Raw genomic sequence first — 115,343 nt, 5'->3', positions numbered from 1 at the left:
TGCTGACGGCGACATCGCCGCATTGCGCGCGGTGACGCAGCGCGTGGTCGATCAATACCAGCGCGAGCATGGATTCGGCGATCGGCGTAGCGCGAATGCCGACGCACGGGTCATGGCGCCCGAACGTTTCGACGATGGCCGGCTGCCCCGCCTTGTCGATTGAACGACGCGGCGTGCGGATGCTCGAGGTCGGCTTGATCGCGATGGACACCGTGATGTCCTGCCCGGTCGAAATACCGCCGAGCACGCCGCCCGCGTGGTTGCCGACGAAGCCTTCCGGCGTCAATTCGTCGCCATGCACCGAACCGCGTTGCGCGACGCTGGCGAAGCCCGCGCCGATCTCGACGCCCTTCACCGCATTGATACCCATCATGGCGTGCGCGATGTCCGCGTCGAGACGGTCGAACAGCGGCTCGCCAAGCCCGACCGGCACGCCGGAAGCCACGACATTGATGCGCGCGCCGATGGAATCGCCGTCTTTACGCAGCGCGTCCATGTAGGTTTCGAGTTCCGGCACGATCTGCGCATTCGGCACGAAGAATGGATTCTCACGCACATGGGCCCAGTCGACGAACGGCACGTCGATCTCGCCGAGCGCCGCCATGTAGCCGCGAATCTCGGTCCCGAATTTCTCGCGCAGCCATTTCTTCGCCACGGCGCCGGCCGCCACCGTAGGCGCGGTCAGACGGGCCGACGAACGGCCGCCGCCGCGATAGTCGCGAATGCCGTATTTCTGCCAGTAGGTGTAATCGGCGTGGCCGGGACGGAAAGTATCCGCGATATTGCCGTAATCCTTGCTGCGCTGGTCCGTATTGCGAATCAGCAGGGCGATCGGCGCGCCGGTGGTCTGGCCTTCGAACACGCCCGACAGGATCTCGACCTTGTCCTCTTCCTGGCGCTGCGTGACGTGGCGCGACGTGCCCGGCTTGCGGCGGTCGAGTTCGAGCTGGATATCGGCTTCGTTGAGCGCCATGCCCGGGGGGCAGCCGTCGATCACGCAGCCAATAGCGGGGCCGTGCGATTCGCCGAAGGTCGTGACAGTGAAAAGCGTACCGAGCGTGTTGCCGGACATGGGCGTCGTCCAAAGAAATGCGGGGAAAACGCTATTATGCCAGCCTTGATGCGGCCAAGGCCGCGCTACGGGACGGCGATGGGCTCCGGGCCCGACCGGCAGGCCCGTGATCCGGTGGCGCTACTTGCGCGCCCCGCGCAATTCGGTGACGATCTGCTGCAGCAGTTCCGGCGTCGCCTCAGCCGGATCGATTGGCTCACCCACGGCCAGCGTCAGCCGGCTCATCACGCCCTTCTGGATCGGTCGCGGCCAGCGCGCGTCGTTGGCGCGCGAAAACACGCTGCCCCACAGTCCGCGCAACGCCATCGGTATCACCGGCGCCGGCGTGCGGCGGATGATCTCGGTCACGCCGTGGCGAAACGGATTCATCTCGCCGGTCTTCGTCAGCTTGCCTTCGGGGAAAATGCAGACCAGATCGCCCTCAGCCAGCGCCTCGGCACAACGCTCATAAGCGCGCGCCAGCAGTGCCGGATCCTGATGAGCGGGCGCGATCGGAATCGCCTTCGCGTGACGGAACACCCAGCCGGCGAACGGCGACTTGAAGATCTGATGATCCATCACGAAGCGGATCGGCCGCGGGCTCTCGGCCATGATGACGATCGCATCGACGAAACTCACGTGGTTGCACACCAGCACGGCTGCGCCCTCCTCCGGAATCCGCTCGGCATGAACCAGGCGAATCCGGTAGAACGTGTGCACCAGCACCCAGGCGATAAAGCGCAGCAGAAACTCGGGCACGAGCGAATAGATATACGTCGCGACGACAATATTCAGCAGCGCGGTGACGAGGAAAATCGCTGGAATACTGAACCCCGCCGCGGTTAGCCCCATTGCCATTAACGCCGACACGATCATGAACAGCGAATTCAGAATATTGTTCGCCGCGATGATGCGCGCACGGTGGCTCGGCTGGCTGCGGCTCTGGATCAGCGCGTACAGCGGCACGCTATAGAAGCCGCCGAACATGGCCAGCAGAAACAGATCGGCCAGCACGCGCCAATGGGCCGGCCGCACGAGGAATTCGCCGACGCTCAGCAGATGCCCGGCGGCCGGCAGCGCATGGCTCGCACAGAACAGATCGATCGCGAACACACTCATGCCGATCGAGCCGAGCGGCACAAGGCCGATTTCGATGCGCCGCTTGGAGAGCTTTTCGCATAGCAGCGAGCCGATGCCGATGCCAATCGAGAAGGTGCCGAGCAGCACGGTCACGACGTCCGGATCGGCGGACAGCACGTTTTTCGCGAAGCTGAAAAACGAGGACAGAAAGGTCGCGCCCACGAACCACAGCCAGGAAATCCCCAACAGGCTCAGAAACACCGTCCGGTTTTCGCGCGCGAGCTTCAGGTTGCGCCACGTTTCGCTGACCGGATTCCAGTTGATGCGCAGATCGGACTGCGGCGCCGCCGTCGCAGGCACGAAGCTCGATACCAGCCGCCCCACCAGCGCAATCGCGACACATGCGCAAGCGAGCACCACGGCGCCATGCTCGACGAAACCCGCACCCACGCCACCGACGATCGTGCCGATCAGAATGGCGACGAAGGTGCCCATCTCGACCATGCCGTTACCGCCGACCAGTTCCGACTTCGACAGATGCTGCGGCAGGTACGAATACTTGACCGGCCCGAACACGGTCGAATGGACGCCCATCAGGAACGTGCACAAATAGAGCAGCGACGCGCTATGCAGCCAGAAACCCGCGCCGCCGATCAGCATCACGACGATTTCGAAGCTTTTGACGAAGCGCGTGAGCATCGCCTTGTCGTACTTGTCCGCGATCTGACCCGAGGTCGCCGACAGCAGCACGAACGGCAGAATGAAAATCGCCGAAATCAGGAACGCGGCCGTTTTCGGATCGACGCCGGAAAAGCGCGCCGCCTGATACGTGACTAGCGACGTGAAGCCGATCTTGAACACGTTGTCGTTCATTGCGCCGAGAAACTGGGTCCAGAAAAACGGCGCGAAGCGGCGTTGACTGAGCAGGCGGAACTGCGACTCGTGCGCCTCGTGAGAGCGGGCGGGACGGCGGGCGGCAGGTATCGGACGATCGCTCATGAAGTTCGGGAACGGGCTAGAAACTGGCTAATGGCAACAAAGGAGAAATAGAGGGGAAACAAAAAAGCAAACAATAAGCAAACAAAAGGACTTCGGCCGGGAAAGCGCGGGGCACAAAAAAAGCGCACGCTTTCGCGCGCGCCTTGAGCGCATCTTCACACTCACGCTAACGGCGCGGACGCCGCGGTGAGCCCACGCGCGTTCTGCTTAGCGCGGCGCCGATTGCTGTTCCTGCTGCTCTTCCGGCCAATCGCGAATGTACGCCTTCAGCATGCGATTTTCGAAGCCCTGCTCTTCGACCACCGCCTTCGCGACGTCGTAAAACGAGATCACGCCCATCAGCGTGCGGCTTTCCAGCACCGGCAAATAGCGCACGTGATGCTCGAGCATCATGCGACGCACCTCGTTGACGTCCGTTTCGGGCGTGCACGTGAGCGGATGGTCGTCCATCAACTTGCGGATCGTGGAAGTGCCGAGGCTGCCGTGGTGCTTGCTCAAGGTCAGAATGACTTCACGAAACGTCAGCATGCCGACGAGGTCGCCGTACTCCATCACGACCAGCGAGCCGATATCGTGCTCGGCCATGGTATTGACTGCGTCGTGCAGCGTGGTATCCGGCGTAACCGTGAAAAGGGTGTTGCCTTTGACTTTAAGAATGTCGCTGACTCGCATGGTCTGTCTCCGTGATGCCCGCTAAGCTGATAATGCCTGATTGACTTTCGATCCTAGCGGAAAGGCCCGTAAAAGGAAAGCGGCCCGCCCATCAAGGCGCAGCGGGCATTTGCAGCTTCTGTGCGGTGCCGTCCGAAGCGCGCGCATCGGGAAAACCGCGCTTGAAGCGATTCACGCCGGTGATAGGATGGCCGCCACTTTCACCTTTCGCGAGGCCGTCCGTGGCTTCGCCGCCCAGGATGTCCGCCAACCGTTTCGACACGCTTGCGCTGCACGCCGGCGCAGCGCCCGACCCAGCCACCGGCGCGCGCGCCACGCCGATTTACCAGACTACCTCGTTTTCGTTCCGCGACTCGGACCACGCCGCGGCGCTCTTCAATATGGAGCGCGCCGGCCACGTCTACTCCCGCATCTCGAATCCGACCGTGGCCGTGTTCGAGGAACGTGTTGCCGCGCTGGAAAACGGCGCGGGGGCGATCGGCACGGCCAGCGGCCAGGCCGCGCTGCATCTGGCGATCGCGACGCTGATGGGCGCCGGCGCCCATATCGTCGCCTCCAGCGCGTTGTACGGCGGCTCGCACAACCTGCTGCACTACACGCTGCGGCGCTTCGGCATCAAGACGACCTTCGTCAAACCGGGCGACCTCGACGCCTGGCGCGCCGCGCTACGCCCGAACACACGCCTGCTGTTCGGCGAGACGCTCGGCAACCCGGGCCTCGACGTGCTCGATATTGCCGCCGTGGCACAACTCGCCCATGAGCACCGCGTGCCGCTGCTGGTCGATTCGACCTTTACCACGCCCTATCTGCTCAAGCCGTTCGAGCACGGCGCCGACTTCGTCTACCACTCGGCGACCAAATTCCTCGGCGGCCACGGCACGACGATCGGCGGCGTACTGGTGGACGGCGGCCTGTTCGACTTCACCGCGTCCGGACGTTTCCCCGAATTTACCGAACCGTACGAGGGCTTTCACGGCATGGTGTTCGCCGAGGAAAGCACCGTCGCGCCGTTCCTCCTGCGCGCGCGCCGCGAGGGCTTGCGCGACTTCGGCGCCTGTCTGCATCCGCAAGCCGCATGGCAACTGCTGCAAGGCATCGAGACGCTGCCGCTGCGCATGGAGCGGCACGTCGCGAACACACGCACGGTGGTCGAATTCCTGTGCGCCCACCCTGCCGTCGAAGCCGTGGCCTACCCGGAGCTGCCGTCGCATCCGGACTACGTGCTCGCGAAGCGTTTGCTGCCACGGGGCGCGGGCGCGGTATTCAGCTTCAATCTGCGCGGTGATCGCGCCGCCGGACGCAGCTTCATCGAAGCGCTTTCGCTGTTCTCGCATCTCGCGAACGTCGGCGACGCGCGCTCACTGGTCATCCACCCCGCATCGACGACGCATTTCCGCATGGACGCCGCCGCTCTCGCCGCAGCCGGCATCGCCGAAGGCACGATCCGTCTGTCAATCGGTCTTGAAGACCCCGACGATCTGATCGACGACCTCAAGCGGGCGCTGAAGGCCGCGCAGAAAGCGGGCGGCGCGAGCGCGACTGCGACCGGACAAGCCGCTGCGTCCAATACTGCAAAAAACAGCTCCGCCGGTTCATCCGCTGCTTCGGCTCAAGGCGAGCCGTCCGCTGCGCCCGCCAATGCGGCCAACCCCCGCCCGGAGTCGGCATGATTCTCACCGTTCAAGGCAAGCCCGCCTATGCGTACACCGGCGGCAAACCATTCGACGCCAGCCTGCCGACCGCGGTCTTCATCCACGGCGCCGAGCATGACCATAGCGTGTGGGCATTGCAAACACGTTACTTCGCGCACCATGGCTTCGGCGTACTGGCGGTCGATCTGCCCGGCCACTGCCGCAGCGCCGGCCCGGCGCTCACCACCGTGACAGCCATGGCCGACTGGCTGGCCGCCCTGCTCGACGCCGCCGGCGTACAGCGCGCATTCGTGGCCGGCCACAGCATGGGCTCGCTGATCGCGCTCGACTTCGCCGCCCGCTATGCGCAGCGTGCAACGCACCTCGCATTGCTCGCCACCGCCGTGCCGATGGCCGTCTCGGACGCCCTGCTCGAGGCTGCCCGGCACCGCGAGCCCGATGCAATTGGCATGGTCAATCAATGGTCGCATTCCACGCTCGCCGCCAAGCCGTCGTGCCCCGGCCCGGGCTTCTGGCTGCATGGCATGAATCAACGGCTGATGGAGCGGGTCTCGGCAAGCGGCGAGCCGCAGTTGTTCCACACCGACTTCACCGCCTGCAATAGCTACGCGGACGGCCTCGCACGCGCCGCCGAAGTACGCTGCCCGGCGCGACTGATCGTGGGCCGGCGCGATGCGATGACGCCGCCACGCGCGGCCAAAGCGCTCGCCGACGCGCTCGCCCGGGCCGGCGTACCGGTCGACACCGTGACGCTCGAAGCCGGCCACGCGTTGATGACCGAGCAGCCCGATGCCACGCTCGACGCGCTGTTCAGCTTCGCCTCGAAGGCCGCCAGCGCCGTTCAGTAGCCACTGCGAGTGGTCACAATAACCTCACAGGCAAGCGCGCACCATCGGCCGAATGGCCAGGTTGCGCGCGTGGCCCGATAGCCGCACAATGGGCCAGACCTGTCCAGTTTCAAGCGCGCTGCGGGCATCCGGCGCGACGAAGTAGTAGAAGTAATGGAAGTACAAGACGTAAAGAGAGCGACGGGCACGGAATCGAGTAGCGTCGACATTCGGAGGCCGCAATGGCTCAAACCGCACATACCGATCACTTCGCGAGTTTCGCGGAGTTCTATCCGTACTATCTGAGCGAGCATCGCAATACGGTGTCACGGCGGCTGCATTTCGTGGGATCGCTCGGCGTAATCGGTTGCCTCGCCATGGCGCTCGCCACCGGTAACTGGCTATGGCTGCCGGCTGCTGTTATCTGCGGATATGGCTTTGCCTGGGTCGGGCATTTCTTCTTCGAGAAAAACAGGCCGGCGACCTTCCGGCATCCGCTTTATAGCCTGATGGGCGATTGGGTGATGTTCAAGGACATCTGTGTGGGGAAGATTTCGCTGTAGATGGCGATCAAGTGGTGATCAAGCGGCGATCGGATTGCGCCCGCTCCCGGCACCCCGCTCAAGCAGCCTGATGCGGCATTGAAGAAGCGGCCTGTTCGTCTTCCCGAGCGCGCGCCGCCCGCGCGGCAGCACGCGCCGCCAGCAGCGTAGCGAGCGTCACCTTCAGTTTGTCGTTTTCGAGCGCTGCCAGAAGCATCTGGCCATCCACCCGCGTGGAGTTCAGCTCAAGCTGATATTCGAGCTCCGCGCGATCGATCACGAACAGGTCGAACAGACGCTCAACCGTAATCTGCGCCGGATTCGCCAGCAACAGGAAATGCGGCCGCGTACCGTCCTCCTGCAAGCGCGCGATCCACTCGATCTCCTCGAGCTTTTGCAGCAGATTGACCGTGGTATCCATCTCGCGGCGAAGCATCCTGGAAAGTTCCTGCACCGTGTAGCCGCGCTTACCCGCGTCGCGCGCTTCCGAGAGCCGCGCGAGGAGTTCGAGCGAATCGAACAGATCGCTGCCCTCGAACGTCGGCCGGTGAAACTGCCCGATGCGAATCGCAGGCAACGCCGATGCGATCATTGCGCCGGCCAGCGCAATGAACCAGCATAGATACATCCAAAGCAGGAATAGCGGCACGGCGGCAAATGCACCGTACACCGCGGTATAGGTGGGAATCCGGCGAACGTAGTAGCCAAAGCCGCGCTTGGCGAGTTCGAAAGCGATCGCGGCAGCGACCCCGCCGATCACCGCGTCGCGCCATTCGACCCGGCAATTCGGCAGAAACACGTAAAGCATCGTGAAGGCGAGTGCCGTCAATGGCAGCACGGCACTGGTCAACGCCCAGTCGATCACCGGCGGAATATGTTGAGCGGCCGTGAACGCCATGGAACGCGTGAACAGATAGGACGACATCGACAGGCTCACGCCGATCAGAATCGGACCCAGCGTGATGATCGCCCAGTAGACCAGAATGCGCTGCGCGATCGGCCGCGCCTTGCGCACCCGCCAGATCACGTTGAAAGCGGATTCCACCGTCATCATCGTCATAACGGCGGTGACAAACAGAAAAATCATGCCGATGGTCGTCAACCCTTTCGCCTTCGACGCGAACTGGTTCAGGTAATTGAAAATCTGAGTGTTGAGCTGCGCGGGCATCAGATGGTCGGCAAGGAAAATCTGCAGCGACATCTGAAACGAGCTGAAAATCGGAAACGCGGTGAATAGCGCGAACGCGACCGTGGCGAGCGGCACGAGCGCGAGCATGGTGGTGAACGTGAGGCTGCCGGCCACCTGCGGAATGCGGTCTTCGCTGCTGCGCTTCGCGGCAAACTGCGCGAGTCGTTTGAGCTTGTCGAGATCGAAACGCACCCTGGACAACACACCCACCTTCTTACCTCCCTGCTTTATCAAACAGTGTTTCAGGACCGTGCGCGAAGCCTGGCCGAATGGCTATGGATGGCCTCTACAGCGGACCCAGCCCCTATAATACCCGTTCACCGATGAGGCCTATGAAAGACATTCTCGTGCTCTATTACAGCCGTCACGGCGCCACGCGCGAGCTTGCGCTGGCGATCGCGCACGGCGTCGACAGCGTCCCCGGCATGCAGGCGCGCGTGCGCACCGTACCGGCGGTTTCCACCGTCTGCGAAGCGACCCAGCCGGATATTCCCGCTGAAGGCCCACCCTACGTCGAGCTGCGCGATCTCGAAGAATGCGCGGGCCTGGCGCTCGGTTCGCCCACCCGTTTCGGCAACATGGCGGCGTCGCTGAAATACTTTCTCGACGGCACCACGCCGCAGTGGCTTTCGGGCGCGCTGTCCGGCAAACCGGCTTGCGTGTTTACCTCCACGGGCAGCCTGCACGGCGGCCAGGAGTCGACGCTGTTGTCCATGATGCTGCCGCTTTTGCATCACGGCATGCTAATCGTCGGTATTCCGTACACCGAGAGCACGCTCTCCACCACGCAAACCGGCGGCACACCCTACGGCGCGTCGCATTTCGCGCGCGCGGGCACGGCCGAACAAGGCATCTCCGCCGACGAGAAAACGCTTGCGATTGCGCTCGGCGCGCGCGTTGCCCGCACGGCGGGGTCCATGAGCGAGCGGCCGTGAGCGAGCCGACTGCGCCAAAGGCCTCGAACGATTCGCATGCCGGGATGCGCGTAAGCGGCAGCAACGCGCAACACGCCGGCTCGTCTCCCGCGGATTCAGCAACGAACGCTCCTATGCGCGCAACCACCATGCCTGTGCAGCAAAACCGCGCCGCCGCTTGCGGCGCCACCGCCAGCCTGCTCGCGCTGATCGCGCTGTCCGTCGCGTGGGAATGGTGGCTCGCGCCGCTGCGGCCGGGCGGCTCGGCGCTGGTGCTCAAAGCCGTGCCGCTGCTGCTCGCCCTGCCCGGCGTGTGGCGGCACCGGCTTTACACGCTGCAATGGGCATCGATGCTGATCCTGCTGTACTTTGCGGAGGGCATCGTGCGTGGCTGGAGCGACCCCGGTCTGAGCGCCCGCCTCGGCTGGCTCGAAGCCGCCCTCGCCGTCGTTTTCTTCATCTGCACGCTCGCCTACGTCGCGCCGTTCAAGCGCGCGGCCAAACGGGCAGCGCGGCAGGCCGCAACCGGGAACGCCAGACTGAACACCGGGCAGACCGAGGAAAGCTCGCAATGAGAGTCCTGCTTCCCACGCCGCTTGCCAGATAGCCCACCCGTCAAGCTCCGCCGAATTTCCTGACCGACCAATATGACCCAAGCCGCTTTCCTCACCGCTTGCCGCGATGCCATCGGCACCGCCCACGTGCTGACCGACCCGCATGACACCGCCCCCTACCTCACCGACTGGCGCCGCCGCTACACCGGCACCGCCTGCGCGGTGCTCTGTCCGGCCGCGCCTGACGAGGTTGCAGCGCTCGTCAAACTCGCTGTCGAGCATCGCGTCGCGCTGGTGCCGCAAGGCGGCAACACCGGTCTGGCCGGCGGCGCCACGCCGGATGCAAGCGGCGCGCAGGCCGTCATCAGTCTGCGGCGTCTGAACCGCGTGCGCGACATCGATCCGCACAACAACACGATCACAGTCGAAGCCGGCGTCATCCTTGCCGAAGTGCAAAAGCACGCTGAAGAAGCCGGCCGCCTGTTTCCCCTGAGCCTCGCCGCCGAAGGCAGTTGCACGATCGGCGGCAATCTCGCCACCAACGCGGGCGGCACCGGCGTACTGCGCTACGGCAACACGCGCGAGCTGTGCCTCGGCCTCGAAGTGGTCACGCCGCAAGGCGAACTCTGGGACGGCCTGCGCGGTTTGCGCAAGGACAACACCGGCTACGATCTGCGCGATCTGTTCATCGGCGCGGAAGGCACGCTCGGCATCATCACCGCCGCCGTGCTCAAGCTGCATCCGCAGCCGGCCGCGCGTGTCACGGCGCTTGCCGCGCTCGCGTCGCCGCACGCGGCGCTCGACTTCCTCACGCTCACGCAACGCGTCGCCGGGCCGCTGCTGACCGGCTTCGAACTGATGTCGGATTTCTGTCTGCGGCTAGTGGGGCGGCACTTCGAACAGATGCGCTATCCGTTCGCCGAAACGCACGCGCAGGTCGTGCTGCTGGAACTGTCGGACAGCGAAAGCGAGGCGCACGCGCGCGGCCTGTTCGAGCGTCTGATGGAAACCGCGCTCGAACAAGGTCTGGTCGAAGACGCGGTGGTCGCTGAGAACCTCACGCAATCGCGGGCATTCTGGAATCTGCGCGAACACATCCCGCTCGCACAGGCTGAGGAAGGTCTGAACATCAAGCACGATATTGCGGTGCCGATCTCACGCATCGGCCACTTCATCGAGGAAACCGATGCAGCGATCGCGCAGGCCGTGCCAGGCGTGCGAATGGTCACGTTCGGCCATCTCGGTGACGGCAATCTGCACTACAACGTGCAGGCGCCAGAAGGTGTCGATGCGAAAGCGTTTCTCAAGGCCTGGCAAAGTCCGATCAACCAGATCGTCTACGACAGCGTGCACCGGCATCGTGGCAGCATCAGCGCGGAACACGGGCTCGGCCAGTTGAAGATCGACGAGGCAATGCATTACAAACAGGACGTCGAAGTGCAAATGATGCGCGCGCTCAAGCACGCACTCGACCCGCTGAACCTGATGAACCCGGGCAAGGTGCTACGCTAGAGTTTGCAGCCGTCGCCGTCGGTGCGGGGCCCATTGCAGGAGTCGTCGTCGTGAAGATTCGAGTGCTGTCCGATCTGCATCTGGAATACGATGAGCCCGAGCTGATCCCGCATGCGCAGGCGGATCTGATCGTGCTGGCCGGCGACATCCATAATCATGCAGCGGGCCCGCGCTGGGCCGCGCAAACCTTCGACGGCGCCGTGCCGGTGGTCTACGTGCCCGGCAATCATGAGTATTACGACGGCGAATTCGGCGCGCTCGAAGCCGCCCTCTACGATGCTGCCGCGCAAGTCGACAACGTGCATGTACTGAACAATGCCGCGCTGGTCGACCCGCAAGGCCGCTGGCGCGTGCTCGGCACCACCTTGTGGACCGACTTCGCGTTATACGGCGCGGATCCTGACACGCTCGCCGGCTGCATCGACGCATCGCGCCGGGTGATGCTCGACTTCCGCGGCCTCATCCAGATGAACTGGCCGCACGACACCGAGGATTCGGCGCGCGACTTCACGCCTGACGATTCCCTCGCGTTGCACCGGAAAGCGCGCGCCTGGCTCGAAAGCGAACTGGCGCGACCATTCGAGGGCAAGACGATCGTCGTCACGCATCACGCACCGTACCGCTTGAGTCTGGCCGAGCGCTACGCGGAAGATCGCGTCTCGGCCGGGTTCGTCAATCATTTGCCGGAGCTGGTGCGCGCGCCTGTCGCCCTGTGGATTCACGGGCATACGCATACGCCGTTCGATTACACCGTGAACGGCACGCGCGTGGTGTGCAATCCACGCGGCTACCTGGACCGGCGCACCGGTCAGTTGGAAAATCCGCAATTCACGTGGGACAAGGTCGTCGAGATATAGCGGCGGCTTGGGGCCGATCTGGGTAGCGCGGCTGAGCGCCACGCACTACGCTGGGGTTATTGTCGGGTGCGGGTCGGGTTTGGACCGGCGATCTCCGGAGGTGTCGCTCATGTGTGGTCGAATCAGCCAGTACCGCGATCCGCATCTGTACACACAGCAGCTTGGTCTCGCCGACCCGCTGATGCTGTTCGACGCCGCCGATCGCCGCCCCGGCTACAACCTCGCGCCGGGCACTCATCCGCTCGCGATTTACCCAGACCAAACGCTGCATGCGATCCACTGGGGTTATTGCCCGGACTGGGCGCGCGCGCAACATCTGCCGGCGACGATCAACGCGCGCGCCGAAACCGCGCCGCACACGCGCTACTTCAAAGATTTGTGGAAAACCGGACGGGTTTTGGTGCCGGCGGATGGCTGGTTCGAGTGGCGCATGGAAACGGCGCCACGAGCATCAAGCGGGGATCACACGGGGCAAACCGACGCAACGGTCCGCCAGCCCTATTTTGTGCGTCTGAAAAGCGATGCACCGATGTACCTCGCGGCCCTGTCGAGCGTACGCGGCACAGAACCGCAAACGGAAGGCATGGGATTGGTGATCGTGACGGCCACCGCCGACGCGGGTCTCGTCGACGTGCACGGTCAACGCCCGCTTGCGTTCGCGCCCGAAGCGGCGCGCCGCTGGCTAGACCCGGCTCTGCCTGTCGACGAACTCGGACAACTCGTACACGGTGCCTGTCTACCCGCCGCGCGATTTCGCTGGCACCGGGTGAGCCTCGAGGTGGACCGCACGCTCAACGACGAGCCGGGTCTGATCGAAGCGCTGGTTTGAACCTACGAAATGAACCACAGAACGCGGATCGAAACAGACTGACAAGCCTCAACGATCGCGCCGTTGCCCCTGCGAATCGGGACGTTCGATCTTGACCGGCACCAGTTGCGGCTGTTGGTCGCGCAGGCGGCGCAGCAGATCGCGCGATGCGGCGATTCCAATCAGTCCCAGCATGACGGCCACGCCGATCATCAGATGCGTATCCATGAATTCCTCGTCCTAATTGTTGCGGTTGTTGCAGTTTGCCGAACAGCGGCGAATTGAACGCGTCCGGCAGAATGCGGCGGCGCGTGAAACCACACGTTAGCAAATCGACTGCGGCGCAGAAGTAAGAAAATGTTGCGGCGCGGCACTTATGTAACAGGCTATCACGCCCCTTTGCGCGGCCTCGTCAATCAAGGTCAACCGCCCGCGCGGCGGGGCTTCAGCCGCGCGCGAACTGGCGCAACTCTTCCTGATCGACGGCCAGCGTGGCCGGCAATTCGTCGCGCAGAAATTCGACCCAGGTGCGAATTTTCGCGTCCAGATACTGCCGCGACGGATACAGCGCATACAGGTTCATTTCCTGCGACGTGTATTCCGGCAACAGCCACACGAGTTCGCCGCTGCGCAAGCCGCTGATCGCCGAATAGATCGGAATCAGTCCGATGCCCATTCCATTACACACCGCGACTGCCATCGCTTCGGCGACATTCACCTGGAAGGTGGCCGGGCCCAGAACGATCGTTTCCTCGCCGTTCGGGCCGTCGAAGGTCCATCTGTCGGCGGGAAACACTGGCGTGACCATTTGCAGGCACGTGTGCTGCGCGAGGTCCGCGGGCGTTTGGGGCACGCCATGCCGCTGCAGATAAGCCGGCGACGCGCAGGCGATACTGAACGCGCTGCCGAGGCGCTGCGACACCAGCCCCGAATCCGGCAAGCCGGTTGCGAGTGTCAGCGATACGTCGAAACCTTCGTCCAGCAGATCGGGCATACGCTGCGCGAGCGTCAGTTCGATATGCACGTCCGGATAGCGCTCCTGATAGCGGCCCACCGCCGGCACCACATAATGCTGGCCGAAGCTCGTCATCGCATGCACCTTAAGCTTGCCCGACGGACGCGCGTGGGCGTCGCTGGCCTCCGCTTCCGCCTGATCCACGTACGCGAGAATCTGCTCGCAGCGCTGCAGATAGCGCTCACCCGCCTCGGTCAACGCGATGCGGCGCGTCGTGCGGTTCAACAGGCGCGTGCGCAAATGCGCTTCCAAATCGGAAACCGCGCGCGAAGCGTACGCCGTGGTCGTGTTCAGGTGCTGCGCGGCACCCGTGAAGCTGCCCGCTTCCACGACACGGACAAATACGCGCATGTTTTGAAGCGTATCCATACTTTTCCTTGTCGATCCGGAGTTGGCGCTTTAGCTGTCGGCCATGCAAAGCGCTTACCCCGGTCCCCTACAACATAGTCGCAACATAATTGCGAATGATCGGCAGCGATTGTTACATGATTCGCAAAGGCGATTGTCTCATATTCCGTAAAAATGCCTTGCATCTTTACCGGTTATTCCTCAATCAATCAAAAAATATAATGGCGCACATGCTTCTATAGCCAATTTTGGAGGAAATCGTGCAGTCTCCGGTACAGAAAGGGATCGCCGCAGCCGCGGTTCTTACGATCCTATTAACAATCGCCGGCTGTGCAAGTACCGGAGGCATCGCGCCGCAAGATCGCGGAATCGAGCCTTCATCGCTCGATGCGGGCAACGCCATCCGGGCGGCCAACGCGGACGCTCAATGGCCCGCCGCCGACTGGTGGCGTGCCTATAACGATCCGCAACTCAACGCATGGGTCGAAGCCGCGCAGGCGGGCAATCCGAGCCTCGCTGTCGTCCAGGCGCGCGTGCGCGAAGCAGTATCGATGGCAGGCGTCGCCCGTTCGGCGCTCTCGCCGCAAGTCAACGGCAGTCTGTCGATCCAGCGTCAGAAATGGGCCGACAACCTCTACTACGGCCCGGGTCCGCTCGCGGGCGAGCAGTCGTGGAACAACACCGGCACGCTGGGTCTGTCGTACAACCTCGACATCTGGGGCAAGGACAAGAACGCCGCCGAGCGCGCACTCGACGCCGCCCACGCGAGCGCAGCGGACTTCCGCGCCGCCCAGCTCGAACTCGAAGGCAACGTGGTGCGCACCTACATCGAGCTGTCGATGAACTACGCGCTGCTCGATATCGCCAAGTCCACGCTGCAGCAACAGCAGCAGATCGTCGACCTGGCGAACCGGCGTCTGAAAGGCGGCATCGGCACGCAGCTCGAAGTGAGCCAGGCGCAAACGCCGATGCCGGAATACGAACGCCAGATCGACGCGCTCGAGGAAAAGATCGCGCTCGGCCGCAATCAACTAGCCGCACTGGCCGGCAAGGGTCCGGGCGCCGGCGACACGATCCAGCGTCCGACGCTCGCGCTCGACAACGCCCCCGCCGCCCTGCCGAGCGCCCTGCCCGCGGATCTGATCGGCCATCGGCCGGACGTGGTCGCGGCGCGCTGGACGGTCGCGGCGCAAGCGCGCGGCATCGACGTCGCCAAGGCCAGTTTTTATCCGGACATCAACCTGCTGGCGTCGATCGGCGGTTATGCGGCCATGGGGCCGCTGTTCCAGTTCCTGAAAGACCCATCGCATAGCTGGAGCGCGGGTCCGGCATTGTCGCTGCCGATCTTCGACGGCGGCCGGCTGCGCTCGCAACTCGGGGCGGCGTCGGCGGGGTACGACGAGGCGGTCGATCGCTATAACCAGTCGATCGTCGGCGCGCTGAAGGACATCTCCGATCAGGTGATCCGGATCCGCTCGCTCGCCACCCAGGCTGAGGACGCCGACCGTTCGGTCGCGGCGGCTCGCAAGAACTACGATCTGTCGCGCGAAGGTTATCGGCGCGGGTTGACTGACTATCTGAATGTGCTGATCGCGCAGAGCCAGTTGCTGCGCGCGCAGGAAGGCGTCGCGAAGATTCAGGCTGAGCGGCTCGCGGCGCACGCGTCGCTGGTCACGGCTCTCGGCGGCGGACTCGACGAACCCGCCAACGGACCGCAAGCTAACGAGACGCTGCCAGCGCATGGCAAGGGCAAAGGCCAGCCGGCGGCTGTGGCGCCTGCGGCTGCATCGGGCGCATCGGCGCAAACGGCCTCGACTGAGCGTGCCGGGGCCAGCGCGCCGGCGCCAGCCCTGGCCGGCAGCACGCACGCACAGGGGCCGTCCGCCAACGCGCCCGCGGCTGAGTAAGGAAGCCGGCCATGTCAGCCTCCCCCTCTCCCGCCTCACGCCCGGCGTCGTTTGCCGCGCTGTATTCGGCTGCCGCCGACTGGGCGCGCACCGATGGCCTCACCTGGGTCTATCTGTTCAAAGCGCTCGCCGCCTGCTTTCTGGCGCTCGGCATCGCGATGAAACTCGACCTGCCGCAGCCGCGCACCGCCATGACCACCGTATTCATCGTCATGCAGCCGCAAAGCGGGATGGTGTTCGCCAAGAGCTTCTACCGGATCTGCGGCACGCTCGTCGGCCTCGTCGTGATGCTCGCGTTGATCGGCCTGTTCGCACAGCAGCCCGAACTGTTCATCGTCACGACCGCGATCTGGGTCGGCATCTGCACGGCCGGCGCGGCGCGCAACCGTAACTTCAAGTCGTATGGTTTCGTGCTGGCCGGCTACACCGCCGCGCTGATCGGCATTCCGGCTTCGCAGCATCCGGATGGCGCGTTTTTGAGCGCGCTCACGCGGGTGGCCGAAGTGGTGGTCGGCATTCTCTGCGCGGGCGCGGTTAGCGGCCTCGTGTTTCCGCAATTCACCGGCTTGCAGATGCGCGGCACGGTGCGCGCGCGTTTCTCGGCCTTCGTCGAGTACGTGTCGACCTCGTTGGCCGGCCGCAACGACCGCGCGCAGATCGAAGCGACCAACGCGCGCTTTGTTGCCGACATCGTCGGTTTCGAAGCGGCGCGCAGTGTCGCCGTGTTCGAAGGTCCCGATTCGCGGATGCGCGGTGGCCGTCTCGCACGTCTGAACAGCGAGTTCATGACCGCCTCGACGCGCTTTCACGCGCTGCATCAACTGATGAACCGGCTGCGCGATACGAACACGAACGGCGCAACCATCGCGGTCGAAGCGCTGGAGCCGTACTTCAAGGAAATCGCCCCGTTGCTGGCGAAATCCGGCGAACCGGTGTTGAGCGCCGCCGACGCGGCCCACGCCGCCGCGCAACTCGACGTGTACAAGGCCGCGCTGCCCAAGCGGGTACGCGAAACCCGCGCCGCGCTGGAAACGCAGCCGGACGCGCCGCTGCTCGACTTCGACACCGGTGCCGAACTGCTGTACCGCTTCATCGACGATCTGCACGCGTACGCGGCCACCTACGCCTCGCTTGCGGTCGACACGCACGAACGCGAGCGCTGGATCGAGCGTTACGAACCTAAGACCAACGCGATCGCCGCGAGCGTCGCCGGCTTGCGCGCCACCATCGTCATGATCGTGCTCGGCGCATTCTGGATCGCGACCGCGTGGCCGAGCGGCTCGACCTTGACGCTGGATGCCGCGGCGGTATGCGCGCTGGCGTCGTCGTCGCCGAATCCGAAGCGCACGGCGTTCCAGATGGCCGGCGGCACGCTGGTCGCCTCGGTAATGGGCATGATCGCGGTGTACGGCGTGTATCCGCATATCGACGGTTTTCCGCTGCTGTGCGCGGCGCTCACGCCGTTCCTGTTGCTCGGCGTATTCATGACGACGCGCCCGGCGCTGGCCGGCTACGGCGTCGGCTATTGCATTTTCCTCTGCTTCCTGGCCGGCCCCGACAACCTGATTCATTACGACCCGAGCGGCACCATCAACGACGCGATCGCGCTGGTGCTGTCGATGCTGGTCTGCGCGCTTGCCTTCGCGGTGATGCTGCCGCCTTCGACGCCGTGGCTGCGCAACCGTCTGCTGGTGGACCTGCGCCGTCAGGTCACGCTGGCGAGCCGCGCGGGCATGCGGCGGGTGCGTTCGCGCTTCGAGAGCGGCGCACGCGATCTGATGTTCCAGATCAACGCGCTCGCGCAGAACGAACCCGAACTCAAACGCGACACCTTGCGCTGGCTCTTTTCGGTACTCGAAGTGGGCAACGCGATGATCGATCTGCGCCGCGAAGTGGCGGCGCTGCCCGCCGACGCGCGCTATGCGAAGTCGATGCCGTGGCGGGTCAGCCTGCGTGCGATGCGCGATGCGCTGACCGCGCTGTTCGAACAGCCGCGCGCGGACCGCTTCGACCGCGCGCTGTCCGCAACCGTCGACGCTATCGGCGCGGTTCAACTGATGCTGGCGACCTTCACGCCGCCGCGTGAGGAGCGGCATCAGTTGCAACGCATTCTGAGTCAACTGCATTTCATTCGTACCGCGCTGCTCGATCCGCAATCGCCGCTTGAACCGCTGGTGAAAGGACGTGCCGACGCGTCAGAAGGAGTTCGTCATGCCACGTGATATCGCCGTATTCGACGCCTACGTGCCGGCCATTGTGCTGCTGTTCGTCGCGGGCGCCGCGCTTACCTGGATGCTGGACCGCGTGATTGCCTATACGGGCCTGTATCGCGTGGTGTGGCATCCGTCCTTGTTCCGGGCCAGTTTGCTCGTGTGTGTGTGCGGCGTGCTGGGTCTTGCCGTTTATCGTTGATCAGAGTCGAAACATGACCATCCGAAATATTGTTGGCTTCGTCGCGACAGCCATTATTTTTATCGTCGCGATTTTGATTGGGCGCGTGTTGTGGGTTCATTACATGGATGAACCGTGGACTCGCGATGGGCGCGTGCGCGCTGAGATTGTGAATGTGGCGCCTGATGTGTCTGGCGCGGTTGTTGATTTGCCTGTTAAGGATAACCAACTGGTCAAGAAGGGGGATCTGTTGATGCAGATCGATCCTTCGCACTATCAGATTGCTGTTGAGCAGGCGCAAGCTGCCGTTGCCGCGCGTAAGGCCGAGTTGCAGATGAAGCGCGATGATGCGCAGCGGCGGGCGGATATGGATGCTTTGGTTGTGTCCAAAGAAAGCCGTGAGAATGCGACGCACACCGCTTCTGCTGCTGAGGCTTCCTATCAGCAGGCTTTGGCCGCGCTCGATGCCGCGAAGTTGAATCTCGAGCGGACTCGGGTGGTCTCGCCGGTTGATGGGTATGTCACTAATCTGAACGTCTTTCGTGGTGACTATGCCACGGCCGGGGCCGCCAAACTGGCGATCGTCGATAGTCACTCTTTCTGGGTTTATGGGTACTTTGAAGAGACCAAGCTGCCTCATGTTCGCATCGGCGATAAGGCTGAAGTTCGGCTTATGAGTGGGGGGACGCTGCAAGGGCATGTCGAGAGTATTTCTCGAGGAATCTATGATCGGGATAATCCTGAAAGCCGGGAACTGCTCGCTGATGTGAATCCGACCTTTAACTGGGTTCGGTTGGCGCAGCGCGTGCCCGTGCGGGTGAGGATTGATTCTGTGCCCGATGGGGTTGTGCTGGCTGCTGGGATTACTTGTACTGTGGTTGTTAAGCCTAGCTGAGGTGCTCTTTTTTTTGCCTGGGAGGCGCCTGTTTTGTTTTGGCTGGGCTTGGGGGGTGTTGGCCTTTCCTTGTTTTCTTAGTGGTCTATTGGCGTTGCCCCTGTGCGGGGCGGCACCTACTTTTCTTTGCCGGCCGCAAAGAAAAGTAGGCAAAAGAAAGCGGCTTTACACCGCCAGCTCATAAGTGGGTCCCCCGCGCAGCCACGGTAGTGGTGCATCTGGAATCTGTGTCCTCGCACATTTGGCGGTAGTGACAAGGCAGTCATACTTCCGGCGGCGCTGCGCGCGCCGATGCGCAGTTCGCACCCCTTATAACCTGAACTTTCCAACCATCTGCTTCAGGCCGCGGGCCTGGTCGTCCAGTGATCGGGCAGCCGCGGTTGCCTGCTCCACCAGCGCTGCGTTCTGCTGCGTGCCGGAATCCATCTGCGTTACCGCCAGGTTGATCTCCTCAATCCCCGCGCTTTGCTCGGACGACGCCGCCGAAATCTCGCCCATGATGTCCGTCACGCGCTTCACCGCCTTCACCACTTCATCCATCGTCTGACCAGCGTCCGCCGCCAACGTCGAGCCATTACTCACCCGCTCCACCGACGTACTGATCAACCCCTTGATCTCCTTCGCGGCAGCCGCGCTGCGCTGCGCGAGATTGCGCACTTCGGCCGCGACTACCGAGAATCCCCGACCCTCTTCGCCAGCTCGGGCAGCTTCCACCGCGGCGTTCAACGCAAGGATATTGGTCTGGAACGCAATCCCCTCGATTACGCCGATGATGTCGCCAATGCTTCGCGCGCTGTCGTTGATCTCGTTCATCGTCGCCACCACACGGCTTACTACAGCACCGCCCTTCTCCGCTATCTCCGATGCGTTGTTGGCCAAGGTGCTCGCCTGCTTCGCGTTGTCGGCGTTCTGTCTGACCGTCGAGGTCAACTGCTCCATGCTGCTCGCCGTCCGCTCAAGCGCCATCGCCTGCTGCTCCGTACGCTGCGACAAGTCGAGATTGCCCATCGAGATTTCGCCCGACGCCGTCGCAATCGCGTCGGCACTCGACGCGATGTCGGAGACCGTCGTCGCAAGGCCGCTTTGCATGTCGTGCAGCGCGTACAGCATGCTCGACTTGTCCTTGCGGCCCAGCACGATCTGATTCGATAAGTCGCCCGCAGCAATCCGGCTCGCAATTTCCTTGGCGTAGGCAGGCTCGCCGCCAAGCTGGCCGGCAAGGCGGCGCACCACCCACTCGCTAATGCCGAACGCCAGGGCGATCAGGCCAACCGTCATCACGGCGATCATCACGAACGACGAATGGAAAATAAAACCCGATGCCTCGATCGTCGCCTTGGCAGCGGTGCCGCGCTCTGCAACGAGTTCGTCGACGAGTTTTTCAAGCTTGCCAGTCTCGACCAGCAACGATACGTCCTGCGTGCCGACCTGCCAGTTCATCTGCGAAAGATCGAGCGGTTGCGCCTTCACGAGCTTCACGAAATCGCGCAAGTGGCCGCTCCACACTGCAACGGCCGCGGCAAATTTCTTCTGCTGGTCGACCGCCTTCGCATCGGACGTGTCGACGTACTGTTGCAGCGTACCGAGTTCCGTGCCGAGACCGTTCAGGCCCTTGTCGATGTCGGCGCCGAGGTCGTCGCGCTCCTTGGCCGTGGTCGCGGTGAGCAGCATCTTCTGTGCACGGCTCGCACGCAGCATGTGGCCGCGCGCCTCTTCGGCAGCGCGGCTCGCCACGTGTCCCTGGTCGTAGATCGATTGCGCGGAAGCGTTCAGGCGGCTGATCTGGGTCAGCGAAAATATGCCGATGACGAGGGTGCCGATCAGCAGCACGGCAAAGGCAAGCCGCAGCGTCGCCTTCACCGACAAACCCTTGAGCCGCACGGCGCGCGAATGGCCCTCCTGCCCATGTGACGGCTTGCCCGCCGCTTCCCCTTCCGGTACGAACCCCGCGCCCGTCTGGCCACCCAGCGAAACTGCTTTCATATTCCTCGTCCCCGCGTATCGACTGCCGGAAAGGTCGGTTCCGGCATTAATGCTTATCTCTCCGGGTCTACGGCATAAACGTCCGCGATCTTTAACGCCGCTCGTGTCAGCCAATCGTCATGCCCGGTCCTCGACGCGCCGCTTTGTAAGCTTCGCGCCCGCGACCGCTTTATACATGGCCAAAAATCGCAAAACCGCATTTATCAGAGGGCTTGCCAATCATCCGTGGCAATGGCAACACACCGGCCGAAAGCACCGCTGCGGTGCACCAGAGGTGCCAGTTTCGAGGCAGCCGCAGGCACCGCGCCGCTCGGACGTGTCCGATTCGCGACAAAACTTGTCCTTACATTTAGCCGAAGCCACATTAAACTTCGACAAATAGCTGACAAACCCGGACATCGCGTCGAAATGCCGCAGCGCTCGCTTTCCGTCTAACCGGCAAGCGACCCGGAGGAATGCCGACGCGTCAGTAGCCGAACGCCGGCAGCCAGAAATCACGACCTTTCACCCTTTTTTCTCTCTCATCTAGCGTATGGAAACGAGCCTCGATAAAAGCGCCCTCGCCGGCGCATCAGCCTCTCCCGCCAGTACTGCCGCCCCTGCCGCCCCTGCCGCCAAAGTCCAGCGTACGGTCTACTCGGTGCTGGGCGCGATCAGCTTTTCGCATCTGCTCAACGACATGATCCAGTCGTTGATTCTGGCGATCTACCCGATGCTGAAAGACAACTTCTCGCTGTCGTTCGGGCAGATCGGGCTGATTACGCTGACCTATCAGATCACTGCTTCTTTGCTGCAACCGCTGGTCGGCAGCTATACCGACAAGCATCCGAAGCCGTATTCGCTGCCTGTCGGCATGGGCTTCACGCTCGCCGGCCTGCTGTTGATGTCGGTCGCGCCGAGTTTCGGCGTGCTGCTGGTGGCCGCGGCACTGGTCGGTTGCGGCTCGTCGGTGTTTCATCCGGAATCGTCGCGCGTGGCACGTCTGGCGTCGGGCGGCAAACACGGCCTCGCGCAGTCGCTGTTCCAGGTAGGCGGCAATGCGGGTTCGTCGCTCGGGCCGTTGCTCGCCGCGTTGATCGTGATCCCGCATGGCCAGCGCAGCATCGCGTGGTTTTCGGTGGCCGCGCTGGTCGCGATCGTCGTGCTCGCGCAGATCGGCCGCTGGTACAAGCAGCATCCCGCAGTGAAGAAGACGCGTAGCCAGGCCGGTCACGCGACCCTGTCGCGCAATCAGGTCATGTTCGCGATGGCCGTGCTGATGCTGCTGGTGTTCTCGAAGTACTTCTACCTCGCCAGCATCAACAGCTATTTCACGTTCTATCTGATCGACAAGTTCCATCTGCCGGTGCAGGCCGCGCAGGTCCATCTGTTCGTGTTCCTCGCCGCGGTCGCGGCAGGCACGGTGATCGGCGGTCCGATCGGCGACCGGATCGGCCGCAAGTACGTGATCTGGGTGTCGATTCTCGGCGTTGCGCCGTTCACGCTGCTGCTGCCCTACGCCAACCTGTTCTGGACCGGCGTGCTGACGGTGATCATCGGTATCGTGCTGGCCTCGGCGTTCTCGGCGATCCTCGTCTATGCGCAGGAACTGATCCCCGGCAAGGTGGGGATGGTTGCCGGCCTCTTCTTCGGTTTCGCGTTCGGCATGGGCGGGGTCGGCGCCGCCGTGCTCGGGCAGTTGGCCGACGCGACCAGCATCACCTATGTGTACAAGGTCTGCTCGTTCCTGCCGCTGATCGGCGTGCTGACGGTGTTCCTGCCGGATGTCGAAGGCAAGCGCGCGAAAGCATGATGGCTTTGACTGTCCGCAAGTGAATGAAAAAAGGCGCCGCGGCGCCTTTTTTATTGTCCCCGCTCATGGTGAACCCGCGTTGTCCGCACCGCCGCGCCTGCACTATCCTTGTGCGGATAGTCGTACCGCTCTCTCGCCACGCCCCGGCGTCGTACGACTCGCCATCCGTTCACTCACGCAGCAGAAGGATCGCCGCCGATGACCACCTACCGCGACTTCCACCGTCGTTCGATTGAGCAACCCGAAGCGTTCTGGCGTGAGCAGGCGCAGCGGATTCATTGGCAAACCCCGTTCGATACCGTGCTCGATCGCTCGAATCCGCCGTTCGCGCGCTGGTTCGTCGGCGGCCGCACGAACCTGTGCCATAACGCGGTGGACCGGCATCTGGCGGAACGGGCGCAGCAAAACGCGCTGGTGTATGTGTCGACGGAAACCGGCATCGAGCGGCGTTATACCTACGCCGAGCTGCATGCCGAAATCAACCGCATGGCCGCGGTGATGCGCTCATTGGGTGTGAAGCGCGGCGACGTCGTGCTGCTTTACCTGCCGATGATCCCCGAAGCGCTGTTCGCGATGCTCGCATGCGCGCGGCTCGGTGCGATTCACTCGGTGGTGTTCGGCGGCTTCGCGGCCCCCAATCTGGCGGCCCGCATCGATGACGCGAAACCTGTGCTGATCGTCACGGCCGACGCCGGTGCGCGCGGCGGCAAGGTGATCGACTACACGCCTCTAATGGACGAGGCACTCGCGCGCGCCGCCCACAAAACTCCGCGCGTCTTGCTGATCGATCGCCAGCTCGCGCCGGAGCGCCTGAACGCGAGCTACCTCGTCGCCTACGAACCGCTGCGCGAACAGTTCTTCGATGCGCATGTGCCGTGCGAATGGCTCGAATCGAACGAGCCGTCGTACGTGCTGTACACCTCGGGCACCACGGGCAAGCCGAAGGGCGTGCAGCGCGATGTCGGCGGCTATGCGGTGGCGCTGGCGGCGTCGATGGAACACATCTTTCAGGGCAAGCCCGGCGACACGATGTTCACCGCGTCGGACGTGGGCTGGGTGGTCGGCCACAGCTACATTGTCTATGCGCCGCTGATCGCGGGGCTCACTACCGTGATGTACGAAGGCACGCCCATTCGCCCGGATGGCGGCATCTGGTGGCGTCTCGTCGAACAGCACAAAATCAACCTGATGTTCACCGCGCCGACCGCGTTGCGCGTGCTGAAAAAGCAGGACCCGGCACTGCTGAAAAAATCCGATCTGTCGAGCCTGCGCACCCTGTTCCTCGCCGGCGAACCGCTCGACGAACCGACCGCGAGCTGGATCGCCGGTGCGCTCGGCAAGCCCGTGATCGACAACTACTGGCAAACCGAAACCGGTTGGCCGATGCTGGCGATTCCTCGCGGCGTCGAAGCCTTGCCCACCAAATTCGGCTCGCCGGGCGTACCGTCGGCGGGTTTCAATCTGACCTTGCGCAACGAACTGACGGGCGAGCCCTGCCCGCCCGGCGAAAAAGGCGTGCTCGCGCTGGGCTACCCGCTGCCGCCGGGCTGCATGTCCACGGTATGGGGCGACGACAAGCGATTTATCAGCACGTACTGGTCGAGCGTGCCGAACCAGCAGGTCTACTCCACCTTTGACTGGGGTATTCAGGATGAAGACGGCTACGTCACGATCCTCGGCCGCACGGACGACGTGATCAACGTTGCCGGCCATCGGCTCGGCACGCGCGAGATCGAAGAAGCGTTGTCGAGCCACGCGGCGGTCGCGGAAGTGGCCGTGGTCGGCGTGAACGATGCGCTCAAAGGTCAGGCGGCGATGGCCTTCGTCGTGCTGCGCGATCCGCAGGCTTACCCGGACGACAAGGCGCGGGCGAAGCTGGAAACCGAACTCACCGCGACCGTCGACCGCCATCTCGGCGCGATTGCACGGCCGGCGCGTGTGGTGGTGGTGTCGATGCTGCCGAAGACGCGCTCCGGCAAGTTGCTACGCCGCGCGATTGCGGCGCTGGCGGAAGGACGCGAACCGGGCGATCTGCCGACGATCGAGGATCCGTCCGCTTTGCAGCAGGTGCGCGAGGCGCTGGGAGACTCAACGAAGCACTAGGCCTTTCGTGCCATGAACGGGCGACGCACTCGTGTGCCGCCCGTTCGATTTATTGCTAGCGGGCCGACGTGTATCATCAGGATGAACCTGCGGCGGCGAGCACCTCACGCCACCTGGCGCGCTTCCAGAAACCGCTTCAGAATCGCGTTCGAATACGTCCCGGCGATCTCGGTGAGAAACGACACGAATGATTGCGGCGCGTGATCGTCGGCGGTGTCCGAGATAGTGCGCACGACCGCGCACGGTACGCCGTATTCGTAGCAGACCTGCGCGATTGCCGCGCCCTCCATCTCGACCGCGAGCGCATCCGGCAGCGCATCGCGCAACGCCTTGACGCCCGCCGCACTCGCGACGAATTGATCGCCGCTGATAATCAAGCCACGATGCACGCGCGGTTCGCGTGTGCCGAAACGCGCCGCCGACGCGGTACCTTCTTCGGCGACAAAGTGCTCGCAAGCCGCGGCCAGTTGATCGGCAAGCGCCGCGTCGGCTGTGAAACGCGACACGCCGAGCAGCGGCACTTCAAAGCGCGGAAACAACGGCGACGCGTCGAGATCGTGCTGCATCAGCGCATTGGCGACGACGATATCACCAACCCGCACTTCAGTCCCGACGCCGCCGGCGACACCCGTAAACACCACCGCTTCGACATCGAACGCGTGGATCAAGGCGCTGACGGTAGCCGCCGCCGCGACCTTGCCGACGCGCGCCAATGTCACGACGCAAGGCGTGCCGTGCACGGTGCCGAGGTGGTAGTCACGCTGGCCGTGCGTGATGGTGCGTACGCCGGATTCGGCGCGCATCGCTTCGATCAGATCACCGAGTTCCTGCGGCAACGCCGCCAGAATGCCCAGCGGACGATGCGAGACCGGTGCGCCACCGCGGCGTGAATCGATGCTACCTGTGCTCATTCGACCGCCTGCAATTTAGCAACCGCGAGCGCCAGCCACTTCTCGCCGTGCCGCTTGAATTTGACCTGGGCCTTGGCATCCGTGCCGCCGCCTTCCAGCGCAGTGATCGTGCCTTCGCCGAACTTGGTGTGGAATACCTGCTGGCCGACGCGAAAACCCGTTTCAGCCGCGCGCTGTTCGTTCGCAAAGGCCGGCAAAGGCGCCGGCGTCGACGACGATGCACCCGTGTAACCCGGCCGCGCGAACCAGTCGCGGCCGTAACCGGCGTTGTCCGAACGGCCGCCCCAGCGCGCGCCCGCCTCGACCTTCGGCGTGAGCCACTTGAGGTTTTCCTGCGGCAGTTCGTCGAAGAAGCGCGAACGGATGTTGTAGCGCGTCTGGCCGTGCAGCATCCGGCTCTGCGCAAACGACAGATACAAACGCTCCTTGGCCCGCGTAATCGCGACGTACATCAGACGGCGCTCTTCTTCCAGCCCGTCCGACTCCATCGCGCTGTTTTCATGCGGGAACAGACCTTCTTCGAGCCCGGTGATGAAGACCGCCGTGAACTCGAGACCCTTGGCCGCGTGCACTGTCATCAACTGCACGGCTTCCTGACCGGCTTGCGCCTGGTTGTCGCCCGCTTCCAGCGATGCGTGCGACAGGAAACCGGCGAGCGGCGTCATCGTGTCCGGATTTTGCGCCGGATCGTCGATGCCGGGTGCGTCCAGCACGACGGTATTCGGATCGTCGGTGGCGACAGCCAACTCGGGCGCCGCCGTGGCGCCCGGGCGCAGCGGAATCGAGCGCGCCGGCGTATCCATGCCGTAGCCTTCTTCGCTGACGAAAGCAGCAGCCGCGTTGACCAGTTCCTGCAAGTTCTCCAGCCGGTCCTGGCCTTCGCGTTCGTTCTGATAGAACTCCGTGAGACCGCTCGTGCGGACCACGTATTCGACCGTTTCCGGCAAGCTCATCTGCTGCGTTTCCGCGCGCATCTTGCCGATCAGGTTCGCGAAACTCGCGAGGCTCGACCCTGCTTTGCCCGCGACATACGGAATCGCCGCCGCCATCGAGCAGTTGTACAGACGCGCCGCGTCGGCAAGCTGCTCGATCGAGCGCGCGCCGATGCCGCGCGTGGGGAAATTGACGACGCGGGCGAACGCGGTGTCGTCGTTCGGATTGTCGATCAGGCGCAGATAGGCGAGCGCGTGCTTGACTTCCTGGCGCTCGAAAAAGCGCAGACCGCCGTACACCCGGTACGCGATGCCCGCATTGACCAGCGTGTGTTCGATCGTACGCGACTGCGCGTTGCTGCGATACAGGATGGCGATTTCGCTGCGCGACGTGCCGGTGCTGATCAGCGCCTTGATTTCCTCGACGATCCAGCCGGCTTCCTGCGTATCGGTGGCCGACTCGTAGACGCGCACCGGTTCGCCATGACCCGCGTCGGTACGCAGATTCTTGCCCAGGCGCCGGGAGTTATTGGCGATCAGGTGGTTGGCCGCGTCGAGAATATGGCCGTGCGAGCGGTAGTTCTGCTCCAGCTTGATCATGTGCCGGACATTGAACTCGTGTTCGAAGTCGCGCATGTTGCCGACGTTCGCGCCGCGGAAGGCGTAGATCGACTGGTCGTCGTCGCCCACCGCGAAGATCGAGTTGGTTTGCCCGGCCAGCAGTTTCAGCCACGCGTATTGCAGCTTGTTGGTGTCCTGGAACTCGTCGACGAGGATGTGCCTGAAGCGTGCCTGGTAGTGAGCGCGCAACGGCGGATTGTGCGCGAGCAGTTCGAAGCAGCGCAGCAGCAGTTCCGGGAAGTCGACCACGCCTTCGCGCTGGCATTGCTGGTCGTAGGCTTCGTAGAGCTCGACGAATTTGCGGTTGAAGTTATCGGTGGCGTCGACGTCTTTGGGCCGCAGGCCTTGCTCTTTGGAATTGTTGATGAAGTACTGGAGATTTTTCGCCGGGTACTTTTCGTCGTCGATGTTCAGGCCCTTCATCAGACGCTTGATCGCGGAGAGCTGGTCTGCGGTATCGAGGATCTGGAAGGTGGCCGGCAGGCCGGCGTCGCGATGATGCGCGCGGAGCATGCGGTTGCACAGGCCGTGGAAGGTGCCGATCCACATGCCGCGCGTGTCGATCGGCAAGAGTGCCGAAAGACGCGACATCATTTCGCGGGCGGCTTTGTTGGTGAAGGTCACCGCGAGGATGGTGGCGGGCGACGCCAGACCGTGCTGGATCAGCCACGCGATCCGCGTGATGAGGACGCGGGTTTTGCCGCTGCCCGCGCCGGCAAGGATGAGCGCTGGCTCGTTGGGGAGCGTGACGGCGGCGTGTTGTTCGGGGTTTAGATTGGCTAGCAGATCGGGCATTTTTCGGGAGGACGGCGAGGGCAATCGGCATTATATGCCCGGGAGGGGATCAGGTTTTTTTGCCTGTTCGGCGGGGGTGTTGTTGGGCTGGATTTTTTGGCGGTGCCTTGCTGGGTTTGTGGTCTGTTTTGTTTTTTGGTCCTTTGGCCTTTCCTTGAATTGTTAGTGGTCTATTAGCGTTGCCCCTGTGCGGGGCGGCACCTACTTTTCTTTGCCTGCCGCAAAGAAAAGTAGGCAAAAGAAAGCGGCTTTACACCGCCAGCTCATAAGCGGGTCCCCCGCACAGTGGCGGTAGTGGCGCATCTGGAATCTGTCGCCTCGCACACTCCGCCTCAGTGACAAGGCCGTCATACCTCCGGCGGCGCTGCGCGCGCCGATACCCAGTTCATATCGCTCCCGCTACGGCTTCCACCCTTGATTCGTCCGCTGCGGTTTCGCGCCTCGATTCACCCGCTGCGGTTTCGTGCTTCAATTTACCTAGATCCTGACTCGTCGGCAGCATCGCTGTCACCAGGCCGGGGCTTCACTCTCCCGTGAGCCCCGGTTCCCTACTCGCCGCTGCCTCGCTGTTGCGAGTGCAACCGCTGCACCGATCGCGATCGCACCGCGAAAGCGAAAGCAACGCACCGACATTTCCGAAGTGGGGGGTGGCCAATCAGAGCGGGGGCATCTCGCCGAGGCGAAGCCGACGGCACCCGCTGCGCGAAGCGAAGCCGCTGGTTTCCCTGGCAGACCCGTCCGCGACGCGCGCAGTGCGGAGTGGGAGCTGATGAGCGCCTTGTCGCTGACGCGGAGTGCGCGGGAACACAGATTCCAGATGCACCACTACCGTGGCTGCGCGGGGGACCCGCTTAAAAATTAGCGGTTTGAGCCGCTTTCTTTTGCCTACTTTTCTTTGCGGCAGGCAAAGAAAAGTAGGTGCCGCCCCGCACAGGGGCAACGCTAATAGACCACTAACAATTCAAGGAAAGGCCAAAAGACCAAAGGACCAAAAGACCAAAAACAAAACACACCACGAACCCAGCAGGAAAACGCCAAAGCACCAAAGAACCACAAAGAGCCAGACCACGAAAACCGCCGAACAGGCCCCAAACCATCCCCCAAAAGCCCGCCGCGCCCAGCGCCCCTTATAATCGAGCATTCTTTGCATCCACCAGCAGACCCAAAAATGAGCGAGACCCCGAGCGACCCGACCTCTACGCTTGCCAAAAGCTTCGAGCCCCACACTATCGAAGCCCACTGGGGCCCCGAATGGGAAAAGCGCGCCTACGCGGCGCCCACCTTCGACGAGAACAAAAAAGATTTCTCGATCCAGTTGCCGCCGCCGAACGTCACCGGCACCCTCCATATGGGCCATGCGTTCAACCAGACGATCATGGACGGCCTCACCCGCTATCACCGTATGCTCGGCGAAAACACCCTGTGGGTGCCGGGCACCGACCACGCAGGCATCGCCACGCAAATCGTCGTCGAACGCCAACTGGACGCCCAGGGCATCTCGCGCCACGATCTCGGCCGCGAAAAATTCACCGAACGCGTCTGGGAATGGAAGCAGCAATCCGGCTCGACCATCACGAACCAGGTCCGCCGCCTCGGCGCATCGATCGACTGGTCGCGCGAATACTTCACGATGGACGACAAAATGTCGGCCGCCGTGCGCGATGTGTTCGTACGCCTGTATGAACAAGGCCTGATCTACCGCGGCAAACGCCTCGTGAACTGGGATCCGGTGCTGCTCACCGCCGTCTCCGACCTCGAAGTGGTCAGCGAAGAGGAAAATGGCCACCTCTGGCACATCCAGTATCCGCTCACGGACGGCTCGGGCCATCTGACGGTCGCCACCACGCGCCCGGAAACCATGCTCGGCGACACCGCCGTGATGGTCCATCCGGAAGACGAACGCTACGCGCACCTGATCGGCAAAACGGTCACGCTGCCGCTGTCCGGCCGTGAAGTCCCGATCATCGCCGACGACTACGTCGATCGCGAGTTCGGCACCGGCGTGGTCAAGGTCACGCCCGCGCACGATTTCAACGACTATCAGGTCGGCTTGCGCCACAAGCTGCCGATGATCGAAATCCTCACGCTCAACGCGAAGATCAACGCCAACGCGCCGGAAAAATACCGGGGTCTGGACCGTTTCGAGGCCCGCAAGCAGGTGGTGGCAGACCTCGAAGCGCTCGGCGCGCTCGAATCGGTCAAACCGCACAAGCTGATGGTGCCGCGCGGCGACCGTACGGGCGTCGTGATCGAGCCGATGCTGACGGATCAATGGTTCGTCGCCATGAGCAAGCCGGCGCCGGAAGGCACCTTCAATCCGGGCAAGTCGATCGCCGAAACCGCGTTGGACGTGGTGCGCAACGGCGAAATCAAGTTCGTGCCGGAAAACTGGAGCACCACCTATTACCAGTGGCTCGAAAACATTCAGGACTGGTGTATCTCGCGCCAGCTCTGGTGGGGCCACCAGATCCCGGCCTGGTACGGTGAGAACGGCGAAATCTTCGTCGCTCAAACCGAAGAAGGCGCACGCGATAAGGCGGCCGCTGCCGGTTACACGGGCCCGCTCAAGCGCGACGACGACGTGCTCGACACGTGGTTCTCGTCCGCGCTCGTGCCGTTCTCGTCGCTCGGCTGGCCCGCGCAGACGCCGGAACTGAAGCACTTCATGCCCTCGTCGGTGCTGGTTACCGGCTTCGACATCATCTTCTTCTGGGTCGCGCGCATGGTCATGATGACCACGCACTTCACCGGCAAGGTACCGTTCGACACGGTCTACGTGCACGGTCTGGTGCGCGATGCCGAAGGCCAGAAGATGTCGAAGAGCAAGGGCAACACGCTCGATCCGATCGATATCGTCGACGGCATCGACCTCGACGCGCTGGTCGCCAAGCGCACCACCGGCCTGATGAATCCGAAGCAGGCTGCGTCGATCGAAAAAAAAACCCGCAAGGAATTCCCGGACGGCATTCCGGCTTTCGGCACGGACGCGCTGCGCTTCACGATGGCGTCGATGGCCACGCTCGGCCGCAATGTCAACTTCGACCTGGCGCGCTGCGAGGGCTATCGCAACTTCTGCAACAAGCTGTGGAACGCCACCCGTTTCGTGCTGATGAACTGCGAAGGCCACGATTGCGGTTTCGGCAAGCCGGAACAATGCGGCGAATGCGGCCCGGACGGCCACCTGAATTTCTCGGCGGCCGACCGCTGGATCGTGTCGCGCCTGCAACGCGTGGAAGCGGAAATCGCCAAGGGCTTCGCCGACTATCGTTTCGACAATGTGGCCAACGCCCTATACAAGTTCGTATGGGACGAATACTGTGACTGGTATCTCGAACTCGCCAAGGTTCAGATCCAGACGGGTCAGCCGAACCAGCAGCGCGCAACCCGCCGCACGCTGCTGCGCGTGCTCGAGACGGTGTTGCGCCTCGCGCATCCGGTGATTCCGTTCATTACCGAAGCGTTGTGGCAAAAAGTAGCGCCGTTGGCCGGCCGTTATCCGCAGGGCAAGGCAGAGGGAGAAGCGTCCATCATGGTGCAGCCCTACCCCATTGCCGAACCGTCGAAGCTCGACGAAGATGCGGAGCAATGGGCGGCCGACCTGAAAGCAGTAATCGATGCGTGCCGGAATCTGCGCGGCGAAATGAATCTGTCGCCGGCGGTCAAGGTGCCGTTGCTCGCGACTGGCAATGCGGAGCGCCTGCGCACCTTTGCGCCGTACGCTCAGGCATTGGCCCGTTTGTCGGAGGTACAGATCATTGCCGACGAGGCAAGCCTGGATGCGCAGGCGGATGGCGCGCCAATTGCTATCGTAGGAAATGACAAGCTGGTGCTGAAGGTGGAAATCGACGTCGCCGTGGAACGCGAGCGTCTGTCGAAGGAAATCGCGCGGCTTGGCGCGGAAGTCGTCAAATGCAATGCAAAATTGCAAAATGAAAGCTTTGTTGCAAAGGCGCCACCGGCGGTCGTTGAGCAGGAGCAGAAAAGGCTGGCAGAATTCGAAACCACTATCGGCAAGCTGAAAGCCCAGTTGGCTCGTTTGCCGGCCTGATCGACGCTCCGTGCCCCGCGCCATTGCAGGCGGGCGCGGATCAAGTGCTAAACCAGAGGATTCAGGGTAATCACATGCTAAAAGTTACAAAGGCAGTATTTCCGGTAGCAGGTCTTGGCACCCGGTTCCTCCCTGCCACGAAGGCAAGCCCGAAGGAGATGCTGCCGATCGTCGACAAGCCGCTGATTCAATACGCGGTGGAAGAGGCAATGGCGGCCGGCATCACTGAAATGATCTTCGTCACGGGCCGCAGCAAGCGCGCGATCGAGGACCATTTCGATAAGTCATACGAAATCGAGGCGGAACTCGAAGCGCGCGGCAAGGCCAAGCTGCTGGAATTGGTGCGCAGCATCAAGCCGAGCCATGTGGACTGCTTCTACGTGCGTCAGCCGGAAGCGCTCGGCCTTGGCCATGCGGTGATGTGCGCCGAAAAGCTGGTGGGCGATAACCCGTTCGCCGTCATTCTGGCGGACGACTTGCTGTACGGCACGCCGCCTGTGATGACGCAGATGATCGAAGTGTTCGATCACTATCACAGCTCGGTGATCGGCGTCGAAGAGATCCCCGCGGCGGAGACGAAGTCGTACGGTATCGTCGACGGCAAGGAGTGGGAAGACTCGATCATCAAGATGTCGGGTATTGTCGAAAAACCGGAGCCGAGCGTGGCGCCATCGAATCTCGGCGTGGTGGGCCGCTATGTGCTGAAGCCGCGGATTTTTGAGCATCTGCGCGCGCTGAAGCCGGGCGCTGGGGGCGAATTGCAACTGACGGACGCGATTCAATCCCTGCTGGCCGATGAACAGGTGCTGGCGTACAAGTACCACGGCACCCGTTTCGATTGCGGCAGCAAGCTGGGTTATCTGAAGGCGACGGTCGAGTTCGCTCTGCGTCACCCGGAAGTGGCAGCCGATTTCGAAGAGTATTTGCGTACCCGTTCGCCGGTGCTGGAAGGCTGAGGAATCGGGTAGCTGCGCGCAGCTTCTTGCGCTGGTAGCCCCTCGCGATGGGCGTCGGTCAGACGTAAAAAAGGCGCTGTGTTCCACATTCGTGGGCGCAGCGCCTTTTTTTCTTTGTTCTTTAGCGGCGCTTCATCAGAAAGGTAAAGACCTTGTCATGCGCCGAGCTTTCGACGATTTCGTTGCCGGTTTGCTTCGCGAACGCGGCGAAATCGCGCTGCGAGCCCGGATCGGTCGCCAATACCTTGAGGATCTGACCGCTTTCCATGTCAGCGAGCGCCTTTTTGGCGCGCAAAATGGGCAGCGGGCACATCAGTCCGCGTGCATCGACTTCCTTATGAACCTGAATTTGCATCGACGATGACCTTCGGAGGAGACGCTGAAGAGTTCGATTTTACAGTAGGTGGCGGGGGGACGCCTAAAGGCGGTGTGGGTTTGGTCTTTTTTGTTGGTCCGGTTTTGGGGTGTTGTTTTGATGTGTTCGTGGTCTGTTTGGCGTTGGTCTTTTGGCCTTTCCTTGATTTGTTAGTGGTGTATTAGCGTTGCCCCTGTGCGGGGCGGCACCTACTTTTCTTTGCCGGCCGCAAAGAAAAGTAGGCAAAAGAAAGCGGCTCAAACCGCTAATTCTTAAGCGGGTCCCCCGCACAGTAGCGATAGTGGTGCATCTGGAATCCGTGTTCCCGCGCAATCCGCGTTAGCGACAAGGCACTCATCAGCTCCCACTCCGCACTGCGTGCGTCGCGGACGGGTCTGCCAGGAACCAGCGGCTTCGCTTCGCGCAGCGGGAGCCGTCGGCTCCGGCGGGATGCCCCCGCTCTGATTGGCCACCCCCCACTTCGGAAATGTCGGTGCTTTCGCGATGCGATCGCGATCGCCGCCGCGGTTGCGCTCGCAACAGCGAGGCGACAGCGAGCAGGGAACCGGGGCTCACGGGAGAGTGAGGCCGTGGCCTGGTGACAGCGATGCGCCGACGAGTCAGGATGGACAAATCGAGGCGCGAAACCGCAGCGGGCGAATCGAGAGGGAAACCGTAGCGGGTGGTGGTATGAACTGGGTATCGGCGCGCGCAGCGCCGCCGGAGGTATGACTGCCTTGTCACTAAGGCGGAATGTGCGAGGTGACAGATTCCAGATGCACCACTACCGCTACTGTGCGGGGGACCCGCTTAAAAATTAGCGGTTTGAGCCGCTTTCTTTTGCCTACTTTTCTTTGCGGCAGGCAAAGAAAAGTAGGTGCCGCCCCGCACAGGGGCAACGCTAATAGACCACTAACACAGCAAGGAAAGGCCAATAGGCCAAAAGACCAACAACAAAACAGACAAACAACAAAGCAACCCCCCGCCCCCCACACGCATCCCGTTACAAACTCACAGCCTCCCCACTCAGCAGCGACTGCCGCAGTGCCATCCCAATCCGCGTAGCTTCAAGCGCGTCAGCCAGCGTGGCCCCCGCTTGCGCACCGGCATGCGCACCAGTGCCAGCCACAGCGGCAACAAACTCCCGCGCCTCAAACAAAAACGCCTCCTCAAACCGATCAAAAAAACTCGGCGTACATTCATTCCGAATGCCGGAGGCATCATAAATCTCAACGCGATTCGCGCGCGGATTATGCCCAACGGCCAACGCCCCCGCCGTGCCAATCACTTCGCTATGCGTATCATTCCCGTGCGCCTGCGTGCGCGACGCATAGAACATCGCAAGCTTGCCATCCTCGAATTCGCAGATCGCCACACCATTATCGACGTCGCCAAACTCACGCAACCCCTCGTGCAACGCAACCGCGCCCGCGGCAAAAACGCGCTTGGCACGCGGCTTCCCAAGCAGCCAACGCGCAACATCGATATCGTGCACGGTACAGTCCAAAAAAATCCCACCAGAAGTCGCCGAGAAGCGCACAAAAAAGCCGTCTTCATCGTTCTTGTCGGTGGTCTGTGAACGCACAAGAAAAGGCCTGCCAATCGCGCCCGACTGAATCTTGTCGAATGCATCCTTGTAGCTCGGATCGAAACGCCGCATGAAGCCAATCGTCGCCAGCAGATGCGGATGGCGCGCAGCCTCAGCCAACACGCGCTCGCACTCGGCGATATCCAGCGACAAAGGTTTCTCGCAAAACACATGTTTGCCGGCGCGCAGCGCATCGATAATCTGCTGCGCGTGCAACGACGACGGCGTCACAAGCCACACGGCATCCACATCGCGATCCGCGAGCAACGTCGCATAATCGTCATAGAGACGCGGTTCGGGCAACGCCTCGCGCGCCCACGCCCGCTCCTCTTCCACCGGACTGCAAGCAGCCACGAGCGACGCCCCCGGCACCCGATATGCCAGATTTTCCGCATGCCGCTTGCCCAGCCGCCCCAAGCCGACCACACCCAAACGAAGCCGCCCACTCCCAGACGAAGCCGTCGTCATCACAACGCCTCCCCAAGCTTCACCGCACGACCCTCGCGCCACGAGCGCGTAGCGGCTTCAGCGAGTTCAAGTGCTTTCAGGCCATCGGCGACCGTGGTTCGCACCGGCTTGCCATGCGTGACGGCATCGAAGAAATGCGCAATCTCCAACGCGTACGCCGCACGATACCGTTCGAGGAAAAACGCCTCGGGTACGTCACTCGACACCTCGGTTTTCGAATACGCGGTGACTTCCGTAGGCCGCACGTTGCCCGCCTGCAGCATGCCAGTGCTGCCGAGCACCTCGAAGCGCTGATCGTACCCATAGGCCGCACGCCGCGCCGTATTGATCTGGCATAGACGGCCGCGCTTCGTGCGGATCGTCACCGCAGTCGAATCGATATCGCCAGCGTCGGCGATCGCCGGGTCGGACAGGCAACTGCCGGTGGCGTGCAACGTGTCGGCTTCGTCGTCGAGAATCCAGCGGAAGATATCGAAGTCGTGAATCAGCATGTCCTTGAAAATGCCGCCCGAATGCTTGATGTACTCGACCGGCGGCGCGCCCGGATCACGGCTCGTCACCACCAGCATCTCCGGTGTGCCGATTTCGCCCGCGTCGATGCGCGCTTTCAACGCGGAGAAAGTCGGGTCGAAGCGGCGCTGAAAGCCGATCATGCAAACCACGCCCGCACCTTCCACCGCCTCGGCACACGCACGCGCACGCTCCAACGTCAGATCGACCGGTTTCTCGCAGAACACATGCTTCTTTTGCGCGGCCGATTTCAGGATCAGATCCGCGTGCGTGTCCGTGCTGGAACAGATCACGGTCGCGCCGATCGACGCATCGCCCATTGCGCCATCGATATCCGCAACCTGCGCGCCGTGCGCCGCGGCGAGCGCCGCGGCCGCCTCGCGATTCACATCGACCACATACTTGAGCCGCACACCCGGTTGCCGCGCAAGATTCGCCGCATGAATCTTGCCGATTCTTCCCGCGCCGAATACCGCCACGTCGAGCGTCTTTACCGCGTCAGTCATCGTATCCTCCAGTGTCTTTGGATTCTTCAACGTTCAGTTCGAGCTTGTACGCGAGCGCGATGAACAACGCCTGGCACAAACAGATCGTGCTGGTCAGCGAGCGGAATGCAAACGCGCTGCCCTCTTTCACATACAGTTGAGTGGTCGCGTAACGCGCCAGCGGAGAAAGTTGGCTATCCGTAATAACCAGCGTCTTCGCCTGGTGATGGTGTGCGACACGCAGGCAATACTGCGTTTCCTTACCGTAGGGCGCAAAACTGATCGCGATCACCACGTCGCCCTTCTTCACGCTGCGAATCTGCTCGCGATACATGCCGCCAAAACCGGACACCAGATGCACGCGCTTGGGCGTGTGCTGCAACGCGTAGACGATATAGCTCGCCACCGGAAACGAGCGCCGCACGCCAATCACGTAAATGTTGTCGGCCTGCTGCAGCATCTTTACGGCAGCATCGAACTGCTGGTCGTCGAGACCGGCTTCGAGTTCTTCGAGTCCGCCGCGCGACGCCGCGATAAATTCGCGCGCCACCGCGCCACCGGATAACGCGCCGGGTTTCTCGTCGATCAGCTTGCGAATCCGCTGCTGGTAACTCGGCGACGAGGTGCCCTGGCCCGTATAAGCCTGACGAAACACCGACTGCAAATCGGAGAAGCCGGAAAAGCCAAAGCGCTGCGCAAAGCGCACCACCGCCGACGGATGGACGCCGCAGCTCGCGGCAATGTCACTGGTGCGGTCCACCATCACGCTCGAGCGATGCTGCTCGATATACGTCGCGACGTTCTTCAACTGACGCGGCAGCGTCTCGTAGTTTTCCGCGATGCGCTGCATCAATTCTTCGACGCTCGGCAAATCTTCGGTGCTCTCTTCCGCCATGGCTCTTTCTTCCTTGCTTTATTGCAGTGCGCAAAGCGCTTCCAGCGCCCGCCGCACAGCCTCCTGACGCTGCCGATTATAGGCAGGCGCGGCGTCAAATGGAACGTATTTTCTATTTTTATTTGTCATGAAATTTTCATTGCAACGCTTCGGAAGATCGCCTAATCTTGATCGTGAGCGATGACGCATCGGCTGACGCCTGCCGCAACGCACGCAGTCGGAAGGCCGCCCGCCAGACGCTCCCTTCAATAACGACAGACCGAGAAAGGTGGAGACAATGAGACTTTGCAAGGGCAAGGCTACGCTCAGGATTCTGGCGACGGCATTGACGTTGGCAATGGGATTCGGCGCGGCATCCGCCGCCCGCGCGGCTGACGCTCACTTCGTGCTGATCAGCCACGCGCCGGATTCGGATTCGTGGTGGAACACCATCAAGAACGCCATCAAACAGGCCGACGAAGATTTCAACGTCGAGACCGACTACCGCAATCCGCCGAACGGCGACATCGCCGACATGGCGCGCCTGATCGAACAGGCGGCCGCGCGTAATTACGACGGCGTGATCGTCTCGATCGCCGACTTCGACGTGCTCAAGAGCGCGATCTCCAAGGTGACCGAGAAACACATTCCGCTCGTCACGATCAACTCCGGCACCGAACAGCAAAGCGCGCAGCTTGGCGCGATCATGCACGTCGGCCAGCCTGAATATGCGGCGGGCAAAGCGGCGGGTGAAAAGGCCAAGGCGGCGGGCATCAAGTCGTTCCTGTGCGTCAACCACTACGCGACCAACCCGGCTTCGTTCGAACGCTGCCGGGGCTTTGCCGACGCAATCGGCGTCGACTTCAAGACCTCCACGCTCGACGCCGGCCAGGACCCGACCGGGGTGCAATCGAAAGTGAGCGCGTATCTGCGCAATCACCCGAACACCCAGGCGGTGCTCACGCTCGGTCCGCTGTCGGCGGCGCCGACGATCAAGGCGCTTCAACAGATGGGGCTCGCCGGCAAGGTCTGGTTCGCGACGTTCGATTTCGACAATGACATCGCGAAGGGCATCCAGGACGGCACGATCCAGTTCGCAATCGACCAGCAGCCCTACCTGCAAGGCTATATCCCGGTCGCCGTGCTGGCGATCGTGAAGAAGGAGCACACCACAGATCCGGCGAAGATCCGCCAGATCCTGCAAGCGAATCCGAAGTTCCAGCAACGCCTCGCCACCTACGGCCTGGCGCCCGCCTATGGGCCGCGCAATATCGGTTCCGGCCCGGGCTTCATCACCAAGGCCAATATCGACAAGGTGATCAAGTACGCCGGGCAGTATCGCTAACGCATTTCGCTGGAAGTGCGGACACGGGAACACCGTTCCGGCAGGTATGAAGAAAGTGGAAGCGGCCGGCCGCAACCGGCCAGGCCGCCCCACGTCCGCGTTCGTTAGGATTTACGTGCGCTTTACGTGCATTCCGCGCCAGGGGTCACAGCGGTTCGATTCGGGCCGCTAGCGACAGCCATCCCCAGGCGCATCAAGGAGAGCTTCAATGGGCGTAGCCAACCCCTTCCATCCTCATCCCCGCAAGCAGCCCCCTACCGGCACCGGCACCACACCCGGGTCGACGTCCGGCGCAGCCCCCGCGGCGGCCGATGAGCGTGTTCGTCAGGAATCGTGGTTCCGGCATCTGCTGAACCGTCCTGAATTCGCGGCGCTCGCCGGCACCGTGATGGTGTTCCTCGTGTTTGGCATAGCGGCCGGCAACTCTGGCATGTTCAATCTCGACGGCGTGATGAACTGGTCGCAAGTGGCCGCGTATTTAGGCCTGATCGCGGTCGGCGCATGCCTGCTGATGATAGCCGGCGAATTCGACCTGTCGATCGGTTCGATGATCGGCTTCTCCGGCATGATGGTGGCGCTGCCCACCATGTATTTCCATTGGCCGATTGCGTTGTCGATCCTGTTTGCGTTCGCCGGGTCGATGCTGCTCGGCGCGCTCAACGGCTATCTGGTGATGCGCACGCGGCTGCCGTCGTTCATCGTAACGCTGGCGTTTCTGTTCATTCTGCGCGGCCTCACACTGGCGCTGTCGGTCATGTTCGCCGACCGCACGATCATCTCCGGCGTAGGCGACGTCGCCGCTCACGACTGGCTCGCCCATACCTTGTTCCAGGGCGTCGCGTTCAAGGGTCTGTTCGTCTGGCTCGGCCACATCGGCGTCGTCAAGCTGCTCGACAACGGCAATCCGCTCGTGCCGGGCATTCCGAAAGTACTGCTGTGGTGGTTCGCGCTCGCTGCGGTGTGCGCGTTCACCCTCGCCAAGACTCGCTTCGGCAACTGGATTTTCGCGGTCGGCGGCGACGCCAACGCCGCCAAGAACGTCGGCGTGCCGGTGCGGCGCGTGAAGATCTCGCTGTTCGTGCTGACCGCATTCTGCGCGTGCCTGTTCGCCGTGCTGCAAGTGTGCGATATCGGCTCCGCCGCAGCCGACCGTGGCCTGCAAGCCGAATTCGAAGCCATCATCGCCGCGGTGATCGGCGGCACGCTGCTGACCGGCGGTTACGGCTCGGTGATCGGCGCCTGCTTCGGCGCGCTGATCTTCGGCGTCGTGCAGATCGGCATCACCTACACGAATGTCGACTCCGACTGGTTCCGCGTGTTCCTCGGCGTGATGCTGCTGATCGCCGTGCTGTTCAATCACTACGTGCGCCGCCGCGTCGCGCAGTCGTAACGAGGAGACCACCATGTCCGATACGAATACCGTGAACACCCCGGCTGAACCACAGGGCGACGTGATCCTCGCACTCGAAAACGTCAGCAAGTACTTCGGCCAGGTCATCGCGCTGAGCGGCGTAACCTTGCGCCTGAAGCGCGGTGAAGTGCACTGCCTGCTCGGCGACAACGGCGCGGGCAAATCGACATTGATCAAAACGCTGGCCGGCGTGCATAAACCTTCTTCAGGCGACTATCTGGTCGACGGCAAACCCGTGCTGTTCGAGTCGCCGAAAGACGCACTCGACCTCGGCATCGCCACCGTCTATCAGGATCTGGCCCTGGTGCCCCTGCTCTCGGTCGCGCGCAACTTCTTCATGGGCCGCGAGCCGCAAAAGAAACTGTTCGGTTTCATCAACGTGATGGACCTCGAAACCAGCGCAACCACCGCACGCGACAAGCTCGCCGAAATGGGCATCAACGTGCGCGACCCGCATCAACCCATCGGCACGATGTCCGGCGGCGAGAAGCAATGCCTGGCGATCGCGCGTGCGATTCATTTCGGCGCGCGCGTGCTGATTCTCGACGAACCAACCGCCGCGCTCGGCGTGAAGCAGAGCTTCAACGTGCTGAAACTGATACACACGGCGCGCGCGAAAGGCATTTCGGTGATCTTCATCACGCACAACGTGCATCACGCGTATCCGATCGGCGATTCATTCACGCTGCTCAATCGCGGCAAATCGCTCGGCACGTTCACGAAGGAAACCATCAGCAAGGACGAAGTGCTCGACATGATGGCCGGCGGCGCCGAAATGCAGAAGATGATCGGCGAACTCGACGGCGCGACGATCTGATCGATTCGCGCGGGTTTCCGGCGCTTGCCGCGTCTCACGCCCGCGCTCAGCTATTCAGGAATATTCATGGATCATTCCAGCACATCCAGCGGGACTGGCAACACGAACGGCATGGCGTCCACGTCCGCAGCAGCGGCGGCGGACAGCCGCTTCGCGCCGGACCGCAGCCGCGACATCATCTGTCTCGGCCGTCTTGCCGTCGATCTGTACGCGCAGCAGGTCGGCGCGCGGCTCGAAGACGTGTCGAGCTTCGCGAAGTATCTCGGCGGGTCATCGGCGAATATCGCTTTCGGTTGCGCGCGGCTTGGGCTTGCGGCGGCGATGCTGGCGCGCGTCGGCAACGATCATATGGGCCGTTTTCTGACCGAAACCCTGACGAAGGAAGGCTGCGATGTCAGTCATGTCCGCGTCGATCAGGAGCGTTTGACCGCGCTCGTGCTGCTCGGTTTGAAGGATCGCGATACGTTTCCACTGATCTTCTATCGCGAGAACTGCGCGGATATGGCCGTGGATGAAGCGGATTTCGACGAGGCGTATATCGCTTCGTCCAAAGCGCTGCTGATTACCGGCACGCACTTTTCGACAGAACAGGTGAACCGCACGAGCCGCCGCGCTCTGGATTACGCACGCCGCAATAACGTGCGCACCGTGCTCGATATCGACTATCGCCCGGTGTTGTGGGGCCTCACGGGCAAGGCGGATGGCGAAACCCGCTTCGTCGCGAGCGAAGGCGTGACCGCGCATCTGCAACGCATTCTGCCGTTGTTCGACCTGGTGATCGGCACCGAGGAAGAATTCCGTATCGCAGGCGGCAAGACCGAACTCGTCGAAGCCCTCGCGATGGTGCGTGCCGTCACGCCGGCCACATTGGTTCTGAAGCGCGGGCCGATGGGTTGTCAGATCATCGATGGCACAGTGCCTGCAAAGCTCGATGACCTGCCGGTTCATGGCGGCGTCGAAGTGGAAGTGCTGAACGTGCTTGGCGCGGGCGACGCCTTCGCGTCGGGCTTCCTCTCCGGATGGTTACGCGATCAGCCGCTCGACGCATGCGCTCGCTCGGCCAATGCGAGCGGCGCGCTCGTCGTCTCGCGCCATGGCTGCGCGCCAGCGATGCCGACACCCGCCGAACTCGATTACTTCCTGCGCGAAGCCAAGGCCGATCCGCAACGCATGCGCCGCCCCGACCGCGACGCAACGCTCGCACGCCTGCACCGCGTCTCCCCTGCCCGCAAACAATGGGACGAAGTACTCGGTTTCGCGTTCGACCATCGCAACCAGTTCTTCGAACTCGCGCAGCAGACCGGTGCAGACGAAGCACGTATCGCGCAACTGAAAAGCCTGTTTGTCGAAGCGGTTGCGCAAACGGAGGCCGCCTTGGGGCTGCAGGGCCGAATCGGCATGTTGAGCGACGACCGCTACGGTCAGGACGCGTTGAACGCCGCCACCGGCCGCGGCTGGTGGATCGGCCGGCCGGTCGAACTGCCGGGCTCCGTGCCGCTCGTGTTCGACCACGGCCGTTCGGTCGGTACAACGCTGGTCGCGTGGCCGCAGGAACATATCGTCAAATGCCTCGTGCAATTCCATCCCGACGAACCGGTCGAACAACGCCTCGAACAGGAAGCCCAACTGCGAGCGCTTTATGACGCGACGCAAGCGAGCGGCCACGAATTGCTGCTTGAAGTCATTCCGCCAAAGCACGCGCATCTGCCGCAAGCGCCGGACATCGTCTATCGCGCGTTGAAGCGGCTGTACAACATTGGCATCTATCCGGAATGGTGGAAGCTCGAACCGATGGACGCCGCACAATGGCAAGCAGTCGACGCGCTGATCGCCGAGCGCGATCCGTACTGCCGGGGCGTGGTGCTGCTCGGTTTGTCGGCGGGTGTCGAGCAATTGAACGAAGGCTTTCGCGCAGCCGCGCAATCGGCGACATGCCGCGGCTTTACCGTCGGCCGCACGATCTTTCACGAGCCGAGCCACGCGTGGCTCGCCGGTGAGATCGACGACGATGAACTGATCGCAAGGGTGCGCCGCACGTTCGAAACGCTGATCGCGTCGTGGCGTGCGACGCGCGGAGCGGCAAACGCGCAATCCACCATGGCGAGCCACGCACATCAGGAGCAGGCGGCATGAATCAGCGTGTATTGCACCATGACGCGGCGTCCGCTAACGACGCCACCCAGGCACATGTGCCGTCAGGCGGTACCGTCCGCTTGACGACCGCCCAGGCGCTGGTTCGCTACCTCGCCGCACAACAGGTTGCGACCGAAGACGGCGCCAGCACCGAGCCGCTTTTTGGCGGTGTGTTCGCGATCTTCGGGCATGGCAATGTGGCCGGCATCGGCGAGGCTTTGTATCAGCACCGCGAAGCGTTACCCACGCTGCGCGCACACAACGAACAGGCGATGGCGCACAGCGCGATCGCCTATGCGAAGGCGCATTTCCGCCGCCGCATGATGGCCGTTACGACGTCGATCGGCCCCGGCGCGACGAATCTGATTACTGCCGCCGCGCTCGCTCATGTGAACCGTCTGCCCGTGCTCCTGTTACCCGGCGACGTGTTCATCTCGCGCGCGCCCGATCCCGTGTTGCAGCAGGTTGAAGATTTCCACGACGGCGGCGTTTCTGCTAACGATGCATTCAAACCGGTGTCGCGCTACTTCGACCGAATCGTGCACCCGGCACAGTTGCTCAATGCATTGCCGCGCGCCTTGCGTGTGCTGACCGACGCTGCGTTGTGCGGCCCTGTCACGCTCGCGTTGCCACAGGACGTGCAGGCGCAGGCGTGGGATTTCCCGGCCGACTTCTTCGCGCCACGCGTTGTCACCTTTCACTCCCCTGCCCCGCGTGCCGAAGATATCGACGCGGCGGTTGCCCGTCTGCGCCGCGCCAGGCGTCCGCTGATCGTTGCCGGCGGCGGCGTGCTGTATGGCCACGCGACCGATGCCCTGCACCGCTTCGCCGCCGCGCACGGTATTCCGGTCGCGGAAACGCAGGCCGGCAAGGGTTCGCTCGCGTGGAACGACCCGTTGAACGCAGGCGCGTTGGGCGTGACCGGCTCGCCTGCCGCCAACGCGCTCGCCCACGACGCCGACTGCGTGCTTGCCATCGGTACGCGCCTGCAGGACTTCACCACCGGTTCAAATACCTTGTTCACGCAGGCCGACGTGATCGGCATTAACGCCAATCCGTTCGACGGCATCAAGCATCGCGCGCTGGCGGTCGAAGCCGACGCACGTCTTGCCCTCGATGCGCTCGCCGAACCCCTGCAAGGCTGGCACGCGGACCGCTCATGGACCGCCCGCGCGCACAAACTCGCGGCGAGCTGGCGCGATACCGTGAGCACGCTCACGCATGCGCCGCAACGCGACACCGTGCTGCCTTATGAAGGCGACGTGATCGGCGCCGTGCAGCGTTCCAGCGCGCGTTCCGCACAGGACGATATCGTGGTTTGCGCGGCGGGCACCTTGCCGGCTGAGTTGCATAAGCTATGGCGCGCGGGCAAACCTGGCGCGTATCACGTCGAATACGGCTACTCGTGCATGGGCTACGAGATCGCCGGTGGGCTCGGCGTGAAGCTCGCGCGGCCGGCGCGCGAGGTGATCGTGATCCTCGGCGACGGCAGCTATCTGATGATGAACAGCGAGATCGCGACGTCGGTGATGATCGGCGCGAAGTTGATCGTGGTGGTGCTGGACAATCGCGGCTACGGTTGCATCAACCGCTTGCAGCAAGCCTGCGGTGGGGCGCCGTTCAACAACCTGCTCGACGACTGCGTGCAGGGTCCGCTCGGCGCACCGAAGATCGACTTCGCCGCGCATGCACGCGCGTTGGGCGCGCACGCCGAGCACGTTGCGAACATCGGCGAACTCGAAAGCGCGCTGCAACGGGCGCGCGCCGCCGACCGCACCTACGTGATCAGCATCGACACCAATCCGGGCCGCACCACTGACGAGGGCGGCTGGTGGTGGGAAGTCGCCGTACCCGAGGTATCGGCACGCGACGCGGTGCGGGCCGCGCGTTCGCAATACGATGCGCAACTCGCCGCGCGCGCCGCGCCGACGGATCCGGGCGACCGCCCACGCCATATCGACAACGAATGAGGATGCTCGCATGACTGCTTTCGACGTACGTATCGGCATCAATCCCTTGTCGTGGATGAACGACGATCTGCCATCGCTTGGTGGCGAAACACCGCTTGAGGTCGCGCTGACCGAGGGCCGCCAGATCGGCTATCAGGGCTTCGAGCTCGGCAACAAGTTTCCGCGCGAGCCGCAGGCATTGAAGGCGCTGCTTGCCCAATACGATCTGGCCCTGGTGTCCGGCTGGTATTCCGGCCGACTCGCGCGACGCAGCGTGGAAGAGGAAATCGCCGCGGTCGGACCGCATCTCGAGTTGCTGGCGCAGAACGGCGCGACCGTGATGGTCTATGGTGAAGTGGCCGATTCGATTCAGGGGGCACCGCAACCGCTGTATCAACGTCCGCGTTTTTTCAGCGACGCGCAGTGGGCCGCGTATGCGGCGCGCGTCGACGAATTCGCGCGCTATACGCTGAGCCGCGGCGTGCGGCTGGCGTACCATCATCACATGGGCGCGTATGTCGAGACGCCGGCTGACGTCGATCAACTGATGACGCGTACGAGCGACGCCGTCGGCCTGCTGTTCGACGCGGGGCACATCACGTTTGCCGGCGGCGATCCGCTCGCGGTACTCGACAGGTACATTGACCGCGTATGTCATGTGCACTGCAAGGACGTTCGACCGGCGGTCATGAAGCTCGCGCGCAATCGCAACTGGAGTTTTCTCGACGCGGTGATTAACGGTGCATTCACGGTTCCCGGCGATGGCGCGGTGAACTTTCCGGCGCTTATCGACCGGTTGAAGCGGCACGGTTATTGCGGCTGGCTGGTGGTTGAAGCGGAACAGGATCCGGTGGTGGCGCCATCGTACGAGTATGCGCAGCGGGGTTTCAAAGCGCTGCGAGCATTGGTCGATGCACCGCTCGACGCGGGCGGTGCGACGCAGGAGGCAGCATGAGTTTATTGGTGAAGGCGCAGCGCGAGGGCCAGACGATCGTGCGGGTGACGCCTGAGTCGGCGTGTTGGCGGTATGTGGGGTTTGCCGCTTACCGGCTGGGCGCGAGTGAAGTTGTCCACGTGTTCGAGCCGTCGCGAGAGGTTTGCATTGTGGTGCTCACCGGCGCGGTGGATATTGAAACGGCTGACGCCACATGGAGTTCGCTGGGTTCGCGCGATAGTGTGTTCGAGGATGCTGCGCCGTATGCGGTGTATTTGCCGCCTGGCGTGCGGGCGACGGTTCGGGCGTGTCGCGATGCGGAGGTAGGCGTGGCTAGCGCGCCTGCTAAGGGTGAGTATCCGGCGAGGTTGATCGAGCCGTCTGCGATGAAGCGTTCCACGCGTGGTAAGGGGCTGAATACGCGATACGTATGCGATATTCTTCCGCAGACTGAGCTTGCGGAGTCTTTGCTGGTGGTCGAGGTTCGCACGCCTGGGGGGCATGCTTCAAGCTATCCGCCGCATAAGCACGATACCGACAATGTGCCTCATGAGAGTTCGCTCGAAGAGACTTACTATCATCGGCTCGATCCGCCGCAAGGGTTTGCTTTTCAGCGTGTTTATACCGATATGCGGGATATCGATGAATCGATGGCGGTTGAGAATCACGATGTCGTGATGGTGCCGCGTGGGTATCATCCGGTTGTTGTTCCTTATGGGTATGAGTCTTACTATCTGAATGTTATGGCCGGGGGGCAGAGGGTTTGGCATTTTCGTAATGATCCGGCGCATGAGTGGATTATTAATAAGGATGGTTGAGGTTTTTTTGCTTGCTCGGCGGTTTTGTTGTTGATCTGGTTTTTTTTGGCCTTTCCTTGATTTGTTAGTGGTCTATTAGCGTTGCCCCTGTGCGGGGCGGCACCTACTTTTCTTTGCCTGCCGCAAAGAAAAGTAGGCAAAAGAAAGCGGCTCACACCGCTAATTTTTAAGCGGGTCCCCCGCACAGCCGCGGTAGTGGTGCATCTGGAATCCGTGCCCCCGCACACTCCGCGTTAGCGACAAGGCGCTCATCAGCTCCCACTCCGCACTGCGTGCGTCGCGGATGGGTCTGCCAGGGAAACCTGGCCGGCGCTTTGCATAACTGATGGTTTTTGAACCTGGTGTCGGCGCGCGTAGCGTCGCCGGAGGTATGACTGCCTTGTCACTGAGGCGAAGTGTGCGAGGCGACAGATTCCAGATGCACCACTACCCCCTCCAAGCCAGGGGACCCGCTTATGAGCTAGCGGTGTGAGCCGCTTTCTTTTGCCTACTTTTCTTTGCGGCAGGCAAAGAAAAGTAGGTGCCCCCCCGCACAGGGGGAACGCTAATAGACCACTAAGAAACCAAGGAAAGGCCAACAGACCAACCCCAGAACAGACAAAACAACACAGCAAGGCACCGCCAGTCACCCCAACCCCTCTCTGTCATTTCCTGGCAGCCAGGTCAACCTCCAACCCTCCATCCACCCCCATCCTGACCGTCCCTTTAGAAACATCCCTCCGATACCCATAAAGATCAAACTTCATCGCCCCAGGATTAGAACTATCCCGAATAAAAGTCCGGGCATTCGTGACCAACGAATTAAACATCTTCACATCCCCAGACTCGATCCACACAAAGCTCTTCGCCGCGCCAGCAGGCGGCCTCGCAGCCACAACCGAACTATCCCGTTTGAACTTCAACACCAACCCCTCATCAGTCACCGTCGCGCTAGCCAGCCGCCCCTGCAGAACCGGCGGCGGAAACACGGTGTACTGATCGAACACCAGTTCGTTACCCTTCAACGCCACACCCTTGCGCGTAAAAGGCGTCAACGACGCCAACGGAATATCCAACGCCCGCAACAACCCCGCCTGCGGCACACCCAGCACCTTCACGGATGTGGGCTCATAGACAAGATGCCGCTCATCTTTCGCCACAATCGTGCCGCTCATCGTCGTGGGCAGCCACACACCAGGAAAGTGATTCCACAACTTGATCCCGCCTGTCACCTCCAACTTGCCGTCCACCGGCTTCAACTGCAAATCGTTCAGCGAACGCGGCTCATAGTCGAGCAGGTAATCGTTGAACAACGCCGCCATCGCGGGCCATGGCTCCACCACCTCGCCCCCAATGATGCGAATGTCGTACTGATCCGGGTCGTCGAGATCGACCGGTTGACCCGGCTTCTTCGGCACCATCTGCGCATCCAGCGAACGCACATGAAAACCAATTCGACCCGATACGTAGAAGTCGACATTCTCGACGTGAATCAACGGCGACGGTCCCGCCGAATGCCGCTCGTCGACGATCGCAGAACCCGGTGTCGACATGCTCCGCCCCGAAAACGCCGCCCGTGTGCCGACCGGAATCGCATGTGCAACCGCCGCGGTCCGCATGGTCTGCGGCACGTGTTGCCAAACGAGACGCGCCTGTGCGAGCGACGCCTGTTGCGCACGAATGAAGCTGTCGTTATAACGCGCGCCCGCACTGCCCATCTGCATCGGCGCGTCTTTCGCCGCGCTGGCTAGCGTCGGATACGACGGCAGATGCACATCCAGAGCGCCCGCTTCGTCGAAAGTAAAGTAGCCGGCCGCCATCTGGTCGCGGTAGTGGTACAGATCGAGCACGAACGGCGCGTTGGTATCGAGCGGAGTCAACGCCATGTCGATGTTCATCGGCATCGAACGCATGAACTTCACGTCACCGCCCTGCACCAGCAGGCCGCGCGGCGGCATCGTCGCGGGCCAATCGATTTTCTGCACCGTATGGTCGTCGAGCGTGAAGCGCACGCCCGCGGCACTGGTGTCGATCCGCGTGATCGTCATGCGCAATGCGGGTGGCGGCGTCAGTTTGGCCACCTGCATCACGACGTCGTCACCAGCAAGACGCGCGATCGGCGTGTCCACTTTAAGCAGGTCGGCCATCTTCACGTGCGCGGCCTGCATCAGCCTGTCGGCACCGACCCCGGCCACCTCGACGTGGTCGGCATGGAACACGAGTTCGTCGGCGTTGCGCATCGACAGCGATCCAGTCAGCACGATCGGCACCCACGTGTCGCGATGCATTTCCCCCGTGATGCGTAACGTCCCTCCATCTTGCGGCACGACGCGCATATTGCGCAGCGGCGAACCCTGGTACTGGAACAGGTAAAGGTTGAAAATCGCAGTGAGCTTGACGCTGTCGAGCGTGACATCGCCACGGTGAACATTGATCGTCACGCTGGTCGGGTCGTCGAACACGATCGGCTGGCCGGCGCGCGCCGGGGTCAGCGTCGCCGCCATGTCGTGAATCATGAAGCCGATGTCGCCGGTCACGCGAAAGTCGACATCGCGCGCAAACATCAACGAACCGTCGATACCGGAATCGCGCAACGTCAACGGACGGCTGCGCTTCTCTGTCATGCCGCTCGCAGACGGTACGCGCTCAGCGACACGCTGCTCGTCGGCCAGTTGTTTCGCTTTGACAACCTCGAGCGTGGGACGCGATGCGGAAGCGGGTTGAGCAGTGCTTGCGACGGCGCCGTTGGAGGCACCCGCGGCGTCGGCGACAAGTCCCACGTCCGGCTGCGATTTTGCGGTAAGCGGACTATCGTTGTTGCTCACGACGCTCGCGTTCGCGCTCGTTTGCGTCGCTGGCGTGGATGCCGCGTCGGCGGTCGTGGAACTCGCGTCGGCGCACGCGGACATCAGCAGGGCGGCTGTCACCAGCGCGGCGCCAGCCCCGGCACGCGTACGCCATGTTTCTCGAAGCGGTGCACGCGCCATTCGAAGCGGCAGCATCGTGCGCTGCGGCCGCAACGAAGCCCGCGCCTGCACGCCATCAGCCGATTGTTCGCCCAATGCGCCTGTTCTTTTCATGATGTCTCCTCCTTGAGCCGCGGCGCGTGTTTCGCGTCTTTCGCGTATCCGGCACGGCATGGTTCGTCGCACATACGCCGGCTTTAAACACCGTGCCGCCGTTGCGCGCCTTTAACCTGATTGTCTTGATTTGTCGGCGCGCTGCCGACAAGATTTCTGGAGGACGCTCACCAAACGATCAAGCGTTTGAATCGCTCCACCGAATCGCCGAAGAGCCCCACGCGTCGGGCTTGAGCAGCCCACGCGAAAACGGGATTCAAACGGCATTCTGGAAGCGATCTGGGCGCGCGGTGAGGTGCACGCGCATTGCGTGGCGCGTGAGGTGTACTTCAGGACGACAAAACGGCCGCAATTTCTAATGCGGCGCTGCAATAAACCGCGATTCCGACGCTCGCCGGTTGAACGGGCACCGGGGCACGTGACGCACAACGATGCTTCAGAAATGCGCTAGCGGAATAGCAATCTCGATGCGGTACGCCCGGCTAACCCACGCCGAGCCATTCCTGCATCACATCCGGCCGCCTCACAAACGACGCGAGCGCGTCATCGAAGACAATTTCGCCGTGCCCCATCACCGCGACCCGACTGGCAATGTCCTGCGCGATTACCAGCCGCTGTTCGATCAGCAGCATCGCCACGCCTCGATCACGCAACCTCCGCAGACACTGCGCGACCTGCCCCATCACCTGACCGGCCAGCCCCTCGCCGGGTTCGTCGACCACCAGCAGATCGGGGTCGCCGAGCAAGGCCCGCGCGAGTGTCAGCATCTGCTGCTCGCCGCCCGATAACGCGCCGGCGCGCGTGCGCCTTCTTTCGCGCAGGACGGGGAACAGTTCGTAGGCGTCGTCAAAGGTAAAGCGTGAGACGCGCTCGCGTGCACGCGGTGCCACACCGAGTTGCAAATTCTCATGGACGCTCAGCGCCGGGAAGACGTCGCGATGCTCGGGTACGTAACCCAATCCCAGGCGGGCGATCTCGAAGGTGCGCAAGCCGCCGAGCGTATGACCGGCAAAACGCAACTCGCCCTCGCTGCGCACGAGCCCCATGATCGCGCGCGCCAGCGTGGAACGCCCGGAGCCGTTGCGCCCGACCAGCGCGACGACTTCGCCCGGTTCGATCTGCAATGTGACGCCATGCAGGGCCTGGCTCGCGCCATACCAGGCGTCAAGCTGGCGGATGTCGAGCAAGGCGCTCATGCGGGGAAACCGTCGCCAAGATAAGCCGCGCGCACGGCCGCATCCGCGCGAATCGCCGCCGGCGTGCCGGTCGCGATGATGCGGCCTTGCACCAGCACGGAAATGCGGTCGGCGATCGCGAACACGGCGTCCATGTCGTGCTCGACCATCAGAAGCGTGCGCCCCGCGGTGGTCGAGCGAATCAGTTCGATGGCGCGCGCCGCCTCGGCGCGGTTCATGCCGGCGGTAGGCTCATCGAGCAGCAAGGTGTGCGCGCCGCCGGCGAGCGCGAGGCCGAGGTCGAGTGCACGCTGCTCGGCATAGCTCAGTGTGCCGGCGAGGCTATGTCGCCGTGCGCTCAAACCGACTGCTTCGAGCACCTGCTCGGCGCGCGCGTCGACCGTACGTGAGCCGCTGAAACGCTGCCACCAGCGCGTACGGTCGCGTTCGGCCAGCATGGCCGCACAGCGCAGGTTGTCGAATACGCTGAGGCGAGCGAACACGCTGGTGGTCTGGAAGCTGCGTGCAAGGCCCCGGCGCATGATCGCGGCCGGCGCGAGACGCGTGATTTCCGCGCCGAACAGATCGATGCGTCCGGCGTTCGGCCGCGCGCCCCCGGCGATCAGATTGAACAGCGTCGACTTTCCCGCGCCGTTCGGGCCGATCAAGGCGTGGCGCTCGCCGGGCTCGATCGCCAGATCGACGCCGCGCAGAATCCGCGTGCCGCCAAAGCGCTTTTCGATGCCATAGACCGCGAGGGCCGGGATCATCGCGCGCCTCCGGCGATCGGTGTGACAACGGTGCGAACAGCAAGGCGTGCCTGGGCGCGAATCGCGTAGCGCGCGGCGAGTGCCCCCGGCGCGGCCAGCATGAACACCACGACGCCGAGCCACAGGTGCGGCGAGCCCGTCTCCAGCGGTACGCCGGCAACGCTGAAAGACGTGCCGTCGTCCGCGCCGAATTGCACGGCGTACGCCCATTGCACCGCAAGCACGACGGCCAGCGTCCACAGCACCGCTGACGCCGCGCCCCACAGATAGGCCTTACCGCACGCGCGCCAGCCGTAGGCAGCGACGCGAGCCGAATGCCGTTGCACGAAGCCCGCTATGCCATCCGGCGAGCTCACCACGACAGCGATGAAGAACAGCCCCAGATAAAACAGCCACGCCCGTGTGGCACTCGCCACCGCGACGCTGAAAAAGGTCAGGATTATCGCCCCCGCGACCGGCCCGAAGAATGCCCCCGTGCCGCCGATCACCGTCGCGATCAGCACGGCGCCGGAGCGCATCATGCCGACACTTTCCGTCGACACCAGTTCGACGTTGATCAGCCCCAGGGTGCCGGCAATACCCGCGAAGAACGCCGACATCACCGCCACGCCATAGCGGATGCGGCGCGGATAGCAGCCGATCGCCGCGGCGCGCGCCGGGTTGTCGCGCACGGCGTTGGCGAGGCGCATGAACGGCGTGCGCGACAGTGCGAACATCGCCACGCTCGCCAGCACACACCACAGCGCGATCAGCGCATACGCTTCGCGCGCCGGGCCGAAGTTCCAGCTTGCGAGCATCGGCCCGCTCGTGCGATCGATCGGCACACCGGCCTCACCGCCGAACCAGTCAGGCAGCGTCCACGCCGCCGCGGCGACGAGTTCGCCGATACCGAGCGTGATCATCGCGAAAGCCGTCCCGGCACGCCGCGTCGACACGAAACCGAACACGATGCCGCACAGCGCGCCGCCGAGGCCACCGATCAACGGCAGCAGCACCAGCGGCACACCAACGCGGTTGAACACCTGCGCCGCGATGAGCGCACCGAGGCCGGAATAGGCGGCGTGACCAAAGGACAATAGCCCGGTTTCGCCAAGCAGCAAGTTGTACGACAGTGCGAACACGATCATCGTCGCGGTCTGCGCCAGATAGGCGAGCAGCCAGCTTTGCGGCCAGACAAAGGGCGGCACGGCGAGGAACAGGACAAGCGCAAGCCATGGCGCGAAGCTACGCGCCGCTGAGTGAGTTGAGGCCGTCGGTGTGGCGACCTGTTCAAGCGGCTCACGCATGATCGTCACGCCGGCCGAACAGTCCCCGCGGGCGCAGCGCCAGCATCGCGACAAGTAGCAGATACGGAATCAGCGGCGCGAGTTGCGCAAGCGTGAGCGTGTCCCATGCGGGCGGCAATGCGTCGCCGAATACCGCGGTGAGATCGCCCAGCGACACGTCGCTCGCCACCGCAAAAGTCTGCACACAACCGACGATCAGCGAAGCCGCCAGCGCCCCGCTCAGCGAGCCGAGGCCTCCGATCACCACCACCACGAATACGATCGAGCCGAGCGACTCCGCCATCGCCGGTTCGATGACGAAGATCGGCGCGCCGATCACGCCGGCCAGTGCGGCGAGCGCGGTGCCCGCCGCGAACACGCCGGTGAACACGCGCGGCACGTTGTGGCCGAGCGCCTCGACCGCGCTCGCATGCGTGAGCGCGGCACGCACGATCAACCCCGCCTTCGAGACGCGCAGCACTGCATAGAGCACCGCCAGCATCGCCAGCGATACCGCCATCATGAAAGCGCGATAACGTGCGAAGGCCGCGCCGTAGACGGTGAACAGCGGCCCGTCGAGCACGGCCGGCACGGTCGCGCCAAGCGGACTAAGACCCCAGCCGAGCTTGACCAGTTCGCCGAGCAGATACGCGGCGCCGAATGTCAGCAGCAACTCGGGAAGATGACCATGCACCCGCACGCGGCGCAGCAGCCAGCGCTCCAGCGCCGCGCCGATTACGCCGACGATCAGCGGCGCGATCACCAGCGCACTCCAGAAACCCGCGTGCGCCGCCACCGAAAAGCCGACGTACGCGCCGAGCATATAGAAACTCGCGTGCGCGAAATTCAGCACGCCGAGCATGCTGAAGATCAGCGTCAAGCCTGCCGACAACATGAACAGCAGCAGGCCGTAACTGACACCGTTGAGCAGATTGATGACGAACGACTGCACGCGCCTATTCCGCCTGCACAGCGACGCTCAGCGGTTCGAGCGCCGCGCGCAGACCTGCGGGCAACGTCACCGGACGGCGCGTCACGCGATCCACATACACGTGCACGAAATGGCCCTGAGCGGCGGGTTGATCTTCGCCTTCCTTGAAGAGACCCACTTCGTAGCGCGCGCTCGACGTGCCGAGCCGCACCACTCGCAGACCTGCTTCGACCCGTTCCGGAAACACCAACGGTGAGAAGTAATTGCAGTGCGTCTCGACCACGAGTCCAATCGTCGCGCCATGCTCGAAGTCGAGCACACCGGCGCGGATCAGATACTCGTTCACCACCGTATCGAAGTAGCTGTAGTAGACAACGTTGTTGACGTGGCCGTAGACGTCGTTGTCCATCCAGCGGGTGGTGATCGGCAGAAAATGCGGGTAGGCGCTGCGCGCGGCGGGGGCGGGTTTGTTCATCGCTTACTGCCCCGGCTTTTCCACAAACTCGAACGGCAAGCCGCGCCGCCGCATCCATTCGCCGAGCGCCTGACCGGTGCCCGCACGCCACGGACGCAGTTTGGCCGGTTCGATCAGCCGGTACTCGAGCAATTCCGGCGACAGCGCGATCGTGCCATACGCCTTCACGTGATACGCGATGATCAGTTCATTCTTGCGGATGAATTCGTACACGCCGATCAACTCGACCGTCTCCGCGTGCAGCGAGGTTTCCTCCAGCACTTCGCGGGCAATGCCTTGTTCCGGCGTCTCGCCGTTTTCCAGAAAGCCGGTGATCAGCGCGAACATGCCTTCGGGCCACGCGGCGTTGCGCGCGAGCAGGATCTTGCCTTCGTATTCGACGATCGCGGCCACCACCGGCAACGGATTATTCCAGTGGACGTAGCCACATTCCGTATCGGGACAGCTCTGGCGAATCCGGCCGCCTTCGTGTTCGGCATCGGCGCGCTCGATCAAAGGCTTGGCGCAACGCGGACAAAATTGATAATCGGTCATGGCGAGTGGGTCGTTTCTTATGTTCTGTGTCTGTTGTCTTGTTCCGGCGCGGACGCAACGTGGTGTCAGGCCACGCACAACTCGCGCACTTCCGCCGCGAAACGCTCGACGGTTTCCGGCTGCGTGTCCCAGGCGCACATCAGCCGGCAACCGCCCGCGCCAATGAACTCGTAGAACTTCCAGCCGCGTGCGCGCATTGCCTTGGCGGCCTGCGCGGGCAATTGCGCAAAGACCGCGTTCGATTCTGTCGGGAACATGATGCTCACGCCGGGGATTTCCTGCAACCGCGTTTGCAACAGTTGCGCCATTGCATTCGCGTGACGCCCGTTGCGCAGCCAGACGTCGTTATCCAGCAGACCGAGCCACGGCGCGGAAATGAAGCGCATTTTCGAAGCGAGTTGGCCGGCCTGCTTCAGACGGTAGGCAAAATCGTCGGCGAGCGAGCGGTCGAAGAACACCACCGCCTCACCGACGGGCAAACCGTTCTTGGTCCCGCCGAAGCACAACACGTCGACGCCCGCGCGCCACGTGATCTCGGACGGATGCACGTCGAGCGCGGCAACCGCGTTCGCGAACCGTGCGCCGTCCATGTGCACTTTCAGATGACGCCGTTTGGCGATCGCCGCGATCGCGCGCACCTCCTCGACGGTATAGACCGTGCCTACTTCCGTCGATTGGGTCAGCGTGACGACCTTCGGCTTCGGGTAGTGAATATCGGCGCGGCGCGTGACGACCGCTTCGATCGCATCCGGTGTGAGCTTGCCGCTAACGCCCGGCGCGGTCAGCAGCTTGGAGCCGCCCGAGAAGAATTCGGGGCCGCCGCATTCATCGGTTTCGATGTGCGCGAGTTCATGGCAGATCACCGAGTGGTACGACTGGCACAGCGACGCCAGCGCCAACGAATTGGCGGCCGTGCCGTTGAACACGAAAAACACTTCGCAGTCGGTCTGAAACAGATCCCGCAGACGATCGCAAACCTGGTTGGTCCACGAGTCGTCGCCATACGCCGGTTCGTGGCCGCTAGTGTTGGCGGCGATCAGCGCGGCGAGCGCTTCGGGGCAGATGCCGGCATAGTTGTCGGACGCGAAATGTTGCATGGCGGGCGGCGCACCCGGCGACAGGCGCACTGTGATGACCGGAAAGCGGTCATTTTAGTGCGCTGGTGGCTAATTTGTTTTTCAGCCGTGAGGATTGGCGCGGCGAGCGCCCCTGCGCCGAAGGGGAAGACCGTTAGTTGCAGCCGCAATCGGGCATCCGGCCACGGCCACGCGGCATGCGTGCCACGATGATCAGCCCGACCGCGCCCAGCAGTAACGCGCCTGTCGCCAGCCACAAAGCCGGCGAAAAAGACCCTGTGTGCTCGGCTATCGGAGCGGCCACCAGCGGGCCGACGATCTGACCCACGCCATACGCCGCGGTCGCATAGCCCATCAGACCGGCTGCATTGTCGCCGTGCAGACGCCGTGCTTCGCGCATCGCGAACAGGGTGATCGCCGTAAACGGCAGACCGATCAGGATGCTGCCCAGCGAGAAACCGGCCGCCGTAGGCCAGACAATGCCAAGTGCAATGCCGGCCGCCTGCAGCACGTAGCAGCCGGCGAGCAGCGTGCGGTTGTCCCAATGCACCGGCAGGCGCGCCGCGAGCAATGCCCCGACGATCAATGCCGCGCCGAACATCGGCCAGAACAGATCAGGCCAGGCCGAGCCGGGTAGCGCGTGGCGCGCGATTACCGGCAGAAAGGTTGCGGTGATGATGTAGCCGAAGCCGGGCACGCCATACAGGAGGACCAGCCAAATGGCATCGGCGCGATGGGAGGAATGGCTCGTGGGAACGCGTTGGCCGGTAGTGGAGCTTGGGCCCGCACCGGTGGCTGCGGTTGCGCTGCCCGTGGCAGCCGCAGCGCCTTCTGCGGCAATGTGGTGCACTGTGCCGAACACGGGCCAAACCGTGATCGAGAGCACGGCAGCAATAAGCCCAAAACCAATCCAACCCGCCGTTGCGCCGTAGCCGCCCGCAGCACTAACCAGCAAACCCGTCCCGACAATGCCGACGCCCGGCCCGGTATAGATCACCCCGCCCCATCCGTGCGCGCCCAGTTCGGCGAGCCGTCGCAAGCCCCACTGCGAGGCGAACACGAAGGTCCAGGCGCTAATCGCGCCGGCGACGAAGCGCACGACAGCCCACAGCCAGAACTGGCTCGTTACGCCCATTGCCAAGGTCAGCAAAACGGTCCCCACCAGCCCCATGCGCACCATGCGTGCGGGTTCGATCCGCAGTGTCGCACAGGTGAGCGCTCCGACGAAATAGCCCGCGTAGTTAAACGAGGCAAGCCAGCCGCCATGCTGGATATCGATCTGCGGCTGGCCGAAGGCGCTGCCGTGCAGCATCAGCGGCAGGAGCGGCGTGAAGGCGAAACGTCCAATCCCGAGCACCACGGCCAACGTCACCATGCAGGCAAGCGCCGCGTGGCGGGCAGCGTGGCGTTCAGCAAAAGTATCGTGCGCACGGGAAGCGAGGCGGTTCATGAGTAGGCAGTAAAGAGGTTCGAACCGGCGGTCACCGGTTTCTTCACTCCATACTAGCTTGACCTTTAGATCATGAAAAATGAATAATCAGGATACCAACCATCGCCAGGAGAGAACTATGGATCTGGCCGCCTTGACCATTTTTCGCGCTGTCGTGCGTGAAAACGGCGTGACCCGCGCCGCTGCCAAGCTCAATCGCGTGCAATCGAACGTCACGACGCGCATCAAGCAGCTCGAGGAGCAACTGGGGACCGACCTGTTCATCCGCGATGGCCGGCGCCTCGTTCTGACGCCCGCCGGCGAGACGCTGCTGCCCTACGCGGAGCGTCTGCTCGCGCTCGCCGACGAGGCACGCCATGCGCTGCGTGAGGATCGGCCGAGCGGGCGCCTGCGTTTGGGCACGATGGAAAGCGTGGCGGCAACGCGCCTGCCTGGCCTGCTCGCGCGCTATCACCAGCAGTGGCCGGATGTGGCGCTGGAACTCGAAACCGGCACAACCGGCAAGCTGATCGAGCGGGTGCGTGAATTCGAAGTGGATGCAGCGTTGATGGCAACGCCGCTGGATCCTGCCGCGCTCGGCGAATTGTTCGAGACGGTGCCGGTTTTCCGCGAAGAACTGGTGATGCTGTCGCCGCGCGGCCATCGGCCGATTCACGAAGTGCGGGATATCGCGTTATCGACGCTGATCGCGTTCGAGCGTGGCTGCGCTTACCGGTCGTATATCGAGAAGTGGTATCTGGAGCACGATGTGAGACCGGCTCGCGTTCTGGAGCTTGGCTCGTATCACGCGATTGTGGCTTGTGTCGCCGCCGGCGCGGGGGTGGCCGTGGCGCCGCGATCCGTGCTCAATCTACAAACCGAAGCGAGCAATATCGCAGTTCACGAGCTTCCCGATATTGGCGCAATCGAGACGCTTCTCGTCTGGCGACGGGGGCATTTTTCGTCCGCGCTCAATGCGCTGCGGCAAACGCTTGTGTCGGGAGGGGATGCGGTGGGGGTACCTGCTGCAACGGTGGGTGTTGCCTGAATTTCTGCCTGAATTTCTGCCTGAGCTTATGTCTGGGTTTATACCGGGCTTTATACCTGGTGCGTGGCCGGCGTGGCGGGGAACGCCAACCCCACCGTACTCAGCCAGATTGATGCGCGGCAACGCACGCGAAGTCCAGAAACAACTTGGGCCACGGGGACGCAAAAAACACCAGCGTCCCGCGTGGCCCGATCAAACCCGAATCAAAGCTGGGTTTCGACCCAAGCCTTCACGCCTGCCAACGCCGCAGGCAGATTCGCCGGCTCGGTACCGCCGGCTTGCGCCATGTCCGGCCGGCCGCCACCCTTGCCGCCAACTTGCTGGGCAACGAAGTTGACGAGTTCACCGGCCTTGACCTTCTTGCTGGCGTCCGCCGTCACCCCGGCGATTAGGCTAACCTTGCCGCCCTCGACCGAGGCCAGCACGATCGCCGCGCTCTTCAGCTTGTCCTTCAGCTTGTCGACGGTCTCGCGCAAGGTTTTCACATCCGCGCCTTCGAGCGTGGCAGCCAGCACATGCACGCCTGCCACTTCGATTGCCTGGCCGGCAAGCTCGTCGCCCTGGCTCGAAGCCATCTTCGACTTCAACGCGCTCAGCTCTTTCTCCAGCGACTTGACCTGATCCTGCACCTGCATGATCCGCTGCGTCAACTCCGACGGCTGCGCCTTCAACACGGCGGCAGCCGCATTGATCCGCGCGTCGAGATCCTGCACGAAACGCACGGCGTTATCGCCGGTGATCGCTTCCACGCGACGGATACCGGCAGCCACGCCGCCTTCCATCACGATCTTGAAGAGACCAATGTCGCCCGTGCGATGCACGTGCGTACCGCCGCACAATTCGCGCGAAAAACCGAGGTCGAGCACGCGCACTTCGTCGCCGTACTTTTCGCCGAACAACGCCATTGCGCCGCCCTTCACCGCTTCGTCGAACGGCATGACCCGCACGATGCCCGGCGCGTTCGCCAGCACTTCCGCATTGACGATCGCCTCGACCTGACGGATCTGCTCGTCGGTCATCGGCGCGTTGTGCGCGAAGTCGAAACGGGTCTTGTCGGCATCGACCAGCGAACCCTTCTGCTGCACGTGCGAGCCGAGCACTTCACGCAGCGCCTTGTGCATCAGGTGGGTGGCCGAGTGATTGCGTTCGGTGCGGGCACGACGCACCGCGTCGATTTCCGCCTTCACGACGTCGCCGACTTTCAGCGTGCCCTGCTCCAGCGTGCCGTGGTGCCCGACCACGTCGGCTTGCACCTTCAACGTGTCGGTTACCGCGAAGCGCACGCTCGCGTTCGCCAGCACGCCCTGGTCGCCGACCTGGCCGCCCGACTCCGCGTAGAACGGGGTATGGTCCAGCACGACGACGGCTTGCTGGCCGTGATTCACTTCCTTCACCGAGGCGCCGTCAACATACAGCGCGATCACCTTGGCGTCGTCGAAGACGATTTCTTCGTAGCCGTGGAACGTGGTCTTCGCGCCCGAGTATTCGAGGCCCTGCGCCATCTTGAACTTGCCGGCCGCGCGCGCCTGTTCGCGCTGACGCGCCATGGCTTCGTCGAAAGCGGCCTCGTCTACTGTCACTTCACGTTCGCGGCAGACGTCTGCCGTCAGATCGAGCGGGAAACCGTAGGTGTCGTGCAGCTTGAATGCGAGTTCGCCGTCGAGCGTCTTGCCGCCCTTGGCTTCCAGATCGGCCAGCGCGCTTTCGAGAATCGACATGCCGTGCTCGATGGTCTCGAAGAATCGTTCTTCCTCCTGGCGCAGCACGTCGATCACGCGTTGCTCCGCGTCCTTCAGCTCCGGATAGGCGGCGCCCATTTGCGCGACGAGGTCCGGCACCATACGGTGGAAGAACGAACCCTTCTTGCCCAGCTTGTAGCCGTGACGGATCGCGCGGCGCACGATACGGCGCAGCACGTAGCCGCGGCCTTCGTTGCCCGGAATCACGCCGTCGACGATCAGGAACGAGCAGGCGCGGATGTGATCGGCAATCACTTTCAGCGAATTGTTGGTCAGATCGGTCACGCCGGTTTCGCGGCCCGCAGCCTTGATGAGCGCCTGGAACAGGTCGATCTCATAGTTGCTGTGAACGTGCTGCAAAACCGCGGCGATACGCTCGAGACCCATGCCGGTGTCGACGCACTGCTTGGGCAGCGGCGTCATGTTGCCTTGCGCGTCGCGGCTGAATTGCATGAACACGAGATTCCAGATCTCGATGTAGCGGTCGCCGTCTTCCTCAGGAGACCCCGGGGGGCCGCCCCACACGTCCGGGCCGTGGTCATAGAAGATTTCCGAGCACGGGCCGCAGGGACCGACGTCGGCCATCTGCCAGAAGTTGTCCGACGCGTAGCGCGCGCCCTTGTTGTCGCCGATGCGGATGATCCGCTCGACCGGCACACCCACTTCCTTGGCCCAGATGTCGTGCGCTTCGTCGTCTTCGTGATAGACGGTGACCCACAGCTTGTCTTTCGGCAACTGGTACACGCCCGTGAGCAGTTCCCACGCGTAGTGGATCGCGTCGCGCTTGAAGTAGTCGCCGAACGAGAAGTTGCCCAGCATTTCGAAGAACGTGTGGTGACGCGCGGTGTAGCCGACGTTTTCCAGATCGTTGTGCTTGCCGCCGGCGCGCACGCTGCGCTGAGCGGTCGTGGCGCGCGCATACGGACGCGATTCCGCGCCGAGGAACACATCTTTGAACTGCACCATTCCCGAATTGGTAAAGAGCAGGGTCGGGTCGTTGCCGGGCACAAGGCTCGACGAGCGAACGATCGTATGGCCCTTCGATTCGAAGAACTTGAGGAATTTCTCGCGGATTTCGGCGGCTTTCATAGCGTGCGTGGGACGGGTTTGCCAGTTCCCTGGCTGTTACCGGCGGCATCAAGGGGATGCGCCAACTGTTTGTTTCTTAAACGACTGATTATACGGGATCGGCGCCCGTGCGCGGCAGCGGCCCTGCCCCGGCCGCGTCGCATTGGCCATTCGGCCAGGTTTGACCGGGTAGCGGGAGACACGGCAAGGTGTGTCGGCCGTCCTATGATGTTCGGCTGACTGCGCCGGCGCGCGGGAATCGCTTAAGATTGCCTCCATTCGCGGCGACACGCGCGCTGCGTCATCACTCGCAAATTTTGCAGAGGGCCGGTGTACGCGCCAAAGCGCCAAGTCCGATCGACCGCTTTGCATGGGGCCGGACTAAGCGCTAAAGCGCTAAGTCCGGCCGACATTGGAGACATTGAAGAATATGGGCGCTCTTAGTCATATCCGCGTGCTGGATCTCACACGCGTGCTCGCCGGGCCGTGGTGCGCACAGACGCTCGCCGATTTCGGCGCCGACGTCATCAAGATCGAACGCCCCGAAGTCGGCGACGATACGCGCCACTGGGGGCCGCCGTACCTGAAAACGCCGGAAGGCGCCGACACCCGAGAAGCCGCCTATTACCTCGCGGCGAATCGCAACAAGCGCTCGGTCACCGTCGATATCGCCTCGCCCGAAGGCCAGCGGATCATCCGCGAACTGGCCGCGCAAAGCGACGTGGTGCTGGAGAACTACAAGGTCGGGCAGCTGAAGAAGTACGGCCTCGATTACGCGTCGCTCAAGGAAGTGAAGCCCGATCTGATCTACTGTTCGGTAACCGGCTTCGGGCAAACCGGGCCGTATGCGCAGCGCGCCGGTTACGACTTCATCGTGCAAGGCATCGGCGGCTTCATGAGCATTACCGGCGAGCGCGACGGCCAGCCGGGCGGCGGCCCGCAGAAGGCCGGCGTCGCGATCGCCGACCTGATGACCGGTATGTACTCGACCATCGCCGTGCTCACAGCACTCACGCATCGCGACCGGACGGGCGAAGGCCAGTACATCGATATGGCGCTGCTCGACGTGCAGGTGGCCATGCTGGCCAACATGAATTCGAATTACCTGGCGAGCGGCCAGCCACCGGTGCGCTGGGGCAATGCGCATCCGAACATCGTGCCCTACCAGACCTTCCAGACCAGCGACGGCTGGATCATCGTCGCGGTCGGCAACGACGGCCAATTCCGCAAGTTCGTCGAGGCGGGCGGCCGCCCCGAACTCGCGGAAGACGCGCGATTCGCCACCAATCCGGCGCGCGTGCGCCACCGCGACGTACTCGTGCCGATTCTGGCCGACATGGTGCGCCTGCAGGGCAAGCAGCAATGGATCGCCGCGCTGGAAGCGGCGGGTGTGCCGTGCGGGCCGATCAACGATCTGGGCGAGGTGTTCGAAAACGAGCAGGTGATGGCGCGCGGCATGCGGGTCGATCTGCCACATCCGTCGGGCGGCACGGTCAAACTGGTGCGCAATCCGATCAACATGACCGGCACGCCGCCTGAAGCGCTGGCTCATCCGCCAATGCTCGGCGAACACACCGACAGTATCCTGCGCGACGTGCTCGGCTATGACGAGGCCCAGATTGCCCGGCTGCGGGACCGGTCGGTGATTTGAGGGTGGCTGAGGCGGACGTTTTTTCAGTTACGCCGGCCACAGCGACAGCGCCAGCTCACCCGCCGCCCAGCTACGGCCGCCGAATCAGCGGAAGTCAACGTAAATCGGCTGAAATGGAGGTTCAGCGCCGCTCGCCCAATGAAGTCAGCCAGCGCCGCCCCTCGTCCCAATCGCCGAGTCCGCTGTCGGCATTGATGTGGCCACGCGGCCCGATATCGATCCAGTGGCTGCCCCAAGCCTCCGCGCAAGCTTGCGAGAACGGCACGCTGCCGTACGGATCGTCGCTGCTCGCCACCACGATGCTCGCAAACGGCAAGCGCGTCAGCGGCACCGGCGCGAAGCCATGGGCGTCCTGTGGAAAATGTGCGCCGGACGGATCGGGCACCGCCACCAGCAGCGCGCCTGCCACCTTCGCAAGCTGCGCGGCGCTTGCATACTGCGACGCCCAGAAGGCGGTGGTCAGGCAGCCAAGGCTGTGCGCGGCGAGCACCACGGGCGAGTCTGCCTCAGCCACTGCGGCGTCGAGCGTGCTGCACCAAGCGTCGCGTTCCACATGGTCCCAGTCCGGCATCTGCACACGCACGAAAGCGGGATCAAGCGCCTCCCAGCGCGTCTGCCAATGCCCCGGGCCGGAATTCTGGTAGCCCGGCAGCACGAGTACGTTTAATTTTTGTCCGCTCATCGCATTCCCCGCCGCAGTTCGTTATCCAAGTTCGTCGTTCGAGTTCGTTCTTCAGGCGCGTTCAAAGCGCGTTCATCAGGTGCGCTCCCACACCGCGTTTCCACATCCCGCCGCAGCAGTCCACTTTCCCCATGACCTGCTTCGCCAGGCCGCGCAAACCACGCGTCAAGGCATCACGCGCCCCACGCCCGTGCCGCGCGGATCGGCCGCCGGCTCGGGCTTCGTCCCTTCAACGCGAATCATCTGCACATCGCCGTTGAACGACTGCGCTTCCAGCGTGTACCCCTTGGCTTTCAACTGATCGGCCAACTCGCCCGTAATCGGATGATACGGCTCAAAGTAAATCGTCTTCGGCGGCAGCAACTGATGATGGAATCGCATCGCGGCCAACGCGTCGGCCGGCGTCATGCCGAGATCGTACAGGTCGGTCATCACCTGGAAAATCGACGTCAGAATTCGCGAGCCGCCGGGCGTGCCGATCACGAGCGACACCTTGTTGTCCTGCAACAGGATGGTCGGCGTCATCGACGAAAGCGGCCGGCGTCCCGGCACCACCGTATTCAGGTCATTCGCCGTCGCACCCGGCGCGCCGGCTGCAACCGGACTCGTCTCGAAGTCGTCCATCGCGTCGTTGAGCAGGAAGCCGCCGCCGTCCACCACCACGCCGGAACCGAATGACCCGTCCAGCGTATAGGTGTTCGAAACGGCGTTACCCCACTTGTCGACCACCGAGAAATGCGTGGTTTGCGTCTTTTCCGGCAACGAATCGCCGAGACCGCCTTTAACGGGCGTCGCGCCCGGCACCTCGTCGGGTTTCACTTCGTCGGCGCGCTGGGCGAGGTAGGCGTCGTCAGTCAGTTTGTCGACCGGTATCCGGTACGATTCGGGGTCGCCGATATATTGCTGGCGATCGGCGAACACACGATCTTCGATCTGCGCGATCAGATGGATATACGGCGCGGAATTGAGCTCCAGGCCGTCGAACGCCTGCTTCAGGTCGGCTTTCATCTTCAGCATCTGGATCAGCCCGATACCGCCTGAGCTCGGTGGCGGCGCGGTCACGATTTTGTAGCCGTTCCAATCGGCGATAAGCGGTTGGCGCCACACGGCCTTGTACTGGATCAGGTCCTGCTTCGTGACCAGACCGTGGCCGTACATCTGCTGGGCGATCAGATCCGCGGTGCGGCCTTCGTAAAACTCGCGGCCGCCGTCGCTGGCAATGCGCGAGAGGGTCTGCGCCAATTCGGGCTGACGGAGCGTCGCGCCCGCCTTCAGGTTCGAGAAGTAGGCGTCGAAATTGGTCTTGCCGGCGAAATTCTTCGCCGCCGCGTCATGTCGCTGCTGCAAGCCCGGTTCGACCTGGAAGCCGTCGGTGGCGTAGCGGATCGCGGGCGCCAGTACCTGTTTCCACTTCAGCTTGCCGAAGCGCTGCTGCGCTTCCCACATGCCTTCGACGGTGCCCGGCACCGCCACCGCGCGATGGCCGACGACACTCATACCCGGTATGAGCTTGCCTTTGTCGTCGAGGTACATGTCGCGGGTCGCCTGCTGCGGCGCGCGCTCGCGATAGTCGAGAAAATACGGTTTGCCGTCCATGAACACCGTCATGAAGCCGCCGCCGCCGATATTCCCTGCGTCCGGGCGGGTCACGGCCAGCGTGAAGGCGATCGCGACAGCGGCATCCACCGCATTGCCGCCGGCGGCGAAGATCTGCTGCGCGGCGTCGGCGCTGTAGCGATCCGGCACAGCGACTGCCGACGCGTCCAGCACGGCCTTGGGCGGGGGCGTTTTCGCGAGCGCGGGTGCAGGCGCCACGAAGCTGCCCGCGAGCGCGGCGAACACGGTCGTGGCCGTCACGATCCGGGCGAAGGACATAGAGGCGAAAGGCACGCGAGGCGCGTCATGAGGCGAAACGGGCATCCGAGAAACTCCGGGAACTGAGGGCGTCATGTTGCACGAACAGCGGAGGCTCGTGCAAAACAACAAAAGGGAGCGAGACCTGACTGGACCGTGTGGCCGGACCACGGCCACGCAGGCAAGCGTTGCGCGGCAAGGCATGGGCGTGGGCTTGCGCTACCCCTAAAAAGGTCGAGCGGCGCGCGGGTGGCAAGAGTGCCGCCCGCATCCTAAGTCGCCGGCGCATGCGTCAACAAAACGTTTTACCTCCTGTTACAGCACCTTAAACGCAGCTTGCAGGACCCCGCCTGACCCCAAAAACCAGCCGAAACCGCTCAAACGTTGGCTGCGCGCCGCACTCGCCTGCCGTGAGCGAACGCGTCAGGTAGAATTGACAGATAAGTGGGCGCATTGCGCACCCCCGACCGACATTCACCTTCTCGCATGAATACCGAACGCAACGACGCGCCAGCGGCATCCAATTTCATCCGCAACATCATTGACGAAGACAACCGCACCGGCAAATGGGGCCAGCGCGTCGAAACGCGCTTTCCGCCCGAGCCGAACGGCTATCTGCACATTGGTCACGCCAAAAGCATCTGCCTGAACTTCGGCGTGGCGCGCACCTACGGCGGCGTGTGCCATCTGCGCTTCGACGATACGAATCCGGAAAAGGAAAGCGTCGAGTACGTCGACTCGATTATCGATTCCGTGCGCTGGCTCGGTTTCGAATGGCAAAAAGACGGCAAGGAACAGCTTTATTTCGCCAGCGACTACTACGACAAACTGTACGAATTCGCCGAACTGCTGATCGAGCGCGGCAAGGCGTATGTGGATAGCCAGTCGGCCGAGGAAATGCGCGCGAACCGCGGCTCGGCCTCCGAAGTCGGCACGCCGTCGCGCTTCCGCGAGCGTTCGGTGCAGGAAAACCTCGACCTGTTCCGCCGCATGAAAGCCGGCGAGTTCAAGGAAGGCGAGCACGTGCTGCGCGCGAAGATCGACATGTCGTCGCCGAACTTCAACATGCGCGACCCGGTCATCTACCGTATCCGCTTCGCGCATCACTACCGCACCGGCGACAAATGGTGCGTGTACCCGATGTACGACTACACGCACTGCATCTCGGACGCGCTGGAAAACATCACGCATTCGCTGTGCACGCTCGAGTTCGAAGACCACCGTCCGCTGTACGACTGGATTCTGAACGAGCTGGCCGAGGCCGGAATCTTCACGCGCCCGCTGCCGCAGCAAATCGAGTTTTCGCGCCTGAACCTCACCTACGCGATCACCAGCAAGCGCAAGCTGCTGCAACTCGTAACGGAAGGCCATGTCGACGGTTGGGACGATCCGCGCATGCCGACCATCGTCGGGGTACGCCGGCGCGGCTTCACGCCGGAAGCGATCCAGTTGTTCTGCGAACGAATTGGCGTCACCAAGGTCGATTCGTGGATCGACATGAGCGTGTTCGAAGGCGCATTGCGCGACGATCTGGACGACAAGGCGCCGCGTACCGCTGCGGTGCTCGATCCGCTCAAGCTGATCATCGACAACTTCCCCGAAGGCGTGAGCGAGCCGTGCAACGCGCCCGTCCACCCGCATCATCCCGAAATGGGGGTTCGGGAGTTCCCGATTTCGCGCGAGCTGTGGATCGAACGCGACGACTACAACGAAACGCCGCCGAAGGGCTACTTCCGCCTGTTCCCGGGTAACAAGGTGCGTCTGCGCTACGGCTACGTGATCGAATGCATCGGCGCGGACAAGGACGAGAACGGCAATATCGTCGCGGTCCACTGCAACTATTTCCCGGACAGCAAATCGGGCACCGAAGGCGCGAACAACTACAAGGTCAAGGGCAACATTCACTGGGTCAGCGCGGCAGGCGCGGTCCCGGCCGAAGTGCGCATCTACGACCGGCTGTTCAAGGAACCGCAGCCGGACGCCGGTGGCCGCGACTTCCTCGAAGCGCTGAATCCGGATTCGAAGCGCGTGGTCAACGCCTACCTGGAACCGGGTGCACGCGACGCGCTGCCGGAACAACGCTATCAGTTCGAACGCCATGGCTATTTCGTCGCGGACCGTGTCGATTCGAAACCGGGCAAACCCGTGTTCAATCGTATCGTCAGCTTGCGCGACAGTTGGGGCAAGCCGGCATAAACTGAAGCTGCGACGCGAAGTACATTTGACGTTGCGTATTTGACGTTACGCATTTAACGTTGCTTGCCAGACGTTGAACATGGCGTGCATTTCGCAAGCGGGATGCACGCCTTTTCGTTGCATCGACATTCCATCGACATGTGACAGCGCGGCCACCATGCCCGCGCCAGTCCGGGAGGCCCGATGAAAGTTGCAGCCCGCAGCGGGGCAAGAACATGGGGGAGCACGGCAGAAGGCACGCGTCACGCGCATACTGCGCCTGCAGCGCGCATCAATCGCGCCGCGCGCGTCGCGCAAAGCATCCGTTGCACAATCGCCGCGTTGGCCGCATTCAGCGCAATGTCGCTCGCCGGCACCGCTCACGCGGACGAACTCACCGGCACACTGAAGAAAATCCACGACGACGGTGTGGTCGTGCTCGGCGTGCGCGAAGCGTCGATTCCCTTCTCATACTTCGACGGCAAGCGCACGGTCGGCTATTCGCAAACCATCGCGCTGCAGATCGTCGACGAAATCAAGAAAACGCTCGGCCTGCCGCAACTGAAGGTGCACGAAATCACCGTCACCTCGTCGAACCGCACGCCAATGTTGCTGAACAACCAGATCGATCTGGAATGCGGCTCGACCACGCATACGGTAGAACGCGAAAGCGTCGCCGCCTTCTCGAACAGCTTCTTCCAGTACGCGGTACGCATCATCGCGCGCAAGAGCAGCGGCATTACGGATTTTCCTGACCTCGCCGGCAAGCCCGTGGTGACAACCGCGGGCACCTCCGACGAGCGTCTGCTACGCCGCCTGAATACCGAGAAACATCTGAACATGCGCATCATGAGCGCGCGCGATCATCAGGAAGCCTTCACCGCGCTCAAGGACGACCGGGCGGTGGCCTTCGTGATGGACGAACCGATCCTGTACGGTTTCAAGTCGACCGATCCGCACCCTGAAGATTTCGTGGTGACCGGCACGCCGCTCGGCTCCGAGGTTTACGCCTGCATGTTTCGCAAAGGTGACGAGCCGCTCCGAGCGCTGGTGAACGGGGTGATCGCGCGCGGCGAGACTAGCGGCGACGCGGAACGTTTGTACAACCAGTGGTTCACGCAGCCGATTCCTCCGCGCGGCATCAATCTGAATTTTCCGCTGTCGGAACAGAACCGCACACTATTCGCTCATCCGAACGACCGGGCACTCGACTGAACGTGCAGGCGACACGCCCGCGCTGCGATCTGCTATAGCGATCGATGCAGTTCGGCGAGCGAAAGCGTGGTCTCAAAGAGTCTTGTGAGACTGCGGCTCGCATACCGCTCGACTTCGTCCGGCGCAACCCAGCGGTATGCATCCATTTCGGGAATCAGCGTGCCGTCAGAGCGGCGCGGAAACAGCGACGTGCAGGTGCACGCACTGAGATCGAGTTCGCCGGCCGTTGCACGGGCCGCGAACAGATGCAAATCCTTGTCGCGCCGGTAGACGAACAGTCCGAGATCCTTCAGACGCTCGGGTTCGATCACGATGCCGGTCTCCTCGACCATCTCGCGCAGCGCTGTGACGTGGGGCGCCTCGCCCTCTTCACCGTGCCCTTTGGGAATGTCCCAGTGAGAGGTTTCGGTGGCGTGGGCGAGCAGCACCCGCCCTTGCGGATCGAGCAGCACAACGCCACACGAGACGACCCGCGCGCTCATCGACACATTGCGCCGCAAGGACGCGTGGTTTCAGGCAGCGCCGGCAGCAAGCCGACACGCATGGTCATACCCGCCGGCACGCTCAGCGCTTTTTCTGCAATTGCCAGTTAGCGCTACCCTGCTTGCAGAACTGCGGGCGCAGCGTCATTGACTGCCCTTTCGCATTCAGTACGACGCCGACGTCGCGGCAGGTGCGCTCGCCGTCTTTCGCGGTGCTGGCGATGGTGATCGTCGCGTCGATCTTGACGCTGTTGCCGGTGCCTTCGTTGACCCAGCTCACGCTTTCGCCGTCCTGCTTGTCATTCAACGCACCGATGACGGCGCCCTTGATCGAATCGACATCGCGTTGCTTCATGTAGCTGATCGGCGTGTCGTTCAGAAAACCGAGGTTCGCCGCTTGCGCGCCGATCGCGCCGCCAAGCAGCAGACCACCGACGGTCAAGTGAAACAGGGCACGGGTTCGCATCGACATGAAGGGTACTCCTCGAAGAAAGGTTTGGCTCTATCGAGCGCGCCCGCGGCGGCTCATGATCTGGACCCCAAAAGCATAGCATGTCGCTCCCGAAATGGCCTTGCGGATGCCGCGGCCCGCTCCGCCCGCTCAGGAACCGACGAGCCGACGGACAGACGGACGGGCACCAGGACTTTTAGGACCAGTCCCATACTTTTTTATGGGACGTCTTTCTAAGATAAGTCTGTCGCGCTACTGCGCTGCTCGAGCTTCAAACCCGCCTAATGGACATCTCACTTGCTCTCGAAACCGTCACCGTCGCGCTCGCGTGCTTCTGCGTCGCGCTGGTGCCGTTCGCCATCGGCCGTGATCCCGGTCTTGCGCGGCGCATCGTGCGAATGGACAAGCTCCCCCTCGCACGCTGGCCGAATCTGCTGACGCGCGCAGGCGTTGCATGCCTTCTGATCTCATTCGCACTACTGCTGGCCGCCTGCTATTGCATCCTTGCCGGCGCAGGCATCTAACCGCGCGCACTGCGGCGCGCTCAGCGCCCGACAATCAATTCGCTGCCGCGGTCTTTTCCGGTTTGTTTCCCTGCTTGTCTTCCAGTTTGTACCCATCGGTGAGCGTATTCAGAAACGCCACCACGTCCTTGATTTCAGCCTCGTCGAGTGCCGGCTTGTCACCCGGTTTGCGATCGAACGGCGGCTCGGTATTCAGATTGGCCCAGTAACGCTGCGGCAGGTCGTCGAACTTCTGCACCTTGCCCTTCGAGACCGGATAGAACTTCTCCGGGTTGGTGTCGCGCTGCGCGTAAAAACGCACCACCTGATCGAGGGAATGATAGATGCCGTTGTGGAAAAAACTCTTCTTCAACGCAACATTGCGCAGCGTCGGCGTGCGGAAGATGCCGCAAAACTCAGCACGTCCGCCCAGGTCGGTACGCTCCGGGCCGCATGCGCCGAGGTCGTAGAAATGCGGATCGCGATTCACCGGCAGCGCACGGTTGCGCGGCACGCCGATCGCAATCAGCCCAAAGTCGCTGAACTGGGGCGGCGCGCCGTCCATGCTGCGCTGACTGATGTGGCAACTCGCGCAGTTACCTTTCTTTTCGTCGTTGAACACTTCCAGACCGTGTAGTTCGGCCTTGGTCAACTGTGCCTTGCCCGCCAGATACGCGTCGTACTTGCTGGTGTACGGGTAGAAAATCTCCGGGGTCTGCTCGAAGGTTTCCAGCGCCTGCAGCACGGCGTTGAAGGTGGCTTCGTCACTATCGAAAATATGGTCGCCGAAGGCCGCGCGGAAAGCGTCGGCATACGGAGAAACCTTCACTGCCGCCGCGACCTTCGCGGGCGAGCTGCCCATTTCGAACGACGACAGCAGCGGAATGCGCGCCTGGTCCGAGCCGCGATCGACCCGGCCGTCCCACGTCAAACCACCGGTCGGCCCGGCATCGACGCTTTCATCGCCTTCGTCGTCCGACTCGTGGTAGTGCTCGGCGAACGCCGGCACCGATTGCAGGTACTTAAGCGTGGGCGCGGCACGCATGCCGGTGCGGTGCATGTCGTTGCCGCCCAGTTGGACCGCCAGCGAATTCGCCGGCGAGAAAGCATGGTCGGGACTGTGGCACGACGCGCACGCCAGCTTGCCCGAGCCGGATAGCGATGGGTCGAAGAACAACTGCTTGCCCACCGCCGTCATCTTCCGCACGGATTCATAGACTTGCGCGCGGGTCTGGCCGCCTTGCTGCGCGGCCGCTTTCACGGCAGAAGCCGCAAGCAATGCAGACGCTTTAGGCGCAATCTCCACGCTTGCATTGGCGTGCGGATTTGCCCGGGCATTTACTTGACCATTTATTCTTTCATTAACATTACTATTTATTTCACTACTATTACTATCGGCTGTCGACGAGCCAGCATCGCACGCTGCAAGGCTCAGGATAACCACCGTGAGCGCCAAAGTCAGCTTTGCGAGCCCTGCGCCTGTGCTTGCTGGTATCGCGCCCCGCTGCGCCTGCGGCTGAGCCGCCGTTTCCCGAATCCCCGTGAGACCAAGCCGCATATGGATGGTGTGAATTTGCGATATCGAAGTCGGCAAGCGTATTTCACCTGCATGTCGCCAAAATGACATACAGCCGACGAAAATTTTGAAAAAGAGGCAATTCGTAATTATTTACATCTTTCTGTCAAACTCCTTATTCAAACTTTCTCTCGCGGTCAGTCTGTAAGCACGGTGCCTGACCGGTCCCCAACGCGAGAGAGAGAACACACACCCAATGAACAAAAAACTGATCTGCGCGACGCCTATCGCGATCGCAGCAGCGCTAAGCTTGTATGCGTGCGGCGGCGACGATGTCACGGCTCAGCCGGACATCACGTCGATCAAGACGGTCGTGGTGATCTATGCGGAGAACCGCAGCTTCGACAATCTCTACGGCAACTTCCCGGGCGCCAACGGTCTGCAGAATGTAACGGCGGCAAGCGCCATGCAGGTCGACCGCAACGGCACACCGCTCGCCACGTTGCCGCAAGTGTGGAACGGCCTGACGCAAACCGGCGTGACGCCGGCGGTGACGCAAGCGATGACCGCCAATCTGCCGAACAGCCCATTCGCCATCGACGATCCGAACGGCTTCAATACGCCGATCACGGCCACGACGCGCGATCTGTATCACCGCTTCTATGAAAACCAGATGCAGATCAACGGCGGCAAGAACGACAAGTTCGCCGCGTGGGCGGATTCGGGCGGTCTCGTCATGGGTCACTACACGCTCAACGCTGACAAGCTGCCGCTGTGGAAAATCGCCCAGCAATACACGCTGGCCGACAACTTCTTCATGGGCGCGTTCGGCGGCTCGTTCCTGAATCACCAGTGGCTGGTGTGCGCGTGTACGCCGACCTACCCGAACGCGGACAAGAGCCCGGCGGTCAATTCGATCTCCGCGGTCGAAAGCGACGGCGTCACACTGAAGGTAGCGGCCAACTCGCCGGCATCGGCCTTGACCGGCGCGCCCAAGTACGTGAATTCGGGCAACCTGACGCCTGACTTCTACGCGGTCAACACGATGCAGCCGCCGTATCAGCCGAGCGGCAACAAGCCGGCTTCGGGCGGCGACGCGAACCTCGCCGACCCCGGCGCGGCCACCACGCTGCCGGCCCAGACGCAACAGCATATCGGCGATCTGCTGAACAACGCGAAGGTGTCGTGGGCGTGGTACGGCGGCGCATGGGGAGCGGCGGTCTCGGCGGCGCAGAACGGCACGTCAAATGTGATCTACGGCGCGAATCTGACGGCGCCGAACTTCCAGCCGCATCACCAGCCATTCAACTACTTCGCCGACCTCGCACCGGGCTCGGCCAACCGTTCGCAGCACTTGCTCGACGGTGGTCTCGCAGGCTCCGAGTTCATCAAGGCAATCGACGCGGGCACGCTGCCGCAGGTGTCGTTCTACAAGCCGCAGGGCAACTTGAATGAACACCCGGGCTATACCGACGTTGCATCGGGCGACCAGCACATTGCCGACGTGATCTCGCATCTGCAGAAAAGCCCGCAGTGGAACAACATGCTGGTGGTGGTGACATATGACGAGAACGGCGGCTTCTGGGATCACGTGGCGCCGCCGAAGGCCGATCGCTGGGGTCCGGGCACGCGCATTCCCGCGCTGATCATCTCGCCATACGCGAAGAAGGGTTTCGTCGATCACACGCAATACGACACGACGTCAATTCTGCGCTTCATCACGCGCCGTTATTCGCTGCCGACGCTGCCGGGTATCGCCACACGCGATGCGGCGCTGGTCAGCAACGGCAGCAAGCCGATGGGTGATTTGACGGCGGCGTTGAATATCAAACAGTGAACGGTTCGCGATTCACAGACACGTAAAGTCGGTAAGCAACAGTCCGCTTGATGACGGGACTTTGACAGGGCAGCTTCGGCTGCCCTTTTTCGTTTTCGTTGCGCGAAGAACAGGACGACGCAACACGGCATACGCGGCGTGTCGCGGAGCAGGCGGCGACACAACGCGTTTTCATGAGCGGCGTATGCTTCGACGCAGGACGCGATCATTCGCGCCGATGGCCGCTTGCAATCGCTCGCAACCGCTTGCCGCTTGGCAACGAATTGTGGATTTGCCCACTCATCCAGGAGTTCGACAGCATGACTGAGAAAACCATCAAGGTCCCCGGGCCCGATCATCCGATTACAGTCGAGCCAGCCCAGGCTCGCGTGGTGGTGACGGTAGCCGGCCGCGTGATCGCGGATACACGCAATGCGCTCGTACTGCGTGAGGCGTCGTATCCGCCGGTGTATTACATTCCGCGCAACGACGTCGAGATGACACTGCTGGAGCGCACCGATCACGCAACCTATTGCCCGTACAAGGGCGATTGCGCGTATTACAGCATTCCGATCGGCGGCGAGCGTACGGTGAATGCGGTCTGGACCTACGAATCGCCCTACGCGCCCGTGAAAGAGATCGCGCAGCATCTGGCGTTCTATCCGAACCGGGTCGATTCGATCGAAGTGCAGCCGGCGGGATGAAGGAAGGGTCAGGCGCGCACCGCTGCTGTGAGGCGCGATGCGCGAGGCCTAAGTTTTTGAAGTACGGCAGGAGGGACTCGAACCCCCCACCCTCGGCTTAGAAGGCCGATGCTCTATCCAGCTGAGCTACTGCCGTAATGAAGTGAGGCGACGCTACACGAACGTGTACAACATGCATCGCCCGCAATGGGAACCCGCATCGGGCGCTGGAACCTGTGCAATATCGCTGCGGCACGGTCCAGTCAGATACCGAAATTGTAACTGAGCGGGCCACGGACTGTGGAAATCCGCTCCGGCCCAGCAACCCCGCGGGGGCGGAACGTCGCAAAACTCGCAAAACAAACGGGCCCAGCGACTTGAGCCGGGCCCGGATTATAACCGATCGTTTCTTGCCCGCCAGTAGCCCGTCAGGCGCCTGTTAGCACTCAGCGCATGGCCGCGCACATGTCGGCCGCGATCAGACCGGCTGCGGATGCAGCATAAACCAGCCGAGGAACACGATCCCCGCGATTACGCAATACACGCCGAACGAAGCCAGACGTCCGCGGCCTTCGAAATAACGCATCAGGAAACGCACGCTGAGATAGGCGGCGATTGCAGTCAGCACGCCGCCGAGCAATGCATCGGCGAGTTGGCCTGGCGCATGAAACAGTTTCGGCAATTCGAGTACGCCGGCCGCGAAGATGATCGGCGTGCCGAGCAGGAACGAGAACTCGGCGGCCTTCTCGGTCGTCAGGCCGGCCGCATTGCCGGCGATCATCGTGAGCCCGCTACGCGAGAAACCCGGAATCAACGCGCCAATCTGAGCGAGGCCGACAAAAAACGCCTGGCGGAAAGTCAGCTTCTCCGGCGCCTGATGTGCGCGCGACCGTTGCAGGCGATCGCCGAACCACAGCAGCACGCCGTTCACGATCAGCGCGATGGCGACGATGCGCAGATCGTGGAAAATCCGCTCAAGACGTTTCTCCAGGATCAACCCAACGAGACCCGCCGGAATCGTGCCGATGATGAGCGCCCACATCATGTGTGCGTTGTCGTTGGGACGGCCGCCGAGCGACGCGAAGAAGCCCCGCACCAACTCGCACCAACGCTTGCGGAAGTACCACAGCAACGCGAAGGCCGTACCGAGGTGCAACGCGACGAGGAACGGCAGCAATTGCGGCGCATGCTTGTCGATATGCATACCGAACAATGCGGGCACAAGCAGCGTATGGCCTAGGCTGCTGACCGGAAACAGTTCGGTGACGCCTTGCAGCACGCTCAGGAAAATCAGAAACGACAGGTTCACGCGGCGGTCCTTGTAAGGAAAATGTCGGGGAACAGCGCGCCGCAATAGAAAATCGACGGCGCGTCAAAAGCGCACCGATTATGCCTGGCTGCAAAGTCAGCGCCAAGCGTTTGGGCCACATTCGGGGAAATAATGACGCGCTGCGTCACAACTGGAAACCGTTGTTACGCCGCGGAAAAGAAACGGGGCGCCGCCGTCGGCCGCCCAGCCATCGCGAGGGATTCAAAGCGCTGGACGCGCCTGACTCACGCCGGGCTCGTGCCGATAGCCCAGCAGAAAATGAGGCGGGCTACGACCGGATCAACGTTCGAGCTTGTAGAAGAAGTAGACAGTGCTTGCCGCGAACATGCCGAACAGCGTCAAACCCATTGCCATTGCCAGATCCATCACGCCTCCTGAGCCGGTCTCGCCCGATCGTCAATGTTACCGGGCAGTCAACGGATTATCGGCAAGGTTGGGGCTTCCAGACCACCCGCAATTTCCCCAGAAGGGTTTCCCCGTAGCGCAAAGCAGCGCAGAATCGTCCCGTCGCGAGTTGCCGCGCAGCGCCGCCCGGACGTCCTCAACCTGTGTTCGAGTCACGCTCGCCCACATTTATCGCGCCGCCGAAGCACCTTCAAACCACCCTCAACCCTTTATCCACCAGCCCACCGACCATGCCGCTCTCCCCGCAACAGGACATTCTCGAGATCGCCCAGGACACCTCCGTGCTCCGTTTCGCGCCGCAAGCCGGTGGCCGTCTCTTGTCGTGGACCATCGACGACAAGGAGGTGATCCATTGGCCCGAAAACGCCGACTGGAGCCAACCCGCGAGAATTCGTGGCGGCAACCCGCTGCTCTTCCCGTTTCTCGGCCGGCATCGTGTCGACGGCAAGATCGGCTACTGGCGTGACGCACAAGGCACGGTGCGCGCATTGCCGATGCACGGCTTTGCCCGCGATCTGCCCTTCGAAGCCCACGCGGACGTGAACGGCGCCGGCTTGCGCATGACCCTCACCGATAGCGACGCGACACGCGCCGGCTATCCGTTCGGTTTCCGCTTCGAGGCAATCTACCGGCTTGCCGATACGCATGCGCTGGACGTCACGCTAAGCACGACCAACACCGGCAACACGCGGCTGCCCTATTACGCGGGTCATCACTTCTATTTCACGCTGCCGCACACGCAACGCGCCGAAACCTCGCTGGAACTGCCGCGCACCGAGCGGCGTTATCAGCAGGACGATGGCTCGATCAGTGCCGCCGAGCCGGGCGCGGCGCGCTACACGTTCGACGAGGCGCGCATTCAGGATCGCTTCCATTGTCTCGTCGGTGAGCCGGACCAACGCGTGCGCGTGGTCGCGCCAGGTCTGAACCGGCGCATCACGATCGATCTGCAACGGCCGGACTCGCTGCCCTGGTACGCGGTCACGACATGGACCGAAGCCGCGGACTCGGACTTCTTCTGCGTCGAGCCGTGGCTGGGCCTGCCGGACGCGATCCACAACGGCATGGGGTTGCGCTGGCTCGAAGCAGGCGAAACCGAAATGGCGACGCTGCGTATTACCGTCAGCGAGAACGTCGCTGATAACGCCGGCAACCCGCGCTGATTGCCGATTTTCCGCACCTTGCTACGTGCCGGATTACGCAGCATTCGCCGCGTAATCCGGTGTGCGCACCCGCCTCGACATCCGTTTTTCGGGTGCTGCAGCGCAAAACCGTTAGAATCGGACGCTTTGCACTTACCTGCCGCGTGATCAGGATCGGCGCGTGGCAGCGCTTTGCGAGGTCCAATGCTCAACAGAACAAGAATGGTGAAACGGCTCGCCTGCGCGTCGTTATTGGCGGTGCTCGCTGCGTGCGGCTCCGCTCCGGTGGGACCTGGTTTTTATCGCGTCGAACGGGGCGATACGCTGTCGAAGATCGCGCGCAGCAACCGGCAATCGGTGCAAAGCATCGCGCGCTGGAACAATTTGACCAACCCGGACAGCATCGAGGTGGGCCAGGTGCTGCGCGTCGCGCCACCGGGCAATGCGGCATCGTCCACGAGCGGGGCGGTCCGTAGCAGCGGCGCAGGCAGTGCGAGCGCTTCAACTGCGCCGCGCCCGGCGCCCGCCGATAGCTCGCCGTCGCCCGCGCCGGTTTCGACCATATCGCTGGTATGGCCGGCCGACGGCACGATAATCCGGCGCTTCGACGGCGGCAATTCGAAGGGCATCGACATTTCGGCGGCAGCAGGCACCCCGGTGGTCGCCGCGGCGGCCGGCACGGTGGTCTATGCGGGTAACGGCTTGCGCGGTTATGGCAACCTGCTGATTATCAAGCACAATGCCGAGTATCTGACCGCCTATGCGCACAACCGCGTACTGCTGGTGAAAGAAGGGCAGTCCGTTGCGCGCGGCGAGAAAATCGCTGAAATGGGCGACACCGATACCGATCGTGTCATGCTGCACTTCGAACTGCGTTATCAGGGCCGCTCGATCGACCCGTCGCGGGCATTGCCGCCGCGCTAGCCGTCCGCTGCGTCAGGCACGCGCCCTGCAACCGTCGAGGGAACCGGGCACGCTGTAACACGCTCCATCCTATGCATGACGTGGCCTCGGCCACGTCCTCCCCGTCACCTGTAAGGAACCTGCAATGAAGAGCGCACTCGCGTCCTTTACAACGGCCGCGGCGATCAGCCTCGGTCTGCTGACCCTCGGCAGCCTCGGCGGCTGCTCCAGCACGACCACGATGACTTACTTGCCGAGCGGCGACACGGGCTTTGCGATCAACTGCAGCGGCAGCGACGCGAGCTCCAGTTGGGCCGAGTGCTATCAGCGCGCCGGCCAGGTCTGCGGCAACTATGGCTACGACGTCATTTCGAAAGACGTCGACAACGGCGCTACCTCGGGCGGTACGGTCGGCGGAATTTTCGGAGCGAACGTCAAAAACCGCTCGATGGTGATTCGCTGCAAGCAGTGAAGGCGAGACAAAACCCAATAACGGACAGGGCGCGACGCTAGCGCGAGCGGCGCCGCCAGCGTCCGGAACGCGGGTCGATGCGCGCGGCGAATGCGAACAGCAGACCGAGCGCAATCGGCCAGATGCCGAGGAAGATGGTCAACCAGGCCATGATCATTGAAAGCGAAAAGTAATTTTCAATGATCCGTGCCACGTGTGAATTCGTGGTGACGCCGGCTTGAAACGGCTGTGACCAGGCAAAAAAAAAAGCCCGGCACGAGGCCGGGCGAACGGGGGTTCGGCGCATATCGGCAAAGGACCGGTTCACCATGCGCCAAAACGGAATCTAACAACCTGCTTTTACAAGCGCAATCTATTAATTGCACTGAAAATGTGACGCGGCGTACGGAATCCGCATTATGTGAATGAAAATGTCGGAAATAAGCGAGCTGAATACCCAGATCCATTGCGGACGAAACGGCACGCAAACGGCAACACGAAAAACCCACGCGTTGCCGCAATGCCTTATGAATCAATCATCTGCCCGCACTGCACCGGAAAGGCCTGACGAAAGCCATTCCCCGATTCCCGCGTGCCGCGCCCAGTATGATCCGGACGCTTTATGCCTTGCGAACCTTTGGTGCGCCAACGCACCATACTGATCTATTAGTGAATATCGGGCGATCGAATAAAGAGTCGCCTTCCGCCCAACGCATTCGCGAACGGCGAATATATTAAAATAATTGTCAGATCAACTGACAAATCGCAAAGCTTAAAATCAGCCGCGGTTAATGAATCGATAAATCGGATGATAGGCGCGAGTCGCCATTCGTTCAAGCTGGCCGAATGGCTAAACCCAGCCAACTCGAACTGGCGATCACATGACACGCAGGCCCAGTTCGGTCACCAGCACCGCCGCCTGCTGATGCGAAATCGTCGCGCCTTTGAAAAGCGCCGCATCGACGAGCCGCACGCCGCTCAGGTCAGCCTCGCGCAGGTCCGCACCGTCAAAACGCGCACCTTTCAGATGCGCATCTTTCAGGCTGCCGCCGTCGAAAATCGCCTCGCGGAAGTCGACACCGGCCAGATCGGCATCGGAGAAATCGAGTTGCTGCAGCGTGGCCTTGCGAAACGACAGGCCGCGCAAATGCGCCCCCACCAGCAAGGTTTCGACGAAGCTCAAACCGAGCGCCGTACAGGCTTCGAAGTTGGCGCCAGTCAGCTTGCAACTGTGAAACGACGCCGAGGCAAGCTTGGTGCGCCGCCAACTGGTGTTGTTCAGGTCGCTCGACTGAAACGCCGCGTCGACCAGATCGGCCGACGCAAAATCCGCCTCGCGGCCACGACACCGGACCCAGCGGGTGTGGGACAGCAGCGCGCCGAAAAATGACGTCTCGACAATCGTGCAGCGATGAAATTCGGCGCCGCGCAGATCGAGTCGCGACAGATCGGCGCCTTCGAAATCGCAATCCGTGAAATGGAGCGGCTCTTTAGTCCCCGCGGCGCTCGCAGCGATAAGGCGTTCCACGTCGGCGCGCGTGAGTGTGACGCCAACCAACCCGTGAGCTTGTGCGTCCGAAGCCGGCGCCGTTGAATCCAGTGACATGAAGGTTCAAAATGATTTTCGAAAGACCTCAAGCGTACCGGAACGCGCGCCGCCCTGGCGACCCGTGCCGATGGTTTATAGTAACGGCCCCGTCAGAACCCACTTACGATGACTTCCAACGACGCCACTCATAGCCCGCTGTATGCCAAGCTGCTCGCCGAAACCGCCAGGATCGGCTGGGTCGAACTCGAACGCTTTTTTGCGCGCGGCATACTGCTGCGCGTTGCGCGCGATATCGATCTGGTGAGCGTCGCGGAGGCCATTGCCAGCGACGACACCACACAAGTCACGCAATGGCTGTCGGCCGGCCTCGTCGAGCGTGTGCAGGCGGAAACCGCCGCCGATTTCGCGGCGCGCGATCCCGATCTGTGGGCCGTGGTCGTCTCGCCATGGGTATGCGTGCAGGAACGTAATTGAGCGACCCGGCGCAGGCCCCGAACGAAGTCCCCCTGGCGGGCGGCGCGGCCGCGACGCCACCCGCGGTTCCGGTGCGCTGGCACCGCCGGGTGCTGACGCTGGCGTTCCCCATCGTCCTCGCCAATCTGACGCAGCCGATTCTCGGCGCGGTCGACACCGCCGTTGCCGGCCATCTGAACGGCGCTTCCTATCTTGGCGGCGTGGCCCTTGGCGGTCTGTTCTTCAACTTCGTGTTCTGGGGCTTCGGCTTCCTGCGCATGGGCACCACCGGCCTCGTCGCGCAAGCGCACGGCGCGGGCGACCATGCCGAATTGCGCAACACCGTCGTACGCGCGCTGTTGCTCGCGGCAGTAATCGGTGCAGCGGTGCTTCTGCTGCAAATGCCGCTGATAGGCTACGCGTTGCGCGCGATCGGCGGCAGCGACGCGGTGCAACGCCACGCGCAAATCTACTGTCACGCTCGCATCTGGGCCGCGCCGCTCGCGCTCGGCAATTATGTGGCGCTCGGCTGGCTGCTCGGCACGCAGAAAGTTCGGCTCGCGCTCCTGTCGCAGGTCTTTATCAACAGCGTGAATATCGCAGCGGTGCTGCTGTACGTGTACGTATTCGACTGGGGTGTGGCCGGCATCGGCGCGGCCACGGCTACGGCCGATGCGCTCGGCTTCATCCTCAGCGCTGCATTGTTGTGGCACGGCAGACCGCGTGGCCTGCCCGCGCTGGACCGCGCCGCCCTCTTCGACACTGCCGCGCTCAAACGTCTCGTCGTGCTGAATCGCGATATCTTTGTGCGCACGCTCTGCCTGCTTTCGTCGTTCGGCTGGTTCGCGCATCTCGGTGCGAGGCAGGGTGACGTCACGCTTGCCGCCAACGCGCTGCTGCTCAACTTTCAGACCTTCATGGCCTATGGACTCGATGGCTTCGCGCACGCCGCCGAAGCACTGGTAGGCGCTGCGATCGGCGCGCGCGACCGGCACGCTTTCGCGCAGGCCGTCAGGGTGACGGCGCTGTCGTCCGCCCTCGGCGCACTGGGCTTCTCGCTGGTGTACTGGGGCGCGGGATCATGGATCATCGGCGGCCTGACCAATCAGGCAGCGGTGCGTGCCACGGCCGAAACCTATCTGCCGTGGGCTGCGCTGTTGCCGGTGATCTCCGTCTGGGGATTTCTGCTCGACGGCGTGTTCATCGGCGCCACGCGCACGCATGAACTGATGATATCGATGATGCTGTCGTTTGCGGTGTTCGTCGTGGCTTCGTGGGCCTTGCTGGCGCTATACGGCAACCACGGTTTGTGGGCCGCCATGCTGATCTTCATGGCGGCGCGCGGCCTCACGCTTGCGCGCTTCCTGCCCGGCGTTGTACGCGGCATGGCAGGCGTCGCCGCGTGAGCTTTGTTTCAGGGTCCGGCGTGCCGACGGTGCATGGTTTTGTCTTAGGAACGCGCACGTCGAGGTCCCTCCGCGGCGGATGAACGACACGCCATGCGTTCATTCCCGCAACGCCGTACACGGTTATTTACGGCTTGAAACAAGCGCACACATATCGCGCGCACACCGCGCCCTAGAATGACTGCAGCCCGCGCTCTCCGCGCATACAGTCTGCGCGGGTCAGAAGCACCGGCGTGCCCGCGCCGGCGCTTCGCTTTTGTTACCAGCAGGCGCTCTCAGGGCGCTGGCGCTATCACAGGCGGGCGGTCGTCGGTAGGTACGCCGTGGTAATCGACGGGATCTTTCGGCGGCGGGCCGCCATGATGCCCGGAAACATCGTTGGCACAGCCGGCGAGTCCGGCAGCCAGCATCAACGCAATCGATAAAACGCGGTTCATAGACTCTCGATACAGAATGACGATAACGGCAATGAAGCGCCGAGAGTCTACCTGCAATTCGCGTCCGACGAAGTCGCCGTAAGCAGTCTCCCACCTCCCATTTTGTTACGCGTGACCTACTATAAAGGCACAGTTGCGTGTCATAGGAGACTGCCATGGACGCTGAATCGATCGCAGGTCTGATCGGACTTGCAATAGGTCTGCTCGTGTTGCTCGCCCTGTCGATTTTCGAAGCGAGGACCTACAGACGCGAACACGACGGCGAAGGCTTCCTGCACCACTGGATCGCGCACCAGCACATGCCTCACTGGATGCGCCGCCGGCACTGAGAGGACAAACTTCGTCGACGGCGAGGCCTTTTTTCACTCCGGCGCAATTCGTGGTTGACTCTGGCACCTAATGCCACGTAGAATCTCGGATTCGTCGGAGCGTAGCGCAGCCTGGTAGCGCATCTGATTTGGGATCAGAGGGTCGAAGGTTCGAATCCTTTCGCTCCGACCACGAAAAAGCAGTACGAAACCCGCGTCGCCTCCGGCTTCGCGGGTTTTTGCTTTTTGGCGTCCGGTAGAACCCAGGGCCTAGGGGCATTTGCTGCCTCATGCTCGCATCCTTATAGCCGCCGACGGCGGCATACGCCCGCACCGATACTCCTCACCCGTCCTCACCCGCGCCACCGCCTTGCGCCCTCACGAGCGCGCATGCGACAGTGATTGATATCCGGCGCCGCTATTCACGCCGCAACCAGCGTCAAGGAGACACGCATGAATCTGATCCTCTGGCGTCACGCCGAAGCCGAAGATTTCGCCCCGAGCGATCTCGCCCGTGCGCTGACCACGAAGGGCCGCAAACAGGCGCAAAACGTCGCCAAATGGCTACGCACCCGCCTGCCCGACGATGCCATCGTCCTCGCGAGTCCCGCCGTGCGCACGGTGCAGACGGCGGAAACCTTGAGCGATCAGTATCGCGTGGTGCGCGAACTCGCGCCCAACGCCAGCGTGGACGACGTGCTCACGGCCGCCGGCTGGTCAAAAGGCATTGCGCCGACCGTTGTGATCGTCGGCCATCAACCGACCCTCGGCCATGTTGCGGCGCGTCTGCTCGGCAACAGCGAAGCGAGCTGGCCGCTGAAGAAAGCCGGCCTCTGGTGGATAGAAAGCCGTGAACGCGACGGCGACGACCAGGCCGTGCTGCGCGCGGCGATGAGCCCGGACCTGGTCTAGGCCGGTCGCGCGGAAACAACACATACCGCGAACACCACCCGCGCGGCCCACGACATTACAAGCCGCGGGCACGCAGCTTACGGGCCGTCACCTAATCGTCATGGCTTTGCCATGCGAGCGTCACCAGGCGTTACTACATTGGCGAAAAAAGAAATCCCCCTCTTTTCGACCAGGACGCCACATGCGAGAACTGCCGACGCCCACCCTGCCCCTGGCTTCCATCTTCGAAACGCGCCGTCTGCCGCGCGCCGAGGAGACGGTCACCGCCCAGCATCGCCTGCAAGTCACATGGGCACGCACCGACGAGGAACTGCGCGAGGCCCAGCGTCTGCGCTACCGTGTATTCGCCGATGAAATGGGTGCGCGCCTGACGGGTCCGGCCGGCCTCGACGTCGATGCATTCGACTCATACTGCGATCACCTGCTGGTGCGCGATCTCGACACGCTGAAGGTGGTCGGCACCTATCGCGCACTGCCGCCGCACCAGGCCGCCCGTATCGGGCGCCTGTATGCGGAAAGCGAATTCGACGTATCGCGTCTCACGCACCTGCGCGCGAAAATGGTCGAAGTGGGCCGCTCCTGCGTGCACCCGGACTATCGCAGCGGCTCGGTAATCATGTCGCTGTGGGCCGGCCTCGCCGCCTACATGAAGCACAACAGCTACGAGACGATGCTCGGTTGCGCGAGCGTCGCGATGGTCGACGGTGGCCACTACGCAGCGAATCTTTACTGCTCGCTGCGCGACAACGCGCTGACGGCGCCGGAATATCGCGCGTTTGCGCATACGCCGTTGCCGGTCGAAGAACTGCAGACCGGCGCCGACGTTGCACCGCCGCCGCTCGTGAAAGGTTATCTGCGCCTCGGCGCGAAGATCTGCGGCGCGCCGGCATGGGATCCCGACTTCAATACCGCGGACTTTCTGACGCTGTTGCGCCTCACGGATATCAACGCGCGTTACGCACGGCACTTCCTCGGCGACGCCTCGCCGCGCTAAGCATCATAAGCATCGAGCAAGCCCGCGCGCACCAGCGGGCAGCTTCAGCCGGCTGACGATGCAGATAAAAAAAGCCCGGCGAATCCGCCGGGCTTTTCATTTACAACGCATCGATTTCAATCGTCGGTGTAGACCACACGATACGGAATGCCAACCTTCTCCCATTCCGCGGCCTCCTGGATCAGGCTGTAATCGGTCAGCGGATTGTTAGCCACCCATTCGTTCGGCAAACGCACCTCATAACCGCCGTTGACCTGCGCAACCGCGATACCCGGCAGGCCGACATCCGCACGCCGGCGGCACAGCAGCGCTGCCAGCCGCAGACAGAACAACAACGGCCATTCCACTTCGCGCGTTTGCGACAGCTTGCCGAGCTTGCCGGCGTGACCGAGCACCAGCGCGGCAAGCCGCGCCTGATCGGTGCGCGAAAACCCCGGCATATCGGCGTTGCTGGCGATATAGGCCGAATGCTTGTGATAGGCGCTGTGGGAAATCGACAAGCCGATTTCGTGCAAGGCCGCAGCCCAACCGAGGAACATGCGGTTCTCGGCGCGCCGCTCCTCGTCTGGCTCGGCAAACTGGTCGTAAAAGCGCACCGCAAGTTCACCGATACGCCCGGCCTGCGCACGGTCCACGCCATAACGGCGCATGAAGCCTTCCACCGTCAGCGTACGCATGTCCTCGTGCTGCGCGCGGCCCAGCAAGTCGTACAGCACGCCGAGGCGCAGCGCGCCGTCTGTCGTATCGACGTAATCCACGCCGAGTTCGTCGAACACGGCGATCATGATCGACAGACCGCCTGCCAGCACCGGAATGCGATCGGCCTTCAGCGCGATCAACTTCAGACGATTGACGTTCTCCGCCTTGATCAGCGCGCGTTTGAGACGCTCGAGCCCACCGCGCGAGATACCGTGCGTGATGCCCGGATCATTGAAGCCGTTTGCCTCGACCAGTTCCGCGAGCGCCCGCGCGGTGCCGGACGAGCCAATGGCCTGTTCCCACCCGGTTTTTTTGTACTCCGAGGAAATGATCTGAATTTCCCGGCTTGCGGCGAGTTCAGCCTGGCGCATCGTGTATTCGTCGACATTGCCGGCCGGGAAAAACGCGCGGCTGTGGCTCACGCAGCCGATATACAGGCTCTCCATCTTGATCGGCGTGTAGTGCGAACCGATGATGAATTCCGTCGAACCGCCGCCGATATCCACCACGAGACGCTTGCCCGCGCTGGCAGGCACGGAGTGTGCAGCGCCCGCATAAATCAGACGCGCTTCCTCGCGTCCGGCGATTACTTCGATCGGGAAGCCGAGTGCCGCTTGCGCCTCACCGAGAAACTCATTGGCGTTCTTGGCGATGCGCAGCGTATTGGTGGCGACGGCGCGCACATGGTCGGGATGAAAGTCGCGCAAGCGCTCGCCGAAACGCTTGAGCGCGTCCCAGCCGCGCACTTGCGAGGCGCGGTCGAGCATCTTGTCGCGCGACAGACCGGCGGCAAGACGCACCGGCTCGCGCAATGCGTCGACCTGATAGATCTGGCTGCCTGCATCGGTTTCTTCTACCCGGCCGACGATCAGCCGGAAGCTGTTCGAGCCGAGGTCGACGGCAGCAAGCAGTTGTGGAGTATTGACCATCGAGTAAGCGAACTCCGTGCGCGCGTGTGCGGCGGCGTTGAATGCGGAAGGCGCCGGATGTCCATTCGGTGCCTTGGACGCCTTATGGCCGGCCGCGCGGTTGAAAGACGCCATTCTAAGCGTACCGGGCCTCACGATGTCGCCTCGCAGTAATGGGGGTGCCCTATGGTCCCACACGCACTGCGTCACAATTACGACACGCGACGATTACGGCGTAGAATTTATAACATTCCGAATGTCATAACAACGTCATCATACTGTGAGAATTTCCGAGCGTCTTTTCGTCTCCCTTCCTGACATTCCATTCTCGCTGCCGATGTCCATCCGCTACCCCTTATTGAATCGCGAGCTGGGCATTCTGGGTTTCAACGAGCGTGTGTTGGCACAAGCTGCCGACCCCGCCGTCCCTTTGCTCGAACGCCTGCGCTTCATCTGCATCACCAGTAGCAACCTCGACGAATTCTTCGAAGTCCGCATGGCCGGACTGCAGGAACAGATGCGCGACAACCCCGGCGCGATGTCGCCGGACGGCATGTCGCTGCAGCACGTATATGACCTCGTGGTCGAGCGCGCGCAGCGGCTCGTGCATCGTCAGTACACCATGCTGAACGACACGGTGTTCCCCGCGCTCGAAACAGAAGGTATCTATTTTCACGGCACTGAAGCGTGGAACGAAGCGCAGACCGAATGGGCGCGCAATTACTTCTTCGACGAACTGCTGCCGGTACTCACGCCGATCGGCCTCGATCCGGCTCATCCGTTTCCGCGCGTGCTCAACAAGAGCCTGAACTTCGTGGTCGAACTCGAAGGCAAGGATGCGTTCGGCCGTCAGGCGATGATGGGCATCGTGCAGGCGCCGCGCGCCCTGCCCCGGCTCGTGCGCATGCCGCAGGAACTGTCGGGCTATCCGCATGGTTTCGTGCTGCTGAGCTCGTTGCTGCAGCGCTTCGTCGGCGAGCTGTTTCCGAATCTGGTGGTGCGCACCTGCAATCAGTTTCGCATCACGCGCAATAGCGAACTGTTCGTCGACGAAGACGAAATCACCAATCTGCGGGTCGCACTGCAAGGTGAACTGCCGGCCCGGCATCTGGGCAACGCGGTGCGGCTCGAAGTGTCGGCGGATACGCCCACGCACGTCGTGCGGCGCCTGCTCGACGAAAGCAGCCTGACCACCAAGGATTGCTACTTCGCCAACGGCCCCGTCAATCTGGTGCGCCTGATGCAGTTGCCGGAGATGGTGGACCGCCCCGATCTGAAATTCGTACCGCATATTCCGGCGATTCCGGCGCAGATCGCCAACAGTGCGAGCATGTTCGACGTGATCGACCACGGCGACGTGCTGCTCCACCATCCTTACGAAAGCTTTCAACCGGTGCTCGAACTGCTGCTGCAGGCGGCTAAAGACCCGAACGTGGTGGCCATCAAGCAGACCATCTACCGCACCGGCACCGATTCCCCGCTAATGGACGCGCTGATGCAGGCGGCGCGTAACGGCAAGGAAGTGACCGTGGTGGTCGAACTGCTCGCGCGCTTCGACGAGGAAACCAATATCAATTGGGCGTCGCAGCTTGAAGCGGTGGGCGCGCACGTCGTGTACGGCGTGGTGGGTCACAAATGCCACGCGAAGATGATGCTGATCGTGCGGCGGGTATCGTCGGGCGGCAAGACCACGCTCAAGCGCTACGTGCATCTGGGCACCGGCAATTATCATCCGCGCACCGCGCGCCTTTATACCGACTTCGCCCTGATGACCGCGGATCAGCAGATCTGCGAAGACGTGCACCACGTATTCCAGCAACTGACCGGTATCGGCGGCGAACTGAAACTGCACGAGTTGTGGCAGTCGCCATTCACGCTGCATCCGAAACTGGTTGAGGCGATTCGCGCGGAAGCAGCTCACGCGCGCGCCGGCAAAAAGGCGCGCATCGTCGCGAAGATGAACGCGCTGCTTGAACCCACCGTGATCGCCGAGCTGTACGAGGCCTCGCAGGCCGGCGTGAAGATCGATCTGATCGTGCGCGGCGTGTGTTCGTTACAGCCGGGCGTGCCGGGTTTGTCGGAGAACATCACCGTGCGTTCGATTGTCGGGCGCTTCCTTGAGCATCATCGCATTTTCTATTTCTACGACGACGGCAAGGAACAGGTGTATCTGTCGAGCGCCGACTGGATGGACCGCAACTTCTTCCGGCGCGTGGAAGTGGCGTTTCCGATCAACAACCGTCGCCTGAAACGGCGTGTGATTGCCGAAGGCCTGTCGGCGTTTCTCGGCGACAACCAGTCCGCGTGGCTCATGCAAAGCGACGGTCACTATCGGCGCCGGCGGCCGGGCAAATCCTCGCGCAATGCACAGATGAGTCTGCTGGCGAAATTCTGTTCGTGAGCGCGTGGTCGCGTTCGCTCGCCACACAACGGCGACGCGCATAAAAAAAGCCCGCCTTTGCTACAGGCGGGCTTTTTTTCGGACCACGACTCCTAAACCGGCGCTGGTTGCCGACGCGCCGTGCGATATGGCGGGAAGCGCACGGTGAACGTGCTGCCCCGCCCTTCTTCGCTCTTCACGTCGAGTTGTGCATCGTGCCGTTGCAGCACATGCTTGACGATGGCGAGACCGAGGCCCGTGCCGCCCGTATCCCGCGAACGGCTACGGTCGACACGATAAAAGCGCTCGGTCAGACGGGGAATATCCGCGGCCGGAATCCCCAGGCCGCTGTCCGTGACCGAGAAAACCGCACTGCCGCCGTTGCTGTGCCAGGTCACCGTGATCGCTCCGCCGTCCGGCGTATAGCGAATCGCATTGGTCACGAGATTGCCGAGCGCACTGAGTATTTCCGTTTCCATGCCGGTGACGGTGAGTCCTTCGTCGGCGTCGAACACGATGTTGTGATGGTCGCTCGACAGGCTTTGCGCGTCGTCCTTCAGATGGCGCAACACCGCGCGCATATCGATCATCTGATCGCTCGGCGGCTTGTTGTCGCCTTCGAGTTTCGCGAGCACCAGCAAGTCGTTGACGATATGGCGCATGCGCGAGGCCTGCTGCTCCATCAACTCAAGGTAGCGCGCACGCTCGGCTTCGCCTAACGGCAATTCCCGCATCGTCTCGAGAAAACCGGACAGCACGGTCAGCGGCGTCTTCAATTCGTGCGAGACATTGGCGACGAAGTCGCGCCGCATCGCGTCGGTACGCTCCAGCTCGGTGATGTCTTGCGACAGCACCAGCTTGCGATTTTCACCGTACGGAAACACCTGCACCGACAGCACGTTCTGACGCTTGTCGCCCATGCCGCGCATGATCAGCATCTGTTCGTAGCGCTGCGAATTCAGGTAACGCACGAAATCCGGCTGGCGTACCAGATGGGTGATGTGCTGGCGCAGATCGCGTTTCGCGTCGAGCCCGAAATGAAGTTCGGAGATCGCGTTGCACCACTCGATCTGATCGTGATCGTCGAGCATCGCCACGCCGTTCGGCGACGCCTGGATCGCCTGAATGAAACGCGAATGCTGCTGCTCGACCTGGCGCACCTGCGCATGCCAGCGCTTCGCGAGCTTATGCAGACGATAGTAGATTTCGCCCCAGATGCCGGGGGCGCTCGGCACTTCCCCGTAGACCGGCGCATCGAGCAAACGCCACAAGCGCTGCTTGTGAAAGGTGCTGAACAGAGTTTGCGCGAGCAGCATGACGATCGCGAGGATCAGCCCTGCCTTGACGTTCACGAGTGCGCCGACCACCACGCACAGAACAGCCAGCAGCACGACCGACACGATGGAACGTGCCCAGATGATGTTCATGTTCTAGCGATCGAAGAGAAAGGTACTACCGCGAACTCAGGCGTCAGGCGCTCTTCGCGAGCCGGTAGCCGCTGCCGCGTACCGTCTCAATCATAGCATCGCATCCGGCGGGCTTGAGCGCCGCGCGCAAACGCTTGATGTGCACGTCGACCGTGCGCTCTTCGACGAACACGTGATCGCCCCACACCTGATCGAGCAATTGCGTGCGGCTGTGCACGCGCTCGGGGTGCGTCATGAAGAAGTGCAGCAAACGGAACTCGGTCGGACCGAGATCGAGCTTGATCTCGCTGCCTTCCGCATGCGCGGCGACGCGATGCGTTGCCGGGTCGAGCTTCAGACCGTTGATCGCCACGAGGTCTTCGGTCAACTGCGGCGCACGGCGGCGCAACACCGCCTTGATACGCGCCATCAGTTCCTTCGGCGAAAACGGCTTGGTGACGTAGTCGTCCGCACCGATTTCGAGGCCGAGCACCTTGTCCTGTTCATCGCCACGCGCGGTCAGCATGATGATCGGAATGTGCTTGGTGCGTTCGTTGTTGCGCAGATCGCGGGCGAACGCAATGCCTGACTTGCCCGGCAACATCCAGTCGAGCAGGACGAGGTCGGGCAGTACGTCGCTGATCAGGTTCTGCGCCTGCTCCGCGTTGTACGCGCGAATCGGGCAGTGTCCGGCGTGTTGAAGATTGACCGAAATCAATTCGGAAATGGCGGGCTCATCTTCAATGACGAGAATGCTGCTGGGCATCGGCACCTCTGGTCCTTATCTCTGGATTAACTTAGCGCTTCGCGTTCGAGCGCGTCGCGCGACTTGTGCCGCACGTCGGTGCCCTTGACGATGTAGATGATGAATTCGGCGATGTTCTTCGCATGGTCGCCGATCCGTTCGATCGCCTTGGCGATGAACAGGAAATCGAGGCCCACCGAAATCGAACGCGGATCTTCCGTCATGTACGAAATCAGCTTGCGAACGAAAGCGCGGAATTCTTCGTCGATCGCCTTGTCGTCGCGCACGATCTGCGCGGCGGCCACCGTGTCCAGGCGCGCAAAAGCGTCCAGTGCACGGCGCAGGATCGACACCGCCATTTCGCCCGACAATTTGATCTCGGCGATATTGATGGTGCGCGACGCGCCGTCTTCCATCAGACGCTTGGTGCGCTTGGCGATTTTTTCGGCTTCGTCGCCGGCGCGCTCGAGATTCGTGATGGTCTTCGAAATCGCGATCAGGAGGCGCAAATCGCGCGCGGCCGGTTGACGGCGCGCGATGATGTTGCTGCACTCTTCGTCGATTTCGACTTCCATCGTGTTCAGGCGCTCTTCGGCCGCGATCACCTGTTCGGCGACGTCGAGGTCGAAGTTGTTGAGCGCAATCATAGCGTTGACGATCTGCGACTCGACGAGGCCGCCCATTTCGAGCACCTTCGACGAAACGAGGTTCAGGTCGGCGTCGAACTGGCTGGACAGATGTTTATCGGACATGTCGTACCCCTTTGTTTTGCGCGGCGGCTTAACCGAAGCGGCCAGTGATGTAGTCCTCGGTTTCCTTGCGGACCGGCTTGATGAAGATCTTTTCGGTATCGCCGAATTCGATCAGTTCACCGAGGTACATATAGGCAGTGTAGTCCGAACAGCGTGCGGCCTGTTGCATGTTGTGAGTGACGATCACCACCGTGTAATCGCTCTTCAGTTCAGCGATCAATTCTTCGATACGACCCGTGGAAATCGGGTCCAGCGCGGAACACGGTTCGTCGAGCAGCAACACTTCAGGACGGATCGCAATGCCGCGCGCGATGCACAGACGCTGCTGCTGGCCGCCGGACAAACCGTAGCCGCTCTGGCCCAGCTTATCCTTCACTTCGTTCCACAGCGCGGCCTTGGTCAGCGCCCACTCCACGCGGTCGTCCATTTCCGAGCGCGGCAGCGTCTCGAACATCTTCACGCCGAACGCGATGTTGTCGTAGATCGACATCGGAAACGGTGTCGGTTTCTGGAACACCATGCCGATCCGCGCGCGCAGCAGCGAGATATCGCGCTTGGAGGTCAGCAGGTTTTCGCCGTCCATCAGGATTTCGCCTTCGGCGCGCTGCTCCGGATAAAGCGCGTACATCTTGTTCAGCGTGCGCAGCAGAGTGGACTTGCCGCAACCCGACGGGCCGATGAACGCGGTCACCTTGCCTTCGGGAATGCGCAGGTTGATATTCTTCAGCGCGTGATACTTGCCGTAGAAGAAGTTCAGATCGTTGATCTCGATCTTCGGGCGCGACGGCGCTTGCGCCTGGCCGCTTTGGGCGGGATCGAAACCGGCGGGCGCCGTGGGACGCGCGCTCGGATTGAGTTGAGTTTCTGCCATATTCATCGGATTACACTCCGCCCTTACTTATTCGAAAAGATCGTGCGCGCGAGGATGTTCAATCCCAGCACCGCGAGCGTGATCAGGAAGACGCCGGCCCACGCGAGCGATTGCCACTGCGCAAACGGGCTCATCGCGAACTTGTAGATCGTGACCGGCAGGTTCGCGACCGGCTGGTTCATGTCCATCGAGAAGAACTGATTCGACAACGCAGTGAACAGCAGCGGCGCGGTTTCGCCGGCAATGCGCGCGACGCCGAGCAGCACGCCCGTCACGATACCTGCGATCGACGCCTTCAGCGTAATCGACAGCACCATCTTCCACTTCGGCGTGCCGAGCGCGAAAGCGGCTTCGCGCAGTGCGTTCGGCACCAGCTTCAGCATGTTTTCCGTGGTACGGATCACAATCGGAATCTGCAGCAGCGCGAGCGCGAACACGCCGGCCCAGCCACTGAAATGCCCCATCTTCGCGACGACGAGCGCGTAGACGAACAGACCCACCACGATCGACGGCGCCGACAACAGGATGTCGTTAATAAAGCGAGTGACGCTCGCAAGCCAGCCCTTCTGACCGTATTCGGCAAGATAGACCCCCGCCAGAATGCCGATCGGCGTGCCGACAAACGTTGCGAGCGCAACCAGCATCAAGCTGCCGACGATCGCATTGGCGAGACCGCCACCGTCGGTGTTCGGCGGCGGCGTGGACTGCGTGAACAACTCCACGGACAAGCCGCCGATACCCAGGCGCAGCGTCGTATAAAGAATCCACACCAGCCACAGCAGGCCGAACGCCATGGCGGCGAGCGACAGGGTCAGCGCAACCGCGTTCTTCGCGCGGCGGCGGCCTTGCAGACGCACGCGCATCGCTTCGAGCGCCGCGGCGTCGTTCGAACCCGGCATATTCAAGGTCGGCTGGCTCATTTCGCGCCCTCCCCTTTTTCGAGGCGCAGCAGCATGATCTTCGAGATTGCCAGCACGATGAAAGTAATCACAAACAGGATCAGCCCGAGTTCCATCAGCGCCGACGTATGCAGACCAGGATCCGCTTCCGCAAATTCATTGGCGAGCGCCGAGGTGATACTGTTGCCCGGCGAGAACAGCGAGACGTTGTCGAGCAGATTGGTGTTGCCGATCACGAAGGTGACGGCCATCGTCTCGCCGAGCGCGCGGCCGAGACCGAGCATCACGCCGCCGATCACGCCGCTCTTCGTGAAGGGCAGCACGATTTTCCACATCACTTCCCACGTCGTGCAGCCGATGCCGTACGCCGATTCCTTCAGCAGAACCGGCGTGACTTCGAACACGTCGCGCATCACCGAGGCGATGTACGGGATGATCATGATCGCCAGAATGACCCCGGCGCACAGGATGCCGATCCCGATCGGCGCACCCTGAAACAGCGCGCCGACGAACGGGATGCCGCCAAGCACGACGCCGAGCGGCTTTTCGAACCAGGTCGCGAAAATCGGCGCGAACACCAGCAGACCCCACATGCCGTAGACGATCGACGGGATCGCGGCAAGCAGTTCGATGGCGATACCGAGCGGACGGCGCAGCCACGCGGGCGCGAGTTCGGTCAGGAAAAGCGCGATGCCGAAGCTGACGGGCACCGCGATGATAAGTGCAATGAGCGAGGTCGCGATCGTGCCGTAGATGGGCACCAGTGCGCCAAATTGTTTGCTGGGTGGATCCCAGTCGGCGGTCCACAGGAACGCGAGGCCGAACTGTTTGATCGACGGCATGGAGGCGACGATCAGCGAAACGATGATGCCGCCGAGCAGCAACAGGGTGATGATGGCGGCGAGCCGGGCAAGTCCGCCGAAAATGACGTCGCCGGCGCGGCTCGGGGCTTTTTGCTGCGACGCGCTGCCGGGCGGTGTCGACCTCGACGCGCCAGACGCTAATTGGATATCGGACATGAGAGCCTGATGGACCTGTTTCCAGTTGCCGCACGACACTTGTCGTGCGGCCGATAAAGCTGACGTAGTGCCGGGGTAATGCCATTGGCCGTCCTCAAGTGAGGACGGCCAATGTCTTGCTGCATGCCTACTGCCTGGCGCTTCGCTTACTCAGCGAGAGCCTTGCCCGAAGCATCCTTCACTTTCGACTTCCACTGCGAGCGGATTTCAGCCGTTACCGAATCCGGCAGCGAGATGTAGTCCAGATCGTTTGCTGCCTGGGTGCCGTTCTTGAACGCCCAGTCGAAGAACTTCAGCGTTTCCGTGCCTTGCGCCGGCTTGTCCTGCGCCGTGTGCAGCAGCACGAAGGTTGCGCCGACGATCGGCCATGCGTCCTTGCCCGGCTCGTTCGTCAGGATCTGGTAGAACGACTTCGACCAGTCCGCGCCCGCTGCCGCTGCCTTGAACGTTTCCGTCTTCGGCTCGACCACGGCGCCCGTCGAGTTCTTCATCGCTACGTACGTCATGTGGTTCTGCTTCGCGTACGCCCATTCCACGTAACCGATTGCGCCCGGCAGACGCTGAACGAAAGCGGCGACGCCGTCGTTACCCTTGCCGCCCGTACCCGTCGGCCAGCTGACCGTTGCGCCTTCGCCGACCTTTGCCTTCCAGTCCGCATTGACCTTCGACAGGTAGTTCGTCCAGATGAACGTGGTGCCCGAACCGTCGGCGCGGCGAACCACGGCGATGTCGGTATCCGGCAGCTTGATCTTCGGATTCAACGCGGCGATTGCCGGATCATTCCACTTCTTGATCTTGCCCAGGTAGATGTCGCCGAGCACTTCGCCCGACAGCGTCAGTTCACCCGCCTTCACGCCCGGCACGTTGACAGCCGGCACCACGCCGCCGACTACCGTCGGAAACTGGAACAGACCTGCCTTCGCGAGTTCATCGTCCTTCAGCGGCGCGTCCGAGCCGGCGAAATCGACGGTCTTCGCTTCGATCTGCTTGATACCGCCCGACGAGCCGATACCTTGATAGTTGACCTTGCCGCCACCCGACTTCTGATAGGCGTCAGCCCACTTCGTGTAAATCGGTGCTGCGAAGGTGCTGCCCGCGCCGGTGATGTCTGCGGCTTGCGCTGCGATCGCGAAAAGCGCGCCAGCGACGCCAGCGAACACGGTTTGCATCAATTTCATGAGACCTCCAAGGGTGTGAGCGGTGTGAGCGAATAACACGAACACCGCGAAGCTTAGGGTCTCTTTGTGACAGTAACGTGACTAACCGTGAAACGGATGTGACAGTGGGATTACGAGGTGAAAGGCGCTCGCGCGGCGAAATTGCCGGTTTAGCGGAGTTGCGGGCGCCGCTTTACAGATTAGGCGAAAAAGATGGGGCGCGAACGTTTGCGTGGGAGTGTGCGTGCGAATGGGAGATGATGCGAGGTTCGTTATCTCGTTGAAAGCTCCGCACTGCGGCTCAATGCCGCATCGGGAACGGTCGACTGGCGGCGGGAGGGCTTGTGTACTCAAAGCCGCCCGCCGCCGTCACGACGGTATGGCCGGTGTTTAGGCCGTAGCCTGCTTCACGGCGTCAGCGATCGTTTCGGCATGGCGAACCGCGTCGTTGACGTCTTCCGCCTCCACCATCACGCGCAGCACGGGCTCGGTGCCGGACGCACGGATCAGCACGCGGCCGCGGCCGTTCAGCGCGTCCTCGGCCTTGCTGATCGCACCCCGAATTGCGGCGCTACCCTTCCAGTCCGCGCCGGGCTGCATCCGCACGTTGATCAGCTTCTGCGGGAACAGCGTGACACCGTGGAGCAGCTCTGAGAGCGTTTTGTCGCTGCGCTTCATCGCGGCCAGCACCAGGAGGGCCGACACAATGCCGTCGCCGGTCGAATGGCGGTCAAGAGAGAGAATATGGCCGGAACCTTCCGCGCCCAACTGCCAGCCGTGCTCGCGCAACTGCTCGAGCACGTAGCGGTCGCCCACCGCCGCGCGGACAAACTTCACGCCCGATTCCTGCAGCGCGACTTCGACTGCCATATTGGTCATCAAGGTACCGACCGCGCCTTCCACTTTGCCGTCGGTCGCCATGCGGTCCTTGACCAGCACGTACAGCAGCTCGTCGCCGTTATACAGGCGGCCGGCCGAGTCCACGACCTGCAGCCGGTCGGCGTCGCCGTCGAGCGCGATGCCGAGGTCCGCGTGGTTCGCGCGCACCGCGCGCACCAGCGCGTCCGGCGCAGTCGCACCGACGCCGTCATTGATGTTGAATCCGTTCGGCGCGACACCGATCGGAATCACATCGGCACCGAGTTCATGGAACACGTGCGGCGCGACGTCGTACGCGGCGCCGTGCGCGCAGTCGACCACCAGCTTCATGCCCCGCAAGTCAAACGCCGCCGGGAAGGTGCTTTTGCAAAATTCGATATAGCGACCGGCTGCGTCGTCTAGGCGCCGTGCCTTGCCGAGTTGCTCCGAGGCTGCGCAGGCGAGCGGCAGATCGAGTTGTTCCTCGATCTGCAATTCCACTTCGTCGGGCAGCTTGTTGCCATCAGCGGAGAAGAATTTGATGCCGTTGTCGTAGTACGGGTTATGCGACGCACTGATCACGACGCCGGCGGCGAGCCGCAGCGCGCGCGTCAGGTACGCAATGCCCGGGGTCGGCATCGGCCCGGCCAGCATGACGTCGACGCCGGCTGCGGAGAAGCCCGCTTCGAGCGCGGCTTCGAGCATATAACCCGACACGCGGGTGTCTTTACCGATCAGCACCGTGGGCCGCGTACCCGTCTTGGCCCAGCGATCCGCGCCCGCGAGCACTTTGCCGGCCGCGTAGCCGAGGCGTAAGACAAACTCCGGCGTGATGGGCCCTTCGCCAACCTTGCCCCGAATTCCGTCCGTTCCGAAATAGCGACGTGCCATCTTTTATGTTCCTCCTTGGCTTTTTTGGGGTCAGCCGCGCGCGCGGCTGTAGTGTGCCGCGTCGCGCATGGCTGCCCAGACTTTCAATGCATCCACCGTTTGCGCGACATCGTGTACGCGCAAAATGGCCGCGCCACGCCCGGCGGCGCACACCGCTGCGGCGACGCTGCCCGCCACGCGCTCCGGCGCCGGGCGTCCGACCACCGCGCCGATCATCGACTTGCGCGACATGCCGGCGAGAATGGGGTATGGCGGCTCAGCCTGCGGCGCCGTGTCCGGCAGATGCGCGAGCAACGCGTAATTGTGTTCGACCACGGACTTGCCGAAGCCAAAGCCCGGATCCACGCTGATACGCGCGCGGGCGATACCTGCCTGCCTCAACGTTGTCACCCGTTCTTCGAGAAACTGCCGCACTTCGCTCACCACGTCCTGATAATCAGGCTCGCGAAGTTGCATGGTCTGCGGTTCACCGAACATATGCATCACGCACAAACCGCACTCGCTGTCGCGCACGGCATCGAGCGCACCGGGCATCCGGAAGCCCCAGATGTCGTTGATCAGATCGGCGCCCGCGGCCAACGCGCGGCGCATCACTTCCGGCTTGTACGTATCGACCGACAGCGGCACGTTCGCGCCGTGCAGTTGCTCGATCAGCGGGATCACCCGCTCCAGTTCTTCGTCGAGCGGCACGGGCGGTGCGCCCGGCCGCGTCGACTCGCCACCGATGTCGACGATGTCCGCGCCGGCGAGCAGCATGCGCTCGGCCTGGCGCAGCGCTTCGCCGCGCATCGCGTACTGGCCGCCATCGGAAAAGGAATCAGGGGTGACATTAAGGATGCCCATGACCAACGGGCGTTCGAAGGTCAGCTTGAAGCGGCCGCATTGCAGCGGTTCGGGAATGGGAAGAAAGGGGAATTCGACTTTCGGCACGTAGCGGTCAATCACGTAAAACAGATAAATGCAAAACGGGCCGGTGTGAAACACACCGGCCCGCACTTTCTACTGGTCGCCTATCAGGCCGGCGCGGTCGCGCTGCCCGGCTTGACCTCGGTGCCCGGGCTGCCGCCCGACGAGGCATCGCTTGCCGACGGCGGCGAGCTCTTTGGCGAACGCGGCGGACGGCCTGCCATGATGTCGTTGATCTGATCGGCGTCGATCGTTTCCCACTCCATCAGCGCGGCGGTCATCGCTTCGACCTTGTCGCGGTTCTCGTCCAGCAGGCGCTTGGCAAGGTTGTACTGCTCGTCCAGCACGCGGCGGATTTCCGCGTCGACCTTCTGCTGCGTCGCTTCCGAAATGGTCCGCGTGAAGCCGCGGCCAAACGGCGTTGCGTCGTTTTCGTCGTCGACGTAAACCATCGGTCCGAGTGCATCCGTCATACCGAAGCGAGCCACCATGGCGCGGGCCGTAGCCGTTGCCTTGTTGAAGTCGTCCGATGCGCCGGTGCTGATCAGGTTCAGGAACAACTCTTCCGCGACACGGCCACCGAACAGGATCGCGAGGCGGTCCAGCAGGTAGTCCTTCGAATACGTTTCGTTGTCATGCTCCGGCAACTGCCACGTGACGCCCAGCGCACGGCCGCGCGGGATGATCGTGACCTTGTGCACCGGATCGGCCTTCGGCAACAGCTTGGCGATGACCGCGTGACCCGATTCGTGATACGCCGTAGCACGCTTCGATTCTTCGCGGATCACGGCCGACTTGCGCTCCGGGCCCATGAAGATCTTGTCTTTCGCGTCTTCGAAGTCCGTCATTTCGACGATGCGCTTGCCGCGGCGAGCCGCGAACAGCGCCGCTTCGTTGACCAGGTTCGCCAGATCGGCGCCCGAGAAGCCCGGCGTGCCGCGTGCGATCACCGCTGCGTCGACGTCGTTCGAAATCGGCACCTTGCGCAGGTGGACCTTCATGATGTGTTCGCGGCCGCGGATATCCGGCAAACCGACGTACACCTGACGGTCGAAACGGCCCGGACGCAGCAGCGCCTTGTCCAGCACGTCCGAACGGTTCGTGGCAGCAATCACGATCACGCCCGAGTTCGCCTCGAAACCGTCCATCTCGACCAGCATCTGGTTCAAGGTCTGTTCGCGCTCGTCGTTACCGCCGCCCATGCCGGCGCCGCGGTGACGGCCGACCGCATCGATTTCGTCGATGAACACGATACACGGCGCATGCTTCTTGGCCTGCTCGAACATGTCTCGCACACGAGCCGCACCGACACCCACAAACATTTCCACGAAGTCCGAACCCGAGATGCTGAAGAACGGCACCTTGGCTTCGCCGGCGATAGCGCGCGCCAGCAACGTCTTACCGGTTCCCGGGGGGCCGACCAGCAGCACGCCGCGCGGGATGCGCCCGCCCAGCTTCTGGAATTTCTGCGGATCGCGCAGGAAGTCGACCAGTTCGGAGACTTCTTCCTTGGCTTCGTCGCAACCGGCGACGTCGGTGAAATTGATTGCGTTGTTGTTTTCGTCGATCAGACGTGCACGGGATTTACCGAACGAGAACGCACCGCCTTTCCCGCCCCCCTGCATCTGTCGCATCATGTAGAACCAGAAGCCGATGATCAGGATCGTCGGTCCGAGGTAGTACAGCGCAGACACCAGCGCATTCGGTTCGTCATCAGCCTTGCCGCTCACCTGAACGCCATACTTCATCAGATCGCCGACCATCCAGATGTCGCCCGGCGACACGATCTGGTACTTCTGGCCGTCTGCTGGAGTGACCGTGAGGTTCCGCCCCTGGACAATGACGTTCTTGACTTTGCCGTTCTTCGCGTCGTCCATGAACTGCGAATAGGAAACGCCTTCCTGGACACGGGGCTTGTCGAACTGCTTGAACACCGTAAATAGCACCAGTGCGATAACCAGCCACACTGCTGCTTTCGAAAACATATTGTTGTTCAAAGCACCACTCCTTCACTTAGACGGGCGCCTACATTTTCCTTGCGGCACCACGAAAGCATTCTAATCCAGTCCGCAGACCCCTGCCATAAGGTTTCGCTACCACATAAATAGCGTAGCGGGCTGTCGGAGCGCCGATTTCCGGCGCCCTAAGCACATTATCGGCAGGTGCGGAACCTTCCTGCAGCGCCCCTACGCGGGCCGCTTGAGGTGCCTACCTAAAATAAACGTTTCTGACGACTTGTCCCGCGAAGCTTTCGGCTTGCGGGCCGCGACCACCTTGAACTGGCGCTTGAACTTTTCGACAATCTGGCTATAACCGCTGCCATGAAAACATTTGACTAAAAGGGCGCCATCCGGCTTCAGGTGGTTTTGCGCAAATTCCATCGCGATATCGCACAAATGCTCGATTCGCGCGGCATCCGCCACCGCCACTCCCGACAGGTTGGGCGCCATATCCGAAATTACAAGGTCAACTTGTCGTTCCCCGACCAATTCTTCCAATTGGAGAAGCACCGAGTCTTCGCGGAAGTCGCCCTGAATGAAGTGAACGTCGGAGATCGGCTCCATAGGCAGCATGTCCAGCGCGATGATCGTGCCATCGATCCCGCCTTCGCGCTCGGCGTCGCGTTGCGCGCCCTTGGCCAGCTTGTTGCGGGCGTACTGACTCCAGCTACCCGGCGTGGAGCCGAGGTCGACGATCACCTGACCGGGCCGGATCAGCTTGTCCTGCTCGTCGATTTCCTTCAGCTTATAGGCTGCGCGGGCGCGGTAACCCTCCCGCTGCGCCATTTTTACGTACGGGTCGTTGATGTGATCGTGCAGCCACGCGGTGTTGAACTTGTTTTTTGCCATTAATGGTAGAACTCTTGCTGCGTGATGTCGCGCTTTAGGGGATAATACGCGGTTAATTCGCGCGGCCACCGCCAAAACTGGCAGTTATCCGCGATTCTGTTGTTCTGACGCGCCGCCCTGCGCCATGGTCCGAATCTATCCGGACTGCAGGTGCCGCCATTTTAGTCGAGTCTCCCACTTTCCATGCCAGCCCTTAAAGTCTCTTCCGACCAACGCGCCGAGTTGCGCTCCCAGGCACATGCGCTCAAACCGGTCGTGCTCGTCGGCGCCGAAGGCTTGACCGACGCTGTGCTGTCGGAGATCAAGGTTCACCTTGGCGCCCATCAACTGATCAAAATCCGCGTATTTGGCGACGACCGCGAAGAGCGCATCGCCATCTACGAACAGATTTGCGACCAGCTGAACGCCGCACCGATCCAGCATATCGGCAAGCTGCTGGTGATCTGGAAGCCGGAAGCAGCGGCGCAACCGGCGGTGAAGGCCAAGCGCGGCGCCCTGCCGAGCGCCCGCGAAGCGGCTGTCGAAGCCAAACCGGGCAAGGGCCGCGCACCGCGCGTGGTCACGGTGGTGAAGCCCAGCGAAGTTCCAATGCGCAAACCAAAGGCAAAGGCAGTCGTGGTGCGCGGCAATGAACGCGTCACGCAGGGCGGCAACATCAAGCGCGCCAAGAAACGCCAGACCAGCGCGAAACGCGCGCATCAGTCGTCGAAATAAGCGAATGATGAGAAGTGCGGGCGGTGTCCGCACTTTGGCGTGAACTGCTCAGACCGTCTCGGCAACACCGCTTAGGCAACCCGTCGCGCGGCAGACAGAAACGCCTGGACCGGCTCCTGGCCTCGCACCACTCAGCCGGTGACTTTCCCGGTGGCGCTACGCGCGCCCTGCTCTGCAGTCACAACGCCGACGCTCGCCGGCAGCTTCCACACCAGCGCCACGCCCAGCAGGCTTTCGATCAGGTAAAACAGACTCGACACGCCGTGCAGGATGCCGAAGCGCGTTGCATAAGCCGAATGCCCGACATCGCTGCCCGCTTCCAACGCGGCAATGCGCATTGCATTCATGAACGGCTGCAAAGCAAAGTACCCCACCAGCACGCACACCAGCATACCGGCGATCAACCAGCGCAACCGGCGATAAGCCTCGCTGCCGCGGCGAATCAGGATATTCGCCAGAACCAGCAACAAAATACCGCACACCGCGCCCAGCACGCCCTCGATGCGGAACAGTTGCGCCGCCACGGCGCCCGCCGCGATGCGGTCGAGCGACGTAAACAGCACCGGCGCGACGGCATAGCCGATCGTCAGCAGACTACCGACCCATACCACCGTCAACAGACGGAAGAAACGATGCGGCATCAAAGACACCGGCGCCGCCTTCAAACGTAGCTCACCGCGATGATTTCGTATTCGCGCACGCCGCCCGGTGCCTGCACCGACGCAACGTCGCCTTCCGACTTGCCGATCAAAGCGCGCGCGATCGGCGAGCTGATCGAGATCAGACCGTGGTCGATGTCCGCTTCGTCGTCGCCGACGATCTGATACTTGACCGACGCACCCGAATCCAGATCCTCAAGCTCGACGGTCGCGCCAAACACCACGCGCCCGTCCGCTTCGACCGCGGCCGGGTCGATCACCTGCGCACCGGCCAGCTTCGATTCGATTTCGGCAATCCGGCCTTCGATGAAGCCCTGCTTTTCCTTCGCCGCGTCGTATTCCGCGTTCTCCGACAGATCGCCCTGGGCACGCGCTTCCGCGATCGAATTGATCACCGAGGGACGCTCAACCGATTTCAGGCGCTGCAATTCATCGCGCAACATTTCCGCGCCGCGCTTCGTCAATGGAACAGTGCTCATAAACAACTCTATGCAAAAAACAGCCGTAAAAAAAATCACCGCGGTTAAGTGCATTCCGCGGGGCTGACGCTCCGGGCAAAAAGCCGGGCCACAGCACCTGCGGAACGCCGCTTAACCGCGGCACTTACATCTTGGACAGGTATTCGAAGCCTTAGTTTAGGCGAGCGTGGAGTCCTTGTAAATCATAGACTTCCAGGTTCTTCAAATAGCGCAAACCTTCAACCGCGGCCCGTGCACCGGACATCGTCGTGTAGTACGTGACCTTGTTCGCCTGCGCGCTCATGCGGATCGAGCGCGAGTCGGCGATCGCCGCGCGGGTTTCGTCGACAGTCGTGAAGACCAGCGCGATTTCGCCGTTCTTGATCATGTCGACGATGTGCGGACGGCCGTCCTTCACCTTGTTGACGACCTTGACCGGCACGCCGGCCGCTTCGATTGCGGCAGCCGTGCCCTTGGTCGCGACGATCGGATAGCCGAGTTCGTGCAGCATGCGCGCGACTTCGACGGCCTTCGGCTTGTCAGCATCCATCACGGTCAGGAGCACGGTGCCCGACTCCGGCAGACGCGAGCCCGCTGCCAGTTGCGACTTGAACAGCGCTTCGCCGAATGTCTGCCCCACACCCATCACTTCACCGGTCGAACGCATTTCCGGTCCGAGCACCGGATCGACTGCCGGGAACTTGACGAACGGGAACACCGCTTCCTTCACGCTGAAGTACGGCGGATCGATTTCCTTCGTCACGCCCTGAGCGGCGAGCTTCTGGCCGACCATCGCACGCGCCGCGATTTTCGCGAGCGGCAGGCTGGTCGCCTTCGACACGTACGGCACCGTGCGCGATGCGCGCGGATTCACTTCCAGCACGTAGATGATGTCCTCTTTCGAGCCATCGGCCTGCGGCACCTGCTGGATCGCGAACTGCACGTTCATCAGGCCGACCACGTTCAGCGCCTTGGCCATTGCACCGGTCTGGCGCTTCAGCTCGACAATGGTTTCCTTCGACAGCGAGTACGGCGGCAGCGAGCAAGCCGAGTCGCCCGAGTGCACGCCCGCCTGTTCGATGTGCTCCATCACGCCGCCGATGAACACGGCTTCGCCATCGGAGATGCAGTCGACATCGCATTCGATCGCGTCGTTGAGGAAGCGGTCGAGCAGTACCGGCGAATCGTTCGACACCTTCACGGCTTCGCGCATATAGCGCTCGAGGTCGCGCGGCTCGTGGACGATTTCCATCGCGCGGCCGCCCAGCACGTACGACGGACGCACCACCAGCGGATAGCCGATTTCTTCAGCGAGCTTGAGCGCTTCGTCTTCGGCACGCGCGGTGCGGTTCGGCGGTTGACGCAGGCCGAGGTCCTGCAGCAGCTTCTGGAAACGCTCGCGGTCTTCCGCGGCGTCGATCATGTCCGGCGACGTGCCGACGATTGGCACACCGTTCGCTTCGAGATCGAGCGCGAGCTTCAGTGGCGTTTGACCGCCGTATTGCACGATCACGCCAACCGGCTTTTCCTTGTCGACGATTTCGAGCACGTCTTCGAGCGTCAGCGATTCGAAGTACAGACGATCGGAGGTGTCGTAGTCGGTCGAAACAGTTTCAGGGTTGCAGTTGACCATGATCGTTTCGTAGCCGTCTTCGCGCATGGCGAGCGCGGCGTGCACGCAGCAGTAGTCGAACTCGATACCCTGGCCGATCCGGTTCGGGCCACCACCCAGCACCATGATCTTCTTGTTGTTCGTGGGGTTCGCTTCGCACTCTTCCTCGTAGGTCGAGTACATGTAGGCGGTTTTCGTGGCGAACTCGGCGGCGCACGTGTCGACACGCTTGTACACCGGGCGCACGTTCAGTTCGATACGACGCTGGCGCACCTCTGCCGGCTTCGCGCCGAGCAGCTTGGCCAAGCGGCGGTCCGAGAAGCCGCTCTGCTTCAGATACTTGAGTTCTTCCTTCGACAGGCTGGCTAGCGTACGGCCGGCCAAGGCCTTTTCCTTCAGGATGATCTGTTCGATCTGCGCGAGGAACCACGGGTCGATCGAGGTCTCTTCGAAAATCTCTTCGGCCGTCATGCCGATACGGAACGCGTCGCCCACGTACCAGATGCGGTCCGGACCGGCTTCACCGATCTCGCGGATGATCTCGTCGCGGTTGTCGGTCTTTTCGTCCAGACCGTCCACGCCCACTTCGAGACCGCGCAGCGCCTTCTGGAACGATTCCTGGAAAGTACGGCCGATGGCCATCACTTCGCCGACCGACTTCATCTGCGTGGTCAGGCGCGAATCGGCTTCGCGGAATTTCTCGAAGGCGAAACGCGGGATCTTGGTGACGACGTAGTCGATCGTCGGTTCGAACGATGCCGGGGTCTGGCCGCCGGTGATTTCGTTCTTCAACTCGTCCAGCGTGTAACCGCAAGCGAGCTTGGCCGCGACCTTCGCGATCGGGAAACCGGTCGCCTTCGAAGCCAATGCCGACGAACGCGACACACGCGGGTTCATTTCGATCACGATCATCCGGCCATCTTTCGGATTGATCGAGAACTGCACGTTCGAACCACCCGTGTCCACGCCGATCTCGCGCAGCACCGCGAGCGATGCGTTACGCAGGATCTGGTATTCCTTGTCGGTGAGCGTCTGCGCCGGCGCGACGGTGATCGAGTCGCCGGTGTGGATACCCATTGGATCCAGGTTTTCGATCGAGCAGACGATGATGCAGTTGTCCTTCTTGTCGCGGACCACTTCCATCTCGTACTCTTTCCAGCCGAGCAACGATTCTTCGATCAGCAACTCGCGCGTAGGCGACAGATCGAGGCCGCGCTTGCAGATCTCTTCGAATTCGTCGCGGTTGTACGCGATGCCGCCACCCGAGCCGCCCAGCGTGAACGACGGACGGATCACCACCGGATAACCGCCGCTGCCGGTTTGCGATGCGATGTCCGCTTGCACCGCCAGCGCTTCTTCCATCGAATGCGCGGTGCCCGACTTGGCCGAACCGAGGCCGATTTTGGTCATCGCGTCTTTGAATTTCTGACGGTCTTCCGCCTTGTCGATCGCTTCCGGCGACGCACCGATCAGCTCGACCTTGTACTTCTCCAGCACGCCATGCGCGTGGAGATCCAGCGCGCAGTTCAGCGCGGTCTGGCCGCCCATCGTCGGCAGGATCGCGTCCGGGCGCTCCTTGGCGATGATGCGTTCAACCACTTCCCACGTGATCGGCTCGATGTAGGTGACGTCGGCCGTGTTCGGGTCGGTCATGATCGTCGCCGGATTGCTGTTGACGAGAATGACCTTGTAGCCTTCCTCACGCAGCGCCTTGCATGCCTGCGCGCCCGAGTAGTCGAACTCGCACGCCTGGCCGATGATGATCGGACCCGCGCCGATGATGAGGATGCTTTTAATGTCTGTCCGCTTGGGCATAACGCTCTCGCTAATGTATTCCTGAATTCTTTCCGTCGGCGCGCGCCGTTCAAACGTTGCGCGCGCTGTGTTGTGTGCGGCTCGCCCGGCTTCGCGCGTGGCGCGCGAATCGCGTTGCGAGCCGCGCGCCGCCTAGGCGCCTCACAACCTGCTTATGCCGCTGCGGTCTTGCCGGCCTTCTGCGCGTCCATCAACCCAGTGAAGCGGTCGAACAGATACGCGATGTCGTGCGGACCCGGCGACGCTTCCGGGTGGCCCTGGAAGCAGAACGCCGGCTTGTCGGTCAATGCAAAGCCTTGCAGCGTGCCGTCGAACAGCGAAATGTGCGTGACCTTGGCGTTGGCCGGCAACGTGTCGGCGTCGACCGCGAAACCGTGGTTCTGCGACGTGATGACCACGCGGCCGTCGTCCAGATCCTTCACCGGATGGTTCGCGCCGTGGTGGCCGGTCTTCATCTTCATGGTCTTTGCGCCGACAGCGAGGCCCATGATCTGGTGGCCAAGGCAAATACCAAAGGTCGGGATACCGCGTTCGATCAGCTCTTTGGTGGCGGCAATCGCGTAATCGCACGGCTCCGGGTCGCCCGGGCCGTTCGACAGAAAGATGCCGTCCGGGTTGAGCGCCAGTGCGTCAGCCGCGGAGGCTTGCGCTGGCAACACGGTGACGTGGCAGCCGCGCTCGGCCAGCATGCGCAGAATGTTGTACTTCACGCCGTAATCGAACGCGACCACACGGTATTTCGGCGCGTTCTGCTTGCCGTAGCCGGTGCCCAGACGCCATTCGGTCTGGGTCCATTCGTAGGTTTCCTTGGTGGACACGACCTTCGCGAGGTCCATGCCCGACAAACCCGGGAAAGAGCGCGCGAGTTCGATTGCCTTCGCTTCGTCATCCGAACCGGCCAGAATGGCGCCGTTCTGCGCACCCTTGTCGCGCAGCACGCGCGTCAGCATACGGGTGTCGAGACCGGCGATGGCGACCACGCCTTCGTCCTTCAGGTATTGCGGGAGCGTGCGCTCCATGCGGAAGTTCGACGCGAGAACCGGCAGATCACGGATGATCAGGCCGGCGGCATGGACTTTCGTGGCTTCGACGTCTTCGGCATTCACGCCGACGTTACCGATATGCGGATACGTGAGGGTCACGATCTGGCGCGCGTAGCTCGGGTCGGTCAGGATTTCCTGATAGCCGGTGATAGCGGTGTTGAACACGACTTCGCCGATCGTATGCCCGGGGGCGCCGATCGAGTAACCACGAAAGACCGTGCCGTCGGCGAGTGCGAGCAAAGCGGGAGAAAATGACGGCAACACGGGAGACTCCTTGGGGAACACCCTGTTGCCGACCTGTCTATCCGACTGCGAGCCGCAGCGAAACGCATCGACAGGATGCGCGCGCAGACTCGCTCGCGTACTGCTGGTGACGTCGCAAGGGGCGCGATGAGTCCATTGTGTGGACGGATCGGCTGGGGTGCGGGGCGTCAAAAGCGCGCGGCGGATGAACGGTATGGGAGAGGTAGGCGCTAGGGTGCGGGTTGATAAGCTCAAACCTTGGAATTATAGCGCGAAATTGCCCTTCCCTCCAAATCCGAGATGGGGCGTCAGCGTAGTCAGGCGCGGCCCGAATCCGGTCAAAGCCTTGTTGCGCATGGCTCGGACGCGATTTGGCACAATTTACGCCCACCCGAATCGGGATAGAGCCGGCGAATCCGATGGCCCTTTTTGCGAGCCCTGCGCGACAAGCTTAAACCTGCTGTTCGGCTCGCACGTGCGCCGGCTGAGGCCGCGCTCGCCCCGGCAGTACGTACCAGATCGCACTCAAAACCTGAAGCGCCACCAGGATGCCCCACGCGGTCAGGTGCGCGGCCGCCGGATAGTGGCCGCCACTGGCCGGCCAGCGCGACAGCACCGCTCCGACACCGACCTGAAAGCCGAAAATCAGCAGAAAAATGATCAGCGTCAGGGTGGTATTCACCCGGCCGATCATCTGCGCCGGGAAATGGCGCGCCATGACCGCATAACTGAGAATTCCGGTCCCGCCGAAAATCCCGTACGCCGCCCACAGCAGGCTCGCCGGCAGCGGCGCGTTGAACATGATCAATAGCTGGGTAACGACGAACAGCGCCATACCGATACCGCAAAACGCATACAGCGAGATCCCGCGCCGCTCGAGGCTGCGCGCCGCCGCGCCGAAGGCCACGCAGCCGGCCATCATTGCAAAGCCGAGAATCGACACCAGCGCGGCGGCCTCACGCGGCGCGAAGCCCTGCACGTCGCGCAACCAGGCGCCGACCCATAGCGATTGCATCGCGTAAAACACACCCTGCGTAAGGACCGAAAATGAGCCGATTTTCCAGAATGCCGCGCTCTTCAGAAGGTGCAGCGTCCCTTTGAACTGGGCCCCGATACTCGCTTGATGGTGAGTTTCACTGCTGTCCGGCGTGAGCGTCCACTGCGCCACCGCCACCAGTACCGTGAGCAGCCCCAAACCGATACAGACCGTGCGCCAACCGGCAAAACCCAGCACCCACGTGAGCGGCGAACCGACCATCACTCCGCCGAAACCGCCGATCGCCATCACCAAACCGTTCATCAACGGCAACCGTGCCGACGCGAAATGCTGCGCCAACGCCTTGAACGCGGCGCCGAGACACACCGACACACCCACGCCAATCAGCAGGCGCCCAACCATCATCATGCCGACGCTGTGCGCGGCGCCGAACACCCAGATTCCCAGTGCCGCGAACAGCAGGGTGACCGCTGTCACCCGACGCGCGCCGAAGTGGTCCAGCAATACGCCGGCCGGAATCTGCGCGCCCGCGAAGCCGAGGAAATACAGACTGGTCAGCAGACCGAGATCCGTGGCCGACAAGCCGAGATCGTGCGTGATGAAGGGGGCAAAACCGAGATTGACGCCGCGAAATACATAAGAAACGAAGTAACCGGCGGAAAACAGGAGAAATACGCGCAGCTGAGTCGACGACATAAGTTTTGAAATAAGCGGCCGGGTTTGGCCCAAGCACGAAAGATAAATGAAACGCGCGAACTTCGCCTTCAATGGGCCGCAGAATGAAAAACGCCGTCACCACAGGTGACGGCGTCGGAATAACACGGTGCGTGATCGGAGCGCAATTCACGCGTTGCCCCCGCAACGCATGTGGTCACTACCGTGGTGGCCGCTTTTGGTCTACTTACCCTTCTTCGCGTTGGCCGCGGTCTTTGGGCGGCTATCTGCCGCGGCCTTCGACGCCTTGCTGGACGTGGAAGCCGACACCTTCGTCACCTTGCCCTTGCTGGCGCTGGACGTTGTCGGCTTGCTGACTTTACCTACCGGCTCAGACACCTTCACCACGGCGGCGCGGCCACGACCCTTCTTCTTATCGTAGCGCGATTCGCTTCTCGTGTCTGCGACGCGGGTGCCGATCTTCTCGACTCCGCCGCCCTGCACGTCAGTCGCGATGCGCTCCGGACCTGGTTCGCTCGGCATGGCCTTACCAACCGGCACGTGCAGCACGATCACCTGGCCACGCGAAACCTGATCGCGATGCGTGCGATTCCACGCCTTCAACTGACCAATCGAGACGCCGTAGCGCACCGCGATGGCGGCCATCGATTGATTACGACGCACGCGGATCAACATCTTGCGGGTGTCGGGAACGTCAGGCTCCATGGCCAGCACCGCGCTTTCGGCGACGTCGGCGCTGATGTCTTCGTCGTCGTCCGAACCGCGCGGCACCACGATCGTCGAGCCCGGCTTCAGACGCATGCCGGCCGGAATCTTGTTCACTTCCATCAGCGTGTCAGCGTCGACACCGATCTTTTGCGCGATTGCCGCCGGCGCGGCACGCTCGGTGACCGTGTACGTGGTCCACGACGACAACGAACCGGAGTAGGCCTTCAGATTGCGCTCAAACGCGCTCGCGTTGTCGAACGGCAGCAGGATCTGCGGCTGGGTGGCGCCGAGAATCACCGGTTTTCTGAACGACGGGTTCAACGAGCGGAATTCGTCTGGCGAGAGATTCGCGAGCTTCGCCGCCATGTCCACGTCAATGTCGTGCGAGGTCGTGACCGTGACGAAATATGGGTGGTTCGGGATCGACGGCAGCGTGAGCCCGTACATCTGCGGGTTCATGACGATGTTCTTCACCGCCTGAAGCTTGGGCACGTAGTTGCGCGTCTCGTTCGGCATGCGCAGGCTGAGGTAGTCGGTGGGCAGGCCCGCCGCTTCGTTGCGCGCGATCGCGCGCTGCACGTTGCCCTCACCCCAGTTGTACGCAGCGAGCGCCAGTTGCCAGTCGCCGAACATGTCATGCAGACGCGACAGATAATCGAGCGCGGCGCTGGTGGAGGCCAGCACGTCGCGGCGCTCGTCCTGCCACATATTCTGCTTGAGGTTGTAGGTGCGGCCCGTGCCCGGCATGAACTGCCACATGCCGGCCGCCTTCGCCACCGACAGCGCCTGCGGGCTGTACGCGGATTCGATGAACGGCAACAAGGCGAGCTCGGTCGGCATATGACGCGCCTCGAGCTCTTCGACGATGTGGTACAGATACTTCTGCGAGCGCTCGGTCATGCGCTGCACGTAGTCCGGGCGCTGCGCATACCAGTTGACCTGCATGTCGACGAGGTCGGTTTGCAGATCCGGCATTTGAAAACCACGGCGAATACGACTCCATAGATCGGCGTCCGGGCTTGTCAGTTGATCGACTGAACCCTGGTCGACATTGATCGTTTCTTTGGCGGTGGCTGTCTTGCGAAGGGCGTCAGCAACGGCTTGCTGACTGGCGGGATTAGTTGCGGAGGTAAGGCTATTCGTTGTCGGTCCCTGACTCGCGCAAGCGGCGAGTGTCAGGACCAATAACGCACTAAAGATAAATCGCATGAACGTCTCGGCTTCCACAAGGGCTGGAATTTGCAGCCGATAGTACGAAACGGCAACGTTTACGTCAATCGGAAATTGACGAAAAAAATCAAGGAAATCTAAGGCTTGGCGAATTTTTCCGATTCTTCGCGTGAGGAATACCCTGATCGCGGCCGGGTCAACGGAAGCGGTTTTTCCATTCGCGCATCAGCGTAAATGCCGTTAAACGATCGGGCACTTTTTCATGCAACTGCTCTTGCAAGCTTGCTTGAACCGCCGGATTATCCACGCGCAAAAACGGATTCACGGCGCGTTCGTGGGCAATCGTGGTCGGCAAGGTCGGCACGTGACGCGCGCGCAAGTCGCTCGCCTTGTCACGCCAGGCTTGCAGCTCGGCGTTGCCCGGCTCGCAGGCGAGCGCAAAGCGGATGTTCGACAACGTGTACTCGTGGGCGCAATGCAGTTCGGTCGAGCCAGGGAGCGCGGCCAGCGAATCCAGCGACGCCAGCATCTGCGTGGGCGTGCCTTCGAACAGGCGGCCGCAGCCGCATGCGAACAACGTATCGCCGCAAAACACGTGCGGCGTGCCGTGTGGGTCGGCTGGCTGAAAATAGGCGATATGACCGCTCGTATGGCCGGGCACGTCGAGTACATCGAACTCGAGTGCGGGCTCGGCAATCGTCACACGATCGCCGTTTCCGAGACGGTGCGTGAGGTGCTGGATCGCTTCACCGGCGGGGCCGTAGACGGGCACGGCCTGGCCGTTCAGCAGATCGGCCACCCCACCGACATGGTCTTGATGATGGTGCGTGAGTAAAATAGCGCTCAGCCGCCAACCCCGTTTCGCGAGATATGCGCGCACGGGGGCGGCCTCACCCGGATCGACGACCACCGCATAATGCCCGTCGGAAACGACCCAGATGTAATTGTCTTCAAACGCCGGGACCGGTACGTACTCGAGCGCATTCATAGGCGACGCATTCCCTGATATGACTGACCGAGCGATTATAGACTGGCCTGCCTGGACCGATTCGCCACCCGGCCGCTACGTACTCGAGTGGGAACAGACCCAGCTCGATCGCGTCGTGTCCGACGTGTTCGGCTACCATGCGCTGCAACTCGGCCTGCCGCAGCTAGACGCCTTGCGCGAGAACCGCATGCCGTGCCGCGGACTCGTGCTCGACGCGGCAAGCGGCGCGAGTGCGCCCTACACGTTGCCGCGCGGCTTGGGACGTGCCGGAAATGGCGCTGGAACCGGCGCAGGAAATGGCTTGAGAAGCGGCGCGGCGCAGGATCTGCCCGCGAGACTGGCGGCGCCGCTCGGGCGCAGCGCGGTCTGGTGCGATCTGCTCGACCTGCCGTTCGAAGCACAAAGCGTCGATCTGATCGTAATGCCGCACACGCTGGAATTCACGAGCGACCCTCACCGGCTGCTGCGCGAAGCCGAACGTGTGCTGATGCCCGAAGGCCAACTGATCATTCTCGGCTTCAATTCGCTGTCGCTGTGGGGCGCGCGCCAATCGGTCGGCAAGATGACCGGCCGGCCGTTCGTGCCCGCGGCAGTCGATCTGATCGCCTTCACGCGCCTGAAAGACTGGATCAAGCTGCTGGGCTTCGACCTTGAACGCGGGCGCTTCGGCTGCTATCGTCCGCCGCTCGCCAGCGATCAATGGCTGTCCCGCTATGGATTCATGGAAGCCGCCGGCGACCGCTGGTGGCCAATTTTCGGCGCCACCTACATGATCAAGGCGATCAAGCGGGTGCGCGGCATGCGCCTCGTCGGCCCGCTGAAAGTGAAGAAACCGGTCCTTGCCGCGGGCCTCGCACCCGCCACCCCGAACACACGCAACCATACTCAATGACTTCCGACATCATCGATATTTATACCGACGGCGCCTGCAAGGGCAACCCCGGCCCCGGCGGCTGGGGCGCACTGCTGCGCTTTGGCGACCAGGAAAAGGAACTGTTCGGCGGTGAACCCAACACCACCAACAACCGCATGGAACTGATGGGGGTGATCGCCGCGCTCGAGGCGCTCAAGCGTCCCTGCAAAGCCGTCGTGCATACCGATTCGCAGTATGTGCAGAAAGGCATCAGCGAATGGATTCACGGCTGGAAGAAAAAAGGCTGGATCACCGCTGCAAAGCAACCGGTGAAAAACGCCGATCTGTGGAAGCGGCTCGATGCGCTCGTTGCGCAGCACGAAATCGAATGGCGTTGGGTGCGCGGTCACAACGGCCACCCGGAAAACGAACGCGCGGATCAACTGGCTAATCGCGGCGTCGCGTCACTCGCGCAAGTGTGAGGTGCGCCGCCATGCCCGCGGCGACACCGGCGCGCGCGCCCTTCTTCTTTTGCTGATTTTTTAGAGCAGGCTAATCCGACATGCGTCAACTCATCCTCGACACCGAAACCACCGGCCTCAATGCACGAACCGGCGACCGGATTCTTGAACTCGGTTGCGTCGAAATGGTGAACCGCCGGCTCACTGGCAACAACCTGCATTTCTATATCAACCCGGAACGCGACAGCGATCCGGGCGCATTGGCCGTTCACGGGTTGACCACCGAGTTCCTGAGCGACAAGCCGAAATTCGCCGAGATTGCCGATCAGATTCGCGACTTCATTCAGGACGCGGATCTGATCATTCACAACGCGCCCTTCGACATCGGCTTTCTCGACGCCGAATTTGCGCTACTCGGTTTGCCGCCGGTGAAAACCTACTGCGGCGAGATCATCGACACATTGGCGCGCGCCAAGCAGATGTTCCCGGGCAAACGCAATTCGCTCGACGCGCTGTGCGACCGCTTCGGCATCAGCAACGCGCACCGTACCCTGCACGGCGCACTGCTCGACTCGGAACTGCTCGCCGAGGTGTATCTGGCGATGACCCGTGGCCAGGAAAGCCTCGTCATCGATATGCTCGGCGATTCGCACGGCAGCGGCGACGCGCACGCCCCGCGCATCGCAATCGATTCGCTGAATCTGGTGGTGCTTGCGGCGAGCGACGACGAAATCGCCGAACATCAGGCAGTGCTCGACGGTCTCGACAAAGCGGTCAAAGGCACGAGCGTGTGGCGCCTTGATCCGTCACCGGCCGCGGATGAGCAAACCGCTTAAAAAACACTAGACGAGCAGAAAAATCCCTGACATAATTCGGCTCTCTTCGGGTGGTTAGCTCAGCGGTAGAGCACTGCCTTCACACGGCAGGGGTCACAGGTTCAATCCCTGTACCACCCACCAGATTCGCTGGGTTCCGAAGAACCGCAAAAGAAAGCCCTCGAACTTGAGTCGAGGGCTTTTTTGTTTTTGCCTCGGCTTTGTATGCTTGCATGCGCGCGGCAGATCGATCGCTCAGGTGTACGCACGTTTATACGCAGCACGTACCCTCACACACCCTCTCGCGCGCAAGCGACCGCTTCGCTTCGAAGTCAACACCGAACTTTCGTACGATTGCGGCCGCCAAATACTGCTGATATAGTCAGTTTTCGGGCACACGCCCCATCTACTTTTTCCACCTCTTTCGACTACAGGGAGGCGTCACATGTTCGCAGTGCATATCGCCGTCCCTGGGATGGCCTCGCGGCCATCTTCGCGACCTTAACTCCGTCGCGTCGTCGCTCACGCGGTTCTGCCTGAACAGGCCGTCCGCAAAAATCCCAGACAGTCCGTAGTCCCATTGCCGGCGTCGTTATCGACATTTTCCGGCGCGCTCGACTGTCTCTTCCTTTCGCTTCTGACTGGAACCTCGGTCCGCTCACGCGTCACCGAGTCGTGGCAAATGACCAGAAAAAAACTCGACCTTCGTGGACACGCCTTCAGGAATGTCCTCGGCTTTACCTTCCGTCACTGGGCCAAACAGCCTTGGCGCATTTGCGCGATTACCGCGCTGGTGCTGCTCTCGGCATTGGCCGACGTACTTACGCCGATGTTCGCCGGACGGCTCGTCGACGCAATCGCGTC

At 62.5% G+C, this 115,343-nt stretch carries 95 protein-coding genes and 3 tRNA genes (2 of these 98 only partly in view); 46 read left to right on the top strand and 52 right to left on the bottom strand.

Translation table 11 applies throughout. The features are described from left to right. From aroC to HWX91_RS30850, 4 genes are all read right to left on the bottom strand, one after another. Positions 1-1,072 carry the 5' portion of a chorismate synthase gene (gene aroC / locus HWX91_RS30865; RefSeq protein WP_028200186.1) on the bottom strand. Its footprint begins 29 nt before the window's first position, so 1,072 of the gene's 1,101 nt are visible here — the first part of the coding sequence; the start codon lies at positions 1,070-1,072; its stop codon lies beyond the left edge, outside the window. Between the two features lie 120 nt (positions 1,073-1,192). Next, complete coding sequence (locus tag HWX91_RS30860; protein WP_028200185.1) at positions 1,193-3,130, bottom strand: MFS transporter; 1,938 nt, start codon at positions 3,128-3,130, stop codon at positions 1,193-1,195. A gap of 207 nt (positions 3,131-3,337) precedes the next feature. After that, the gene (locus tag HWX91_RS30855) at positions 3,338-3,802 is read right to left on the bottom strand and encodes a CBS domain-containing protein (protein WP_028200184.1); all 465 of its coding nucleotides are present in this window, start codon (positions 3,800-3,802) and stop codon (positions 3,338-3,340) included. 91 nt (positions 3,803-3,893) lie between these two features. Next, positions 3,894-4,064, bottom strand: coding sequence for a hypothetical protein (locus tag HWX91_RS30850; RefSeq protein WP_162181313.1), 171 nt, complete (start codon positions 4,062-4,064; stop codon positions 3,894-3,896). Here HWX91_RS30850 and HWX91_RS30845 point away from each other — a divergent pair. The 3 genes from HWX91_RS30845 (at position 4,042) to HWX91_RS30835 (ending at position 6,844) form a co-directional block, all read left to right on the top strand. Continuing rightward, the gene (locus HWX91_RS30845) at positions 4,042-5,472 is read left to right on the top strand and encodes an O-acetylhomoserine aminocarboxypropyltransferase (RefSeq protein WP_169741877.1); all 1,431 of its coding nucleotides are present in this window, start codon (positions 4,042-4,044) and stop codon (positions 5,470-5,472) included. The genes HWX91_RS30850 and HWX91_RS30845 overlap by 23 nt on opposite strands. After that, entirely contained in the window at positions 5,469-6,302 is an 834-nt protein-coding gene (locus tag HWX91_RS30840) for an alpha/beta fold hydrolase (RefSeq protein ID WP_028200182.1), read from the top strand. Before HWX91_RS30845 ends, HWX91_RS30840 begins: the two co-directional genes overlap by 4 nt. 221 nt (positions 6,303-6,523) lie before the next feature. Beyond that, positions 6,524-6,844, top strand: coding sequence for an Mpo1-like protein (locus HWX91_RS30835; RefSeq protein WP_028200181.1), 321 nt, complete (start codon positions 6,524-6,526; stop codon positions 6,842-6,844). Positions 6,845-6,902: 58 nt separating this feature from the next. Here HWX91_RS30835 and HWX91_RS30830 read toward each other — a convergent pair whose 3' ends face one another. Then, positions 6,903-8,216, bottom strand: a complete 1,314-nt coding sequence (locus tag HWX91_RS30830) for a YihY family inner membrane protein (RefSeq protein ID WP_081833255.1) — start codon at positions 8,214-8,216, stop codon at positions 6,903-6,905. A gap of 128 nt (positions 8,217-8,344) precedes the next feature. On the opposite strand from HWX91_RS30830, the gene wrbA reads away from it, so the two are divergent. From wrbA to HWX91_RS30805, 5 genes are all read left to right on the top strand, one after another. After that, entirely contained in the window at positions 8,345-8,947 is a 603-nt protein-coding gene (gene wrbA / locus HWX91_RS30825; protein WP_028200179.1) for an NAD(P)H:quinone oxidoreductase, read from the top strand. 113 nt (positions 8,948-9,060) lie between these two features. Continuing rightward, positions 9,061-9,501, top strand: a complete 441-nt coding sequence (locus HWX91_RS30820; RefSeq protein WP_028200178.1) for a DUF2069 domain-containing protein — start codon at positions 9,061-9,063, stop codon at positions 9,499-9,501. Positions 9,502-9,573: 72 nt separating this feature from the next. After that, positions 9,574-10,992 (top strand): FAD-binding oxidoreductase, encoded by a 1,419-nt coding sequence (locus HWX91_RS30815; RefSeq protein ID WP_028200177.1) that lies wholly within the window; start codon positions 9,574-9,576, stop codon positions 10,990-10,992. Positions 10,993-11,042: 50 nt separating this feature from the next. After that, positions 11,043-11,849: a metallophosphoesterase gene (locus HWX91_RS30810; RefSeq protein WP_028200176.1), complete on the top strand. Its 807-nt coding sequence runs from the start codon at positions 11,043-11,045 to the stop codon at positions 11,847-11,849. 109 nt (positions 11,850-11,958) lie between these two features. Further along, positions 11,959-12,678 carry an SOS response-associated peptidase gene (locus HWX91_RS30805; RefSeq protein WP_028200175.1) on the top strand — a complete coding sequence of 240 codons (720 nt, stop codon included), beginning with the start codon at positions 11,959-11,961 and terminating at the stop codon, positions 12,676-12,678. 48 nt (positions 12,679-12,726) lie between these two features. Here HWX91_RS30805 and HWX91_RS30800 read toward each other — a convergent pair whose 3' ends face one another. Together HWX91_RS30800 and HWX91_RS30795 are read right to left on the bottom strand one after the other, a co-directional pair. Next, entirely contained in the window at positions 12,727-12,885 is a 159-nt protein-coding gene (locus tag HWX91_RS30800) for a hypothetical protein (protein WP_167440531.1), read from the bottom strand. Between the two features lie 217 nt (positions 12,886-13,102). Then, the gene (locus HWX91_RS30795) at positions 13,103-14,041 is read right to left on the bottom strand and encodes a LysR family transcriptional regulator (RefSeq protein WP_028200174.1); all 939 of its coding nucleotides are present in this window, start codon (positions 14,039-14,041) and stop codon (positions 13,103-13,105) included. Between the two features lie 239 nt (positions 14,042-14,280). Here HWX91_RS30795 and HWX91_RS30790 point away from each other — a divergent pair, with 239 nt between their 5' ends. The 4 genes from HWX91_RS30790 to HWX91_RS30775 are packed head-to-tail and all read left to right on the top strand — an operon-like array spanning position 14,281 to position 19,213. Further along, positions 14,281-15,927 carry an efflux transporter outer membrane subunit gene (locus tag HWX91_RS30790; protein ID WP_042277212.1) on the top strand — a complete coding sequence of 549 codons (1,647 nt, stop codon included), beginning with the start codon at positions 14,281-14,283 and terminating at the stop codon, positions 15,925-15,927. An 11-nt stretch (positions 15,928-15,938) separates the two neighbouring features. Further along, entirely contained in the window at positions 15,939-18,149 is a 2,211-nt protein-coding gene (locus HWX91_RS30785; protein ID WP_028200172.1) for an FUSC family protein, read from the top strand. Continuing rightward, a complete protein-coding gene (locus HWX91_RS30780) occupies positions 18,139-18,339 on the top strand; it encodes a DUF1656 domain-containing protein (RefSeq protein ID WP_028200171.1) in 201 nt (66 codons plus the stop codon). Before HWX91_RS30785 ends, HWX91_RS30780 begins: the two co-directional genes overlap by 11 nt. Positions 18,340-18,352: 13 nt before the next feature. After that, complete coding sequence (locus HWX91_RS30775) at positions 18,353-19,213, top strand: efflux RND transporter periplasmic adaptor subunit (protein WP_028200170.1); 861 nt, start codon at positions 18,353-18,355, stop codon at positions 19,211-19,213. 309 nt (positions 19,214-19,522) lie between these two features. Here HWX91_RS30775 and HWX91_RS30770 read toward each other — a convergent pair whose 3' ends face one another. Next, the gene (locus HWX91_RS30770; RefSeq protein ID WP_028200169.1) at positions 19,523-21,196 is read right to left on the bottom strand and encodes a methyl-accepting chemotaxis protein; all 1,674 of its coding nucleotides are present in this window, start codon (positions 21,194-21,196) and stop codon (positions 19,523-19,525) included. 532 nt (positions 21,197-21,728) lie between these two features. Between HWX91_RS30770 and HWX91_RS30765 the strand changes: the two genes are divergently transcribed. Together HWX91_RS30765 and HWX91_RS30760 are read left to right on the top strand one after the other, a co-directional pair. Beyond that, positions 21,729-22,988 carry an MFS transporter gene (locus HWX91_RS30765; protein ID WP_028200168.1) on the top strand — a complete coding sequence of 420 codons (1,260 nt, stop codon included), beginning with the start codon at positions 21,729-21,731 and terminating at the stop codon, positions 22,986-22,988. Positions 22,989-23,186: 198 nt separating this feature from the next. After that, positions 23,187-25,091: a propionate--CoA ligase gene (locus HWX91_RS30760; RefSeq protein WP_028200167.1), complete on the top strand. Its 1,905-nt coding sequence runs from the start codon at positions 23,187-23,189 to the stop codon at positions 25,089-25,091. A gap of 104 nt (positions 25,092-25,195) precedes the next feature. On the opposite strand, the gene HWX91_RS30755 is transcribed toward HWX91_RS30760, so the two are convergent. Both HWX91_RS30755 and HWX91_RS30750 read right to left on the bottom strand, forming a co-directional pair. Further along, positions 25,196-26,002 (bottom strand): 5'-methylthioadenosine/adenosylhomocysteine nucleosidase, encoded by an 807-nt coding sequence (locus HWX91_RS30755; protein WP_028200166.1) that lies wholly within the window; start codon positions 26,000-26,002, stop codon positions 25,196-25,198. Continuing rightward, complete coding sequence (locus tag HWX91_RS30750) at positions 25,999-28,350, bottom strand: UvrD-helicase domain-containing protein (protein ID WP_028200165.1); 2,352 nt, start codon at positions 28,348-28,350, stop codon at positions 25,999-26,001. Before HWX91_RS30750 ends, HWX91_RS30755 begins: the two co-directional genes overlap by 4 nt. Positions 28,351-29,518: 1,168 nt before the next feature. On the opposite strand from HWX91_RS30750, the gene HWX91_RS30745 reads away from it, so the two are divergent. Both HWX91_RS30745 and galU read left to right on the top strand, forming a co-directional pair. Then, positions 29,519-32,398 (top strand): valine--tRNA ligase, encoded by a 2,880-nt coding sequence (locus HWX91_RS30745; protein ID WP_028199109.1) that lies wholly within the window; start codon positions 29,519-29,521, stop codon positions 32,396-32,398. A 74-nt stretch (positions 32,399-32,472) separates the two neighbouring features. Then, on the top strand, positions 32,473-33,354 hold the full coding sequence (gene galU, locus HWX91_RS30740) for a UTP--glucose-1-phosphate uridylyltransferase GalU (protein ID WP_028199110.1): 882 nt from the start codon (positions 32,473-32,475) through the stop codon (positions 33,352-33,354). Between the two features lie 121 nt (positions 33,355-33,475). On the opposite strand, the gene HWX91_RS30735 is transcribed toward galU, so the two are convergent. The 4 genes from HWX91_RS30735 to HWX91_RS30720 all read right to left on the bottom strand — a co-directional run bounded on the left by HWX91_RS30735 (position 33,476) and on the right by HWX91_RS30720 (position 37,655). Continuing rightward, positions 33,476-33,703, bottom strand: a complete 228-nt coding sequence (locus tag HWX91_RS30735) for a sulfurtransferase TusA family protein (protein WP_025600552.1) — start codon at positions 33,701-33,703, stop codon at positions 33,476-33,478. A gap of 1,009 nt (positions 33,704-34,712) precedes the next feature. After that, complete coding sequence (locus HWX91_RS30730) at positions 34,713-35,765, bottom strand: Gfo/Idh/MocA family oxidoreductase (protein WP_028199111.1); 1,053 nt, start codon at positions 35,763-35,765, stop codon at positions 34,713-34,715. Then, complete coding sequence (gene iolG, locus HWX91_RS30725) at positions 35,765-36,781, bottom strand: inositol 2-dehydrogenase (RefSeq protein ID WP_028199112.1); 1,017 nt, start codon at positions 36,779-36,781, stop codon at positions 35,765-35,767. Before iolG ends, HWX91_RS30730 begins: the two co-directional genes overlap by 1 nt. Continuing rightward, positions 36,774-37,655 carry a MurR/RpiR family transcriptional regulator gene (locus HWX91_RS30720; protein WP_028199113.1) on the bottom strand — a complete coding sequence of 294 codons (882 nt, stop codon included), beginning with the start codon at positions 37,653-37,655 and terminating at the stop codon, positions 36,774-36,776. The genes iolG and HWX91_RS30720 overlap by 8 nt, the downstream gene beginning before the upstream one ends. A gap of 277 nt (positions 37,656-37,932) precedes the next feature. On the opposite strand from HWX91_RS30720, the gene HWX91_RS30715 reads away from it, so the two are divergent. The 7 genes from HWX91_RS30715 to iolB all read left to right on the top strand — a co-directional run bounded on the left by HWX91_RS30715 (position 37,933) and on the right by iolB (position 47,041). Further along, entirely contained in the window at positions 37,933-38,979 is a 1,047-nt protein-coding gene (locus tag HWX91_RS30715; protein WP_028199114.1) for a sugar ABC transporter substrate-binding protein, read from the top strand. Between the two features lie 208 nt (positions 38,980-39,187). Continuing rightward, complete coding sequence (locus HWX91_RS30710) at positions 39,188-40,369, top strand: ABC transporter permease (protein ID WP_028199115.1); 1,182 nt, start codon at positions 39,188-39,190, stop codon at positions 40,367-40,369. A 13-nt stretch (positions 40,370-40,382) separates the two neighbouring features. Further along, a complete protein-coding gene (locus HWX91_RS30705; RefSeq protein WP_028199116.1) occupies positions 40,383-41,207 on the top strand; it encodes an ATP-binding cassette domain-containing protein in 825 nt (274 codons plus the stop codon). Between the two features lie 66 nt (positions 41,208-41,273). Continuing rightward, positions 41,274-43,340, top strand: a complete 2,067-nt coding sequence (locus HWX91_RS30700; protein ID WP_028199117.1) for a bifunctional 5-dehydro-2-deoxygluconokinase/5-dehydro-2-deoxyphosphogluconate aldolase — start codon at positions 41,274-41,276, stop codon at positions 43,338-43,340. Further along, complete coding sequence (iolD, locus tag HWX91_RS30695) at positions 43,337-45,310, top strand: 3D-(3,5/4)-trihydroxycyclohexane-1,2-dione acylhydrolase (decyclizing) (protein ID WP_042276401.1); 1,974 nt, start codon at positions 43,337-43,339, stop codon at positions 45,308-45,310. Before HWX91_RS30700 ends, iolD begins: the two co-directional genes overlap by 4 nt. A 10-nt stretch (positions 45,311-45,320) precedes the next feature. Continuing rightward, the gene (gene iolE / locus HWX91_RS30690) at positions 45,321-46,244 is read left to right on the top strand and encodes a myo-inosose-2 dehydratase (RefSeq protein WP_028199118.1); all 924 of its coding nucleotides are present in this window, start codon (positions 45,321-45,323) and stop codon (positions 46,242-46,244) included. Then, positions 46,241-47,041, top strand: a complete 801-nt coding sequence (gene iolB / locus HWX91_RS30685; protein ID WP_028199119.1) for a 5-deoxy-glucuronate isomerase — start codon at positions 46,241-46,243, stop codon at positions 47,039-47,041. The genes iolE and iolB overlap by 4 nt, the downstream gene beginning before the upstream one ends. Positions 47,042-47,685: 644 nt before the next feature. Here the strand turns inward: iolB and HWX91_RS30680 are convergent. From HWX91_RS30680 to HWX91_RS30640, 9 genes are all read right to left on the bottom strand, one after another. Further along, positions 47,686-50,100 carry a hypothetical protein gene (locus HWX91_RS30680; RefSeq protein WP_375792421.1) on the bottom strand — a complete coding sequence of 805 codons (2,415 nt, stop codon included), beginning with the start codon at positions 50,098-50,100 and terminating at the stop codon, positions 47,686-47,688. A gap of 482 nt (positions 50,101-50,582) precedes the next feature. Continuing rightward, positions 50,583-51,296 carry an ABC transporter ATP-binding protein gene (locus HWX91_RS30675; protein ID WP_028199121.1) on the bottom strand — a complete coding sequence of 238 codons (714 nt, stop codon included), beginning with the start codon at positions 51,294-51,296 and terminating at the stop codon, positions 50,583-50,585. Continuing rightward, entirely contained in the window at positions 51,293-52,045 is a 753-nt protein-coding gene (locus tag HWX91_RS30670) for an ABC transporter ATP-binding protein (protein WP_028199122.1), read from the bottom strand. Before HWX91_RS30670 ends, HWX91_RS30675 begins: the two co-directional genes overlap by 4 nt. Next, positions 52,042-53,331, bottom strand: coding sequence for a branched-chain amino acid ABC transporter permease (locus HWX91_RS30665; protein WP_028199123.1), 1,290 nt, complete (start codon positions 53,329-53,331; stop codon positions 52,042-52,044). The genes HWX91_RS30670 and HWX91_RS30665 overlap by 4 nt, the downstream gene beginning before the upstream one ends. Continuing rightward, entirely contained in the window at positions 53,324-54,262 is a 939-nt protein-coding gene (locus HWX91_RS30660) for a branched-chain amino acid ABC transporter permease (protein WP_028199124.1), read from the bottom strand. The genes HWX91_RS30665 and HWX91_RS30660 overlap by 8 nt, the downstream gene beginning before the upstream one ends. Positions 54,263-54,266: 4 nt before the next feature. Further along, the gene (locus tag HWX91_RS30655) at positions 54,267-54,716 is read right to left on the bottom strand and encodes an acyl-CoA thioesterase (RefSeq protein WP_028199125.1); all 450 of its coding nucleotides are present in this window, start codon (positions 54,714-54,716) and stop codon (positions 54,267-54,269) included. 3 nt (positions 54,717-54,719) lie between these two features. Continuing rightward, a complete protein-coding gene (locus tag HWX91_RS30650) occupies positions 54,720-55,250 on the bottom strand; it encodes an NUDIX domain-containing protein (RefSeq protein ID WP_028199126.1) in 531 nt (176 codons plus the stop codon). 65 nt (positions 55,251-55,315) lie between these two features. Continuing rightward, entirely contained in the window at positions 55,316-56,347 is a 1,032-nt protein-coding gene (locus HWX91_RS30645; protein WP_028199127.1) for a threonine aldolase family protein, read from the bottom strand. 133 nt (positions 56,348-56,480) lie between these two features. Further along, positions 56,481-57,776, bottom strand: a complete 1,296-nt coding sequence (locus tag HWX91_RS30640; RefSeq protein ID WP_028199128.1) for a YbfB/YjiJ family MFS transporter — start codon at positions 57,774-57,776, stop codon at positions 56,481-56,483. Between the two features lie 118 nt (positions 57,777-57,894). On the opposite strand from HWX91_RS30640, the gene HWX91_RS30635 reads away from it, so the two are divergent. Continuing rightward, positions 57,895-58,803 (top strand): LysR family transcriptional regulator, encoded by a 909-nt coding sequence (locus tag HWX91_RS30635; RefSeq protein ID WP_028199129.1) that lies wholly within the window; start codon positions 57,895-57,897, stop codon positions 58,801-58,803. Positions 58,804-59,006: 203 nt separating this feature from the next. Here the strand turns inward: HWX91_RS30635 and alaS are convergent, their stop codons facing one another. Beyond that, a complete protein-coding gene (gene alaS / locus HWX91_RS30630; protein ID WP_028199130.1) occupies positions 59,007-61,631 on the bottom strand; it encodes an alanine--tRNA ligase in 2,625 nt (874 codons plus the stop codon). Between the two features lie 409 nt (positions 61,632-62,040). Between alaS and HWX91_RS30625 the strand changes: the two genes are divergently transcribed. Further along, positions 62,041-63,261, top strand: a complete 1,221-nt coding sequence (locus tag HWX91_RS30625) for a CaiB/BaiF CoA transferase family protein (RefSeq protein WP_028199131.1) — start codon at positions 62,041-62,043, stop codon at positions 63,259-63,261. Between the two features lie 121 nt (positions 63,262-63,382). On the opposite strand, the gene HWX91_RS30620 is transcribed toward HWX91_RS30625, so the two are convergent. Both HWX91_RS30620 and ggt read right to left on the bottom strand, forming a co-directional pair. Next, a complete protein-coding gene (locus HWX91_RS30620; RefSeq protein ID WP_028199132.1) occupies positions 63,383-63,943 on the bottom strand; it encodes an RBBP9/YdeN family alpha/beta hydrolase in 561 nt (186 codons plus the stop codon). Positions 63,944-64,108: 165 nt separating this feature from the next. Then, positions 64,109-65,863 (bottom strand): gamma-glutamyltransferase, encoded by a 1,755-nt coding sequence (gene ggt / locus HWX91_RS30615; protein WP_028199133.1) that lies wholly within the window; start codon positions 65,861-65,863, stop codon positions 64,109-64,111. Positions 65,864-66,283: 420 nt separating this feature from the next. On the opposite strand from ggt, the gene HWX91_RS30610 reads away from it, so the two are divergent. Both HWX91_RS30610 and HWX91_RS30605 read left to right on the top strand, forming a co-directional pair. Beyond that, a complete protein-coding gene (locus HWX91_RS30610; protein ID WP_028199134.1) occupies positions 66,284-67,993 on the top strand; it encodes a glutamine--tRNA ligase/YqeY domain fusion protein in 1,710 nt (569 codons plus the stop codon). Between the two features lie 339 nt (positions 67,994-68,332). Beyond that, on the top strand, positions 68,333-69,187 hold the full coding sequence (locus tag HWX91_RS30605; RefSeq protein ID WP_102857504.1) for a transporter substrate-binding domain-containing protein: 855 nt from the start codon (positions 68,333-68,335) through the stop codon (positions 69,185-69,187). Between the two features lie 32 nt (positions 69,188-69,219). On the opposite strand, the gene HWX91_RS30600 is transcribed toward HWX91_RS30605, so the two are convergent. Together HWX91_RS30600 and HWX91_RS30595 are read right to left on the bottom strand one after the other, a co-directional pair. Then, on the bottom strand, positions 69,220-69,669 hold the full coding sequence (locus tag HWX91_RS30600; RefSeq protein ID WP_028199136.1) for an NUDIX hydrolase: 450 nt from the start codon (positions 69,667-69,669) through the stop codon (positions 69,220-69,222). An 82-nt stretch (positions 69,670-69,751) separates the two neighbouring features. Beyond that, positions 69,752-70,141, bottom strand: coding sequence for a hypothetical protein (locus HWX91_RS30595; RefSeq protein WP_028199137.1), 390 nt, complete (start codon positions 70,139-70,141; stop codon positions 69,752-69,754). A 263-nt stretch (positions 70,142-70,404) separates the two neighbouring features. Here HWX91_RS30595 and HWX91_RS30590 point away from each other — a divergent pair, with 263 nt between their 5' ends. Beyond that, positions 70,405-70,644 carry a hypothetical protein gene (locus HWX91_RS30590; protein ID WP_028199138.1) on the top strand — a complete coding sequence of 80 codons (240 nt, stop codon included), beginning with the start codon at positions 70,405-70,407 and terminating at the stop codon, positions 70,642-70,644. A gap of 34 nt (positions 70,645-70,678) precedes the next feature. Here the strand turns inward: HWX91_RS30590 and HWX91_RS30585 are convergent, their stop codons facing one another. Continuing rightward, on the bottom strand, positions 70,679-72,181 hold the full coding sequence (locus HWX91_RS30585; RefSeq protein WP_042276411.1) for a cytochrome-c peroxidase: 1,503 nt from the start codon (positions 72,179-72,181) through the stop codon (positions 70,679-70,681). A 214-nt stretch (positions 72,182-72,395) separates the two neighbouring features. Here HWX91_RS30585 and HWX91_RS30580 point away from each other — a divergent pair, with 214 nt between their 5' ends. Further along, positions 72,396-73,976: an acid phosphatase gene (locus tag HWX91_RS30580; RefSeq protein ID WP_028199139.1), complete on the top strand. Its 1,581-nt coding sequence runs from the start codon at positions 72,396-72,398 to the stop codon at positions 73,974-73,976. Between the two features lie 299 nt (positions 73,977-74,275). After that, entirely contained in the window at positions 74,276-74,659 is a 384-nt protein-coding gene (locus HWX91_RS30575; RefSeq protein ID WP_028199140.1) for a DUF427 domain-containing protein, read from the top strand. Positions 74,660-74,721: 62 nt separating this feature from the next. Here the strand turns inward: HWX91_RS30575 and HWX91_RS30570 are convergent. Together HWX91_RS30570 and HWX91_RS30565 are read right to left on the bottom strand one after the other, a co-directional pair. Further along, positions 74,722-74,795, bottom strand: a tRNA-Arg gene (locus tag HWX91_RS30570). A gap of 321 nt (positions 74,796-75,116) precedes the next feature. Beyond that, positions 75,117-75,947 (bottom strand): undecaprenyl-diphosphate phosphatase, encoded by an 831-nt coding sequence (locus HWX91_RS30565; protein WP_028199141.1) that lies wholly within the window; start codon positions 75,945-75,947, stop codon positions 75,117-75,119. Positions 75,948-76,603: 656 nt separating this feature from the next. Here HWX91_RS30565 and HWX91_RS30560 point away from each other — a divergent pair. The 3 genes from HWX91_RS30560 to HWX91_RS30550 all read left to right on the top strand — a co-directional run bounded on the left by HWX91_RS30560 (position 76,604) and on the right by HWX91_RS30550 (position 78,890). Next, positions 76,604-77,536, top strand: coding sequence for an aldose epimerase family protein (locus HWX91_RS30560; RefSeq protein ID WP_028199142.1), 933 nt, complete (start codon positions 76,604-76,606; stop codon positions 77,534-77,536). Between the two features lie 183 nt (positions 77,537-77,719). Next, positions 77,720-78,439 carry a peptidoglycan DD-metalloendopeptidase family protein gene (locus HWX91_RS30555; RefSeq protein WP_028199143.1) on the top strand — a complete coding sequence of 240 codons (720 nt, stop codon included), beginning with the start codon at positions 77,720-77,722 and terminating at the stop codon, positions 78,437-78,439. A 124-nt stretch (positions 78,440-78,563) separates the two neighbouring features. Next, positions 78,564-78,890: a hypothetical protein gene (locus tag HWX91_RS30550; protein WP_028199144.1), complete on the top strand. Its 327-nt coding sequence runs from the start codon at positions 78,564-78,566 to the stop codon at positions 78,888-78,890. Positions 78,891-78,927: 37 nt separating this feature from the next. On the opposite strand, the gene HWX91_RS40935 is transcribed toward HWX91_RS30550, so the two are convergent. Next, complete coding sequence (locus HWX91_RS40935; protein ID WP_156034546.1) at positions 78,928-79,083, bottom strand: hypothetical protein; 156 nt, start codon at positions 79,081-79,083, stop codon at positions 78,928-78,930. A 663-nt stretch (positions 79,084-79,746) separates the two neighbouring features. Continuing rightward, positions 79,747-80,475 carry a pentapeptide repeat-containing protein gene (locus HWX91_RS30540; RefSeq protein WP_028199145.1) on the bottom strand — a complete coding sequence of 243 codons (729 nt, stop codon included), beginning with the start codon at positions 80,473-80,475 and terminating at the stop codon, positions 79,747-79,749. 108 nt (positions 80,476-80,583) lie between these two features. Here HWX91_RS30540 and HWX91_RS30535 point away from each other — a divergent pair, with 108 nt between their 5' ends. The 6 genes from HWX91_RS30535 to HWX91_RS30510 all read left to right on the top strand — a co-directional run bounded on the left by HWX91_RS30535 (position 80,584) and on the right by HWX91_RS30510 (position 84,928). Then, positions 80,584-80,892, top strand: coding sequence for a DUF2288 domain-containing protein (locus HWX91_RS30535; protein WP_028199146.1), 309 nt, complete (start codon positions 80,584-80,586; stop codon positions 80,890-80,892). 32 nt (positions 80,893-80,924) lie between these two features. Continuing rightward, positions 80,925-82,277: an MATE family efflux transporter gene (locus tag HWX91_RS30530; RefSeq protein WP_028199147.1), complete on the top strand. Its 1,353-nt coding sequence runs from the start codon at positions 80,925-80,927 to the stop codon at positions 82,275-82,277. 592 nt (positions 82,278-82,869) lie between these two features. Further along, positions 82,870-83,043: a hypothetical protein gene (locus HWX91_RS30525; protein WP_167346787.1), complete on the top strand. Its 174-nt coding sequence runs from the start codon at positions 82,870-82,872 to the stop codon at positions 83,041-83,043. Positions 83,044-83,138: 95 nt separating this feature from the next. Then, a tRNA-Pro gene (locus tag HWX91_RS30520) sits at positions 83,139-83,215 on the top strand. Between the two features lie 260 nt (positions 83,216-83,475). Next, positions 83,476-83,934: a phosphohistidine phosphatase SixA gene (gene sixA, locus HWX91_RS30515; protein ID WP_028199148.1), complete on the top strand. Its 459-nt coding sequence runs from the start codon at positions 83,476-83,478 to the stop codon at positions 83,932-83,934. 181 nt (positions 83,935-84,115) lie between these two features. Then, on the top strand, positions 84,116-84,928 hold the full coding sequence (locus HWX91_RS30510; RefSeq protein WP_028199149.1) for a GNAT family N-acetyltransferase: 813 nt from the start codon (positions 84,116-84,118) through the stop codon (positions 84,926-84,928). A gap of 116 nt (positions 84,929-85,044) precedes the next feature. On the opposite strand, the gene ppx is transcribed toward HWX91_RS30510, so the two are convergent. Then, complete coding sequence (ppx, locus tag HWX91_RS30505; RefSeq protein ID WP_028199150.1) at positions 85,045-86,670, bottom strand: exopolyphosphatase; 1,626 nt, start codon at positions 86,668-86,670, stop codon at positions 85,045-85,047. A gap of 202 nt (positions 86,671-86,872) precedes the next feature. Here ppx and ppk1 point away from each other — a divergent pair, with 202 nt between their 5' ends. Beyond that, on the top strand, positions 86,873-88,936 hold the full coding sequence (gene ppk1 / locus HWX91_RS30500) for a polyphosphate kinase 1 (RefSeq protein ID WP_028199151.1): 2,064 nt from the start codon (positions 86,873-86,875) through the stop codon (positions 88,934-88,936). A gap of 92 nt (positions 88,937-89,028) precedes the next feature. Here ppk1 and phoR read toward each other — a convergent pair whose 3' ends face one another. From phoR to HWX91_RS30445, 11 genes are all read right to left on the bottom strand, one after another. Then, a complete protein-coding gene (phoR, locus tag HWX91_RS30495; RefSeq protein ID WP_028199152.1) occupies positions 89,029-90,342 on the bottom strand; it encodes a phosphate regulon sensor histidine kinase PhoR in 1,314 nt (437 codons plus the stop codon). 43 nt (positions 90,343-90,385) lie between these two features. Next, positions 90,386-91,087 (bottom strand): phosphate regulon transcriptional regulator PhoB, encoded by a 702-nt coding sequence (phoB, locus tag HWX91_RS30490; RefSeq protein WP_028199153.1) that lies wholly within the window; start codon positions 91,085-91,087, stop codon positions 90,386-90,388. A 26-nt stretch (positions 91,088-91,113) separates the two neighbouring features. Further along, positions 91,114-91,818: a phosphate signaling complex protein PhoU gene (phoU, locus tag HWX91_RS30485; RefSeq protein WP_028199154.1), complete on the bottom strand. Its 705-nt coding sequence runs from the start codon at positions 91,816-91,818 to the stop codon at positions 91,114-91,116. A gap of 28 nt (positions 91,819-91,846) precedes the next feature. After that, complete coding sequence (pstB, locus tag HWX91_RS30480; RefSeq protein ID WP_028199155.1) at positions 91,847-92,695, bottom strand: phosphate ABC transporter ATP-binding protein PstB; 849 nt, start codon at positions 92,693-92,695, stop codon at positions 91,847-91,849. A gap of 17 nt (positions 92,696-92,712) precedes the next feature. After that, positions 92,713-93,609, bottom strand: a complete 897-nt coding sequence (pstA, locus tag HWX91_RS30475) for a phosphate ABC transporter permease PstA (protein WP_028199156.1) — start codon at positions 93,607-93,609, stop codon at positions 92,713-92,715. Then, a complete protein-coding gene (gene pstC, locus HWX91_RS30470; protein ID WP_028199157.1) occupies positions 93,606-94,607 on the bottom strand; it encodes a phosphate ABC transporter permease PstC in 1,002 nt (333 codons plus the stop codon). Before pstC ends, pstA begins: the two co-directional genes overlap by 4 nt. Before the next feature lie 146 nt (positions 94,608-94,753). Then, the gene (pstS, locus tag HWX91_RS30465) at positions 94,754-95,785 is read right to left on the bottom strand and encodes a phosphate ABC transporter substrate-binding protein PstS (RefSeq protein WP_028199158.1); all 1,032 of its coding nucleotides are present in this window, start codon (positions 95,783-95,785) and stop codon (positions 94,754-94,756) included. A 369-nt stretch (positions 95,786-96,154) separates the two neighbouring features. After that, the gene (glmM, locus tag HWX91_RS30460; RefSeq protein ID WP_028199159.1) at positions 96,155-97,513 is read right to left on the bottom strand and encodes a phosphoglucosamine mutase; all 1,359 of its coding nucleotides are present in this window, start codon (positions 97,511-97,513) and stop codon (positions 96,155-96,157) included. Positions 97,514-97,543: 30 nt separating this feature from the next. Continuing rightward, positions 97,544-98,443: a dihydropteroate synthase gene (gene folP / locus HWX91_RS30455; RefSeq protein ID WP_042276463.1), complete on the bottom strand. Its 900-nt coding sequence runs from the start codon at positions 98,441-98,443 to the stop codon at positions 97,544-97,546. A gap of 83 nt (positions 98,444-98,526) precedes the next feature. Beyond that, positions 98,527-100,416 carry an ATP-dependent zinc metalloprotease FtsH gene (gene ftsH, locus HWX91_RS30450; RefSeq protein WP_028199161.1) on the bottom strand — a complete coding sequence of 630 codons (1,890 nt, stop codon included), beginning with the start codon at positions 100,414-100,416 and terminating at the stop codon, positions 98,527-98,529. A gap of 189 nt (positions 100,417-100,605) precedes the next feature. Continuing rightward, positions 100,606-101,268: an RlmE family RNA methyltransferase gene (locus tag HWX91_RS30445; RefSeq protein ID WP_028199162.1), complete on the bottom strand. Its 663-nt coding sequence runs from the start codon at positions 101,266-101,268 to the stop codon at positions 100,606-100,608. Between the two features lie 183 nt (positions 101,269-101,451). Between HWX91_RS30445 and HWX91_RS30440 the strand changes: the two genes are divergently transcribed. Then, positions 101,452-101,982 carry a YhbY family RNA-binding protein gene (locus HWX91_RS30440; protein ID WP_028199163.1) on the top strand — a complete coding sequence of 177 codons (531 nt, stop codon included), beginning with the start codon at positions 101,452-101,454 and terminating at the stop codon, positions 101,980-101,982. Positions 101,983-102,113: 131 nt separating this feature from the next. Here the strand turns inward: HWX91_RS30440 and HWX91_RS30435 are convergent, their stop codons facing one another. From HWX91_RS30435 to gloB, 7 genes are all read right to left on the bottom strand, one after another. Next, a complete protein-coding gene (locus HWX91_RS30435) occupies positions 102,114-102,623 on the bottom strand; it encodes a DUF4149 domain-containing protein (RefSeq protein WP_028199164.1) in 510 nt (169 codons plus the stop codon). Between the two features lie 20 nt (positions 102,624-102,643). Beyond that, a complete protein-coding gene (greA, locus tag HWX91_RS30430) occupies positions 102,644-103,120 on the bottom strand; it encodes a transcription elongation factor GreA (protein ID WP_012433846.1) in 477 nt (158 codons plus the stop codon). A 151-nt stretch (positions 103,121-103,271) separates the two neighbouring features. Continuing rightward, positions 103,272-106,526, bottom strand: a complete 3,255-nt coding sequence (gene carB / locus HWX91_RS30425; RefSeq protein WP_028199165.1) for a carbamoyl-phosphate synthase large subunit — start codon at positions 106,524-106,526, stop codon at positions 103,272-103,274. 152 nt (positions 106,527-106,678) lie between these two features. Further along, the gene (gene carA / locus HWX91_RS30420) at positions 106,679-107,833 is read right to left on the bottom strand and encodes a glutamine-hydrolyzing carbamoyl-phosphate synthase small subunit (protein ID WP_028199166.1); all 1,155 of its coding nucleotides are present in this window, start codon (positions 107,831-107,833) and stop codon (positions 106,679-106,681) included. A 430-nt stretch (positions 107,834-108,263) separates the two neighbouring features. Continuing rightward, positions 108,264-109,505, bottom strand: a complete 1,242-nt coding sequence (locus tag HWX91_RS30415) for an MFS transporter (protein ID WP_028199167.1) — start codon at positions 109,503-109,505, stop codon at positions 108,264-108,266. A 201-nt stretch (positions 109,506-109,706) separates the two neighbouring features. After that, positions 109,707-111,401, bottom strand: coding sequence for a transglycosylase SLT domain-containing protein (locus HWX91_RS30410; RefSeq protein WP_028199168.1), 1,695 nt, complete (start codon positions 111,399-111,401; stop codon positions 109,707-109,709). A 157-nt stretch (positions 111,402-111,558) separates the two neighbouring features. Continuing rightward, entirely contained in the window at positions 111,559-112,350 is a 792-nt protein-coding gene (gene gloB, locus HWX91_RS30405; protein ID WP_028199169.1) for a hydroxyacylglutathione hydrolase, read from the bottom strand. Between the two features lie 19 nt (positions 112,351-112,369). On the opposite strand from gloB, the gene HWX91_RS30400 reads away from it, so the two are divergent. The 5 genes from HWX91_RS30400 to HWX91_RS30380 all read left to right on the top strand — a co-directional run. Further along, positions 112,370-113,242, top strand: coding sequence for a class I SAM-dependent methyltransferase (locus HWX91_RS30400; RefSeq protein WP_028199170.1), 873 nt, complete (start codon positions 112,370-112,372; stop codon positions 113,240-113,242). After that, positions 113,239-113,685 carry a ribonuclease HI gene (rnhA, locus tag HWX91_RS30395; protein WP_028199171.1) on the top strand — a complete coding sequence of 149 codons (447 nt, stop codon included), beginning with the start codon at positions 113,239-113,241 and terminating at the stop codon, positions 113,683-113,685. The genes HWX91_RS30400 and rnhA overlap by 4 nt, the downstream gene beginning before the upstream one ends. Before the next feature lie 80 nt (positions 113,686-113,765). Continuing rightward, positions 113,766-114,500 (top strand): DNA polymerase III subunit epsilon, encoded by a 735-nt coding sequence (gene dnaQ / locus HWX91_RS30390; protein ID WP_028199172.1) that lies wholly within the window; start codon positions 113,766-113,768, stop codon positions 114,498-114,500. 48 nt (positions 114,501-114,548) lie between these two features. Next, a tRNA-Val gene (locus HWX91_RS30385) sits at positions 114,549-114,623 on the top strand. 538 nt (positions 114,624-115,161) lie between these two features. Next, positions 115,162-115,343 carry the 5' portion of an ABC transporter ATP-binding protein gene (locus tag HWX91_RS30380; RefSeq protein WP_028199173.1) on the top strand. It continues 1,696 nt past the right edge of the window, so the window shows 182 of its 1,878 coding nt (coding positions 1-182); it begins with the start codon at positions 115,162-115,164; the stop codon falls past the right edge of the window.

Source organism: Paraburkholderia fungorum (genome assembly GCF_902833645.1).
Classification (GTDB): domain Bacteria; phylum Pseudomonadota; class Gammaproteobacteria; order Burkholderiales; family Burkholderiaceae; genus Paraburkholderia; species Paraburkholderia fungorum.
The sequence above is the reverse complement of the archived record's forward strand: the minus strand, read 5'-3'. Positions and strand labels throughout refer to the sequence as shown.

Coding starts and splice junctions, on each gene's coding strand:
- HWX91_RS30860 (WP_028200185.1), bottom strand. CDS start 3,130: ATGAGCGATCGTCCGATACCTGCCGCCCGCCGTCCCGCCCGCTCTCAC.
- HWX91_RS30855 (WP_028200184.1), bottom strand. CDS start 3,802: ATGCGAGTCAGCGACATTCTTAAAGTCAAAGGCAACACCCTTTTCACG.
- HWX91_RS30845 (WP_169741877.1), top strand. CDS start 4,042: ATGTCCGCCAACCGTTTCGACACGCTTGCGCTGCACGCCGGCGCAGCG.
- HWX91_RS30840 (WP_028200182.1), top strand. CDS start 5,469: ATGATTCTCACCGTTCAAGGCAAGCCCGCCTATGCGTACACCGGCGGC.
- HWX91_RS30835 (WP_028200181.1), top strand. CDS start 6,524: ATGGCTCAAACCGCACATACCGATCACTTCGCGAGTTTCGCGGAGTTC.
- wrbA (WP_028200179.1), top strand. CDS start 8,345: ATGAAAGACATTCTCGTGCTCTATTACAGCCGTCACGGCGCCACGCGC.
- HWX91_RS30820 (WP_028200178.1), top strand. CDS start 9,061: ATGCGCGCAACCACCATGCCTGTGCAGCAAAACCGCGCCGCCGCTTGC.
- HWX91_RS30815 (WP_028200177.1), top strand. CDS start 9,574: ATGACCCAAGCCGCTTTCCTCACCGCTTGCCGCGATGCCATCGGCACC.
- HWX91_RS30805 (WP_028200175.1), top strand. CDS start 11,959: ATGTGTGGTCGAATCAGCCAGTACCGCGATCCGCATCTGTACACACAG.
- HWX91_RS30800 (WP_167440531.1), bottom strand. CDS start 12,885: ATGGATACGCATCTGATGATCGGCGTGGCCGTCATGCTGGGACTGATT.
- HWX91_RS30795 (WP_028200174.1), bottom strand. CDS start 14,041: ATGGATACGCTTCAAAACATGCGCGTATTTGTCCGTGTCGTGGAAGCG.
- HWX91_RS30785 (WP_028200172.1), top strand. CDS start 15,939: ATGTCAGCCTCCCCCTCTCCCGCCTCACGCCCGGCGTCGTTTGCCGCG.
- HWX91_RS30780 (WP_028200171.1), top strand. CDS start 18,139: ATGCCACGTGATATCGCCGTATTCGACGCCTACGTGCCGGCCATTGTG.
- HWX91_RS30775 (WP_028200170.1), top strand. CDS start 18,353: ATGACCATCCGAAATATTGTTGGCTTCGTCGCGACAGCCATTATTTTT.
- HWX91_RS30770 (WP_028200169.1), bottom strand. CDS start 21,196: ATGAAAGCAGTTTCGCTGGGTGGCCAGACGGGCGCGGGGTTCGTACCG.
- HWX91_RS30765 (WP_028200168.1), top strand. CDS start 21,729: ATGGAAACGAGCCTCGATAAAAGCGCCCTCGCCGGCGCATCAGCCTCT.
- HWX91_RS30760 (WP_028200167.1), top strand. CDS start 23,187: ATGACCACCTACCGCGACTTCCACCGTCGTTCGATTGAGCAACCCGAA.
- HWX91_RS30755 (WP_028200166.1), bottom strand. CDS start 26,002: ATGAGCACAGGTAGCATCGATTCACGCCGCGGTGGCGCACCGGTCTCG.
- HWX91_RS30750 (WP_028200165.1), bottom strand. CDS start 28,350: ATGCCCGATCTGCTAGCCAATCTAAACCCCGAACAACACGCCGCCGTC.
- HWX91_RS30745 (WP_028199109.1), top strand. CDS start 29,519: ATGAGCGAGACCCCGAGCGACCCGACCTCTACGCTTGCCAAAAGCTTC.
- galU (WP_028199110.1), top strand. CDS start 32,473: ATGCTAAAAGTTACAAAGGCAGTATTTCCGGTAGCAGGTCTTGGCACC.
- HWX91_RS30730 (WP_028199111.1), bottom strand. CDS start 35,765: ATGACGACGGCTTCGTCTGGGAGTGGGCGGCTTCGTTTGGGTGTGGTC.
- iolG (WP_028199112.1), bottom strand. CDS start 36,781: ATGACTGACGCGGTAAAGACGCTCGACGTGGCGGTATTCGGCGCGGGA.
- HWX91_RS30720 (WP_028199113.1), bottom strand. CDS start 37,655: ATGGCGGAAGAGAGCACCGAAGATTTGCCGAGCGTCGAAGAATTGATG.
- HWX91_RS30715 (WP_028199114.1), top strand. CDS start 37,933: ATGAGACTTTGCAAGGGCAAGGCTACGCTCAGGATTCTGGCGACGGCA.
- HWX91_RS30710 (WP_028199115.1), top strand. CDS start 39,188: ATGGGCGTAGCCAACCCCTTCCATCCTCATCCCCGCAAGCAGCCCCCT.
- HWX91_RS30705 (WP_028199116.1), top strand. CDS start 40,383: ATGTCCGATACGAATACCGTGAACACCCCGGCTGAACCACAGGGCGAC.
- HWX91_RS30700 (WP_028199117.1), top strand. CDS start 41,274: ATGGATCATTCCAGCACATCCAGCGGGACTGGCAACACGAACGGCATG.
- iolD (WP_042276401.1), top strand. CDS start 43,337: ATGAATCAGCGTGTATTGCACCATGACGCGGCGTCCGCTAACGACGCC.
- iolE (WP_028199118.1), top strand. CDS start 45,321: ATGACTGCTTTCGACGTACGTATCGGCATCAATCCCTTGTCGTGGATG.
- iolB (WP_028199119.1), top strand. CDS start 46,241: ATGAGTTTATTGGTGAAGGCGCAGCGCGAGGGCCAGACGATCGTGCGG.
- HWX91_RS30680 (WP_375792421.1), bottom strand. CDS start 50,100: ATGAAAAGAACAGGCGCATTGGGCGAACAATCGGCTGATGGCGTGCAG.
- HWX91_RS30675 (WP_028199121.1), bottom strand. CDS start 51,296: ATGAGCGCCTTGCTCGACATCCGCCAGCTTGACGCCTGGTATGGCGCG.
- HWX91_RS30670 (WP_028199122.1), bottom strand. CDS start 52,045: ATGATCCCGGCCCTCGCGGTCTATGGCATCGAAAAGCGCTTTGGCGGC.
- HWX91_RS30665 (WP_028199123.1), bottom strand. CDS start 53,331: ATGCGTGAGCCGCTTGAACAGGTCGCCACACCGACGGCCTCAACTCAC.
- HWX91_RS30655 (WP_028199125.1), bottom strand. CDS start 54,716: ATGAACAAACCCGCCCCCGCCGCGCGCAGCGCCTACCCGCATTTTCTG.
- HWX91_RS30650 (WP_028199126.1), bottom strand. CDS start 55,250: ATGACCGATTATCAATTTTGTCCGCGTTGCGCCAAGCCTTTGATCGAG.
- HWX91_RS30645 (WP_028199127.1), bottom strand. CDS start 56,347: ATGCAACATTTCGCGTCCGACAACTATGCCGGCATCTGCCCCGAAGCG.
- HWX91_RS30640 (WP_028199128.1), bottom strand. CDS start 57,776: ATGAACCGCCTCGCTTCCCGTGCGCACGATACTTTTGCTGAACGCCAC.
- HWX91_RS30635 (WP_028199129.1), top strand. CDS start 57,895: ATGGATCTGGCCGCCTTGACCATTTTTCGCGCTGTCGTGCGTGAAAAC.
- alaS (WP_028199130.1), bottom strand. CDS start 61,631: ATGAAAGCCGCCGAAATCCGCGAGAAATTCCTCAAGTTCTTCGAATCG.
- HWX91_RS30625 (WP_028199131.1), top strand. CDS start 62,041: ATGGGCGCTCTTAGTCATATCCGCGTGCTGGATCTCACACGCGTGCTC.
- HWX91_RS30620 (WP_028199132.1), bottom strand. CDS start 63,943: ATGAGCGGACAAAAATTAAACGTACTCGTGCTGCCGGGCTACCAGAAT.
- ggt (WP_028199133.1), bottom strand. CDS start 65,863: ATGCCCGTTTCGCCTCATGACGCGCCTCGCGTGCCTTTCGCCTCTATG.
- HWX91_RS30610 (WP_028199134.1), top strand. CDS start 66,284: ATGAATACCGAACGCAACGACGCGCCAGCGGCATCCAATTTCATCCGC.
- HWX91_RS30605 (WP_102857504.1), top strand. CDS start 68,333: ATGTCGCTCGCCGGCACCGCTCACGCGGACGAACTCACCGGCACACTG.
- HWX91_RS30600 (WP_028199136.1), bottom strand. CDS start 69,669: ATGAGCGCGCGGGTCGTCTCGTGTGGCGTTGTGCTGCTCGATCCGCAA.
- HWX91_RS30595 (WP_028199137.1), bottom strand. CDS start 70,141: ATGTCGATGCGAACCCGTGCCCTGTTTCACTTGACCGTCGGTGGTCTG.
- HWX91_RS30590 (WP_028199138.1), top strand. CDS start 70,405: ATGGACATCTCACTTGCTCTCGAAACCGTCACCGTCGCGCTCGCGTGC.
- HWX91_RS30585 (WP_042276411.1), bottom strand. CDS start 72,181: ATGCGGCTTGGTCTCACGGGGATTCGGGAAACGGCGGCTCAGCCGCAG.
- HWX91_RS30580 (WP_028199139.1), top strand. CDS start 72,396: ATGAACAAAAAACTGATCTGCGCGACGCCTATCGCGATCGCAGCAGCG.
- HWX91_RS30575 (WP_028199140.1), top strand. CDS start 74,276: ATGACTGAGAAAACCATCAAGGTCCCCGGGCCCGATCATCCGATTACA.
- HWX91_RS30560 (WP_028199142.1), top strand. CDS start 76,604: ATGCCGCTCTCCCCGCAACAGGACATTCTCGAGATCGCCCAGGACACC.
- HWX91_RS30555 (WP_028199143.1), top strand. CDS start 77,720: ATGCTCAACAGAACAAGAATGGTGAAACGGCTCGCCTGCGCGTCGTTA.
- HWX91_RS30550 (WP_028199144.1), top strand. CDS start 78,564: ATGAAGAGCGCACTCGCGTCCTTTACAACGGCCGCGGCGATCAGCCTC.
- HWX91_RS30540 (WP_028199145.1), bottom strand. CDS start 80,475: ATGTCACTGGATTCAACGGCGCCGGCTTCGGACGCACAAGCTCACGGG.
- HWX91_RS30535 (WP_028199146.1), top strand. CDS start 80,584: ATGACTTCCAACGACGCCACTCATAGCCCGCTGTATGCCAAGCTGCTC.
- HWX91_RS30525 (WP_167346787.1), top strand. CDS start 82,870: ATGGACGCTGAATCGATCGCAGGTCTGATCGGACTTGCAATAGGTCTG.
- sixA (WP_028199148.1), top strand. CDS start 83,476: ATGAATCTGATCCTCTGGCGTCACGCCGAAGCCGAAGATTTCGCCCCG.
- HWX91_RS30510 (WP_028199149.1), top strand. CDS start 84,116: ATGCGAGAACTGCCGACGCCCACCCTGCCCCTGGCTTCCATCTTCGAA.
- ppx (WP_028199150.1), bottom strand. CDS start 86,670: ATGGCGTCTTTCAACCGCGCGGCCGGCCATAAGGCGTCCAAGGCACCG.
- ppk1 (WP_028199151.1), top strand. CDS start 86,873: ATGTCCATCCGCTACCCCTTATTGAATCGCGAGCTGGGCATTCTGGGT.
- phoR (WP_028199152.1), bottom strand. CDS start 90,342: ATGAACATCATCTGGGCACGTTCCATCGTGTCGGTCGTGCTGCTGGCT.
- phoB (WP_028199153.1), bottom strand. CDS start 91,087: ATGCCCAGCAGCATTCTCGTCATTGAAGATGAGCCCGCCATTTCCGAA.
- phoU (WP_028199154.1), bottom strand. CDS start 91,818: ATGTCCGATAAACATCTGTCCAGCCAGTTCGACGCCGACCTGAACCTC.
- pstB (WP_028199155.1), bottom strand. CDS start 92,695: ATGAATATGGCAGAAACTCAACTCAATCCGAGCGCGCGTCCCACGGCG.
- pstA (WP_028199156.1), bottom strand. CDS start 93,609: ATGAGCCAGCCGACCTTGAATATGCCGGGTTCGAACGACGCCGCGGCG.
- pstC (WP_028199157.1), bottom strand. CDS start 94,607: ATGTCCGATATCCAATTAGCGTCTGGCGCGTCGAGGTCGACACCGCCC.
- pstS (WP_028199158.1), bottom strand. CDS start 95,785: ATGAAATTGATGCAAACCGTGTTCGCTGGCGTCGCTGGCGCGCTTTTC.
- glmM (WP_028199159.1), bottom strand. CDS start 97,513: ATGGCACGTCGCTATTTCGGAACGGACGGAATTCGGGGCAAGGTTGGC.
- HWX91_RS30445 (WP_028199162.1), bottom strand. CDS start 101,268: ATGGCAAAAAACAAGTTCAACACCGCGTGGCTGCACGATCACATCAAC.
- HWX91_RS30440 (WP_028199163.1), top strand. CDS start 101,452: ATGCCAGCCCTTAAAGTCTCTTCCGACCAACGCGCCGAGTTGCGCTCC.
- HWX91_RS30435 (WP_028199164.1), bottom strand. CDS start 102,623: ATGCCGCATCGTTTCTTCCGTCTGTTGACGGTGGTATGGGTCGGTAGT.
- greA (WP_012433846.1), bottom strand. CDS start 103,120: ATGAGCACTGTTCCATTGACGAAGCGCGGCGCGGAAATGTTGCGCGAT.
- carB (WP_028199165.1), bottom strand. CDS start 106,526: ATGCCCAAGCGGACAGACATTAAAAGCATCCTCATCATCGGCGCGGGT.
- HWX91_RS30415 (WP_028199167.1), bottom strand. CDS start 109,505: ATGTCGTCGACTCAGCTGCGCGTATTTCTCCTGTTTTCCGCCGGTTAC.
- HWX91_RS30410 (WP_028199168.1), bottom strand. CDS start 111,401: ATGCGATTTATCTTTAGTGCGTTATTGGTCCTGACACTCGCCGCTTGC.
- gloB (WP_028199169.1), bottom strand. CDS start 112,350: ATGAATGCGCTCGAGTACGTACCGGTCCCGGCGTTTGAAGACAATTAC.
- HWX91_RS30400 (WP_028199170.1), top strand. CDS start 112,370: ATGACTGACCGAGCGATTATAGACTGGCCTGCCTGGACCGATTCGCCA.
- rnhA (WP_028199171.1), top strand. CDS start 113,239: ATGACTTCCGACATCATCGATATTTATACCGACGGCGCCTGCAAGGGC.
- dnaQ (WP_028199172.1), top strand. CDS start 113,766: ATGCGTCAACTCATCCTCGACACCGAAACCACCGGCCTCAATGCACGA.